Source organism: Proteus sp. G2673 (assembly GCF_009915125.1).
GTDB classification, from domain to species: Bacteria; Pseudomonadota; Gammaproteobacteria; order Enterobacterales; family Enterobacteriaceae; genus Proteus; species Proteus penneri.
In genome coordinates, this window is sequence record NZ_JAABLT010000014.1 from 1 (window position 1) to 115,343 (window position 115,343).

Below are 115,343 nucleotides of genomic sequence, written 5' to 3' on the forward strand. Positions count from 1 at the left end.
CACATAACACGTATCTCTTAGGTAAGGAGGTGATCCAACCGCAGGTTCCCCTACGGTTACCTTGTTACGACTTCACCCCAGTCATGAATCACAAAGTGGTAAGCGCCCTCCCGAAGGTTAAGCTACCTACTTCTTTTGCAACCCACTCCCATGGTGTGACGGGCGGTGTGTACAAGGCCCGGGAACGTATTCACCGTAGCATTCTGATCTACGATTACTAGCGATTCCGACTTCATGGAGTCGAGTTGCAGACTCCAATCCGGACTACGACAGACTTTATGAGTTCCGCTTGCTCTCGCGAGGTCGCTTCTCTTTGTATCTGCCATTGTAGCACGTGTGTAGCCCTACTCGTAAGGGCCATGATGACTTGACGTCATCCCCACCTTCCTCCGGTTTATCACCGGCAGTCTCCTTTGAGTTCCCGCCATCACGCGCTGGCAACAAAGGATAAGGGTTGCGCTCGTTGCGGGACTTAACCCAACATTTCACAACACGAGCTGACGACAGCCATGCAGCACCTGTCTCAGCGTTCCCGAAGGCACTCCTCTATCTCTAAAGGATCCGCTGGATGTCAAGAGTAGGTAAGGTTCTTCGCGTTGCATCGAATTAAACCACATGCTCCACCGCTTGTGCGGGCCCCCGTCAATTCATTTGAGTTTTAACCTTGCGGCCGTACTCCCCAGGCGGTCGATTTAACGCGTTAGCTCCAGAAGCCACGGTTCAAGACCACAACCTCTAAATCGACATCGTTTACAGCGTGGACTACCAGGGTATCTAATCCTGTTTGCTCCCCACGCTTTCGCACCTGAGCGTCAGTCTTTGTCCAGGGGGCCGCCTTCGCCACCGGTATTCCTCCACATCTCTACGCATTTCACCGCTACACATGGAATTCTACCCCCCTCTACAAGACTCTAGCCAACCAGTTTCAGATGCAATTCCCAAGTTAAGCTCGGGGCTTTCACATCTGACTTAATTGACCGCCTGCGTGCGCTTTACGCCCAGTAATTCCGATTAACGCTTGCACCCTCCGTATTACCGCGGCTGCTGGCACGGAGTTAGCCGGTGCTTCTTCTGCGGGTAACGTCAATTGATAAAGGTATTAACTTTATCACCTTCCTCCCCGCTGAAAGTACTTTACAACCCTAAGGCCTTCTTCATACACGCGGCATGGCTGCATCAGGCTTGCGCCCATTGTGCAATATTCCCCACTGCTGCCTCCCGTAGGAGTCTGGGCCGTGTCTCAGTCCCAGTGTGGCTGATCATCCTCTCAGACCAGCTAGAGATCGTCGCCTAGGTGAGCCTTTACCTCACCTACTAGCTAATCCCATATGGGTTCATCCGATAGCGCAAGGTCCGAAGAGCCCCTGCTTTGGTCCGTAGACGTCATGCGGTATTAGCCACCGTTTCCAGTAGTTATCCCCCTCTATCGGGCAGATCCCCATACATTACTCACCCGTCCGCCGCTCGTCAGCAAGAAAGCAAGCTTTCTTCTGTTACCGCTCGACTTGCATGTGTTAGGCCTGCCGCCAGCGTTCAATCTGAGCCATGATCAAACTCTTCAATTAAAAGTGTTTGATGCTCAAAGAAATCGAAAACTTAGCTATTCATAAATGAATTTACTTTTGTTGTTCACTCTTCAAGACTTGATACATCTAATATTTTAGAAGATATCGTCTCTGCGAGTGCCCACACAGATTGTCTGATAATTTGTTAAAGAGCAGTGCAACCTTCGCTGCCGTTTCCGGTCTTCTGCGTTGTTGCGAGGAGGCGTATATTACGCTATTCCTCTGAAGAGTCAAGAGTTTTTTCAAACTTTTTTCTTTTCTCTTCACTGTCCTGCGTGGCTTGTTGTTTGCTCATCGCCGGTCAGTGGATGCGCATTATAGGGAGATCTCGGATTAGCGCAAGTGTTTATTTCAATTTTTTTTCCGTTCGCTTTTTTTTTCAACAAAATAAAGAAAAACGCTCTAATTTTATGCTGATGGCGTAAAATCCGAACAGCTTTCTCTAGCAGACTCACGTAAGATAGAAGATAAATTATGGTATAGGTAACCTTTATTATGCAATTTAGCGAACAACGTTCAGCTTCTCAAAAGAATCTTTCTTATATAGTTGCTGAAAAATTAGGTAAACAAATTCTTTCTGGTCACTATGAGCCTGAATCTTTATTACCTGGAGAAATAGAATTAGCAGAATTACTCTCCGTCAGCAGGACTGTTATTCGAGAAGCAATAAAAATGCTTGCGGCTAAAGGAATGCTTTTACCTCGTCCACGAATAGGTACTCGTGTTACGCCAATGCAAAATTGGAATCTATTAGATAATGATCTTCTTAATTGGTGGATAGACAGTGGTGAATTTAATAAGGTCAGCCATTATTTCCATCATGTTCGTTTAGCTATTGAACCTCAAGCCTGTTATTTAGCCGCATTTAATGCAACCGAAAGCCAAAAACAGTCTCTTGTTTTGTTTGGTAGAGAAATGCTGTTACTTGATGAGAATTTTGATAGACAACATTGGCTAGATATCGATACTCAATTTCACTATCTTATTTATCAAGCAAGTGGCAATCCATTCTTTGCCTCTTTCGGCTCATTATTTCTTTCTGCTTATAAAAAGTATTTTGATCTTATTGTGGGTAATGAAACTGTTCAACCGGAAACACATAACCAAATTGTTCAAGCTATTATTGATGGTGATGGAAATAAAGCACGCGACCTCTGTTTAATCTTATTAACAAGTGATTGAATAGTTTTAATACAAATTTTATAGGTTTTCTGTTTATAATGAAGCGATAATCAAAATATAGAATATAGAATAAAGACGGTATATGCTTCATGTTGAAATCTGCCAAAAATATGTCTGGGTTGCCTTGGATTGCTGCAATGGCTTTTTTTATGCAAGCTCTCGATGCAACTATTCTTAATACGGCATTACCAGACATAGCAAAAAGCCTTAACCATTCTCCTCTCGCTATGCAATCGGCTGTTATCAGCTATACCTTAACTGTTGCATTATTAATCCCCGTCAGTGGATGGTTAGCTGATAGATTTGGAACGCGTAAAGTTTTTATTATTGCGGTTTCTTTATTTTCAGGTGGATCTTTATTATGTGCACTTTCTCCTAACCTTGCTTTTCTTGTTATTTCACGAATTATACAAGGTATAGGTGGCGCAATGATGATGCCCGTTGCACGCCTTGCTTTATTAAGAGCTTATCCACGTAGCGAATTACTTCCTATTCTCAATTTTGTCACAATGCCAGGATTAGTAGGTCCTATAGTAGGACCTCTTTTAGGTGGGGTATTAGTTACTTATGCCTCTTGGCATTGGATATTTATTATAAATATTCCTATTGGCCTATTAGGTATTTTCTATGCCATAAAGCATATGCCTAATTTTACTATGCCAAAACGCAAATTCGATTTACTGGGTTTTATTTTCTTTGGCTTTGGCTTAGTGATGCTTTCCGTTAGCCTTGATCTTTTTGGTGATAAAAATATCTCTCGCTATATCCCTATAGCCGTTATTTTAGGTGGTTTTTCTCTACTTGGTTTATATATTAATCATGCAAGACGCCACCAGCAGCCTCTGATCCCATTAAATATTTTTAAAACACGGACCTTCTCTGTCGGGATTGCAGGTAATATTGCAACAAGATTAGGAACTGGGTGTATTCCTTTCTTAATGCCACTTATGTTGCAAGTGGGTTTTGGCTACCCTGCAATTGTTTCCGGTATGATGCTGGCACCAATGGCTTTGGGCTCTATTTTAGCCAAATCATTTGTCACAAAGATCTTAGTGAAATTTAGCTATCGCCGAACGCTCTTTGCTATCACTATTATTATTGGTTTGATGATCGCTCAATTTTCACTTCAATCTCCTGACATGTCTATTTACTATCTTATTATCCCACTCTTTTTATTAGGCGTGGTCATGTCGATACAATTTACGTCGATGAATACAATTTCATTGGCTGACTTAACAGATAATAATGCAAGTTCAGGAAATAGTGTTTTAGCTGTTACTCAACAGCTGGCTATTAGTTTTGGTATTGCTGTCAGTGCGTCTATTTTAGGATATTTTGATACTGAAAACGTTGGCTCTACTGTTGATAACTTCCACTATACTTTTATTACGGTAGGTATTATTACATTACTGTCCTCCTTCGTGTTTTTACTCCTCGATAAACATGATGGTGATAACCTAACGAACAAAAAGAAAAAAGCCTGATAGTTTTGTTCAAACTAAAAAGAGAGCATAAGCTCTCTTTTTCTTTATATATAGATAGAAAAAATACACTACAAGGATGATGCTAAAAAAGTATCCACTTCATGACGCCAAGGTACTGATGGCTGAGCGCCTGCTCGAGTAACAGCAATGGCAGCTGCAGCATGAGCAAACCTAATCGCTGGCATTATAGATTGCCCCTCTAATAAAGCGGTAATTAATGCGCCATTAAATGTATCGCCTGCTGCGATAGTATCAATAGCTTTCACTTTAAATGCAGGAACAATACAACCTTTACTATTTTGCTCGCTAACCCAAACTCCACGGCTTCCTAATGTAATCAGCACTGTTTTAATACCTTTATGATGGAGAGCATCCGCTGCTTGTTGAGCACTTTCATCGTCTATGACTTTAATTCCTGTCAGATATTCAGTTTCTGTTTCATTTGGAGTAATAATATCGACAAGAGATAATAACTCATCAGGTAATGCTTGAGCAGGTGCAGGATTTAGTATTACTTGCACATTTTCTTGTTTCGCTATTTCAGCCGCTTTTAATACAGAATCAAGTGGCGATTCTAATTGCATTAACAGAGCATCAGCTTCTTTTATAATATTCCCATGGCGCTGAACGTAATTTGTATCTAATCGCCCATTAGCACCAGCATGAATACCTATAACATTTTCACCCTGTTGATTAACGAAAATCAACGCAACACCTGTTGCTACATCGTCAATTAACTCAATACTCTTGGTATCAATGTTATCTGTGATTAATTGAGCTTTGGCTTTTTTGCCAATATCGTCATTTCCTAAACAAGCAAGAAAAGAAATATTCGCACCACAACGCCCAGCAGCGACCGCCTGATTAGCTCCTTTACCGCCAAATACCATTTGAAATTGGTTACCTGAAATGGTTTCACCAGGAAGCGGAAAATGGGCAACATTAAGAATATGATCAGCATTAACACTACCTAAAATCACAAGTTTCTTCGCTTCCATGATTTTTCCTTACTCTCAATAATAAATTCTAAATGCACTGAATAAATAACATGCAATATTTTAAACCGATCATCTCAGCAACATTAATGAAAAAACGTGATCACTATCGAAACGTTTCGCTAGTAAAACAAAAAAGAACCAAAATAAGCAGTAGGAAGCTGAATCGATTTTTGTTATAAACAATTTGTGTGCTAATAGAATGTTTGACTATATGTCAGCAATCCCTTTCTGATATTTTCAGGGAATAATGAAAATAAGTACCCATTATTAGGAGTGTTTATGCAACTTGCAGAGCGGATTTCACAACTTAGCCAATATCTTGAAACTGGGCTTTATGAGCGGCAGTCAGCTATCCGTCTTTGTCTACTTGCAGCACTGAGTGGTGAGAGTGTTTTCTTACTTGGCCCCCCTGGTATTGCTAAAAGCTTAATAGCCAGAAGAATGAAAGAAGCCTTTAAAGAAGCTAAAGCTTTTGAATACTTGATGACGCGTTTTTCAACACCTGAAGAAATTTTTGGTCCTTTATCTATTCAAGCTTTAAAAGATGAAGGGAAATATCAGCGTTTGATTGAGGGATATTTGCCTGATGCTGAAGTTGTCTTTCTTGATGAAATTTGGAAAGCAGGACCCGCTATTCTTAATACGTTATTAACGGCGATTAATGAGCGTAAATTTAGAAATGGGGAAACTGAAGTCAGCATCCCAATGCGCTTATTAGTTTCAGCTTCGAATGAATTACCTGATTCAGATAGTAGCCTTGAAGCGCTTTATGACCGAATGCTCATTCGTATTTGGTTAACAAAAGTTCAAGATAAGAAAAACTTTCGCGCTTTACTCGTTAATAAAGAAGTTGGCTCTTTCCATATTCCGGCCCATCTTCAAATTACCACAGAAGAATTTTCACGCTGGCAATCAGAATTAGAAAAAATCACATTAGATGACCACTTATTTGATTTAATTTATCAACTTCGTGAGGCTTTAGATAAAAGTGATGCTGCCCCTTATGTTTCTGATAGACGTTGGAAAAAAGCAGTACGCCTTTTACAAGCTAGCGCCTTTTTTAATGGCCGTAGTGCTATTTCACCATTAGATCTTATTTTATTAAAAGATTGCCTCTGGCATGACCAAGCATCATTTGCATTATTAGATAAATTATTACAAAGCCTTTTAACAGAACAAGCTTACCACCAGCTAGAATTGATCAGAAAAACAGAGAGTTTGTGGGCTGAGTGGATGCAATCAACGAGAAGCAAACAAGATCAACAAGCTTTTCGTTTTGAAAAACAAAGTGGAATGTTTGGACGAAATGCACACTTTAGCCTATCAGATAAAATGCAGGCTGATAAATTCACCTTGTTTTTACATATCCCTCTACATATCCATAGTATTCAAGTTAACTTTATTACTCTTGAGAAAAAAGCATTAGAAAACTTTTTGGCTAAAGGGGATGAGTTATTAGCGCGTTTAAATGGTATTGGTTTCCCACAATCAATTAACGCACAAATACGCCAAGATGGTGTATTAGAAATTATGGATGTGAGCCGTCGAACAACATCTCTTTATCAACAAAAAGAGACAGCACCTGCTGTTCCTATTGAAGATAACCAAGAGTGGCAAGATAAATTAAAAGATCTGGCTCAAGAAATTTATAGTGAACAAGAAAAATTTAATCATCATCAACCGAATTTATTTATTGATAATGATTGGCTTATTTCCATTGAACAAAGTTTTGTTCAGCTTAATGAAAAATTATCGCAATTAAAAAGCCAAATAAAGTAATGATATTATGCTGACACTTTCAACATTAGATATGCTTTTAGCCATAAATGAAGGGCAGCTTATTGAGGAAGTTATTGTTGCTATACTTGCATCACCTCAATTAGCGGTGTTTTTTGAAAAACATCCAAGACTCAAAAAAGCCTTACTTAAAGATATCCACCAATGGAAAAAAAGCTTACAGCAAAGAGTAAAAGAGACGTTAGTACCTACAATGATTGCTGATGAATTTGCCCTTTATCAACAAACCCAGTCATTAGGTAATGCGATATTTAATCAACAAGTTGAACATATTCTTATTGAGTTAAATAAGTTAGATTCTTCTTTTATTGAAGAAGCCTCTCAATTAATCAAAACAAACAAACCTTTTTCTCCAGCTCAACAAGCTTTATTTATGCAACACTGGCGGGTAAGTTTAATTTTCCAAGTCACTGCCTTACACAAAGCCTTATTTGACCAAGAACAAGAGCAGCTCCTTGCTGAGCTTCAAGAACGTTTAGCGCTAAGTGGAAGCTTAAGTAACACATTTTCAGAAAATGAACGCGCAGCAGGGCGTTTATGGGATATGAGTAAAGGCGTTTTAACAAAAACCCCTTTTGATGAGAAAATTATTCAACGTTATAGCGACTTTCTCGATCAACAACCCGAATTACATAAACTTGCAAGTTTGCTCGGTCGTAGCAAAACAGCTAAATCTCTTCCTGAAGAGAGCGTTATTTTTGAACCTATAACTATTGTTGAAAAAGCACCAGATACCACACCAGAGCAAGTCAATGGAATAGGACTTAGTGATGATATCTTACGTTTGCTTCCCGCAGAACTCGCCTTATTAGGTATTAATGAAATCGAACATGAGTTTTATCGAAAACTTGTAGAGAAGCAGCTCAATACCTATCGATTACAAGGTGATAATTGGCAAGAGCGGACGGTATTACGCCCAGTAACTCATCATCATGATGAAGAAAGACCAAGAGGGCCTTTTATTGTATGTATTGATACATCAGGTTCGATGGGAGGATTTAACGAACAGTGTGCTAAAGCCTTTGGATTAGCATTGATGAAAATAGCGCTAGCTGATAATCGTTCATGTCATGTTATGTTATTTTCTACTGAAACTGTGCATTATCAATTGTCATCGTCTAATGGCCTGCAAGAACTTATCAAGTTTTTGAATCAGTCATTTAGAGGAGGTACAGACTTAAGTGCTTGTTTAGATAATGTCGTAGAAAAACTAAATAGCCCAACATGGAAAGATGCTGATGCTGTTGTTATTTCTGACTTTGTTGCCCAAAGGTTACCCGAAAACCTAATCAACAAAATCAAAAAAAGCCAACAGCAACAGCACAATCGCTTCCATGCGGTAACCCTATCCAATTACGGTAAACCCAGTATCATGAAAATCTTTGACCATATATGGCGTTTTGATACTGGATTAAAAAGTCGCTTACTTCGGCGCTGGCGCCAATAATTACAGCATATCAGCGAAAGCTAAACGGGTGTCTTTTTCCCACACACCGCACTGTACTTGACCAATATGCTCTTTTTGTAGAAGTAGCATCACTAAACGCGATTGGCCTATACCACCACCAATAGTTTGTGGCATATCGCCATGCATTAATGCTTTGTGCCAATCAAGCTCTAGGCGCTTAGTATCATCGGTTAATGTTAACTGACGCATTAATGTTTCAGGATCGACACGGATACCCATTGATGACAACTCAAAAGCATCTTGTAATATTGGGTTCCAGACTAAAATGTCACCGTTTAAACCTTCAAATCCATCTTCGTTTGGTGTCGTCCAGTCATCATAATCAGGTGCTCTGACATCATGAGATTCACCACTTGAAAGTTTTCCACCAATACCAATTAAGAAAACGGCACCATATTCTTTTGCTATCGCTTTTTCACGACCTTTAGCATCAAGGTCAGGATAACGACGCAATAACTCTTCAGTGTGGATAAATTGAATTTGATCTGGCAGGAACGGTACCAGACCAAATTCTTCGCTGACGGCTTTTTCAGTTTCTTTTATTGCCTGATAAATTTTACCCACTGTCTGCTTAAGATAAGGAACTGTACGATCCTTAGCTTCCATCACTTTTTCCCAGTCCCACTGATCAACATAGACAGAGTGGATCTGAGTTAAGCGATCTTCGTCTGGTCGCAACGCTTTCATATGTGTATAAAGGCCCTGACCAGAACTAAATCCAAAACGACCTAATGTTTTACGTTTCCATTTTGCTAATGAATGGACAACTTCAAAGGTAGAATCTGGTAAAGATTTGACTTTAACTTGTACCGCCTTCTCATGCCCAGATAAGTTATCTTGAGTTCCATCACCAAGGCGACTTAAGATCGGTCCTTGAACTTCAATTAATCCTAATTCTTTTTCCAGCAGACGAGAAAAATATGATTTAACAAAGCTAATTTGCTGTTGAGTCTGAATGAATGATTTTTCCATTTTTTATATCCCTAGTGGTGATGTCGTGTTTCGCTGATATAGATTAAGCAACAAAACAGACACTAAATTCAATATACTTCATTAAAAATAGCCTTGCTTGTTTTAAATCGTTAAAAATAACGCTATAAAAATGTATTATCGTCAAAAACAGGAGGAGTTTATGGACAATATTTATCAGATCGATAATCTCGATCGTGACATACTTCACGCATTAATGGCGAATGCGAGAACACCTTACGCTGAATTAGCCAAAAAATTCGAAGTAAGCCCAGGCACAATTCATGTTCGTGTAGAGAAAATGAAGCAAGCGGGAATTATTACGGGAACACGTGTTGATATCAGTGCAAAACAATTAGGTTTTGATGTCTGTTGCTTTATTGGCATCATTTTAAAGAGTGCAAAAGATTACCATACAGCATTAGATAAATTAGATAAGTTAGATGAAGTCGTAGAGGTGTACTACACAACAGGACAATACAGCATTTTTATTAAGGTAATGTGTAAAAGCATAGAAGCACTACAAGATGTACTTATCAACAAAATTCAGACAATTGATGAAATTCAATCAACTGAAACATTGATCTCACTGCAAAACCCGATAATAAGGACGATCAAGCCATAAGGGTAAATTCTTATTTTTTTTTATAACCACATTATCCACAGGTAGATCCCAAGTGATTCACAGCGTACAATAGCGCGTCTTGAACATAAGGAGATCATTAATGAAAAAAGTCACTCTAATTAGTGGCAGTACCATGGGTAGTGCTGAATATGTCGCAGAACACCTTGCAGAGATCTTATCTGAGGAAGGTTTTGAGACTGATTTACACCATGGCCCTTCACTTAATGATCTTCCTAATGAAGGGATCTGGCTGGTGGTTACTTCCACACATGGTGCAGGTGATATTCCTGACAACCTACAGCCTTTTGCTGATGAGATTTCGGCAGACTCTATTGATCTTAGCAATGTCTCTTTTGGTGCTATCGGTATAGGAAGTAGTGAATATGACACTTTCTGTGGTGCGATCAGGACTTTGGATCAAAAATTAATAGAAAAAGGGGCTACTCGCCTTGGTGATCGTCTCGAAATTGATATTCAAAAGTATGACATTCCGGAAGATCCAGCTGAAGAATGGATAGCTTCTTGGAAAAATTTACTTTAAATTGCACAAAAAAACAGCAAACAGATGTGGATAACTCAGCTTAAAAGCAGGGGTTAACCCGTAGTTATCCATTGTATAAGGCTATATCAAGAAATGACCTGTGCATAAGTCATCATTTTGATCCCAGCTTATCAGCAGATAGATCACGGATCATTCACAGTATATGATCCTTTACAGTTTTATGATCTTTAAATAGAAAATCCACTTATCCACAGAGGATCGCTTCCTTAATAAAAGATCTAATAAAGAGATCTTTAAATAAAAAGATCTTTAAATAATTACCTGCGGATCTGCTCGCTTGTATCTGTCAAAAAGTTGAGTAGAATTCGTTTTCCCAATGCAACACATTCAGCATTCGTAACATTTAAGGTTCACACATGTTTTATCCAGAACACTTTGACGTCATTGTCATCGGTGGTGGTCACGCCGGTACAGAAGCCGCTATGGCTGCAGCTCGTATGGGGCGTCAAACCCTATTACTGACCCACAATATTGATACTTTGGGCCAAATGTCTTGTAACCCAGCTATTGGTGGGATTGGTAAAGGGCATCTGGTAAAAGAGATCGATGCGATGGGTGGATTAATGGCAACTGCAATTGACCATGCAGGGATCCAATTTAGAACCCTTAACGCAAGTAAGGGGCCAGCTGTAAGAGCAACAAGAGCACAAGCAGACCGTGTTCTTTATCGCCAAGCTGTTCGTACTACTCTCGAAAATCAACCTAATTTAATGATCTTCCAACAGCCAGTTGAAGATCTCATTGTTGAAAACGACCAAGTAACAGGAGCTGTTACTCGCATGGGCTTAAAATTCCGTGCTAAGTCTGTTGTTCTAACCGTAGGAACTTTCCTTGATGGAAAAATCCATATAGGTTTAGAAAACTACAGCGGTGGTCGTGCAGGTGATCCACCATCTGTTTCGTTATCACACAGGCTACGCGAATTACCTCTACGTGTAGGTCGTTTAAAAACAGGTACACCACCTCGTATTGATGCAAGAACGATTGATTTTAGCCAATTAGCCGTTCAGTTAGGTGATACTCCAATGCCTGTTTTCTCGTTTTTAGGTAATGTGGATCAGCATCCTGAACAAATGCCTTGCCATATCACATATACAAACGAAAAAACGCACGAAGTTATTCGTAATAACCTCGATCGTAGCCCAATGTATGCAGGTGTCATTGAAGGAATAGGCCCGCGTTATTGCCCATCTATTGAAGATAAAGTGATGAGATTTGCAGACCGTAATTCACATCAGATCTTTTTAGAGCCAGAAGGTTTAACGAGTAACGAAATTTACCCAAATGGTATTTCAACAAGCTTACCTTTTGATGTTCAAATGCAAATCGTAAATTCCATGAAAGGTATGGAAAATGCGAAGATCATTAGACCTGGTTATGCCATTGAATATGACTTCTTCGATCCAAGAGATCTAAAACAAACGCTAGAAAGTAAATTTATCAATGGGTTATTCTTTGCTGGCCAAATTAACGGTACAACTGGTTATGAAGAAGCTGCAGCACAAGGTATGCTTGCAGGGCTTAATGCAGCTCGTTATGCCTTTGATCAAGAAGGTTGGTTCCCACGTCGTGATCAAGCATACATTGGCGTATTAGTTGACGATCTTTGTACTCTTGGTACAAAAGAACCCTACCGCATGTTTACTTCTCGTGCTGAATATCGCTTGATGTTACGTGAAGATAATGCTGATTTACGTTTAACAGAAATTGGTCGTGAATTAGGCATGGTTGATGATACTCGCTGGGCCGAATTTAGTGAAAAAGTTGAGCTTGTTGAAAAAGAGCGTCAGCGTTTAAGAAATATTTGGGTTCATCCTCAAGCTGATAATCTCTCAGAAATCAATGAATTGCTAAAAACACCATTATCCAAAGAAGCTAATGGTGAAGATTTATTACGTCGCCCTGAAATGACTTACAACATACTAAAAAATATCTCTCGTTTCGCGCCTGGTATTGATGATTCAAAACCACAAGCAGCTGAACAAGTTGAAATCCAAGTTAAGTACGAAGGTTATATTAGTCGCCAGCAAGAAGAGATCGAAAAGAAACAGCGTAACGAAAACGCGGCATTACCGATAGATCTTGACTACAAACAAGTGAGTGGGTTATCTAACGAAGTTATTGCGAAACTAAACGATCACAAACCTACATCAATCGGTCAAGCATCTCGGATCTCTGGTGTGACACCTGCTGCTATTTCCATTTTATTAGTTTGGTTGAAAAAACAAGGTCTATTACGCAGGAGCGCATCATGAGTGACTTACTTAATCGGCTAAAAAAGCTGGCTAAGCAAGCCAATATAGAGCTTACAGATATTCAAGCTGAAAAACTCACGGGTTATGTCGCTATGCTTGATAAATGGAATAAAGCTTACAACCTCACATCCGTGAGAGATCCGCAGCAAATGCTTATTCGTCATATTTTGGATAGTATTGTTGTGAGCCAATATCTTGAAGGTGAAAAATTTATTGATGTGGGGACAGGACCTGGATTACCGGGTATTCCACTGGCAATAATGCGTCCCGATCACCATTTTGTCTTATTGGATAGCTTAGGTAAACGCGTTCGCTTTATGAAGCAAGTTCAGCACGAACTAGGACTTGATAATATCGAGCCAGTTCAATACCGTGTTGAAGAATACCAAACAGAACAGCCTTTTGATGGTGTTATCAGCCGAGCATTTGCCTCCATGAATGATATGCTTTCTTGGTGCTCTCATTTAGTGACTGAAGAACACGGTCGTTTTTATGCATTGAAAGGACAAATTCATCAAGAAGAGTTAGATGAACTTGCTGATAATGGATTAAAAATGCCTGAAAAAGTGATTAGTTTATCTATACCTGAATTGAATGAACAAAGACATTTGGTGATTATTTAATCATTTTTTTGTGTCTCATCGATCATTTTTTCATTTTTTGTGCTCTGGCGATAATATTTACAATGTTATCGCCATTTGTTTTATGGGGAATTATAGAAAGTATTAAAATTTACCTTATTGAAACAATAAAATAACATTTTATTATCTTTTATGTTAATTCACTTTGTAGCCTAAGTTTTCCTTATTTTATTTCCAAAATAAATTAATAATTCTGTGCATTATAAAAATATTGAATTTATTTTATTGAAAATGGGTCAATTCTTTTCTAATTGACACTAAATTGTTCATAAAACGGCAGTTAATTGTTAACTTAGTTATATATTTTATGAAATAAGCTTTATTTATACTTTTATATTTGTGATGTATGTCACGCTATTTATTTTATTCGGCTCTATTATTTTTACTCTTTTTGTTCTTAATCATTTTTCATAAATGGAACCTTGGTAATAAATTTAAATTAATCTTCACTTTTTCGCTACTTATTGATTGAATTCATTGCCACGCCCCGTATAATTTGCTCGTTTTTGTCACTTGACACTTTATAGCAAAGACAGTTTGATACATCATTCAGTAATACCTTTTACGATAGCTAGGTCTGGAGAATACAAACGTCATGTCTGTCTCCCTCTACAACGGGAAAGTTGCACTGAAACTGTTATTTTTGCAGTTTATGACTTTTGTTATTCTCAGTGCGAGTTTCTTATTAAAGAGTACAGACTGGAGTTTTTCGGCTTTTTTAGGCGGGTTGGCATGTTGGTTACCCAATATTGCTTTTCTTTTGTTAATGCGCTTACAAAAGGTCAACGAAGAAAAATCTCCAGTTCGCATAAACTGGCTTTTTGCTTTCAGTGAAGGGTTGAAGGTTATATTATCAATAACCTTGCTGATTGTTGCTTTAGGAGTGTTTAAAGCGGCATTTGCACCACTGGTCATGACCTACTTAGCGGTGCTTGTTATGCAGGTCGTTGCACCAGCCGTCATTAACGGTTAGCGTTTTTAACAACAAAAGGGTAATTGGCATCATGTCTGCATCAGGAGAAGCATTAACCACTAGAGACTACATAGGTCACCACCTGAATAACCTTCAGTTGGACCTACGTACTTTCGAGTTGGTCAATCCCCATGCTGAAAATGCGCCATCATTCTGGGTGTTAAATATTGACTCACTTTTCTTTTCAGTACTGATGGGCGCTTTATTCCTATGGCTGTTTAGAAAAGTAGCAGTAAGAGCAACCAGTGGCGTACCGGGAAAATTCCAGACTGCAGTAGAAATGATCATCGGTTTCGTTGATAGCAGCGTCCGTGATATGTATCACGGAAAGAGCAAGGTCATTGCACCTTTGGCATTGACTGTGTTTGTTTGGGTGCTGTTAATGAATGCCCTGGATTTATTACCAATCGACTTCATCCCTTATATCGGTGAACACATCTTAGGGTTACCTGCGTTACGCATCGTTCCGACTGCGGACGTGAGTATTACTCTTTCGATGGCAATTGGTGTATTTATCCTGATCCTTTTCTATAGCATTAAGATGAAAGGCATAAAAGGGTTTACTAAAGAGCTGACTTTACAGCCTTTTAATCACCCAATTTTTATTCCTATCAACTTAATCTTGGAAGGGGTAAGCCTGCTATCAAAACCTGTTTCACTCGGTCTTCGACTGTTTGGTAACATGTATGCAGGTGAACTGATCTTTATTCTTATTGCTGGTCTGTTACCGTGGTGGTCACAGTGGTTATTAAGCCTTCCTTGGGCGATATTCCACATACTGATTATTACGTTACAAGCCTTTATTTTCATGGTTCTAACGATTGTTTATCTGTCGATGGCATCTGAAGAACATTAATTATTAACTCTTTGAAGAAATAACTGAAACAAACTGGAGACTGTCATGGAAAACCTGAGTATGGATCTGCTGTACATGGCTGCCGCTATTATGATGGGTTTAGCTGCAATCGGTGCTGCAATCGGTATCGGAATCCTCGGAGGCAAATTTTTAGAAGGTGCTGCTCGTCAGCCTGATCTGATCCCTCTTCTGCGTACACAGTTCTTTATCGTTATGGGTCTGGTTGACGCCATCCCAATGATTGCTGTGGGTCTGGGCCTTTACGTGATGTTTGCTGTTGCCTAATGATGGTAATGAGCAGTAAAAGCATCAAGTTAGTTTATAACCAAGAAAGAGGTATTGTGCTGTGAATTTAAATGCAACAATCCTCGGCCAGGCCGTCGCATTTGTCCTGTTTGTTTTGTTCTGCATGAAATTCGTATGGCCACCAATTATGGCGGCCATTGAAAAACGTCAAAAAGAAATTGCTGACGGTTTATCATCTGCAGAACGTGCTAAAAAGGACTTAGATTTAGCGAAAGCCGATGCAGGCGATCAGCTAGCGAAAGCAAAAGCAGAAGCTCAAGCAATCATTGAATCAGCGAATAAACAACGCACACAAATGATTGAAGATGCTAAAGCAGAAGCAGAGCAAGAACGTAGTAAGATCGTTGCACAAGCTCAATCCGAATTGGATGCAGAGCGTAAACGTGCTCGTGAAGAACTTCGTAAACAAGTCGCAATGCTGGCTATCGCAGGTGCCGAGAAAATTATTGAACGTTCCGTGGATGAAGCTGCTAATAGCGACATCGTTGATAAACTGGTCGCTGAACTGTAAGGAGGGAGGGGCATGTCTGAAATAGCAACGGTAGCTCGCCCCTACGCCAAAGCAGCTTTTGACTTTGCTGTGGAAAACCAGGCTGTCGATAAATGGCAGGTTATGCTGGCGTTCACCGCTGAAGTAGCACGCAATGAGCAGGTAACCGAATTACTTTCTGGTTCTTTAGCATCAGAAAAACTGGCTGACATCTTTGTTGACCTTTGTGGCGAACAATTAGATGGTCATGCTCAGAATTTAATTCGTGTTATGGCTGATAATGGCCGTTTATCAACGTTGCCTGAAGTATTGAGCCAATTTATTCAATTGCGCGCAGTACTCGAGTCAACGGTTGACGTTGAAGTAACTTCTGCCATTGAGCTAACTAAACAGCAGCTAGCTAACATTTCTGCAGCGATGGAAAAACGTCTATCACGCAAAGTGAAGCTGAATTGCAAAATTGATAAGTCTGTTATCGCAGGCATGATTATACGCGCCGGTGACCTCGTCATCGATGGCAGTATTCGTGGCCGTTTAGAGCGATTAACTGACGTCTTGCAGTCTTAAGGGGACTGGAGCATATGCAACTGAATTCCACTGAAATCAGCGAACTGATCAAGCAGCGCATTGCTCAGTTCAATGTAGTGAGTGAAGCTCACAATGAAGGTACGATTGTATCCGTTAGTGACGGTATCATTCGTATCCACGGTTTAGCCGAAGTTATGCAGGGTGAGATGATCGCACTGCCGGGTAACCGTTTCGCTATCGCACTGAACTTAGAGCGCGACTCTGTTGGTGCGGTTGTGATGGGTCCTTATGCTGACTTAGCAGAAGGCATGAAAGTTAAATGTACAGGTCGTATTCTGGAAGTACCTGTTGGGCGTGGTCTGCTTGGCCGAGTGGTAAATACACTGGGTGAGCCGATTGATGGTAAAGGTGCAGTAGAGCATGATGGATTCTCACCTGTTGAGATGATTGCTCCTGGTGTTATCGACCGTCAATCAGTTGATCAGCCTGTACAAACAGGTTACAAATCCGTCGATGCCATGATCCCAATCGGTCGTGGTCAGCGTGAATTGATTATCGGTGACCGTCAAACAGGTAAAACTGCTCTGGCTGTCGATGCGATCATCAATCAACGCGACTCTGGCATTAAATGTATTTATGTCGCTATCGGTCAGAAAGCCTCTACTATTTCGAACGTTGTTCGTAAATTAGAAGAACATGGCGCGTTAGAAAACACCATTGTTGTTGTTGCTTCTGCATCAGAATCAGCAGCACTGCAATACCTCGCTCCTTATTCAGGTTGCGCAATGGGTGAATACTTCCGTGACCGTGGTGAAGATGCCCTGATTATTTATGATGACCTGTCTAAACAGGCTGTCGCATACCGTCAAATTTCACTGTTACTTCGTCGTCCACCTGGACGTGAAGCATACCCTGGTGACGTTTTCTATCTGCACTCCCGTTTACTAGAGCGTGCTGCTCGTGTTAATGCTGAGTACGTAGAAGCTTTCACTAATGGTGAAGTTAAAGGTAAAACCGGCTCTCTGACTGCGTTACCAATTATCGAAACGCAAGCAGGGGACGTTTCTGCATTCGTTCCTACGAACGTAATCTCTATTACCGATGGTCAGATCTTCTTAGAATCTAACCTGTTTAACGCAGGTATCCGTCCAGCTGTTAACCCAGGGATCTCCGTATCTCGTGTTGGTGGTGCAGCTCAGACTAAGATTATGAAGAAACTTTCTGGTGGTATCCGTACTGCTCTTGCGCAGTATCGTGAGCTGGCAGCATTCTCACAGTTCGCTTCCGATCTGGACGATGCTACCCGTAAACAGCTGAACCACGGTCAGAAAGTGACTGAATTGCTGAAACAGAAACAGTACGAACCTATGTCTGTCGCACAACAGTCTTTATCACTGTTTGCAGCAGAACGTGGTTATCTGGAAGATGTTGAAATTTCAAAAGTTGTGCCATTTGAAGCGGCTTTATTAGCTTATGCCTCTCGTGAACATGCTGATTTATTGAAAGAAATCAACCAGACTGGTACTTATAACGAAGAAATCGAAGCGAAGCTGAAAGGCGTGCTAGAAAACTTCAAAGCGACTCAGTCCTGGTAATAACTATTCGGCCTAATAGTTAAACATTAGGCCGTCTGGTTCATGAGGAGAAGCAGAAATGGCCGGCGCAAAAGAGATACGTTCGAAGATCGCCAGTGTGCAAAACACACAGAAGATCACTAAAGCGATGGAGATGGTCGCCGCGTCGAAAATGCGTAAAACGCAGGAACGCATGGCAGCCAGCCGTCCTTATGCAGAAACCATGCGCAGTGTGATTGGTCACCTTGCGTTAGGGAATCTGGAATACAAACATCCATACCTCGAAGAGCGTGAAGTTAAACGTGTCGGGTACCTGGTTGTTTCGACCGACCGTGGTTTGTGTGGTGGTTTGAACATTAACTTGTTCAAAAAACTGCTGGCAGACATGAAAGAGTGGTCTGAAAAAGGTGTGCAGGTAGATTTAGCGCTAATCGGTTCTAAAGCCGCTTCATTCTTTGGCTCAGTAGGCGGGAATGTTGTTGGTCAAGTAACGGGTATGGGTGATGATCCAAAACTGTCAGACCTTATCGGTCCAGTCAATATCATGTTGCAGGCTTATGACGAAGGTCGTTTAGATAAACTGTATGTGGTGGCAAATAAGTTCATCAATACCATGGCTCAAGAGCCTAAAATTCTTCAGGTTTTACCATTACCACCAGGTGATGATGAAGAGCTGAAAGAAAAATCTTGGGATTATCTGTACGAACCTGATCCTAAGGCGTTACTGGATACTTTACTGCGTCGTTATATCGAATCGCAGGTTTATCAGAGCGTCGTAGAGAACTTAGCGAGTGAGCAGGCCGCCCGAATGGTTGCGATGAAAGCCGCTACAGATAACGGTGGTAACCTGATTAAAGAACTGCAATTGGTGTACAACAAAGCACGCCAAGCAAGCATTACTCAGGAACTTACAGAAATTGTGTCTGGTGCAGCCGCGGTATAACAGCTAGGTTTACGAATTACGTAGAGGATTCAAGATGGCTACTGGAAAGATTGTCCAGGTAATCGGCGCCGTAGTGGACGCCGAATTCCCTCAGGATAGCGTCCCTAAAGTATACGACGCTCTTGAGGTTATGAATGGTAAAGAAAAACTGGTGCTGGAAGTTCAGCAACAGTTAGGCGGTGGTATCGTTCGTTGTATCGCAATGGGTACATCAGACGGTTTAAGCCGTGGCTTAAAAGTTGAAGATTTAGGCCACCCAATTGAAGTACCAGTAGGTAAAGCAACACTGGGACGTATCATGAACGTTCTGGGTACACCTATTGATATGAAAGGTGATATTGCAACTGAAGAACGTTGGTCTATTCACCGTGAAGCACCAACCTACGAAGAGTTATCAAACTCACAAGAACTGCTTGAAACCGGTATCAAAGTAATGGACTTAATCTGTCCGTTTGCTAAAGGTGGTAAAGTAGGTCTGTTCGGTGGTGCGGGTGTGGGTAAAACAGTTAACATGATGGAATTGATCCGTAATATCGCGATCGAGCACTCAGGTTACTCTGTATTTGCTGGTGTTGGTGAGCGTACTCGTGAGGGTAACGACTTCTATCATGAAATGACAGATTCTAACGTTCTTGACAAAGTATCGTTAGTTTATGGTCAGATGAATGAGCCACCAGGAAACCGTCTGCGTGTAGCACTGACTGGTCTGACTATGGCTGAAAAATTCCGTGATGAAGGCCGTGACGTACTGTTATTCGTCGATAACATTTATCGTTACACCTTAGCCGGTACAGAAGTATCAGCACTGTTAGGTCGTATGCCATCAGCGGTAGGTTACCAGCCAACATTGGCTGAAGAGATGGGTGTTCTGCAAGAACGTATCACTTCAACCAAAACAGGTTCAATCACCTCTGTACAGGCTGTATATGTACCTGCGGATGACTTAACTGACCCATCACCAGCAACAACGTTTGCTCACTTAGATGCGACAGTTGTACTGAGCCGTCAAATTGCTTCATTAGGTATCTACCCTGCGGTTGACCCACTGGATTCAACCAGTCGTCAGTTAGACCCACTGGTAGTTGGCCAAGAGCACTATGATGTCGCTCGTGGTGTTCAGTCTATCCTGCAACGTTATCAGGAACTGAAAGACATCATCGCTATCTTAGGTATGGATGAACTGTCAGAAGAAGATAAACTGGTTGTTGCGCGTGCGCGTAAGATCCAGCGCTTCCTATCTCAGCCATTCTTCGTTGCTGAAGTATTTACCGGTTCACCAGGTAAGTTCGTTTCCCTGAAAGACACTATCCGTGGCTTTAAAGGTATTCTGAACGGTGATTATGACCACCTGCCAGAGCAGGCGTTCTACATGGTTGGTACTATCGAAGAAGCAGTAGAAAAAGCTAAGAAGCTTTAATACGGCTGACGGGAGGTTGATATGGCCGATACATCGTTCCACCTGAAAGTTGTCAGCGCTGAAAAGCAGTTATATGACGGCGAAGTCAAACGAATTCAGGTAACTGGTAGCGAAGGTGAGCTCGGTATTTATCCGCAGCATACCCCGTTATTAACTGCCATAAAACCGGGCATGGTACGTGTCGTAAAAACATCGGGCGAAGAAGAGGTTATCTACCTTTCAGGTGGTATTCTCGAAGTTCAGCCGACTGGCGTCATTGTACTGGCAGATACAGCTATCCGTGGTCGTGATTTGGATGAAGCGAAAGCGTTGGAATCTAAGCGTAAAGCTGAAGAACACATTCAATCCTCTCATGGTGATGTTGATTATGCTCAAGCATCAGCAGAATTAGCCAAGGCGATTGCAAAACTACGTGTAATCGAACTGACTCGACGTTGATGTAAATAGGCAGTCTATGAATAAAAAAGCCAGTTGGTCTTCGCTAACTGGCTTTTTTGCGTCATGAAATATTTTGTGTGACGAAATATGTAGTATTATTTGGCATAAACAGGTTTACTTGCCATTCTTTACGGGAGTTATCGGGTTAATTATGTCTAATTCAGCTAAAAGCGTTGTTATTCTTGCTGCGGGAAAAGGCACTCGCATGTATTCACAGTTACCTAAAGTTCTTCATAAACTTGCGGGTAAATCCATGGTTCAACATGTGATTGATACTGCAAAGTCATTAGGTGCTCAACAAACACACCTTGTCTATGGGCATGGTGGTGAACTAATGAAAGAAAAATTAGGCTCACAACCTGTTAATTGGGTACTACAAGCAGAGCAACTAGGAACAGGTCACGCAATGCAACAAGCCGCGCCTTTCTTTGCTGATGATGAAGATATCCTGATGCTTTATGGTGATGTTCCACTTATTACCAAAGAAACGTTAGAGCGTTTAATTGACGTCAAACCAGAAGGCGGTATTGGTTTATTAACGGTTATTTTAGATAACCCAACTGGCTATGGTCGTATTGTTCGTGAAAATGGCGAAGTGACAGGCATTATCGAACAAAAAGATGCTTCTGAAGAACAACTCAAAATTACTGAAATCAATACCGGTATTTTAGTCGCCAATGGTGGTGATTTAAAACGTTGGTTAGGTAAACTCGATAATAATAATGCACAAAAAGAGTATTACATTACTGACATTATCGCGTTAGCGCATAAAGAAGGTCGTAAAATTGAAACGGCTCATCCTCGTCGCCATAGTGAAATGGAAGGTGTCAATAACCGTCTACAACTGGCTGCATTAGAGCGTATTTACCAAACAGAACAAGCAGAGCGCTTATTATTAGAAGGTGTTATGTTGCTTGATCCTGCTCGCTTTGATTTACGTGGCACATTAACTCATGGTAAAGATGTGGTGATTGATACCAACGTTATCATTGAAGGTAATGTGACATTGGGAAATAACGTTGAAATTGGTACAGGTTGTGTTCTAAAAAACTGTGTAATTGGTGATAATTCTATTATTAGTCCATATACGGTGATCGAGGATGCAAATTTAGCACAAGCGTGTACGGTTGGCCCATTTGCACGTCTTCGCCCAGGTAGTGAATTAGCGGATAAAGCTCACGTTGGTAACTTTGTTGAGATGAAAAAAGCCAGCTTAGGTGTTGGCTCTAAAGCAGGTCATCTGACTTACTTAGGCGATACAGAAGTGGGAGCTAACGTTAATATCGGCGCAGGTACTATTACTTGTAACTACGATGGCGCGAATAAATTTAAAACCATTATTGGTGATGATGTCTTTATTGGTTCAGATACCCAATTAGTGGCACCCGTTACTGTTGCTAATGGTGCAACCATTGGTGCAGGAACAACACTCACTAAAAATGTGAATGAAAACGAATTAGTGATCAGCCGAGTTAAGCAAACTCATATCAGTGGATGGAAACGTCTAGTGAAGAAAAAACAATAATTTTAAGAGAAGGGCGTATATTTAATTAGCGCCCTTTTCTTGTACGCTATTATTCTAAAAACAAAAAATATCCCCACTTTCTACAATGGCTTGGGGAATAAACCAATCAGGTATAAGACATCCAAGTGCGAATAAACGCACAGTTTTAGGAATAACACAATGTGTGGAATAGTAGGTGCAGTTGCACAACGCGATATCGCTGAAATCTTAATTGAAGGCTTACGTCGTTTAGAATACCGCGGTTATGATTCTGCGGGTTTAGCGGTTGTGGATAATGACTGTAAAATGACACGTCTACGTGAAGCTGGCAAAGTACAAATGCTGGCTGAAGAGGCAGAAAAAACACAAGTGATTGGTGGTACAGGTATTGCTCATACACGTTGGGCAACACATGGTGAACCTTGTGAAGATAATGCGCATCCTCATGTATCGGGTACAATTGCGGTTGTACATAATGGCATTATCGAAAACTACCAAGAACTGAAAGCAGAATTAATTAAAAAAGGGTATCAGTTTGCATCTCAAACAGATACTGAAGTGATTGCTCACTTGGTAAACTGGGAACAGCGCCAAGGCGGTACGTTACGTGAAGTTGTACAACGCGTTATTCCTCAATTACGTGGTGCTTACGGTACTGTAATTATGGATAGCCGTACTCCAGAGTTATTAATCGCAGCTCGCTCTGGTAGTCCGCTGGTGGTTGGTCTTGGTGTGGGTGAAAACTTCCTTGCTTCTGACCAATTGGCATTATTACCAGTGACTCGTCGCTTTATCTACCTTGAAGAAGGGGATATTGTTGAAATCACACGCCGTCATGTTCATATTTTCGATGTGAATGGCAATGAAGTTAATCGTGATACGATTGAATCTAACGTTCAATATGATGCGGGTGATAAAGGCGTTTATCGTCACTACATGCAAAAAGAGATCTACGAACAGCCTCTGGCGATTAAAAACACCCTTGAAGGTCGTTTAAAATCAGATTCGATTGATCTCAGTGAATTAGGCCCTAAAGCTGAAGAGATCTTATCTAAAGTTGAACATATTCAAATAGTAGCTTGTGGAACGTCTTATAATGCGGGAATGGTTTCTCGCTACTGGTTTGAGTCTTTAGCGGGTATTCCTTGTGATGTCGAAATTGCATCAGAATATCGCTACCGTAAACCGGCAACTCGCCGTAATAGCTTATTAATCACATTATCCCAATCGGGTGAAACAGCGGATACATTAGCGGCTCTGCGTTTATCTAAAGAGTTAGGTTATTTATCTTCTTTAGCTATTTGTAATGTGGCTGGCTCTTCTTTGGTTCGTGAGTCTGAATTTGTTTTAATGACTAAAGCTGGCGCTGAAATTGGCGTTGCATCAACCAAAGCATTTACAACACAGTTAACTGTTCTATTAATGCTGGTGGCATATATGGGACGAATTAAAGGTGTTGCAACACTAGAGCACGATGTTTCAACGGCATTACACGCATTACCAAGCCGTATTGAAAGCATGTTATCGAAAGATAAGTTGATTGAAGCGTTAGCTGAAGATTTCTCAGAAAAAAGCCATGCTTTATTCTTAGGTCGTGGCGACCAATACCCAATTGCGGTAGAAGGTGCATTAAAGCTAAAAGAGATCTCTTATATTCATGCAGAAGCTTATGCTGCAGGTGAGTTAAAACATGGTCCATTAGCATTAATTGATGCGGATATGCCGGTTATCATTATTGCGCCAAATAACGAATTATTAGAGAAATTAAAATCTAATATCGAAGAAGTACGCGCTCGTGGTGGTTTACTGTATGTGTTTGCTGATCAAGACGCAGGCTTTGAAGAAAACGAAACGATGAAGTTAATTTCTTTACCGCATGTTGAAGAGCTGATCGCACCGATTTTCTATACCGTACCATTACAGTTGTTGTCTTATCATGTTGCCTTAATTAAAGGTACCGACGTAGACCAACCTCGTAACTTAGCTAAATCAGTGACTGTTGAGTAATATTATTTGATAGTCAATTGCTAATGTAGAAGAGTCATTAAAGTCTCATAATAAAATGGTGGCGATAACATTGTTACGCTACCATTTTTAAATCTAACATACTCCAAAATGTCTGTGGAAAAGAATTTGGTAGTTGTTGAACAGAGCAATGAGAACGTATTCATCGTTCAACTCTAGAAATTAGAGAAAAACCTATTTTTTACGATTTTGATTTTTAGCTTTTTTGGGGCTAGTACCATTAGACCACCATGCTGGAGTTGTCGTTGGTGGCTTACCTAAGATATCTTTCAATATGGCAACTAAATCGTAAGACACTAAGCCATCTATATGCTCATGCAGACTAGGAGCAATATTATTTCGTAGAGCATCCAAGACAAAGTCTATACCATTAGTTCGTGCTAACTTTGCCGCTGGTACAAAGTCACTATCTCCAGCAAAAAGAACAATTTTATCTACGAGTTTTTTCTGTGCAATACTGGTAATATCAACGCCAAGTTTAATATCCACTCCCTTTTGACGTATACTATAATAGAAGTCATTATTTGTTAGTTCTTCAAATTTACGATTACCTTTTAAAACATCGTTGAGAGCTCGATCAGATAGTTTCCATTGCTTGTCATGTTTGATGGTACCTAGGCGGAGAGCAAATTTTCTCTGTTTTTTAACTTCTGCTAAAATCTCGTTACGATGAATTGTTTCTGGTTGTTTAGAGAAATCTAAAACCCTATGTTTTGTTTCTCCCTGATTAACTAGAGGGTAATGAACTTTTATGTCTAATGGTGGTGAATCGTAGTAAAATACACGATATAGATGCTGATAAGTGCTTTTATTACCGTCGTTGATATGTCGCCTAATGCAACTATTTAAAACTTGCACAATTTGTTTAGGTGTTAATTCAGGTTCAGAAGGGAAGTAATGGCGTTTGAAAAAATTTAGGCGTTTTAGAAAGAAAGAGGCGTCTACTAGTACAGCAACTTTTATGTTCATAAAATTATTTATTAGCCCAGATATAAAAAACCCGCGGGTGGGGCAAGGTTGTTAACAAATGAACCAAGCGTTGCCGCGGGTGCTATATGATCAATCTTAGTTATTTTATCTGTGATGTCAACAAAAAGTGAATAAAGCAGCAAGCTCTTAATAATACTTTCTTTCATCTCATACTAATGTTTTAACGCTTTAAATTTAACGTTTTTTGTCTATAGCCATCTATGTTTCATTGTATGGTCATGTAGTGATCAATCATTTTTAAATAACTACTATTTGTGCATTATTCATAATCATAATATATTTGAAAAAATATTAAAATCTACGTTACGACAACAAAAATATTCTAAACTTTGCTATGTTTTCCTATAACGTAATTATTAAAATATATTATAGGAATAAATATTTCCTGATGATAGATAATATACTAAATTGAAACTTGTTTATTACTACCTATACACTTTTAATAAAGTGAAGAAAATAGATTTTATATTAGATAAATATATCATTAACTATAAACCTATCGATGAAAATTCAAATAAGTTTAATTATGTTATTGTTTTAATGTAAAGATTTAAGTCTAAAACCTAGATTTGAACTTTATGATAGATCTACTCGTTATTAGCCACTTAAAAATTTATAAATCAAATTTAAATTTTCATAAAACTTTCATCATTGTCGCTTAATATCTAGTCAATCATCATAATTTGGCGTGGTAAGCGATATGTTACAGTTCACTACAAACTCACAAAATGGCTCAATGCCACATATTCGTGTAGAAAATATTCAAAAAAGATTTAATCAGTTTATTGCTCTAGATGGTGTTTCTTTAGATATTCAACAAGGCGAGTTAGTTTGCCTATTAGGGCCTTCTGGATGTGGCAAAACCACATTATTACGCTGTATTGCCGGATTAGAAACGCAAGATCACGGTAATATCTTTAATTACGATAACAACATCTCACACCTTCCACCACAAGCCCGTGATTATGGGATCTTATTTCAGTCATATGCATTATTTCCTAACCTGACGGTACAGCAGAATATTGCTTATGGTTTAGCAGGTCAGCCTCGTAATGTGATTAAAAATCGCGTTAATGAAATGCTTGAGCTCGTTGGTTTACAAGACCGAAAGAAAAAATACCCAGGAGAATTATCTGGCGGTCAACAACAGCGTGTGGCGCTCGCTCGTGCTTTGGCACCAGCCCCTTCTTTACTCTTACTGGATGAGCCGATGTCGGCATTAGATGCACAAGTGCGAGAACATTTGTGTGTTGAACTACGTAATTTACAGCAAAGCTTAAATATTACTACATTAATGGTCACTCATAATCAAGATGAAGCCATGCTGATGGCCGATAGGATAGCCGTTATGAATAACGGTAAGGTTGAACAGTATGGCAGTAGTGAAGCGATTTACAACCATCCACAAACGCCATTTGTTGCGGAGTTTGTAGGAAAAGGCAACTGGTTACCTTTCAATAGAAATCAGCATGGTGAGGCGATGATTGGCTCACGAGAAGTCCAATTAAAACATGCTGTGATACCTCATAACCAAGGGCGTCTCTTTTGTCGACCTGAATCAATTGAAATTAATCCGATACAAAACAAACATAATCAATACGACGCCAATGTACAAAATGTGGTGTTTTTGGGGAGTCGTTGCATTATGAAGTTTGAATTAGACCATTTGCCGGGGCATTTATTACAAGCTGAGGTATCTGCTGCTGAGCTACATCGTATTCAAAACGGTAAAGTAAAAGTGACCTTACCAGCTAACGAACTACACATATTTGCGTAAGGTGGCTAGATAATGTCAGTGATAGTACCTACCAAATCTATTAATCGTTTAGATAGTTTTTTTGTTGCTGGTGGTAAGCTATTTATTATTTGCTTACTTACACTTGGCGTTTTATTGCCTTTATTAGCCATTTTCTGGCGTGGTTTTAGTCCTGATATATCACAAGGCGGTGGTTTTCAGGCTGCTATAAACTTGTTCACTAGTGCTCATTTTCTGTGGTTAGTTGGTAATAGTATTAGCGTTTCGCTAAGTGTTGCTGTTATTACGGTGCCACTGGCTTACCTGTTTGCTTATGCTTTACATCGCACTTTGATCCCCTTCAAATCATGGTGGCGTGGAATATCACTATTACCCTTACTTGCTCCCTCTATGCTACCAGGCATTGCATTGGTCTATCTATTTGGTAATCAAGGGCTATTACGTAGCTTACTTCCAGATAGTATTTATGGTTATTGGGGGTTAGTGTTTGGCGAGGTGATCTACACTTTTCCCCATGCACTTATGATCTTACTCTCCGCGTTATCTATGTCTGATGCTCGTTTATTTGATGCTGCATCTAGCTTGGGCGCTTCTTCTTGGCGCACTTTTCGTAGTGTCACTTGGTCATCGAGCAGACACGGGATCTTCGCAGCACTGTGTTTGGTATTTACGTTAACTATTACTGACTTTGGTATTCCGGTTGTAGTCGGAGGAGATTATCAAGTACTGGCGTTAGAAGCCTATAAAGCAGTACTTGGTCAGCAACAATTTGGTCGCGGTGCCTTAATTGGTATGTTGTTATTATTGCCTGCATTGTTGACCTTCAGTGTCGATGTTTGGTTACGTAAACGCCAACGTGATGCAATGAGTTCGCGCGCTCAACTCTATTTACCAAAAGCTAATTTTCAGCGTGACACGCTTTATCTAATATTTGTGATGCTGATCTGTGCACTATTTTTACTGGTATTTGGTACGGCGGTTTACTCCTCGTTTATTCAGTTCTGGCCTTATAACTTATCGTTTTCGTTACGTCATTATAACTTTGAAGGATTACCCGGTGGTTGGTTAGCTTATACCAACAGTATTATTTTGGCATTTTTCACCGCGACTATCGGCAGTTTGCTGATCTTTATGGGGGCTTACTTAATAGAAAAAACCGCTTCCCACTCTTGGCTTAACAATTTGCTACGTATGCTAAGTTTTGTACCGATGGCCGTTCCTGGGTTAGTGTTGGGATTAGGGTATGTATTTTTCTTTAACTTGCCGAATAATCCACTTAACTTTTTATACGGCAGTATGACGTTATTAGTGTTGTGCTCCATTGCACACTTTTTCACTACCGCCTATATGACGGCAAATACTGCACTGCGCCAGTTAGATAAAGAATTTGAGGCGGCTTCATTATCATTAAAAGCACCTTTATATCGTCACTTTTGGCGGATCACCATTCCTCTTTGCTTACCTGCATTATTAGATATTTATCGTTATCTATTTGTTTCTGCTATGACAACCGTTTCCGCAGCGATCTTCCTTTATAGTCCAGACACTATTTTAGCCGCGGTTGCGGTATTGAATATGGATGATGCAGGCAATATTGGTGGCGCGGCGGCTATGTCGACATTGATTTTAACCACCTCGGCAGGGGTATCGATATTGTTATCTATTGCTTCCAAAGGTGTTATTCGGCGTACACAAGCATGGCATCAGCGTGAAGCTAAGCCATAAATTTAAAGATCCAATACTCTCACATAGCAATACTAGGAAAATCGCATGATGTTAAAAAAACTGATACTTGCCACCAGCTTATTATTCTCTGCGGGGACGGTCTTTGCGGCGACTGAAATTACGGTATACACCGCAATAGAAAGTGAACAATTACAAGATTATAAACAAGCATTTGAGGCTAAATATCCTGATATAAAAATAAAATGGGTAAGAGATTCAACTGGTATTATCACCGCTAAATTATTAGCAGAAAAAGATCGTCCTCAAGCTGATATTGTGTGGGGATTAGCCGCATCAAGTTTAGCGATATTAAAAGCGCAAAATATGCTTGAGCCTTATGCTCCGGCGCAATTAGATAATATTGATGTGAAATTTCGTGATAGCAATAATCCACCAACTTGGGTTGGTATGGATGTATGGGCGGCAACCATTTGCTACAACACCATAGAAGCAAAAAAATTAGGGTTATCTAAACCTGCTTCTTGGCAAGATCTTACTAAGCCAGAGTACAAGGGCAAAATCGTGATGCCAAATCCGGCATCATCAGGAACTGGATTTTTAGATGTCAGTGCTTGGTTACAACTATTTGGTGAACAAGATGGATGGGCATATATGGATAAGTTGCATCAGAATATTGGTCAATATGTTCATTCTGGCTCTAAGCCCTGCAAAATGGCCGCATCGGGTGAATACCCGATAGGCATATCTTTTGAATATCCGGCGATCCAATTGAAACGACAAGGGGCACCACTGGAAATCATATTACCGCAAGAAGGATTAGGTTGGGATATTGAAGCAACAGCCATCATCAAAGGCACTAATAAGCTAGATGCAGCACAAAAATTGGCTGATTTCTCCACCACAGAGGAAGCCATGAAACTTTACAGTGCTAATTTTGCCGTATTAGCCAATACCAATGTGCCAGTAAGCCAAACAGAATTACCTAGCGATTATGCCCAACGTTTAATAAAAAATGATTTTATTTGGGCCGCTGAAAAACGCGACACCATCTTAAACGAATGGCGTAAGCGCTATGACGGCAAGAGTGCAAAATAATTATTTTTACTTCATTCATTAATGGATAGGGCGCGGTGCGCTCTATCTTGTTTAGGGTGTCATATGAAATTTGATATTGCTATTATTGGTGCGGGTATTATTGGTTTATCTCATGCGTATGCTGCGGCTCAGCGAGGTTTACGAGTTGCTATTTTTGAGCGTAGTTACACGCCTGTGGGAGCTTCTGTACGTAATTTCGGTCACGGATTAATTTTGGGTCAAGCGCCGGGTAAAATGCTAGATTTAGCGAAAAATAGCCGTGAGATTTGGGCAAATATGGCCAAACAAGCTAAGTTTTTAGCTCGTCAAAAAGGGACTTACCTCTTAGCGCGTACGCAGTCTGAACAAGCTGTTCTTGAAGCCTTTGTCGATGGTCGAGCTAAAACCTATGGCTATGATTGTGAATTACTTTCTAAACCACAATTAGCGACGGTTTATGGTGGACAATTACAACACCATCGCGCGGCGTTGCATGGCAAAGAAGATCAGGTGCTGTTTTCACGAGAAGCCATTCCACAGTTGGCGGCTTATCTAGACAGTTTAGCTAATGTGAATAGCTATTTTTCAACATTAGTACGGGATATTGATATCGATACAGGAACATTGATCACCAGCAATGGAACATTTTGTGCAGAGAAAATAGTTGTCTGCTCAGGGCACGATTACCAAACATTGCTGGCTGATGAAATAAAAAAACTTGATCCGATAGTTTGTCGCTTGCAGATGTTGCGAGTGACCCCAGAGCAAAATATGGGATTGGAGCATGCGCTCATGACAGGGTTAAGTTGCACTCACTATGGGGCATTTGCTGATTTACCTGAAGCGCAGGCTTTAGCGAAAGAAATTAAAGCGCAATCACCATTACTTGAGCAGTATGGTATTCATTTATTAATTACCCCGACCCCTTATGGCGATCTTATTATTGGTGATTCACACGAATATAGCTTAGATGCACAGCCTTTTAACAGTGAAGAGGTTGATAACCTCTTGATTGAGTTAGCTGAGCACACATTAGGTTGCTCGGTCCAAGTAAAAGAGCGTTGGCAGGGGGTCTATGGGGCAAAAGGAAAAGAGCCGATTTCGATTTTAACGCCGAGTGAAAAAGTCACCGCAGTATTGATGCGCACGGGGTTAGGAATGAGTGTCGGGCCCGGTTTAGGTGAGCAAAACATCCGTCAAATTTTTGATTAGCTCCTTTTGGGAATATAAAGAGATTGTTTGATCCTAACGATCATTTTACGAATCGACGCAAAAGAGATGTTTATTATTTACACATCTCTTTTGAAATAACATATTCATTTGGTGTAACAGTAGATGACTTATAACATCTATAATAGCCTTTAGAGGTTAAATCGAGACCGATATAAATTGAAAAGAAAAAGCTAAATAATATCCATTATACAGGTTCTATTTTAACCATAACTAATTTTTACCCACTGAGAAAAATGAACTTGGAAGCTAAGAAAAGTCAGATATAAAAAGAATATTAATTAATAAAAAACAAAATATAGAAATATAAAAAATTTTGAGTGTTATTTTTATATGAAAGAAAACTTAGAAATTTTCTTATATTTGCTTTAAAAGAAAAAATTATCACAGAAGAGGTCTGTGTAAGTAAAGCTAGATTTAATGTCAATTGATTTATATTATCTATCTACTAATTACGCCCATTAATCCTTTATTGGGCGTTGGTATTAGATAATAGTTACGGCTTTTGATTATTAGCGAGTCGCTGATTAATATCTTCTATCACCGCGGGTAAATCGGCAAGGGTATCAATAATATAATGAGCACCTGCGGTACGGAGTTTATTTTCTGCAATACGCTTACGGCTTTCTATTTCTGCTTGTTCCATTGTTTGGTATTGTTCAAAGGTGGCACCAAACTCATTGCCTGAAACAGATAACCCGACAGTCCACATACCCGCATTTAGCCCTTCGGCAATACCCGTTACCGCATCATCGACTTTAACGCAGTGTGCTACAGACATCACGCCAAGTTCAATCACATTCTTTAATGCCATCCACGGGCCAGGGCGAGAGCCGGCGGCAATTTCATCGCTAGCAACCACACAATCAGGCTGATAACCATATTTAGCGGCTTCGGGTACTAATACATCCATCACGGCTTTAGGATAACCAGAGCAAGAGCCGATTTTAATCCCTTGCGCTTTAATGGTGGTGATTGCCTCAAGTGCTCCCTCTATCGGTTTAGCAAAATGTACCACTTGTGCAATTTGTAAAGGCATAAAGGTGTGATAGATATGCTGTGCATCTTCTTCACTTGGCTCGTTACCAAATTGCGCGATCCAGCGAGTGTGAATATTAGGCTGGTTAAGTAAAGTACGAATATGATCGATTTTACCCATTCCCATAGGGCCACGAGCTTCTGATAAACTTATTTTAAAGTTAAAGGCTTGAGCAAAAGCATCGACAAAAATTTGAGTGGGTGCAAAAGAGCCAAAATCTACCACGGTACCAGCCCAATCTAAAATCACTGCTTCAACTGATTTATTCATATGTTTAGACCTACTATGTGAAATCACTATAAATGGCGAATGGGAAGAACGCAGAACATTCAACCTTAAAAAATGCGTCATTGTGATGTCAATTTTAGAGGGGATTTATGACATAGGTATGTCATAACAATAAATACAGTAGTGAAAGTGGCTTAGTTCTCAAAGTCATATACGAAAAAAAGTAAATAAAACTAATATAAAAAACGATATTAAGATCATAATGTAACGCATAAAAAGAGAGTGATTGTTTTTTATTAATCAATAAACTTTATTAGATAAGATAAAATATCTTTTATTATCATGAATATTTTATATTGTATGATAATTTTATTACCGAGTTTTATCGTGTTATTCTTTTTTAAAATAAAATTGATAATAAATATTTTTATTTTAATAAGAGAGCAATTTTTCTTAATTTAGTCTGTTTGAAGGTTATTTTATTGTTATTATTGTTTTTTTGATAAGAAATAGTTTGGTTTTATTTTTGTTTTTTAGGTTTTATCAAAAAATAAATAAAATTTATTTAAAATAAGTCTCTCTAAAAATAAGATAAAACAGTAAAAAGTATTTTATCTTTAACCTCTTTTTTATTTTTTAATGATCACATTATATTTAGATTATTTTATCTATTCCTATCATGTTACTTCTAGCAGATCTTATTCTATTTAATTAATTGTTATTATGATTTTAAAAAATGGATGCAATAATATTAAATATATGTAAGGTTTAATGTGATGTTATTGATAAATAAATCCACATTTTATTTTAATGCTAATGCTTTTTATCAAGCATTTTATTGCAGTTGATAAAGGCTATCTTGATTTAAATATCTAGCTAAAAAGACAAATTATAATTACAAGAGGTAAATCAAATGCAAAACACAATTAATTCACAATACGGTGAAATGGTTGATTTTTTGAAAGAATTAGTGAACACAGAAAGTGGCTCTTATGATAAAGAAGGGGTTGATGCAGTCGCTGATCTTTTAATTCAACGTTATGAAAAACTAGGTTTTGTTGTTGAAGTATTTGAAAATGACAAACTAGGAAATAACTACCGCTTAGTTCATAAAGATGCCACTGATCCGCAAATCTTCATTGCGGCACATTTAGATACCGTCTTCCCTAAAGGAACTGTGGCAGCGCGTCCATTTAGTATCGAAGGTAGTCGTGCTTATGGCCCCGGCGTTATTGATATGAAAGCGAGCCATGTTCTGACTTATTACGCTATTAATGCACTTATACAATCAGGCAATAATGCTTATAAGAATGTTGAAATTTTTCTAAATTGTGATGAAGAAATTGGCTCAAAGACTTCTCGTGGCCTGATTGAACAGTATGCCAAGAATAAATCTTATGCCTTAGTGATGGAGCCCGCTCGTGCCAATGGAGCGATTGTTAGTGCGCGTCGAGGTGTGGGAACTTATGAACTTTTAATTGAAGGTAAAGCATCTCACTCTGGTATTGCACCAGAAGCTGGAATTAGTGCCATTCAAGAGCTTTCATACAAAATTCAGGCACTACATGCGCTTTCTCGTCACGATGAAGGGCTTTCTATTAATGTTGGTCTGATTTCTGGTGGTACATCAGTCAATACCGTTGCACCTAATGCTCGTGCTGAGATTGACGTTCGTATTTCAACCGATGAACAAGGTGTTGAAATTGATAAGCTTGTAAGAGAAGTATGTAGTAAACCTATATTAGAAGGGATTAAGCTAACACTTAATGGCGGTATCAATCGCCCTCCAATGGTTAAAACACCTGAAAGTGGTGCATTAATTGACATCATCAAAGAGCAAGCCCGTCTGCTTGATTTTGATATTGAAGATATTTCAACTGGTGGTGGTTCTGATGCTTCTTTTACCGCCGGAGTTGGCACGCCAAGTGTAGATGGCTTAGGCCCTATCGGTGGTTATCAACATAGTGATAAAGAGTATCTCGATTTACCGTCATTGACCGAAAGAACGGTGCTATTTGCCAATATTTTAAAGCGCTTGTCTCAATAAGGTGAATGTATGGATAAGAATAAAAAAATAAAATGGGCTATGCCTGATGCTTTTATTATTATTTTTGGCATCGTTATCTTAGCCGCTATTGCGACTTATTTAATCCCCGCAGGAACTTATGAACGTGAAACAGTTAATGGGCTAAATCGTGTTGTACCTGGTAGTTTTGGTTATGTTGATCAAAATCCAGCCTCATTAATGGATATTTTCTATGCCATTCCTGTGGGATTAAAGCAGTCAGCGAGTATTATTTTTCTGATCTTTATGATTGGTGGTGCGATTGCTATTTATGATAGAACACGCGCTATTGATTCAGGGATTAATGCATTAATTGTCAAAACAAAAGGTAATTACCAAGCACTGATTATTACCGTTGCATTTATATTTGGAATGCTTTCATCATTAGGATTGGCCGCAAACGCAGTTATTGCTTTTATTCCAATAGGAATAGCCCTTTCGCGTTCGATGAAATTAGATGCCATAACGGGGGTTGCTGTTGTTTACCTCGGATATTATGCAGGAAATGCTGTCGGCGTTTTAGATCCTACTATTTTAGGTACAGCACAAACGTTAGCTGAAGTACCTTTATTTTCAGGTGTAATTTTTAGAATTGTATTATTCTCAGTTCTGATTATAGTCACTATTGCTTATATTGTTTGGTATGCAAGACGTATCGCTAATAATCCAACCAAAAGCTATATGTATGGACTAGCAACTGATGATCCTGATTATGATGCCCATAAAGATCAAACAATGGACGGCAATTTCTCTTTAATGCAGAAATTGAGTCTAGTGGTTTTTATTGCATTTATTGGATTGTTTTTATACGGAGCATTTGAATATAAGTGGGGAATTGAGCACTTATCTGCCATCTTTATTATGATGAGTATTGTCGTTGCTGCGATGTTTAAAATTGCGCCTAATGACTACATTAAAACCTTTATGAAGGGTGCTCAATCCTTAGTTTATGGTGCATTAGTCGTCGGTATTGCAAGAGCCGTGATTGTTATTTTAGATGAAGGACGTGTGCTGGATTCTATTGTTCAAGCCACATTAGTTCCATTACAGCAAACTTCTCATTTTTGGGGAGCTCAGTTACTTTATTTCTTTAATTTATTATTCAATTTATTAGTAACATCAGGAACTGGACAAGCTTCTATTGTGATGCCAATCATGGTACCTATCTTAGATATCTTGGATCTAACTCGCCAAACAGGTGTTTTGATCCTTAAATTAGGTGATGGATTTACTAACATTATTACACCAACATCTGGCGTATTAATGGCTGTATTGGCAGTAGGTAAAGTGCCTTGGACTCGTTGGGTTAAATTTGTTTTTCCTATTTTAATGATTTGGGTAGTGATAGGTATGGCTGCGATTGGTATTGCAACAGCAATTAATTATGGTCCAGTCTGATTTATAAGATAATTATAAAACCACCCATTTTACGGGTGGTTTTATGTGTTTGGCTAAAGCCTTAATAAAACGCTGTCTGTAAACTGAATACAGGCAGAGGAAAATAGCACTCTCGGAGAGAAATAATACGATTAAAACAACACTACAGTCAGAACCAAACTAAATAAGAAAATGACTAGTTGTAAGACTTAAATAGAGATTGGTTACCTGATTTATCAAAGGCGATAACTTGGTAAGGCTCTTTGTAATCCCCCGCATACATACCTAAACTTCCCGCGGGCATTCCTGCTACCGCAATACCGGATTTAGATTTATTCACTAAGTCGATATTTTTTAAGCTATCAACTGGAATATGTCCGACTAAATCTTTACCTTGATAAGTCGCAAAGTGGCAACTTAATAAATTATTTGGTACACCTGCTTGTTGATATTTTTTCATTAATTGTGTTTCTGAAACAATATTCACTTTGACGTTAAAGCCAGCTTCTTTCACACCATCAGCCCATAAAGTACAGCATCCGCAACTTTCTGTTTTATAAACATCAACAACATTATGATTAGAAGCATACGCTGTACTTGTAAAAGCAGAGATTGCAATGATAGAAGGCAGTAATAATTTTTTCATTGTTCATTCCTTTCATTAAGTTGATAGACGAAACAATAATCTTTCCCCCTACGGGAAGGTCAATTTAATTAAGGTATAAACACGTAGAGTTTTGTAAAAGAATATTTATAGAAAACAAAGGTATAAAGAATACTTTGTGTATCTTTCTTTCTGTTTTTATAGAGAATATTACTGGATATAAAAAGAAAAATAAAAAGCTAATATATTGAAATATATTAGCTTTTTAAATAATCAGGATGTTTAATGTAAAGATAAATTATTTGATAATGGTAATTTGTTTTACATCGATCTCAGTACTTGTCCACTCTTTATCAACTTTACCTTCAATTCTGACGGTATTATCTGGAGTGACTGTTTGTCCGCGCCATCTTTTATTATCAATATCTACATTGATACCACCGGTGCTATCTTCAAAAACATACAACTCATCACCAATTTTTTTGGTAATTTTGCCCGTTAAGATAACCCAAGTGTCATCAGAAAGATCTTTGGCTTTTACAACTGTGGTTTCGCTAATTGAAGGGCCTTTAAATCCCCCTTGATCTGCACTTGATTGGATAGTGCCTTGAGGAGAAACAAAGCCACCATTATTATGAGAGGTTGTATTGGCTTGAGATGCAAAAGCCAACGTACTACCAATTAATAATACTAGAATTTTTTTCATAACAGACTCACTTATAGGTTAATAATTCAACTAATTAATGTATTAGATTTTATTTCACTTTAATGTATAAAACCGCATATTAAGGTAAATTTCAGTATTAATATATCAACTGATTGATATTACTCTTAAAATTATAGTTCTTTATTTTTCTTTGTGTTTTTTATTGATATAAGCATCTATCACTAAATACTTCTTTTCTCTAAGTTAAATCCACTGGTTATTTCCCATTAGGATCAGTGTAGGCTGTTATTCAAAAATATACCCTGCAAGATCATTGTTTTTAGATGTATTACCTCTTATCATCCAGCGCCTTCAAATTTTTTTTAATTTTCCCCTATTATTTTTAGAGGTTTTATGACTAACGAACGCATTGCCAATCCGGGTCCATTAGGTTTAATGGGTTTTGGTATGACAACGATTTTGTTGAATATACATAATGCTGGTTTTTTCCCAGTAGTCTCCGTCATTATGAGTATGGGAATTTTTTATGGTGGGATCGCTCAAGTTATTGCTGGTATTTTTGAGTTCAAAAAAGGCAATACTTTTGGTGCAACCGCATTTACCTCTTATGGTTTCTTTTGGGTAACATTGGTAGGAATTTGGTTATTACCCGTGATGGGCTTAAGTGAGCCAACAACACCTCTCTTTTTGGGCGTATTTTTAGCGTTATGGGGAATTTTTACCTTTTTCATGTTTATTGGCACCTTAAAAGCTAATCGAGCACTCCAATTTGTTTTTTTAAGCCTGACTATTTTATTTGCTTTGCTGGCAATCGGAAATATCACAGGTAATGCTCTAATTTTAAAAATTGCAGGTTTTGAAGGTATTATTTGTGGTACCAGTGCTTTTTATCTGGCAATGGCTGAAGTATTAAATGAGATGTATGGCAGAACAATACTGCCAATTGGTCATAAATAATCGTTTTATAGAGAAGTGGCTATTTAGCCACTTCTACTACTTGGCTTTTACGACGAATTAGCTTTCTTGCGCACCATGCATAAAGTAATCCTGCAACCACACCTGCAATATGTGACTCAGTCGATACACCTAATTGACCTGGAATTAACCCATAGGCCATTGATCCATAATAAAATAAAACGAAAAGGGCAATGACAATATCGATAATTTTACGTCGAGTAAAAGCGTGAGCAATCAATAAAGACCATAATCCAAAGATCCATCCACTTGCACCAACGTGAATAGCACTTCGTCCAAAAATCCAAACTAATAAACCACTTACGATAATAATAAATATGCTGGATAACACATATTCTCGTAGAGATTGTGTCATAGATAAAAAGCTAAGAATAAGAAATGGGAGTAGATTACTAAATAGATGAGACCAAGATCCATGAATGAAAGGCGCGATAAAAATACCCATTAAACCTTCACCCGTTCTTGGAATAATACCCCATTGAAGAAGAGATATGGAAAAGAGTGAGTTAATAAGTTGAAGTAAGACTAATATGATAGTTAACCCGCCAAGAAAGGTGAGTCTTTTTTTAAACCAAACTTTATCCATAATGGTAGCCTTAATAATGTGATGACGCTGATAAAACGCTATAAATAGAAGAGCCCTTAATAAAAAAGAAGAAGGCTCTTTTTTATTTATCAGTCTAATAAATTAAGGCAAGCAGCTCCACGAGCGCCACCTGCATCACCATGACGAGCTTTTTCTATTAATGGAATTTGTGCATTTCCGTAAACACAGTGTGAGAGATATTCAGGTAATAGCTCATACAGTGCGTTAAATTGTGATAGTCCACCACCAATAACAATTAAATGAGGGTCAAGTACCGTAAGAATATTGCTAAGGTAAATCGCAAGTACTTTCATATAGCGATCGACATGCTCTTGAGTCTTTTTATCGCCCGCATAATATTGCTCAACAATATCAACCGCTCTTTGTGGCGCATCATTGAAGGCTTTATACATACGTTCAAAACCACGGCCTGATAAATAGGTTTCAAAACAGGCTTTTTTGCCACAACCACAAATAATTTTTGGCATCGTTTCGCCGATCACGTTATCTGCATCCACATTCAGATTCATATGACCGATTTCTCCAGCAATCCCATTCTTGCCAGACAAGACTTTACCATCAATAACAAAACCGCCCCCCACGCCAGTTCCTAATATGAGACCTAGTACAGAAGGGTAATGACGAAATTCAGGATCCCAAGCTTCCGATAAGGCAAAACAGTTAGCATCATTTTCAACTTTAACGGGTCTATTGAGTATATGCGAGAGATCGTGAACCATAGGCTTGTATTTGGCTGCTGGAACATTAGTCGTAAATACGGTTCCTTCTTTAGCATTCACAATACCAGGAATACCAACCCCCACCTTTCCCTTATAACCTAATTCATTGTCAGCTTCTAAAGTCAGTTCTTTAAAAACATTCAATAATGCTTGATAGTCGTTTTTAGGTGTTGGAACACGTTTCTGCCATACTTGAGTGAGATCTTTATCAAAAACGGCAAGCTCAATTTTGGTGCCGCCCATATCAAAACCATAATACATATCAGTCTCTTAATTATTCTGTAAATATTATTTATAGCAACGACAAGGTTGTCGTTACGTGGTCATTTCTATTTCAGTCAATACTTAAGTTATCTCTACTGCTTATATACACTAGGTTAAAGAAGAACAGTGATTGGTGACAGTTGAGTTTTCTTTATCTATTGATGACTACTTTCAATCAAAATACTACGTACTTTCATTAGAGCAAAACCTAATAAATTTAATCCCTTCCAAAGAAGGGGATTGTTAATCTCGTTGTCTTGCTCACTTAAACCGACCCCCCATATTTTATCAACAGGGCTTGCTTCAACAAGCACTCGATTGCCTGTTGAAATCAGAAAGTTACCGAGTTCTTTATTTTGGGAAAACTTAGCGATATTGGCACGAATAACAATATCCATACGGTGTTGCTCCCAAATATCTTGGTCAAATCCTTTTACTTCTCTGCCTAATGCTTTTGCTGAGCCTGGATTAGATGCAGTAATAATGCGCTTTCTGACGTCTATATCATTAAATAGCTTCGCTTTTTCAGCCATCATATAGTGCTCAGCGCTGGCATAACGCACATCATCTAATATAAAAGGTGCTGGGTACCATTGGCTAAAGCAACTTTTTGTGATGTCATTACCTTTACTTTGGTGCCCCCAAAAGTAGATGTACTTTATTTTCTTTCCTGCACGAAATTCTTTTTTTAATTGTTCTAAATCCATCTTTTTTCCCATTATGTTGAATATTCCTAATTCACATAATAAAGATAGCATAGAAGTAAAGAAGGATTGAGTGCCTTTTTGCGATTCTGTGAGTAGGTGAAGCGATTCCGCTATTTTGATTTATTCTTATTAAATTTATCTTAATTTGATTGGTTTTTTTTAATAACAAATAAACTTTAATCTATGATCTAAGAATAATTTATTTAATGATATTTATGCTAAGGTTATCCTAATAGCTTGATAGTATTATTAATATAATTTCTCATCAATGATAGGGTGGATAAATGAAAGTTTCAGCACGCAATCAGTTAGTCGGTAAAGTTGTGGATATTATTGAAGGTGCCGTTAATAGCGAAGTGATTTTATCTTTAGCACACGGTGAGAAACTAGCGACAATCATCACCAAAGAAAGTTGTGAAAGCTTAAATATTAAAAAAGATGGTGAAGCTATTGCCATTATTAAAGCGCCGTGGGTTGTATTAGCACTGCCTGATTGCGGTTTAAATTTCTCTGCGCGTAACCAATTTGCAGGAAAAGTGACTCAAATCGTACAAGGTGCGGTGAACTCTACTGTTCATTTAGAAACGGCGAAAGGTTTAGCACTGACTGCGGTTATCACCAATGAAAGCTTACAAGAAATGAAATTGGCAAAAGGCAGTGATGTTTTAGCATTAGTAAAAGCATCAAGTGTGATTGTGGCAACACGCAAATAATTGTACGTTTGTTTCTTGAAATAAAAAAGAGGCTAAATAGTTAGCCTCTTTCCTTTTGATATTACTTATCTTTTTGGATTTATCATCCCGATCATCGTTTATTCAAGTAATAAGAATTAATTATCTGTATTACCTGCAATTTTCAGTTTGTCATAGATATAATTTTTATAACTGTTAACTAATTTCTCATCTTCACAGTCATTTAATTTACCTTCACATAAGTGGCGCATTTGAATATTTGCTTTGTAGAAAGGAGATAATGGCAAACGAGCGCGCTCTAAGATCATGCCACCTAAGAAGCTAATATCAGTTAATTCACCCGTTGTTATTGGTGCACCTTGCGATAGGTTATCTCTTAAGGTGAACTGAGTAATATATGCAGGGTTATTAAAAGGTGACTGATAATTTTTGAGCTCAATATTGGGTTGATGATCACCAAAATAGAGGAACATCGTCGGTTTTTCTCTTTGGGCGACAAAATTAGAGAAATCTTTAATTGCCGGATCACTGGTGATGATTTTTTCCATATAGTGGCTAAATTTGCCTGGTGCATTACTGCTTTCTGTATGACCTGTAATTTGGTACATATCTCTGTGTGATTCATCATAAGGGCCATGTTCATACATGGTTAATGAGAATATAAACAATGGCTTGTCAGTACGCTTTTTTAGTACCTCTTCAACGTAACCCAGCATATCTGCCGTCGATATTTTCCAGAGGTTTTCTTCTAATGTTCCCGGATAACCCAGCTCTTGAGGTTGAATGATTTCATCAATTCCCATTTTTTCATAAGCGTAACCGGCATGGTAAGCACTACGATTAAATGGAGTCAGTAAAACGGTGTAATAACCTTCGGCTTTTAGTTGGCGGAATAAACTCTCATTAAGATTATCGACAACAAAATAGAATACCGAGTTTTTACGTGCACCAAAATCATCCGTATTTAACCCTGTTAATACAGAAAATTCAGAAAGCCAAGTACCGCCACCAAAGGTTTGTACACGTAAAGGGCTTTGCGCACTGACACCTTCATCTTTTTGAAACATAAATAAATCAGGCAGTGTAACATTGGTATCAAATTGATAAATATGAGGATTAACCGTCGATTCTTGTAATAAAACGACAATATCAGGTTTTATGTCTGTCTGTGTTTCTGGCAATACGGTTTTGTTCGCTTGTTCCAGAAAGTAATCCGCATTTTCATTAAAATAAGGAGGGTGGTACGCCGTTTGGTAGCCAGACATGATTAAATTAGTCACAGTACCTCGTCCTCCCGGAAGTGTACCTTCCCATTCAGCTTGCCACTTTTCTACGGTGAAATGGATTGTGGTAAATCCAATGACCATTAAAAGTAAGCCACTGATACGCAAGCTTGGGCGTGATTTCTTGGAAAAATGCCAAGCAATAGACATATTGATAAGAAGCCATATTAGCATCGCAATCAATGCAACACCGGCTTCCCAATAATGACCTAATGTCCCTAAATTAGAGCTATCAAAAGCCAAATCAAAGTCAGAGAACATTAATGTTTCTTTGTAATAATGGACTTTGAGTTGATTAATAAACTTAGTTATAAGGAAGAGGGTACCGGTGGTAATAGCTGAAAATAAGATACGAGCTGATAAAATAAAGCAAAGAGAAAAAAGAATAAAATAAGCACCGACTGAAAGAAGTGCAGTATAAATAAACGTTGCTTTCTCAAAAACAATAAAAAATGAGGCAATAAGAATAAGTGCAAGATAAGCACTTCCTAAATATTTTTTCATATCTCTTCCGAGTATAGCTATAAAGAATAAAGGGGATATTTTACAAAAATTGTAGGCGATAATCTTAAATAGGCTAAATAACTTTATTTAGCCTAAGTTAACATCTGTTTTTAGAATAAACCTTTGTCTCGTAAAATATGAAGATCTTTTTTACGACGAGTAAAACCAGTACGGTCAAAATACTCTAAGATTTGTACTGCTAACTTACGCCCAACAGATAACTCATCACGAAAGTCCGCGGCAGTGACACTACCATTACTCTCATTATATTTCACAATGATAGATGCAAATTTTTCCATTGATTGGTGTGTATAGTAGCGGTCGGCAATAATTGGAATAATTAAACCTAATTGTGCCGCTTTACGTAATAATGAGCGGATCACTTTCTCATCATTTTTCATTTCATTGGCGAGATCACGCACCCACCAAGGTTCAGATTGCTCAAAATAGACTTTAGCATGTTGCCATAGCGCATCTTGTTCTGGTGAAAAAGCAAGACCATGGGTTGGGAGGTGAAGCCAACCGCGACTTTGGCTAATTGCACCCTCTTTTCGTAACTGATCAATTAGGTGATAAACCAATTCATCATGATAAGTAGGTAGTGCCATCCGTTTTAAACGAGAACGACCCACACCCATTTGATCATTATGTTGTTGGTGATATTCCTCAAGTGTATCGAGTAATTTCTGTTTCGCTTTATCCGCATTTTCTTTAGAAAGAATAACGCCAGCAACGTTAATTAGGTCAAATGTTTCTAGTAGCTGAGTGAGTGCATTTTCAGTTAATTGCTGAGCCCAAGCAAACTGATTTAGAGATAATTCACCTTTTGGTAAACATAACGCTAACTTGGCGCTGACACTGTCAGCATTATCAATTTGATGTAGCCAAGATAAGAACTCACTTTGTCGTTTGCCTCTACGTGGCGAATGCAAATGTAAGACTTTCGCTGCGGCTAAGGTGCGTTGAGCACTGATATCACGCAAGATAAGCCTGTCGTTATCCACCAGCCAAAGGGGGTCATCAAGAATAAGCTCTGCTAACTGTGGTGTTTCATTCGCATCATTTAAGAGCGCAACACGACCTGTAATATGGCGAGTACCGTGATGAATATGTACTGGCTGCCAATGCTTTAAAGGTTCATCAGCGATTAAACTGACTAAGACTTTATGGGCTTGGTAGTTAGGCTCTTGAGAGAGTAACCAATCGCCACGAGAGACATTATCTTTACTGACATCTCCAGTGATATTAATGGCAATACGATGACCGGCTCCAGCACTTTCTACCGGTTGATTTTGTGCGTGTAATGCTCTGATCCTTACTGGTTTATCCGCACCTGTTAGCCAAAAAGTATCACCAATGGCTATTTGTCCAGCGAGGGCGGTACCCGTCACGACTAATCCCGCCCCTTTAATACTAAAAACACGGTCTATCGCTAAGCGAAAGCGTTTATGCCATTGGGGGTGTTGTTGTTCTTGTTGATGAAGGTTAACAAGATAGTCACGAAGCGCAGGGATCCCTTCGCCAGAAGGTGCTGAGGTGATAAAAACATCAGGTTGTTGCCAGCCTAAGTTGGCCAATACATCCGTTGTTTGTGACCGAACTTCTTTAATTCGTTCAGGTGTAACACGATCTGCTTTAGTGAGAATAACGGTAACTTGAGGACAGCCAGCAAGGCGTAAAATAGAAATATGCTCAATGGTTTGGGCCATAACACCATCGTCACAAGCGACAATTAATAGTGCATGAGAGATCCCACCAACGCCCGCAAGCATATTGGAAAGAAATTTTTCATGACCGGGCACATCGACAAAACCAATAGACGTCCCATCATCTTGACGCCAATAGGCATAACCTAAATCAATGGTCATGCCTCGTTTTTTTTCTTCAGGGAGATGGGTAGTATCTACTCCAGTAATAGCCTGTATCAGTGTGGTTTTTCCGTGGTCTACGTGACCTGCCGTTGCAAAAATCATAGTAAAAGTGCCTGTATTAATGCATTTTCATCCTCAAGACAGCGCAGATCGAGCCACAGGCGACCATCAGTAATTCGACCAATAATCGGTTTTTCTAAATTACGCCAATGCGCAGCTAACGCATCTAACTGGCTACCTTTTCCATCTTTGGCTTCAAAGGTAAGTGCTGCACTCGGTAAACTTTCAATAGGTAATGAACCACTGCCTATTTGAGAAGCACATGAGGATATCGTGATATGGTAATTTTCTCCATAATATGCCTGAAAATGAGGCAATAACCGTTGCGCCATGTCATTAATTTCTGTTTGTGTCCGAGTTAACAAGCGTAATGTTGGAATTTCAACAGCCATTTTTTCAGGTTGCTGATAAAGACGTAATGTGGCACCTAATGCCGCTAATGTCATTTTATCAACACGTAATGCGCGCTTTAAAGGATGGCGCTGAATAGCTTCAATCCATGTTTTTTTGCCTAAGATTATGCCCGCCTGAGGGCCACCTAATAATTTATCACCAGAGAAGGTAACAAGATCGATACCTTGCTGTAGATAATCTTGAGGCATCGGCTCTGAAGGTAAACCCAAGGCGGCTAAATTAGTCATTGAGCCACTGCCTAAATCGATAGCCGTGGGTAAGTTCATCTCTTTACCAAGTGCGGCAAGTTCGTCGCCATGTACTTCTGCTGTAAAGCCTTGAATACAATAGTTGCTAGTATGAACTTTCATTAACAAACCGGTATTCTCATTAATGGCGTTACGATAATCTTTAAGGTGAGTGCGGTTTGTTGTTCCTACTTCTTTGAGTGTACAGCCTGCCTGAGTCATCACATCCGGGATACGAAAAGCGCCGCCAATTTCCACTAATTCACCACGAGAAACCACGACTTCTTTATTGGGCGCAACCGTTGCGAGCATCAGCAAAACAGCAGCTGCGTTGTTATTAACAATACAGGCATCTTCAGCGCCCGTTAATTCACATAACAAATCAGCGATAGCGCGATCACGATGTCCTCGTGAAGCACCATCAAGAGAATACTCTAAGGTTGCCGCTGAGCGCATAACTTGGCTAACCGCTTCAATAGCGGACTCGGCCATTAATGCTCGGCCTAGATTGGTGTGTAAAACCGTTCCTGTTAAATTGAAAACAGGTTTAATTGACGATTTTCGTTGTAATGTAATGCGATTTTGTAATTCATTCGCCCACTGGTTATGCCATGCAGGTAGGTCATTATCTTGGCGAATAATGATACGCGCTTCTTCTTGTAACTTTCGTAAATGCTCAGTAATAAATGTCTGACCATAAGAAGCAACTAAAGCCTGAATTTCTTCTTGATGCAGTAACTTATCAATGGACGGAAGCTGGCTATAAAGTGAGCGCGTATCATTTGTCATGCTAATACCTAATTATTATTCATTTGGGAACAGGAATGGGTTAATGCTACTACGAGCAAAGCCTTCTTCTTCCATTTTTGCATCAAGGACGATAGACGCTAAATCGTCAGCGACAGCATCTACATTGGCATCTTTTTCTTGATATAAAATTTTTAGATAGCTTCCACAATCACCGCAACTTTCTGCTTTCACGGGAGCATTTTCGCTGTCTAATGACCAGTAATTTAATTTACCTGTTAATTCACAGTTGGTGCATTTAATGCGTACAACATGCCACTCGGTTTCACATAAATTACAGTGTAAATAGCGTAAACCTTGGGTTGTGCCGATTTGTACCATGCTTGCCACAGGCATACTGTTACAAACTGGGCAGAATTGACGATTTTCACCGTATTCTGTTTTAGCCTTACCTGGAATATTTGCCGCTAATTGTGCCCAGTAAAGAGACAACGCTGCCCAAATAAAGACAGATTTATCTGCTGAAACTTTTGAATATTCATCATTAAGTAATGCCGTTGCCATTTCTTCTAATTCAGTTTCAGACGCTTTAGCGAGATTTTCTAAAGTGATAGTGGCACTTTCAGGCACAACTGGACGTAATTCAGCAATAATCGAGGCTAATAAAGCATGCCAATGTTTACTGCGTTTGAATGTTTTTCTATCTAAAGGTGCTACACCAATTTGCTGTGTCAGGAGTGGGGCAAGATCAATGGTAAGTGGATTATCATGAAGTGCTTTTTCTTGAGCTTTCACAATTTCTGCTGCAAATTCAAGGTAGTCTGCGAAAGGATTATCTTTTGCTAGTGTTTGAAAACGTTCAGCACGACGTTGATAAAGGTTTTTCAGATTAGGGAATAATACAGGTGGAATAAAGCTAATCCCTTTTTCTGATTGATCTTTACCTAATTGCTCTTTAGGAACGATGCGAATACTCATAACGTTCTATCTTCCTATTATCATAAATTTTATAGTGAATACCCACAGGATTTGACTTCAGAATAAATCAAAAGCAAACATGAAGCCATGACAGTGGGTAATAATAGTGTGTTATTGTTCTTTTACGTCTTAAAAGTGGGCGTAAATTGAATAAAAAACGGAGGCTAATCAAGCCTCCGTTTGTTCAGAAATACACTTTAAGGCATTATTTCTGTGACTTCTTTTCGGCTTCTTTTTTCTCTTCTTCGAGAATTTCACGATACCAACGAGGATGGTGCTTTTTAGCCCAACCGCGAGTTACCCAGCCTTCAACCATGCTACGAATTGAACCTTTTACCCAGAATGCCGCATAAGCGTGAACAATTACGGTGATTATCAGTAATATTGCTGATAATGAGTGAACTAATAAGGCAATTCTAATAACTGGGATCGAGAAATATTCTGCGAAATAAGGACGCCAAATGATAATGCCACTGACTGTTAGTAAGATAAGGCTGATACTTAACATCCAGTAAATGCCTTTCTGACCTAAATTGTAGTGACCGATATCGCCAGCTTCTTCATTTTGTAGCACTTTATGAATATTTTTAGCCCAGACTAAATCATCTTTATCAATAAAGTTATACTTCAAGTATCTGAAGAACATAAAGATAAAGAGAATTGCCATAGCACTACCCACAAACGGGTGTAACAGACGTGACAGTTCTGGTGTACCTAAAATATTCATGAACCAGTTCAGAGATGGGAAGAAGAAACCCAATCCGCTGATTGCTGTGAACAGAAAGACAATCACAACGACCCAGTGGTTTATACGCTCTGATGCGGTATGGCGAAGAATTTTATCACCTTTCTTCTTCATCATTTCTGCTCCTCCTTATTCACAGAGGTCTGTGTTTTAGAAGATGCTTCCATCTCTTTGAGTGCTTCTTCTTCATCTTCTTCAGTTGTACGGTTTGGACCGACACCTAAATAGTGGAAAATAGCGCCCGCGAAGGTTGCGGCAAAACCAACAGCAGCCAATGGTTTCCAGATGCCTTTCCAGAATTTAACCGTTGAGCTAATTTCTGGGTTTTCAGGTAAACCATGATACAGGTTTGGTTTGTCAGCATGATGGAGAACATACATTACGTGTGTACCACCCACACCTTGTGGATCGTAAAGACCCGCGTTGTCATAGCCACGAGTTTGCAGCTCTGCAACACGTTCACCAGCAAGATTGAGCATCGCTTCTTTCGAACCAAAATGAATCGCGCCTGTTGGGCACGTTTTCACACATGCAGGCTCTTGGCCGACTTCAACACGGTCAACACATAACGTACATTTGTAAGCACGGTTATCTTCTTCGTTAATGCGAGGCACATTAAAAGGACAACCTGCAATACAATAACCACAACCAATACAGTGTTCTGATTGGAAATCAACAATACCGTTAGCGTATTGAATGATAGCACCTTCTGCTGGGCAGGCTTTTAAACAGCCCGGATCAGCACAGTGCATACAACCATCTTTACGAATTAACCATTCCAGTTTGCCGTTCTCTTCAACTTCAGAGAAACGCATCACTGTCCATGATTTTGCGGTTAGATCAGTTGGGTTATCGTAAACACCGACGTTAGTGCCAATTTTATCGCGAATATCGTTCCATTCAGAACAAGCTACCTGACAGGCTTTACAGCCGATACAGGTTGTTACGTCGATAAGTTTTGCCACTTCTTCCTTGTAATCCCGCACCTGAGGCGCGGGAGTAAGGGAATTGGTGGCAGAGCGACGAATAATGTCTTGGGATTGCAGTGACATAATTTATCTCCTTACACCTTTTCCACATTAACAAGGAACGCTTTAAACTCTGGCGTTTGTGTATTCGCATCACCAACGAATGGCGTTAACGTATTCGCAATAAAGCCTTTCACAGCAACACCTTCAAAGCCCCAGTGAATAGGAATACCAATGGTATCCACTTTGCGCCCATCAACATCAAGGGTTTTAATACGTTTAGTGACAACCGCTTTCGCTTTGATATAACCACGTTTTGAGCTGACTTTAACGGTATCGCCTTGAACAATGCCTTTCTCTGCGGCTAAACGCTCACCAATTTCAATAAATTGTTGTGGCTGAATAATCGCATTTAAGCGCGCGTGTTTAGTCCAGAAGTGGAAATGTTCTGTCAGACGATAAGTTGTACCGACATAGGGGAAATCTTCTGCTTTACCCATATCTTCCCAGTCATCTTTAAAGATACGCGCCGCTGGGTTTGAAACGACATTTGGATGCAGTGGGTTAGTACCCAATGGTGTTTCAATTGGCTCATAGTGCTCAGGGAATGGACCTTCTGCCATCTTATCGATAGCAAACAGACGTCCCATACCTTCCGGCTGCATAATAAATGGACCAACATCAGAACCCGGTGCAGCGTTGCTATAGTCAGGTACATCAATACCCGTCCATTTGCTGCCATCCCATTCGATTAATTTACGTTTAGGATCCCATGGTTGACCTTGTGGGTCTGCTGATGCGCGGTTATAAATAATGCGACGGTTAAGAGGCCATGCCCATGCCCAACCTAATGTATTACCCAATCCTGATGGATCGGAGTTATCACGGTTAGCCATTTGGTTGCCTTTCTCTGTCCAACTACCTGCGAAGATCCAACAGCCACTCGCCGTTGTACCATCATCACGTAACTGAGCAAACGAGCTAAGCAGTTGACCTTTTTTCAGAATGATATTGCCATCAGCATCTTTTAAGTCGACTAATGCTTTACCATTACTTTCTTGTGCAACTTCTGCGGATGTTGGATTATCAGGATCAAAGTAATCCCAAGTCATATTCAACACCTGCTCTGGCATCGCACCGCCTTCTTCTTTGTAGAGTTGGCGTAAACGATGGAAAATACCCGATAAAATCTCAGCATCAGGGATAGCCACACCAGGGGCATCACCCCCTTTCCAGTGCCATTGTAACCAGCGACCAGAGTTAACGATAGAACCGTCTTCTTCTGCGAAACAGGTTGTTGGCAGACGGAAGACTTCTGTCTGAATATCGGCTGTTTTAACGTCGTTCTCTTCACCGTGGTTCTGCCAGAAACACGCAGTTTCAGTGTTTAGCGGATCCATTGTGATAAGGAATTTCAGTTTTGATAATGAGCGAATAACTTTGTTCTTATTCGGGAATGAGGCAACAGGGTTAAAGCCTTGGCAGATATAGCCGTTGACTTCACCTTTATCCATCATATCGAAGTATTGTAGAACGTCGTAAGGTTTGTCCCACTTAGGTAACAGTGAGAAGCCCCAATCATTATCACGTTGAGCATTATCACCATAGAATGTCTTCATCATACTCACGAAGAATTTAGGATAATTGCCCCAGTAGTTAACTTGTCCCGGTACTGTCGCTTTTGGCGTATTCGCAGCTAAGTAGGTTTCTAATGTAGTCTGCTTTTCAGAAGGCAGAGTTAGATAGCCTGGTAAGCTTTGAGATAATAGACCGAGGTCAGTTAAGCCTTGAATATTAGAGTGACCACGTAGTGCGTTAACACCGCCACCAGCCATACCCATATTACCTAACAGTAATTGGATCATTGCCATGGTACGGATGTTTTGAGCACCAACAGTATGTTGAGTCCAGCCTAGTGCATACAGGAAAGAGGCTGTTTTATCTTTCGCTGCTGTTTCAGCAATATATTCACAGACTTTTAAGAAATCATCTTTTGGTGTACCACAAATCTGAGTAACCACATCAGGCGTGTAACGGCTAACGTGTTGTTTTAACAGATTCCAGACACAACGAGGATGTTGTAATGTGGTGTCGCGTTTTGCGAAACCATTTTCATCCATCTCGTAGTTCCAAGTGGTTTTATCGTATTTACGTTTTTCTGCATCATATCCGCTGAATAAACCATCATCAAAATGATAGTCTTCACGGACAATCAAGCTCGCATTGGTATAAGCCTCAACGTATTCTTTTTGATATTTCTTATTTTCGAGCAGATATAAGATAACGCCCGATAAGAACGTAATATCAGTACCAGAACGGATTGGCGTATAGAAATCCGCAACAGCCGCAGTACGGGTGAAGCGAGGATCAATAACAATGAGCTTGGCGTTATTATGGATTTTAGCTTCCATCGCCCAGCGGAATCCCACAGGATGTGCTTCTGCCGCATTACCGCCCATAACGACGATAAGGTTGGCATTTTTCATATCAACCCAGTGGTTGGTCATCGCACCGCGACCAAATGTTGGAGCAAGACTTGCTACCGTTGGTCCGTGTCAGACACGCGCTTGGTTATCGACAGCCAGCATCCCAAGAGCTCTTGAGAATTTCTGAGTTAAAAACCCAGTTTCATTGCTTGCTGCAGAGGCGCAAAGCATACCCGTTGTTAACCAACGGTTGACTTCTACACCTTCTTTATTGAATTTCTGGAAGTTGGCATCGCGGTCTTTTTTGATTAAGCGCGCAATACGATCAAACGTTTCTTCCCATGAGAGTTTTACCCATTTATCCGAGCCGGGTGCACGGTATTCTGGGTGTTTTAAACGACCTTCACTGTGAATGAAATCCACAAGACCAGCACCTTTAGGGCATAATGCACCGCGGTTTACTGGATGGTCTGAGTCACCTTCAATATGAAATATCGTTTCTTTTGCGTTTTTGGCGCCATCGCCCAGACTATACATTAATAGTCCACAACCGACAGAACAGTACGTACAGGTATTGCGGGTTTCGCGGGCTCTCAGTAATTTATACTGACGTGAGCCTGCTAGCGCAACTGCTGGTGCAAAACCAAGCGCTGCCGCTGTAGTACCTGCCATACCGCCAGCACAGATCTTAAAGAACTGTCTTCTGCTGACCTGCATGGGGTCTCTCCTCATCATACATTGCTTTTACTGACTCTAATTTTCTTCACGAAAATGGAGCTGATTGTTTTTTTATCCCTATTATCCCTAATAGGATCAGGTTCATTGCCTGATAGGTAGTGTAAAATCGTTTTTACCCGTATTGTTATTATGTATTAATAAATTTAGGAATTCATCTTATGGATGAAACAAAATCGACAAAATTGTTAACTAAACGTGTAATCGTTGGCGTAGATCAAACAATTGTGCAACACAAGGGATCTCTAAACAGACAAGAAGACGATTATATTGCACTCGAAGTTCCTGTTGCATTAGTGTACAACGGAATATCTCACGTCGTTATGATGGCGAGCCCTAAAAATTTAGAGTTGTTTGCTGTCGGATTTTCTTTATCCGAAGGCATTATAGAATCTTCTAATGAAATTCGCAGTATCGAAATTATGGAAAGTTGTAACGGCGGTATTGAAGTTCAAGTTGAATTATCAAGCCGACGTTTTATGGGATTAAAAGAGCGACGCCGTAATATGACGGGGCGCACTGGCTGTGGTATTTGTGGAACTGAACAACTAGAAGAGATTTTTCGACCTATTACTCCGTTACCTTTTACACAAACATTTTCACTTTCAAATCTTGATAAAGCCTTAGAGCAGATGACAACCGTTCAAGAAATTGGTGAATTAACTGGCTGTACTCATGCGGCTGTTTGGTTATCACCAGAGGGTGAAATGCAAGGGGGATGTGAAGACGTTGGTCGTCATGTTGCGCTTGATAAGCTTTTAGGTATGAAAGCTCAAGAAAAGTGGAATGAAGGCGCGGTATTAGTCTCTAGTCGAGCAAGCTATGAAATGGTACAGAAAGCCGCAATGTGTGGCGCAGAAATTTTATTTGCTGTTTCTGCAGCAACCTCTTTAGCGGTTGAAGTTGCTAATAAATACAATGTCACGCTGGTGGGTTTTTGTCGCCGCGGAAGAGCAACAGTATTTACTCATCCACAACGACTGACAGATTGACATCATAAAATGAAATTTTTAAAAATAGGTGTAATCGTTTTATGTAACGATTTACACCTATTTAATTTTCTCTTTTATGACCACAATGCACCTAATTTGTAATCCCATTCTTTAGGTTTGATGGGGATACGCCCTGCATTTGGGGTAAAGGTCATTTCGCTAAAGATAAGTCTATTTTCAGACATTAAAAAATCAACTCGACAATAATTAAAGCCATTTGCCAGTTTAGCGGCTAATTGCAACATGATTTCAAATTGCGTTGGTTTTTCAATAAGTTTGGGTGTGTTGGGATCTTCTAATGTGATGGGTTGTAACTGCCAATTTGTATCATACACATTTATATACCCATTCCCTTTGGTATCAGAAATATCAATTTCCGCATAATGAGGTTGACCATTAAAACAGTGAAGACGACAAGTCGTTGGTATCATTGGATTTTGTGTATCAAATAAATCAATATATTCTTCACAGATGATTTGAGCGTTGATGTTTTTATAGTGCCATTCACGGGTAACAGGATAGAGATTACGTTTTAAATGAAATTGCAGCTTTTTCTTTGCTTTTTCAATATCAAAAGTTGCTTTATCAAGGCAGATGATTGTACTACCGCTATCGTGATTACATTTGAGTACAAAACGTGAAGGAAGTTGAGTGATATCGATTTCATCAGGATGAGAATAGGTGTTAATGATAGGAACCAGATAGTGTGGACCAATCTTTTCTATCACATAATCTCTTACTTTGATTTTATCTGCTAAGCGCGTATAAATTGGATTTCTATCAAATAGCATACGTGCATTGATTTTTTCATTAAGTGATGTCGGTATTTTAAAGTTAGGTTGATAACCTAAGTTACGAATAAACTTATTCTTTAAATACACACGATCAGGCAATACGATAGTTCGAAACAGTTTGAAATAATATTCTATGATTTTCATAAGCTAATGATTATTTTAAATAGATAAGTGAAATAAAAACTAACTTTTCTTTGAATTAAATTTCTATAAAGAAATAACTAAATTAGATAGAAATTAAGAGAGTTATGCCAGTTATTGATATTCTTATCGTTTTTATTTGTATAAATTTAGAAAGTATTAATGTGAGTTAATATTCAAAGTATTTATTTTAATAAAAGAAAACGTGGCGACATTAAGAGAGAGTTAACAAAAGGGAATATTGATTAAGAATATATTAATTTGATGACCATTTAGTTATATGAATTGGCTTATCCCAATTATTAAAGCGTAATCCTTTGCCTGTTCTATTTCCGTGAGCATCTAATATCTCATAGTACTCTTCAACAATTTGGCTACGACCTCGTTGCCATTCATTGGTTGTTGCAAAAGGATCAATTAAATAGATATCACCCACAACAGTATATAACTCACCTAAATAGCGAATTTTTTTCGTACTACTATTTGAATAATGAGAAAACATGATTTGGTAGGTTTTATAATGTTCTGGCTGACCATAAGGGCCATACTTCATTGCAATATAACGAATACCTTGATGATCAGAATGGCTTGCCCCCCCCGGAACAGGCATATCTGGCGTGATATTAAAAAGGGTATATCGAGAGGTTGCGGCTGGTTGTCTTAATGCTTGTCGATAACTTTGTGTATTTAATCCTGAAGCTGTCCATGTTCTATCCACTAAGCCATCTCCTGCCAAACAGGAAGCGGATAATCCTAATAATGAAAGAATTATAAATAGGGACTTAGCAGACATAAATACTCCTTTATTGCCATTATGATGCCAGAAAATAAGGTGCTTATTCCGTGAAATAGAGCGATAGAACCTTGTCATTTCTTGCTGTTATCTTAATTTCATTCCAAAGAGTTATCGGAAGTAGCGAATAAGTGATTATCTTTTAAGCAATAAATACGTTTTTATATTGAAGAGATATATGGCTTAACAGGTGAAAACGTATGAACACATCTAAAACATTACGCGTTGCTACAGTGCAGTTTCAACATAAAGCAAACGACAAAATTTATAATTTAGCGAAAATTCATCAGTTTATAGATAAAGCAGCGACTGAAAAGGTGAATGTATTAGTGTTTCCTGAAATGTGTATTACAGGATATTGGCACGTTCCTAAATTATCAGACCAATCAGTGTATGCATTAAGTGAACGAGTCTCTGACAGTGGATCTTTAGCGTTAATAAAACAAAAAGCGATAACGCATCAAATGGCGATAGGTGTCGGACTTATTGAGCGAGCAGAAGACAATACACTCTATAATACATGGGTTGTTTGTATGCCTGATGGCTCTTTGCATAAACATCGGAAATTACATGCCTTCGAACATCCGATCATCAAAAGTGGTGAGCAATATACCGTATTCGAAACCCCTTGGGGGGTTAAAATGGGCGTATTAATTTGCTGGGATAATAACTTGGTCGAAAATGCACGAGCTAATGCATTGTTAGGTGCCGATATTTTACTCGCTCCTCATCAAACGGGTGGAACAAATTCACGTAGCCCACATAGTATGAAGCCTATTCCCATGACGCTTTGGGAAAATAGACATCAAGATCCTCAATCATTACAAGAGGCATTTCAAGGTGAGCATGGAAGAGGTTGGCTAATGCGTTGGTTACCTGCAAGAGCGCATGATAACGGTATGTTTGTGTTATTTAGTAATGGTGTTGGTCGTGATGAAGAAGAGGTTCGTACTGGGAATGCAATGATCATTGACCCTTATGGGCGCGTAGTAAAAGAGAGCAAAGCGATTAATGATGATATGGTGATTGCAGATCTTGACCTCACATTATTAGAAAACTCTACAGGAAGACGCTGGCTAACAGGACGAAGACCTGAACTTTATTCGATATTAACGACAAAATTTGGAAATGAACAAGATCCTATTTCGGTTCGATTTGGTAAAGCGTAATTTAATAAAAAAACAGCTTTCATTTTGTGAGCTGTTTTTGTTTAGCTAAAGAGTAATTTATTTACTTCGCTTATTAATATATTGGTTATTAATTTTATTTATTTATTTTATGTTAGAATAATAAAAAGAAAAATAAGATAGGATCAATAATTAGTCATGGATACCCGTTTATTACATGCTTTTGTTGTTTTAGCTGAAACAGAACATTTTGGTGAAGCTTCATCAAAGCTTTTTATTAGCCAACCCGCACTGACAAAACAGATAAAAACACTGGAGTCTCAGTTAGGTATCACACTTTTTCAGCGTGGACGCCATGGTGCAAAATTAACACCTGAAGGACAGTATTTACTGAGTCAATCTCAATCAGTTTTAAGAGAGGCTCGCGTTCTAGAAAAACAAGCTCGCCAATTAAGTGAACCCCAAAAAGCAGAGCTTTATGCAGGATTTGGTTTGTCCTCATTAAATTTTATTACCCCATTATTGGCAAAATTTAATCACGCTCATCCTGATATTACTGTTCATATCGATGATATGCCTTCTAGCATGATGGAAAATAAATTACGTTTAGGAGAACTCGATCTCGCATTTTCACGCTTACCTGTTACAGAACCCCTCAAAGGGATTTCATTAGCACAAGAGCGATTGATGTTAGCTATTCCAACACAAAACATTATGGTGTTAGAGATTGAAGATGATCCATTACACTATTTTAATATACTTGGGCTTATTCAACTGGTTCCAGAAAAAGGAAAAAAACTACATCAACAAATTAATGATTTTTTAAAATATCATCAAATTAAACCTCGTGTATTACAGCAATCACAAGATATCCAAACACAATTAGCGTTAGTTGCTGCTGGATTAGGGATGGCATTGGTACCTAAAAATGCAGAGCTTATTTGTGACAAACAAAAAGTCACTTTATTGCCACTGTCTGGTTTGTATACACAATGGGAAATAGGTGTTATTTGGAATAATAATATTCATAATAAAGATCGTGATATTTTTATAAAAATAATTCATGAGGAAATAAATAAATTATAATGAATGAAAACTGTTTTTAATTTTAGAAATGATTATATTACTAATATATAACTTATAATAAAGCTAAAACACCTAATAAATAATAATTGTTTTTAAAAGAAATAAAGATAAATAATTGCGAGTTTGTTCACAAAAATAAACATGAAATATTTATTGGTTTTTTATGTGTTTAAATAAAAAAATAAAGTAAATCATTTAATTAACTTAATCACCATAATATAAATAAGGCTAATTGAAAATCAGTTTATTAAAATAAGTTATTTACAATGACAGAGATTTATTTAATATTAACCACGCCCGAAACAGCAAGCTTTATATTCGAAAGTGAAGCTGTAAAGATAGAATATTAATATCTCTGTAAGTGGCTACTTATTATTTATAATAAGTAGCCACACCCTCAAACTAATAATAAGGAAGTTATTATGAAAAAACGTAATGAATTAGTCTGCGCATTATTTATATTAATGGGGACTCATGCTGTACAAGCTGAAATTCATTCTAATCAAAGTGGTTCATTAAATACCATGAAAGTCGGGGCAAGTGACCCTATCCAACGTGGTGATCATCAAATGTCTGGTGGAGAGCCAGGTGTGGGTATTAGTACCGTAGGAGGTGGGAAAAAAATTGGTTTTGCTTCGTTGACATCACCCAGAATGAGTGGTGGAGCGGATAGTCATGGTGTTTATACAATCCAATCTAATCACCAACATAGTGATATGGGTGTTTTTCACTTTGCTAAAATCACTAATGCTAATGTCTATTTTGGTGACTGGGCAAAAACAACATCAGCAACAGATGCAACACATCAAACCTATTATATCGGTAAAGATGTGACAACCACACTACCGACAGATAGCGCCACTTATACGGTAATGGGTATCAGTAAATATAACGGTAGTAACCAACTTTCTGGTACGTTTGATGTTGATTTTTCTCAAAAGAAAATTGAAGGTTCATTGAAGAATGAGCAGCGTACTGTTGAGTTAGAAGGTGGAAATCTTTATACCGCAAATAACCAAGTAACGTTTTCTGCAGATGCAAAAGAGGATACAACATCAGGGGTTGTTGAAGGTGCCTTTTTTGGCGAAAATGCCGAAGTGTTAGCAGGTATTGTGGTATTTAGTTCGGATCACACAAAAGATATCGGTTTTGGTGGTACGAAAAATAGTAGTGAAAGTGAAGAAATAACAGCAAGCACGGATGCTTCTTAATTTTTTCAAAAAATAATATTATAAATTTGTTTGGTAATACAATCGGTTAATTCTTTAAAAAGTGGTATTAGTGGTCATTAAGCTAAATGTTAGCAACAGATAATCAGGTATAGGGTTATCTGTTTTTTTTTATCAAAAATAAACTGATCTTAAGGAATAGGTCGATTTTTATTATAAGGATATACATGCGTTATTATCAAAAACGAATGAAGTTGTTTTTTATTATCAGTGTGTTATTTATTCCATTAAAAGTAAATGCCAAAGAAAATAATTCTGTTTTATTCTCCTATTCTTCACCTCAACACCAAGTTGCCCAAATAGGCCAACAACTTTATCGCGCTTTACAGCAACAGCAGTGGAAAAAGGCCGAAGAACTATTACTGGACTATCAACAATTACCTTTCCATGAAACACTCTTAATTGATTATGCTAAAGCGCTTTTAGCCCAAACAAAAGGCAATTTTTTACAAGCTGAGTTTTATTATCAGCAGCAACTTAAACAAAAAGCTGATTTTATCCCAGCACAAACAGGGTTAATACAGCTTTATTTTCATTTGCGAGAATATAAAAAAGCACAGCAACAACTCGATCAGTTGAGTAGTATTGTTGATTTACCAAAAGATATTAGTCAATCCATTGAGTTTTATAAGGTTAAATTAGCCGCTTATTTTCAAGGTCAACGTTTCTATCAACTTAGCTTCTTTTATAACGATAATATTAACCATGCACCTGATATAGCTGAAAAAGTGGTCTCTCAATCCACGCAAAGAAAAGTGACTTTAAGAAGTGCAAAACCCATTGTATCAACGGGTCTTACTCATTATTTTTCTTTTTATCAGCCTGTTATCATTTATTCTCACCATACTTTTTCTTCTTATACTTATGCACGATATATAGATTATCACTCTCACCGTCGTGCTAACTTTTTGGCATTATATACACAGCTGGGTTATCGCTATCAAAAATCGCAATATCAATGGTCAATGACTCCTTATTACGAAATAAAAAAACCACAAGCTCAATATGAATATCAAGCATGGGGAAGTGAAGCGCAATTTTCTTATTTTATTAATAAAAAGCAAACTATTAATTTAAGTTTGGATTATAAAATAAAAAAATATCAAGAAGCGTTAAATAATTTAAATAGTCGGCGACTTAGTTATAGTACTAACCATAACTATTATTTTAATAATAGAATACAGTTAGTTAATCAATTAAATTATCAGTTAGATCGTAAAAAAAATACTTTATTAAATTATCAGCTGTATGGTATAAAAACTGGCGTTTATTATCCTTTGTCAGTGAATTGGCATATATCTCTTTTTTTACAGTATCAATTTAAATACTTTAATAACTATAACCCTTTATTAAAAAAGAGAAGAAAAGATAATAGTATTGTTTTTACAACCAATATTAAAAATAAATCATCTTTTATTTTAGGGTTTTATCCCGCAATAGAATTTCGTTATACCCGAAGATTAAGCAATGTGGATTGGTTATATCAATATCAGCAACACGAAGTGTTATTTAAATTAGAAAAACAGTTTTAATTAAATAAATCACTTCTTTTATTAATTGAATAGGTAAAACAATGCATATAATGCTTTTTAGAAAGCGAAAAATTGTTTCAATCTTCGTTTCTCTATCGCTATTTTCTCCGTGCTTTTATCTGCAAGCCAAAGAAGATAAAACTGATCTTGGTCATATTCAAATTTCTGATAATAAAGAAAAAGATACGCAAGGTTATTCACAAGTTTATGAGAAAGATGTCTCTAATGTTTATTTAGGCAAAGAGCTATTAGAGCGTTATCAAGGTATTTCTCCAGCTGATTTACTAAAAAGCGCCATTGGGGTTTATAGTGGTGAAGCGCGTAATGGTGGGGCGCTTGATCCGAATATTCGGGGTATTCAAGGGCAAGGACGTATTCCTGTTACGGTGGATGGTACAGAGCAGGCAATTACTGTTTATCGAGGTTATAGTGGTGCCTCTAATCGTAACTATATTGATTCTAATTTGATTAGTAGTATCTATATTGAAAAAGGTCCCTCATTAACTCCAGATATGAAAACAGGCATTGGTGGCGGTATTGCGATTAAAACCCTAGATATTCGTGATATTGTGCCTATTGGTGACTCTTTTGGTATTAATTTTAAAGGGGATATTAGTAATAACTCTACACGGTATAAAGAAGTTTATTTAAATATGCTTGGAGATTACCGTAATCAGCCTTATTTTTATCATTATGGTTCAAGAGTTATTGATCCTGCGTTAGAAATCACACCACAAAAAAATAAAGATTGGCATTTTCATGATCATTCATTTCGCCTAGGCATTGGGTTTGAAAAAGAAAAATTTAATTTATTATTTGCTTATGCACTGCGAGAAAAAGGCAATTATTTAGCAGGAAAAAGAAATACAAAAGCTTATCTCGAAACCGATAATATGAAATCTATCCACTCAATTGATTATAAAGTAAGGTTAACACCTTATGTTCCTTTTATTGCTCATATTTATCGTCCTGGTAATGAAGTACCGAATACATCCAGCCGTAATCGTTCATTTTTAGTTAAAGGGACATTATTCCCTGAATCAACACACCGTTTTTCGATTAATTACCGATACACCGATTTACTGTTTGGCGATATTATGCCATTACGATTAGAGTGGGCTCGTTATGAAAAAAATTTAGTGACTCAATGGCCATTAGCAACGATTAATCAACAGACAGGTATATTAACTTATCAATATAAACCCGAAGATAAACAAACCGATTTATTATTAAGATTGTGGGGAAATTCAACCACAGGACATACCAATACTCGTGGTGGTGAACCTAGAGTATCTCGGCAAATTGATTATGATGAAAAATATTTATCTAAATGGGATACAAAAGTAGACACGCGTTTTATTGATACTGCCTCTCTTTATCAAGAGAATAACCGATATGGTATTGATTTATCTTCGATATTTAAATTATCACCGCAATTTTCTCTTTCATTTTCCAGTCATTATCAATTTGAAAAATTAGACAGTGATGAATTGGAATTACCTGCAGGTTTTGATTTTGTTACCTCCGGGCGAGCAGGACAACGTCATGAAATTAACTTAGCCCTTTCCACAGATTGGAAACCACTTTCTTGGTTAGCTATTACCGCGGGTGGTAAATATCACTATTATCATTTAACAGATACTTTTTTAAATAATAAGCGACGTAATAATGTAAAAGGTTATGAGAAATCTCCATCAATAAGAGGCTTTATTTTGCCTTATCGACGTACATTAACTGCGGATGAATATTTATTATATAAAGCTTACCATAGGGTGGATGTAGAAACGTTACCTGAAGAGCTTAAAAATTATCGACGTTATCCAGAAATAGATAAAAAAATGCGTAAGTTTTTACAATCTAAATTTGTTTATCCTGAATATGAAAATTTATCACCTGAAATAAAAGAAAAAATTATTAATCATCATAAAGTTAAAAAAACTCAAGTTCATATGATGCACGATGATTTTCTTCGTGATGAACAAGGAAATCTCAATATAGAATCTTCTCAAAAACGTCCTATGATCACGGAATATACCGTCATACTTTATGATAAAAATGGCGAATTATCTAAAAGTAAAAATATGTTCTTAAGTGGTTATGCTGATATCAATGAAAAAGTGCCCGATCCCATTACAGGTAAATTAGTTAATAAATATGAAATGGGTGTGACCAATCCAATCCCTATTTATCTTGATGATGATAAAGATAATTTTGCACCTGAGCCCAGTTATCAGCATGGGGCCTTTTCACCACTGGTGTCTGCAACGGTGTATGCCAACGAGATATTGCGTTTTTATGGCCGTTATACCGAGCAACTGCGTTTGCCTAATTTATTTGAAGACACTAGCGGATTTTCAGGCTCTAAAGCTCGTTATTATGGCTTTAAATTAAAACCAGAACGCGCCAAAAGTACAGAGTTTGGGGTTGTATTTGATTTGACCGATTGGCTTAATGTCGAGCGCCATGCCGATATTAAAATTAATTATTTTCATACCAATATCGAAAATGTGTTTGATAGAGATGCAACTTGGCAAATTAGGCAATTTGAAAAGCAAAAATTAGAGGGGCTGGAAGTTCAAGCGCGTTTTGATAACGGTTTTATTTTTATGGATACGGCTTTAGTTTATAGCCATAAAAATAAGGTATGCGATAAAAATGCCTTTAGTCACTACGATCCTTTTGGTTTCTTGGGAATTAAAGAGTGTATGACAGGGGGGTATCCGGGTGGTTTTTTACGTACTTCTATTCAACCTAAATATTCGGTTAATTTACATTTAGGTACCCGTTGGTTAGATAATAAGTTAGAGGTGGGCAGTCGCTGGCTCTATTCATCAGAAGTAGAAAATAAAGATGAAAAATGGCTAAAAGAAAAGTTACCAAGAGAAATGTACGGCAGAAATAATAATCCGATGCGTTGGGCAAAAGTCTTTACCGTCGATGCCTATATTAACTATCAATATAGCCCTAATTTATCGTTTGAAATAACAGGCAGTAATTTATTAAACGAATACTACATTGATCCTTTAACGCGATCAGGTATGCCTGCACCCGGAAGAACCTTCCGATTGGGTGTGACTGCACAATTTTAATTAAAAGAGAATTAAGGAGCTTTTTGTTATGTTGGCACTTTCTGTCAGGCAACCGCTTAATATTTATTACTGGCTAATAGCTATCTCGTTAGTTTATATCGCTATATTAAGTTGGCTGTTGCGTTCACTTTCTATGGCAGAAAGTGCACACCATATTCATCAGCAACAAGAAAATACATTATCTGTTTACCAAGTGGTATTTTCACCGCCCCAACAATCGACAGTCGTGCCTGAGCCTTTAGTGGAAACGGCACCTCAAGAAACTCCCATTGTGTTGCCAAATGCCGAAATAGGAGAGTTTGTTGAAGCACCAAAGAAAATACCTGAAAAGCCCAAAGAAAAACCGATACCTATAAAACCAGTTACACCAGTAAAAAAACAGGTCGTACAAGAAAAAGTAGAACCCATAAAACAGCGTGATTTAGAAAGCCAAGTAGCACAAATAACATCAGAAGCATCTGCAGAAAGCTTAACGCAACATACGGCAAGTTCGTTAGCAGGAAGAAGTCATGCACTAAGCGAGAAAGGCATCGGGCAAGGTGAATCTGACAATCACTATATAAGCTCATTGCGCCGAGAAATAGAGCGTCATAAACGTTATCCATCACAAGCGCGCCGCATGCAACATGAAGGTCAGGTAGTGGTGAGTTTTTCTCTCACCGCAGAAGGTGCTATTGCCATGGTTGAGATAGAAAACTCTTCAGGGATTTCTTCACTGGATAATGCAGCAATGGCTGCTGTAAAGCGAGTAAAACCGATAGGGCCTAAGCCTGAAAGCGTATTGAACCCGCTTATTGTTTCATTAGATTTTCAATTAAATTAATCTAGTAAATAAAACACCTAAGAGTGAATTTAGACTTAGGTGTTTTTATTAGAATTAATGGTTAAAACAGTACAGTAATATCTGCTAACACAGTGTTAGGTTTAGAAAAGTGCAAATAAAAATAAAGATTGGATGCGTTTTCTTGTGTGAATAAATAATCTAATTCAAGTTGATAAGTTCGAAAATAGGCTTTTTTATTTGTTACTGGATGATTAAGTAATGGTGTTATTTTATAAATGATATTGTCCTGATTTAGGCCAAGAGAAAAGGTATTTGAAGCAATTAATGTCCCTTTAAGGGCATTGCCCGTTCTCACAGAAACTGAAAGTGATTGTTCACTTTCAGCTGCGCACTGTAATAACACCTTCATTTTTTGCGAATTATTTGTTTTTCCAATCGTTTCTTCTGAAGGTAAGCAAAAATAGGCTTCTTGATTTAACAAAATACAGTTTTTACCCACCAGCATATCACTATACCCATATTGAGCTTTACTTAATTGCGTATCAAACCCATGATTTAAATCCAACTCATAGCTTTTTTGTCGTACAGGCAAGTGGTTTTTAGTTTCTAGTGTAAGAGAAGCATAACCGTCATAAAAACGGAATATAGGTGCAGATTCTGTTAACCAAGCGCCAGAATCATCATGGCATTGTTTACCATTATGTCGGCTTAAATAAAGGTTTACGCCATTAAAACAGTAACCAGGAATATTAAGATAAGACTTGTTCTCTCGGCGGCCTTGACCAATGGTAAAGCTATTATTGTTTACATCATCAAGCACCATATAGTGTAATGCGCCCCAAGGGGTATCAGAAATATAACGTACAGAAGGTAAAATTTGAGAGGGCGATAAATATGCTTTACTGCTATCTGGTGTAAAAAAAGTGTCTGTTTTTAATACATCACGACTATCCCCCGCGACACCATAACAGCCTTCATATTGAAAACTATCTGGTACTTTTTCAATACTTAAATAGTTGTGTTTAATACGAATAACAGCATCAATATGAGAATAGGTTTCGATACTTTGTAACATGGATGTTCGATGTAATATATCTTTGCCTATATCAAAGTAAGCTTTGTAATAGCTGATTTTAGGATCGGTATGGCTATAGTCATGTCCATATAACTCTAAGCTATTCCAGCGAGAAAATGGTGTGTTAAATTCGATTTCAAAACTCTTTTTTATCCAAGCCTGATAAAAAGATAATCCTGATGTGTAAATACCGGATAAAAAAACATTACTTTTATTATAATCATCTTTAAATATATTAGATGTTTGCCGATAAATGGCGGTATGAATTGCGCTATTAAATTTATCTACACTTTCTCTTAATGTTTTTAGATTACTTTTAAAGTAATCATCACTTAATTCAAGTTTATCTTTATTAGTGAGAATATCGTAATGCGCAGCAACAAAAAGGGCGCAACAATGACAATAAAAAGGTAAGCCTGCGGATTGCGCTAAATTTAAGACTAATGGTTGTTGAGAAACGATTGTCGTAATTACATCATCAAAACGGTTGAGTACTTGTTCCCGTAAATCTTTTTTTTGTTGTACAGAATAATGCATTGTAGGATCAAGATAACGAGCAAACGAATCAGAGAATAACTGATACACATCGGATATTCCCTCTGTGGTGAGTTTGATAATTTTAACATTATTATCAGCAATTTTAGCGTCAATAATACGAGAGACATGCTCGATAATTTGATTAGCTAGCGAGCTATCTTTCATATTTTTATTCATCATACCAAAGAGTGCAGAGGTGATTTTTGATAATGCACCACCGACAACCGGTATTAAACCAATAATATGTCCGATGACGGTTTGTCCTACAATAATGGGAGCATTGAGTGGATCTTGCTCATTAAATTTATCGACAATGGTCGGTAATACATTACTATTGCGGTTAATCATATCCAACATACCTTCTTGGAGTTTTTGGTAGTCGATACAGATTAATGGCTGTGTTGCAGGGAGTGATGAAGGACTAATGGCGACTTTTAATGGATTGAAATGCATAAAGAAAACTCCTTGTTTAATATTTAGTTCCATTGTTCGATTAATTGAGGCTGGCCAGATAATCCGTTATAAACAGCAATAGAAAGTTGCGAGCCATTAACTTCAACAGATAAGTAATCCCCTTTAAATAAAGCGCCACTGTTATAAACGGGAATATCACCAAAGATCTCACTACCACCGTAACGATTATCTTGTCCAACATAGTGTGTATGGCCAACAAAAACTGCTTTCACACCATAGTGCTCAATCATGTATTTAAAAAAGGAGAGTTCTTCTTGAGAGGAGTTTTCAGGAAAATGTTGGTTACCATCATGAAAATTTAAAATAATGGTTTTATTACGATTGCGAGCTTGGATTAAATCTTTTTCTAACCAATCAATGGAATCCGTGACATTGATTGTTGATGCAGCCCAATGGTCGAGTACTACGTGATAAGTAGGATAATTTTGTAATTGAACAAAATGGATTTCACCATAGTCCCACGAATAGGCTTTACTACCTGAATATTCACTACTATCGTACTGGAAATTTTCTGAGGTTGAATAATGACGGTATTCTTCAATACGATAATGCATATCAAACACCATGCCTCTGGCACAAGCATTCATACTGTAATCAGAATTACTCGGTTCTGAGCAATCACCGACATTATTTTGATAATCATGGTTACCTAAACCGACATAGGTATTAAATCCTAAGGGAGATGGGGCAAAAAGAGAGCGAAAACTTTCTCGTTGATGACGACGACCAAATTCCGTTAAGTCGCCGTTAATAATACCAAAAGCAAAAGATTTTTCGCGATGTAATAATTGTATGCTATCTCTGACTTTTCTAACTGTTGCCTCCCAACGAGTTTGATCGTCATTGGGATCATTATTATCTAAATTGAGTCTCCAAGGTTGAGGATCTGACATTACAATAATGTTGTAGTGTGTAGATTGTGTCGGGGTCGTCATAGCTATATTCCTTTTCGCGTTTTGTGTGAGATCTCCTTTTTGACGTAAATAGAAACGAACTACAATTTCAAAGTTTGTTAGTTATCTATGAGGGAAAGTAGAAAATATAAGGGAAAAAAGAAAGCGGTACTTTAAGAGGGAAAGTATCAAGTTACCGCTTTTTATTGGTTTGATAAATTAATTAAACTGCTTTTCTCTGTGATTTATTGGCAGCCCACAGTCCACTCATTTTCATTGCATAACCAAATAACACACCGACAATAAGTGAAGGAATAGTTTGTGTTAAATCACCTTGAGCAGCAAAAATGGTACAGGCGCCAATAAAGGTACCAGGAATATAGGCAAGCAGAGTGCTTTTAGCTTGAACGCACATTATAAAGGCAATCACACCCGTTACGGCATAGCCGAAAATAGATATATCATCAAACAGTTGGCTACCATAAATAATTACTAATGCCCAAATCACGCCACTCATAATTGTGGCAATTGTTACTGCTAACCCTTTTAATCCTTCTTTAGGGTAAGCAAAATAAGCTGTACAACCTAGAAAACCAGCCCAACTTAATAAATCAAATTGATTAGCTACAAATGCCCAAATGGCAGAAAGAATGCCTGTTGTCAGCGCAGTAAAATAAAGCGTTCTCACGATAGACTCTTAAATATAAAGGGGATATTTACCCAGTTAACTAAAGGCGAAGTTTAGCATTGTCATTGACTGGTTTTCTATATTTTGATCATGAAACATGATAATTTTAATACCTATTTTTTCTCTATCTAAAATCTATTTTTCTTTTTAAAAAAGGAAAAGATAAAGTAAACGATTGCGTTATTTACTCAATGAATAAATAAAAAATAACTAGATATATCGTCTGATATTTATTTTTAATCGTGTAATTAAAGAATGGTATTAAATAATATAAAAAGTAAAAGAAGATAAGTCATTCATTTTACTTTTCTTGAGAAAGTTTATTACCTAAGTTAAATGCGCACCCGAACTTTTTTTAGTAAAAATCCCCACATAGTATTCATTCATATATACATCAAGACTCGCCATTTACCACTCCTCTTTCCATTCACTTTTGTGTGCTAAATTATTTTTAGCATCTTTAGGGTGAATTTCCATCTCTAAATTTAGTGCAGAGAGCAGTTTGAAAAAGGTTTCTAGTTTGGTGGAATTAGGATTAAGTTCAAAATTGGACACGGTGTCTTGTCGAATTCCTACTTTTTTGGCGACTTTACTTTGAGATAGTTTTTTTGTTAATCGGACATCTTTTAGATGTACGCTGAGTTGATAGGCGTTAATTATAATCATCATCTTCTACCGGTTATAGGCGTTAATATCTAATATACCGGTTATAGCGTGTAGATCAAGGTCTAATGGTTATAGCGTGTAGATCTGATTTTACCTGCTATAACCGTTAAATTGAAAGTTACACGGTATAGCAGGTAATGTTGAGTTGTTATTTCCCAATACAGAAACTAGAGAAAATACGACCTAATAAATCATCTGAGGTAAATTCACCTGTAATTTCACTTAATGCTTGTTGAGCGAGTCTTAGCTCTTCTGCTAATAACTCACCTGATTTTGCATAAACCAGTTGCTCATGACCTTGCTGTAAATGTTCTGCTGCGGTATTTAATGCCTGTAAATGGCGACGACGAGCCAAGAAACCACCTTCAGTATTACTGTTAAAGCCCATCGCTTCTTTTAGGTGATCGCGCAGTAACTCGATACCCATACCATCACGAGCAGATAAGCGGATCATCGGGTAGTTTCCTTGTGCCGTGATCTCAGCATTTTCCCCTGTTAAATCTGATTTGTTACGAATAACAGTCACAGGCAAGGTGTTTGGTAAACGTGCCATAAATTCAGGCCAGATATCTTCAGGTGTTGTTGCATCGGTTGTGGTGCTGTCAACCATAAATAGCACTCTGTCTGCTTGCTCAATCTCTTTCCAAGCACGTTCAATACCAATGCGTTCAACTTCATCACTGGCTTCACGTAAGCCTGCTGTATCGATAATATGCAAAGGCATACCATCAATATGAATATGTTCACGCAATACATCGCGAGTTGTACCAGCAATATCCGTGACAATGGCCGCTTCTCTGCCAGCTAATGCATTTAATAGGCTTGATTTACCTGCATTAGGACGACCAGCGATAACCACTTTCATTCCCTCACGTAACAGGCTACCTTGGCGAGCTTGAGCACGAACATCATCTAATTCAGCAATAACAGCATTGAGTTTTCCTTCGATGATGCCGTCAGAAAGAAAATCAATCTCTTCATCAGGGAAATCAATAGCCGCTTCAACATAAATGCGTAAGTGAGTTAATGACTCTACCATCTCGTTAACATGAGAAGAAAATGCACCTTGTAATGAATTAATCGCTGAACGTGCTGCTTGTTCTGAGCTGGCATCAATTAAATCAGCAATCGCTTCTGCTTGTGCTAAATCGAGTTTGTCATTTAAAAATGCACGTTCAGAAAATTCTCCGGGATTTGCAATACGCACACCAGGAATTTGTAAAATACGTTTTAGTAATAAATCTAGAATAACGGGGCCGCCATGGCCTTGTAGTTCTAGTACATCTTCACCTGTAAATGAGTTCGGATTAGGGAAGAAAAGGGCGATACCCTGATCAAGTACTGAGTTGTCATCATTGCGAAATGGCAGGTAATCGGCATAACGAGGTTTAGGCAATTTGCCTAAAACGGTTTGCGCCACAAGGGCAGCTTTGGGGCCAGAAACGCGTAGGATACCAACACCGCCTCTTCCCGGAGGTGTGGCCTGAGCGACGATAGTATCAGTGCTATGCATGGTGTACTCGCTTAATCAGAATAATCATATCAATATAAAAAACAGAAGGCGGTCATTGTAGACCGCCTTCGCTATTTTATGTCACTTTCCTTTGAATGTAACCAAGGAAGAGGTTTTTCCTCATGTGACCTTATTTTTTGTCTCTACTGTGTAAGCCACGTTTTTCCAGACCGCGGTAAATTAACTGCTGCTGGATAATGGTCACTAAGTTACTGACGATATAGTACAGAACCAGACCTGATGGGAACCACAGGAAGAATACAGTAAACACAACCGGCATAAAGGTCATGATTTTTTGTTGCATCGGGTCAGTCACTGCAGTTGGAGACAGTTTCTGAATGATGAACATTGTCACACCCATTAATAATGGCAGGATGTAGTATGGATCTTGCGCAGACAAGTCTTGTATCCATAACATAAATGGCGCATGACGTAATTCAACTGAGCCCATCAGCATGTAGTACAAAGCAAGGAAGATTGGCATCTGGATAATCAGTGGTAAACAACCACCCAGAGGATTCACTTTCTCTTGTTTGTATAACGCCATCATTTCTTGGCTCATACGTTGTTTGTCATCACCAATACGTTCACGCAGTGCAGCCAGTTTGGGTTGCAGTAAACGCATTTTCGCCATGGAGGTGTACTGTGCTTTAGTCAGCGGGTACATGATACCACGAACGATAAAGGTGATCATGATGATGGAGAAGCCCCAGTTACCGATAAAGCTGTGAAGGAATTTCAGCAGTTTAAACAGTGGCTGAGAGATAAACCATAACCAACCGTAGTCTACAGACAGGTCTAAATGTGGCGCGATAGCGGACATTTCTGACTGAATTTCAGGACCAACCCATAATGTAGAGCTGATGTCAGCTGTGCTATTGGGTGCAATTGTCACCGGTGCTGATTTATAACCAATCAGAGCAATAGATTTGTTTTCCAAAGTGATAGTATAGAATTGATTATTCTGACTATCTTTAGAAGGAACCCATGCTGTTGCAAAGTACTGTTGTAACATTGCAACCCAGCCATTATTGGTGGTTAGAGATAAGTTTTTATCTTCGATATCACCAAAGCTGTATTTTTTATAGTTGGTTTCATCTGATGAGTATGCCGCACCACGATAAGTGTGTAGCGCAAAGTTGCTGCTACCAGTATCACGGCTTTCTGGCAATTTAACAGATTGTTTTAACTGACCGTAGAAGTTCATTGTCAGTGTTTTATCTGTTGTATTCTCAATTTTGTAATCAACGCTGATATCGTATTGACCTTTTTTCAGAATGAAGGTTTTGATGAATTTCACCCCTTCTTCATTCACAAAAGTCATAGGTACGCGTAATTCATCCTGATTTTCACCAAGTACGAATTCGTTTTTATCAGCACTATAAACTGGGCGAGATTTCTGATCTGGACCATCAGGGCCGATTAAGCCACTTTGAGCCTGATACAGGAATTGTGGTGTAGTTTCCAGTAAACGGAAAGGCGTAGTCGAATTAAGCTCGGCGGGATAGGCTAACAAATCAGCCTCATCGATAGTACCGCCCTGAGTATTGATACGAAGATCAAGTACGTCAGTTTTTACGGTAATCAATTTTGCCTGCTCATTGCTGTTACCAGTTACAGCAAGACTATCACTGCTTGGCACGTCCGCTTGTTGCGAGACCTGAGCGGTAGTGGTGGTGTTTTGTGAAACTTTATCACCCTCCCACTGCTGCCAGATCAGGAAAGAAACGAACAGCAAAGCGATGAATAGAAGATTGCGTTGCGAATCCATCGTTAATTTTCTCTGTTATCGTCGTTTTTTCTAGGTGGGACAGGATCATCACCACCTTCGTGTAAAGGGTGGCATTTTAATATGCGTTTCACTGTTAACCAACTACCTTTTATCATTCCAAACCTGCGCAATGCCTCAATTCCGTAATTAGAGCACGTAGGATTAAAACGACAACGAGGCCCCAACAGAGGACTAATCCCCAGTTGATAGCCCCTAATTAGCAAAATCAGGACTTTTGAGCCAAGCGACAATGACGACGCCATAATTTACCCAACACTTCCGTCAATTGATGGTTATCAAGTTCAGCAACCCCTTTTCTTACTAATAGCACAAAATCCATCGGCGGTAATTCATGCTGATGTAAACGAAAGTATTCACGGGCTAATCGTTTAATACGATTACGCTCATGAGCACGTTTAACGTTTTTCTTTGCGATTGTTAGACCGATGCGGGGATGCCCCAGCTCATTCTGGCGACCCAAAATAGTAACTTCTGGAGAACTCGCACGTTGTGGTTGCTGGAAAACAAAATTGAAATGCTTGGGAGTTAACAAACGTAACTCCCTTGGAAAAGCGAGCTTAACCACGGAATGGTTAGCTTTTATTATTTCGAAGAAACGGTCAGACGAGCGCGGCCTTTCGCACGACGGCGAGCCAGAACCTGACGACCATTTTTAGTGGCCATACGAGCGCGGAAGCCGTGGTTACGGTTGCGCTTCAGTACAGACGGTTGAAAAGTGCGTTTCATGGCGATTTCTACCTACTTAATATAATTACTGATTCAGCAAATGCGTTGACAGACAGGCGTGCAATAAATAAACAAACCAGTACTTCAATCGCAGCATCAATGATGGAAAGATGCGGGATTGTAATAAAATCACTCAAATGCGTCAATCAAGATGACGCTTTAAGTACCGATTTTTGTCGTCTTTTTTAGCAAACCCGATAATCAATCCTGACTTATGCGCAACGAGTACGCTTATTAGCGACCTGAAAGAGAGCCTTAATAAGTGACTTTGTTGGTACAAGCACGCAGGGTGCAAGATTATACGGACTCATGGTGAAAGCGCAAGGATCTTTGGTGGATCAAATGAGAGATATTTGATCACTTCCTATAAGAAGGAGAGATTTATGTAAAGAGAAAGTTATCCCCAATTGCTATTTATAGGGCGACTCAAGTACACTAGAACGCCTTTGCATATTTCATTTGGTGAATTATCTTAAATCAGTAAGCCTGTGGATAAAAACCATAAAAACTGTGCAAAAGAAAGAGGATCTTCGTTTCATTTTGCGATATGATCCCCCGTCACGATCAGAATAGCCAGTCTGCGATCGTGAGTCACGATGTAAAAAAATCGTTGTCACCAAGAGTTGTTCCTTATTAAGAATTGAAGAGGAACGGTGTTGTGCACTTTGTATTTAGGCACACAGTGTTTAACTGCATTTTTCCTGTTTATTTTTTAGTCTTGTTTTTTTAGGGGAGTCCGCCGTGTCACTTTCGCTTTGGCAGCATTGTCTTGCCCGATTGCAGGATGAGTTACCTGCCACTGAATTTAGTATGTGGATACGTCCCTTGCAGGCAGAACTAAGCGATAATACGCTGGCACTGTATGCACCTAATCGTTTCGTTTTAGATTGGGTGAGAGAAAAATACATTAATAATATTAATGCATTGTTAGTGGATTTTTGTGGCTCAGAAGTCCCTTCTTTACGTTTTGAAGTTGGTAATAAGCCTGCATCAGGGCGTACTACGGAAAGTATTCCTAAAGCTGTTGTACATCCAACGGTGAATACAACTCCAACACATAGCCAGCCTGTTCGCCCTAGTTGGGATAATCAACCTGCGTCTCAACTGCCTGAGCTCAATTATCGCTCTAATGTTAACCCTAAACATAAGTTTGATAACTTTGTTGAAGGTAAATCAAACCAGTTAGCAAGGGCAGCAGCAAGACAAGTCGCTGATAACCCAGGTGGCGCTTATAACCCACTCTTTTTATATGGTGGAACAGGACTGGGTAAAACCCACTTGTTGCACGCAGTGGGTAACAGCATTATGGAACGTAAAGCGAATGCAAAAGTTGTTTATATGCATTCTGAACGTTTTGTACAAGATATGGTAAAAGCGTTACAAAATAATGCGATAGAAGACTTTAAACGCTATTACCGTTCTGTGGATGCCCTCTTAATTGATGATATTCAATTTTTTGCCAATAAAGAGCGTTCACAAGAAGAATTTTTTCATACCTTTAATGCATTGTTAGAGGGTAATCAGCAAATTATTTTAACGTCAGACCGTTATCCTAAAGAGATTAACGGTGTTGAAGATAGATTAAAATCGCGCTTTGGTTGGGGATTAACGGTTGCTATTGAGCCACCTGAACTTGAAACCCGAGTCGCGATTTTGATGAAAAAAGCGGATGAAAACCAAATTCAGTTACCTGACGAAGTGGCTTTTTTTATTGCTAAAAGACTTCGTTCTAATGTCCGTGAGCTTGAAGGTGCGTTAAATCGAGTGATTGCTAACGCAAACTTTACAGGTCGTGCGATTACTATCGACTTTGTACGTGAAGCATTACGTGATCTGCTGGCCTTGCAAGAAAAATTAGTCACTATCGATAATATTCAAAAAACGGTTGCTGAGTATTATAAAATTAAAGTCGCTGATTTACTGTCAAAGCGACGATCTCGATCGGTTGCCCGTCCGAGGCAAATGGCAATGGCGCTGGCAAAGGAATTAACAAACCACAGCTTGCCTGAAATCGGGGATGCCTTTGGGGGTCGTGATCATACAACTGTACTTCATGCATGCAGAAAGATAGAGCAATTGCGTGAAGAAAGTCATGACATCAAAGAAGATTTTTCTAACTTAATCAGAACATTATCATCCTAGCGCTATGAAATTTATCATTGAACGTGAACAGCTTCTTAAGCCGCTACAACAAGTAAGTGGCCCTTTAGGTGGTCGTCCAACATTACCTATTTTAGGTAACTTATTGCTTAAGGTGACTGAAAACACCTTATCACTAACAGGAACTGACCTTGAAATGGAGATGGTAGCGAGAGTTAGCCTCAGCCAGTCTCATGAAATTGGCGCCACAACTGTTCCTGCGCGTAAGTTTTTTGATATTTGGCGTGGGCTACCTGAAGGTGCTGAAATCAGTGTTGAGCTAGATGGTGATCGCCTATTAGTGCGTTCAGGTCGTAGCCGCTTCTCCTTATCAACATTACCTGCATCTGATTTTCCTAACTTAGATGATTGGCAAAGTGAGGTTGAATTTACTTTGCCTCAAGCAACATTAAAACGCCTCATTGAATCCACTCAGTTTTCAATGGCACATCAAGATGTGCGTTATTATCTCAACGGTATGTTGTTTGAAACTGAAAACACTGAATTACGCACGGTTGCAACAGATGGGCACCGTTTAGCCGTATGTTCGATGGATATCGGACAATCTTTACCTGGTCACTCGGTTATTGTTCCTCGTAAAGGTGTTATTGAATTAATGCGTCTACTGGATGGTGGTGGTGAAAGTTCACTGCAACTACAAATCGGTAGTAACAATATACGTGCGCATGTAGGTGATTTTATTTTTACCTCGAAGTTGGTTGATGGTCGTTTCCCTGATTATCGTCGTGTATTACCGAAAAACCCAACCAAAACAGTAATTGCAGGTTGTGATATTCTTAAACAGGCATTTTCTCGTGCTGCCATTTTATCTAATGAGAAATTCCGCGGTGTGCGTATTAACCTCACGAGTGGTCAATTAAAAATCACAGCCAACAACCCTGAGCAAGAAGAAGCAGAAGAAATTGTTGATGTTCAATATCAAGGCGAAGAAATGGAAATTGGCTTTAATGTCAGCTATCTCCTTGATGTATTGAATACCTTGAAATGCGAAGAAGTTAAGCTGTTACTGACTGATGCCGTTTCAAGTGTTCAAGTTGAAAATGTGGCAAGTTCTGCAGCTGCTTATGTTGTTATGCCAATGCGTTTATAATAGTCACTAACATGATTTTATCCCGTTTATTGATCCGCCATTTTAGAAATATCGAACAGGCGGATCTGCCATTAGCGGATGGCTTTAATTTTCTTGTTGGACCAAACGGGAGTGGTAAAACAAGTATACTTGAAGCGATTTACACCTTAGGACATGGACGAGCATTTCGTAGTTCTCAAGCAAATCGCGTGATCCAACATGATGAAAATGCATTTATTCTTCATGGGCGTTTAAGTGGGCTTAATGAAGAAAGCCGTGGCTATGCGATTGGATTAAGTAAAGATCGCGAAGGAAATAGTACAGTTCGTATTGATGGTAGCGATGGTCATAAAATTGCAGAGTTAGCAAAATTGTTACCCATGCAATTAATAACACCAGAAGGTTTTACTTTACTGAATGGTGGGCCTAAATATCGTCGCGCGTTTATCGATTGGGGCTGTTTTCATAATGAACCTCGATTTTTCGCTGCATGGTCGGATTTAAAACGTGTTTTAAAGCAACGTAATGCAGCACTAAGGCAAGCAACGTCTTATCGACAGCTGATGCCTTGGGATAAAGAACTTATCTTATTAACGCAACAGATAAGTGAATGGCGAGCTCAATATACTGAAGATATCGCTAAAGATATTGAAGAAACGTGTCATCTGTTTTTACCTGAATTTTCGCTGAAAGTCAGTTTTCAGCGGGGGTGGGATAAAGAAACTGATTATGGTGAGTTGCTAGCACGTCAATTTGAACGTGATAAAATGTTAGCCTATACCTCACTTGGTGCTCATAAAGCGGATTTACGTATTAGAGCAAATGGCACGCCAGTAGAAGATATGTTGTCACGAGGCCAGCTCAAGTTGTTGATGTGTGCATTGAGGCTGGCACAAGGTGAATATTTCACTCGTAAGAATGGGCAAAGATGCCTGTATCTGCTCGATGATTTTGCTTCCGAATTAGATGCAAGTCGGCGTCAATTGTTAGCCGAGCGTCTAAAGTCTACGCAAGCTCAAGTGTTTGTCAGTGCGATAACACAAGGGCAAGTGAAAGATATGCTAGATGTAAATAGCAGGCTATTTAGCGTAGAACGTGGCAAAATAGAGGTTAAACCATAGGAATAAAGCGAGAAACGTTGATGTCGAATACATATGACTCCTCAAGTATCAAAGTATTAAAAGGGCTGGATGCGGTGCGTAAGCGCCCGGGGATGTATATCGGGGATACAGATGATGGAACCGGTCTGCATCACATGGTCTTCGAGGTGGTCGACAACGCAATCGACGAAGCCCTCGCGGGTTTCTGTGATGAGATTATTGTCACTATCCATTCAGATAACTCCGTCTCTGTTCGAGATGATGGTCGTGGAATTCCAACCGGCATTCACCAAGAAGAGGGTGTTTCAGCAGCAGAAGTTATTATGACGGTTCTGCATGCGGGGGGGAAATTCGATGATAACTCCTATAAAGTCTCTGGTGGACTTCATGGTGTAGGGGTTTCTGTTGTTAATGCGTTGTCTGAAAAACTCGAACTGACTATTCATCGCGATGGAAAAATCCATCAGCAAATTTATCGTCATGGTGTACCTGATGATCGCTTAAAAGTGATTGGTGATACCGAAAAGTCAGGCACATTTGTTCGCTTCTGGCCAAGTCTTGAAACCTTTAAAGGCGAGACTGAATTCCAGTATGACATTTTAGCAAAACGTCTGCGTGAGTTGTCATTCTTAAACTCAGGCGTTTCTATCCGTTTAATTGATAAACGTGATAACCGTGAAGATCATTTCCATTATGAAGGCGGTATTAAGGCATTCGTTGAATACTTAAGCCGTAATAAAACGCCAATTCATCAAAATGTATTCTATTTCTCCACTGAAAAAGATAGTATTGGTGTTGAAGTTGCGATGCTGTGGAATGATGGCTTCCAAGAGAATGTTTATTGCTTTACCAACAATATTCCACAACGTGATGGTGGTACACACTTAGTTGGTTTCCGTACTGCAATGACTCGTACGTTAAACAACTATATGGATAAAGAAGGGTTTAATAAGAAATCGAAAATCAGTGCAACGGGTGATGATGCGCGTGAAGGCTTGATTGCGGTTATCTCTGTTAAAGTTCCAGATCCTAAATTCTCATCACAAACCAAAGATAAACTGGTTTCTTCAGAAGTTAAAACAGCGGTAGAAACGCTGATGAATGAGAAGCTGGTGGAATACCTGTTAGAAAATCCAAACGATGCGAAAATCGTTGTCGGTAAAATTATTGATGCTGCTCGTGCTCGTGAAGCTGCACGTAAAGCACGTGAGATGACACGTCGTAAAGGTGCATTAGATTTAGGTGGCTTACCAGGTAAATTAGCAGACTGTTCTGAACGTGATCCTGCTTTCTCTGAACTGTACTTAGTGGAAGGGGACTCTGCGGGCGGCTCTGCAAAACAAGGGCGTAACCGTAAAACACAGGCTATTCTGCCGTTAAAAGGTAAAATCCTCAACGTTGAGAAAGCGCGCTTTGATAAAATGCTGGCGTCTCAAGAAGTAGCAACATTAATCACAGCATTAGGTTGTGGTATTGGTCGTGATGAATATAACCCAGATAAACTGCGTTATCACAGCATTATCATCATGACGGATGCCGACGTCGATGGTTCTCACATTCGTACGTTATTACTGACTTTCTTCTATCGTCAAATGCCAGAAATTATCGAACGTGGTCATATCTTTATTGCTCAACCACCACTTTACAAAGTGAAGAAAGGGAAGCAAGAGCAATACATCAAAGATGATGATGCGATGGACGAATATCTGATGTCGATAGCGCTTGATGGTGCAGCGCTTTATATTAGTGAACATGCGCCAGCAATGCACGGTGAACAACTTGAAAAACTGGTTGTTGACTACCATGCTGCACATAAAATTATTCGTCGTATGGAGCGCATTTATCCACTGAGCATGTTAAATAGCTTGGTGTACCATTCAACGCTCACAGAAGAAGATTTATCTGACAAAACCAAAGTTGAAGAGTGGATGAGTGGCTTGGTCAACCGTTTAAATAATGCGGAAGAGCAAAGTAGCACTTATAGTTATACCATCACTCAAAACGATGAAAACCGTCTGTTCGAGCCTGTATTACGTATCCGTACTTACGGTATTGATACAGACTATAAACTGGATTATGACTTTATCCACAGTAGCGAATATCAACGTATTACTCATTTAGGTGACATTATTGGTAACCTAATTGAAGAGGGGGCGTTTATTGAGCGTGGAGAGCGTCGCCAGGCGATTTCAAGTTTTGAAGAAGCACTTGAGTGGCTTACAAAAGAATCTCGTCGTGGTCTTGCTGTACAGCGTTATAAAGGCCTTGGTGAAATGAACCCAGAACAATTATGGGAAACCACCATGAATCCAGATACACGTCGTATGATGCAAGTTACCGTTAAAGATGCGATTGCAACCGATGAGTTATTTACCACCTTGATGGGTGATTCGGTTGAACCTCGCCGTGCCTTTATCGAAGAGAATGCGTTGAAAGCGGCAAATATTGATATCTAATGACGTGTAATGTCGCTAAGTAAAAAAACCAGCTAATTCAATTAGCTGGTTTTTTTCTATTTATGGGAGCTGTTTTATTGGAAAATTAACGCAGAATATTCAACATACGACGTAAAGGCTCTGCTGCACCCCATAGTAGTTGGTCACCGACTGTAAAGGCTGAAATAAATTCAGGGCCCATATTCAGTTTACGAATACGCCCTACAGGAGTGCTTAATGTGCCCGTTACTGCGGCTGGTGTTAACTCTCTAATAGTCAACTCACGATCATTAGGGATGACTTTTACCCAGTCGTTATGGTTGGCAAGTAATTGTTCAATTTCAGCAACAGGTAAATCTTTTTTCAGCTTTAGAGTAAAGGCTTGGCTATGGCAACGTAATGCACCAATACGAACGCAAAGGCCATCGACAGGAATAATATTTGAACCTGTATTTAGGATCTTGTTAGTTTCAGCTTGTCCTTTCCACTCTTCACGGCTCTGGCCGTTTTCTAATTGTTTATCAATCCAAGGGATCAAGCTACCTGCCAGAGGAACACCAAATTGCTCAGTTGGCATTGTACCACTGCGCGTAAAGTTAGTGACTTTACGTTCAATATCTAAGATTGCAGATGCTGGGTTTTCTAGCTCTTTCACTACTTGATTATGTAAAGAGCCCATTTGTGACAGTAACTCTCTCATATGGCGAGCTCCCGCCCCAGAAGCGGCTTGATAAGTCGATACGCTTGCCCATTCCACTAAATTGTTAGCAAACAGGCCACCTAATGACATCAGCATTAAACTGACCGTACAGTTACCGCCGACAAAAGTTTTAATGCCTTTGTTTAAGCTGTCTTGAATATGTTGACCGTTGACGGGATCGAGAATAATCACGGCATCATCATTCATACGCAGTGCTGATGCGGCATCAATCCAGTAACCTTGCCAACCTGCTTGGCGCAGCTTTGGATAGATTTCATTGGTATAGTCACCACCTTGGCAACTAATAATAATATCGAGTGATGCTAGCGTATCAATATCATAAGCATCTTGCAGAGTGCTACGGTGATTACCATAAGCAGGTGCTGCTTCACCTAATTGAGATGTGGTGAAGAAAACAGGGTTTATCCCATCAAAATCACGTTCTTCAACCATTCTTTGCATTAAAACGGAGCCGACCATACCACGCCAGCCCACAAAACCAACATTTTTCATTGTAATTACCCTGTCTTTGTCTGTAGGAATAGTGAGAGACCTCACACTAACCTGACAAAATATAGAGATAGGTGCAAGTTAATTTATTGATTATTTACCAAAGAATTAGAAGTGTTTCTTATAGTCTGCGTAGAGTTAACAAAAGAAAGCCACAGAACGAACAAATATCAATGAGTTGTTAAAAAAGAAAATAAATTTACCATAAAAGTGTAAGAATATTCTGCTATATCTTATTTTCTTTTTTAGGATAAATAAAAATATATTCATATTTAAGAAAATAGAGTAAAAATAGAAAAATGTAAAATAGTGTAATATATAAGAAAAACGTATTTACTTAGAGGTCACTCCAAGCTTTATACTAAACGCTACTGTTTAATAGATGATGTATTTTCATAAATAAAAATAATGATGAAGGTTCTTCATTTTATTTGAATTTTATTTTACCGCTTATTAAGTGGTGTTAGGAGGCGAAATGGATATATCCACAGTCATTCCATTATCTACGTACTACTCGTATTTAAAACGGTTTGTGATTTCACCAACCACGATGGGTACTATCGCGCCTTCATCTCGTTGGTTATGTTATGAAATGCTGGATAAACTCAATTGGCAACAGGACATTCAAGTTGCTGAATTAGGTGCTGGCACGGGTGTTATTACTCAACAGATCTTAAAAAGAATGTCGGTGAATTCCTCATTAGATGTTTTTGAAATAGAACCTAGTTTTGCAACAGAATTAGATAAAATTAATGATCATCGATTAAGAGTTTATACAGCATCGGCGGAGAAATTAAATAGCCATTATAATATGATTATTTCAGGGTTACCTTTTTTATCGATACCAAAGAAAACAGGTTTAAGAATTTTAAAACGGGTACATAAAGAGTTATTAAAAACACAAGGTTGTTTTGTGTTATTTCAATATACCACTCGATATGAAAAAACGTTATCTCGTTATTTTCATTTAGAAAAGAAATTAGTTATGCGGAATGTTCCCCCTGCTTGGGTTTATTATTGCACGCCTAAAAATAATATAGGGTAAATGCAAAGCTTGCTCGACGTTTATATTGTAAATAACAATTAAGAATCAATGCTATTTATTTAGATAATGTTTGAGCAAGTAAAATAACACTCTTTTCAATTTCAAGAGGATTATGAGCAGCATATCCTAATAATACGCCTTGTTTTGGGTAGGTTTGAATGCAGTAACGTGATAAAGGCTGTATAGCTAATCCAATTTCTCGTGATTTTTTCACAATATATTCTTCTGTATAACCAGCATGTAGCCAGCAGACAATATGGATGCCAGAGTCTGTTGGTTCAACACAGAAGACATGAGATAAATGTGTTTTTATCGCATTAGTTAACACTTGATAACGTTCATAGCAGGCTTTTCTTATTCTTCTTACATGGCGGGCGTAATGCCCTTGAGACATAAATAACGCTAATGTTGCTTGTTCTAGAAAACCTGAATGCGAATCGGTGTAATATTTAGCAGCTTTAAATGTATCAACTAAAGGTAAAGGAACCACTAAAAAGCCTAAACGAAATCCGGGATACATCATTTTTGAGAATGTACCAGCATAAATAACCCGCTGGTATTTATCTAAACCTTGTAGAGATTGAATCGGTTTAGAGTGATAACGAAATTCACTATTGTAGTCATCTTCGAAGATCCACACATTATTGGATGATGCCCACTCTAATAACGCAATACGACGTGAAAGTGAGAGTGTATTGCCTAAGGGAAATTGATGAGAAGGAGTTGTAAAAACAAGTTTTGCTTCTGGACACTGCGCTATTCCTCGAGAAATATCCATTCCATCAATATCTGAACTTATTGGATGTGGTTTTATACCATAAGAAGTGAAGATCCCCCGAGCACTGTCATAACCAGGATCATCTAGCCAAACAGTATCTCCCTCTTGTAATAGAACTCTAGTGGTGAGATTTATCGCTTGCTGCGTACCATTTACAATAATGATTTGTTCAGGCTGACAAAAAAGCCCACGAGTTGATTGAACATATTGGCATATCATCTCTTTTAATGGCGTGTAGCCTGTTGGCGAATTAAATGTTGCGAGTGCTTTTTTTGATTGCCGCCAAACCCGCCCTAATAATCTTCCCCAAAGTTCATGAGGAAAAAGATCGACACAGCCAACGCCAACATGAAATGTAGGACTGCTATTGATATTGGGTTGTGACTGTTGCCAAAAAGCGTGGGCTTTTTGCATATTGGGATTTAGCGTTTCTAATGGGTTTTTGATGTGTGTTGAAGAAGTAGAGTGGATTGTTTTGATCCACTGATCTGAAATAATCGCATCAGGGATTGTGCTTGCAACAAAAGTACCAGCACCGCGCCGGGTAAATAAATAGCCTTCATCAATTAAACGTTCAAATCCTGCAATAACAGAGTTACGAGAAATCGACATCATTTCAGCTAATGTGCGGCTTGATGGTAGACGGCTACCTGATGTTAAGCGCCCATCTAAAATCGCTTTTCTAATCGCATGATAAACCTGAGAGCCAATAGGCCCTTCTTCTAAAACAAGGTTAGGAAAATAAGCTGTTTTTTTCTGTTTCATAAAGTGGATCCTATAAAAACACAAAAAGTGTACCTTATTGGGAACCAAAATTAAACGTACCATGACCACGATTAAAGGCAGGCGATACTTTTTTATCGCATTGATGAAAGTTGAAGGAAGTGAAGAGATGAGCACAACACCAATAACTGTTTCAATTCAGTTTGTTGAACAAGAGCATTATGCTCAATGGTTGCCATATTGGTTAAGTTATCAAGCATTTTATAAAGTCGAGTTATCAGAAGAGACCACATTAACAACATGGGCGCGTTTTTTTGATGAAAAAGAGCCGGTTTATTGTGCCGTCGCAATGGAAGGTGAAAAGGTATTGGGTTTTGTTCATTATCTTTTTCATCGCTCAACATGGGCTGAAAGTGATTTTTGTTATTTAGAAGATTTATTTGTTTCACTAGATACGCGTGGTCGCCATTTCGGTAAGCAACTTATTGAATTTGTTAATCAACAAGCAAAACAGCGTAATTGTGCCCGTCTATATTGGCATACGCAGGAAACTAATTTACGAGGACAACGCTTATATAACTGGGTGGCAGAAAAACCGGGTGTGATTGAATACCGTATGGCGCTGTAAAAGAACGTTAGGTAGAACATATAGGGTATAAAAGAGATGGTAAGATTTACCAGCTCTTTTCTGAGTTAGGGTTATTTATTTGATTTAATTTAGGTTAATTAAACTCGTGTTGGCAATAAAACTCATTGCCAACTTTTTTGGCTTCTTCACACGCTTGTTTCATTAATTCGTCAGCTTTTTGCTTATTGGGTTCAATAATATGATATTGACCAGAAAACATAAATGAAGCCATTGCTTGAGCAAAGCCTTCAAAAGTCATTTCGTTTGCTTTCGTAAACCACATATTGGCTTTTTCAGTATCTGCAGGCACATTACCAACACCGCTATAAAGCACACCTAACCAAATTGGCGCATAGACAAATTCGGATTCGGGTTCGGGTTGATGAGTTGTAGCGGCTTCTTCTAGTAATACAATGGCTTTTTTGTAATCTGTTTCACCAGATAAAGGTGATATTAGTGTTGTTGCTAGACTTATTTTTCCTCTTATACTTCCTTTATTTGCAGCGATTGTTGCTAATTTTCTCGCTTCAACATAATGGTTTTTAAAATAAGGATCAGCATTAAATAAATAGAGATCAGCAAGTAATGCATAGGCATCTGCATAGTCGTTTTTTATGGACTCATTAGCCCACAATTGTGCATTAAGTAAGTTTTTTTCTACACCCGTTCCCATTAAATACATTTCGGCCAACTGATATTGAGCTTGTGCATTGTGATTGAGTGCTTCTTTGCGAGTATCTTCAAATTTTCTTTTGTCTTGTTCTTCAAAATTTGCCTGCAAAGAAAACGAGCAAACAAGAGTAAGTAGGGTGGTAAAGGTTGAAATATATTTCATAAATGTCATGTAGAGTACCGTTTGTAATGATTTTGAAAATCTTACCAATAATAATGGTATAAAAGCAGTTTATTTCTTCGAGTTAATCAAATAAATAACAATATTGGGAGAGCGATAATGGCGATTGACCTTAGCAATCTTGTCACTGAAAGTAGAAATCATAACAGTGAAAATATAGACACACTTTCAACATTAGGCATGCTAAAAGTCATTAATAATGAAGATAAAAAAGTGCCATTAGCCGTCGAGAAAGTGTTACCTGAAATTGCTCAATTAATTGATAAGGTTGCAATTGCTTTTTCTCAAGGTGGTCGTCTTATTTATTGCGGAGCAGGCACCTCGGGACGATTAGGGATTTTAGATGCCAGTGAATGTCCGCCAACTTATGGCACACCTCATGAAATGGTGATTGGTTTAATTGCGGGTGGGCATAAAGCTATTTTACAAGCTGTTGAAAATGCTGAAGATAATGCGCAATTAGGTGAAGAGGATTTACGACAACTTAATTTTAATAAGCAAGATGTTTTAGTGGGTATTGCAGCAAGTGGCAGAACGCCTTATGTGATTGGTGCATTGAATTACGCTAAATCATTAGGTGCAACAACAGGGGCGATAAGTTGTAATCCTGAAAGCCCGATTGCCAGACTTGCTGATATTGCTATTACACCAGTTGTGGGTGCAGAAGTGATAACCGGATCATCACGTATGAAAGCGGGTACAGCACAAAAGCTTATTTTAAATATGATCACAACAGGGGCGATGATAAAAATCGGCAAAGTTTTTGGTAATTTAATGGTGGATGTTGAAGCAACCAACGCTAAACTTGTTGAACGTCAAATTCGTATTGTAATGCAAGCAACAGAGTGTGAAAGAGCTATCGCTGAAGACGCGTTATCACAATGTCATCGCCACTGTAAAACGGCAATTTTGATGATCTTAGCAAACGTAGATGCACAGCAAGCCACACAGATGCTTACACAAAATAGAGGGTTTATTAGAAAGGCATTAGGTGAGTGATTAAATCGTTTTAATTTTTATCACTTAATTTTCTTAGGTATTGTGCCAACTGTTGGCTATTTTTAGCTCCTGTGGCTGCATCAACGGTTAAATTTTCCAATACATCATCAACATCTATTATTTTTTATACCATTGCGATAAAGAAAAAACATAGTGACAAAAAATGCAGTTCGTTTATTACCATCATTAAAAATATGGCCTCGAGAAATGGCGATCCAATAGGTTGCAGCTAGCTCATAAATATCTGTTATTCCTTCATCATGAGTACGATTTTGTACTCTGTAAATAAGTGCCTCAGCTCTTCTGGGCTCAGGCATTCCTGCAACACCAGGAAGTTGTTTTAAGATCTTATCATGAAAAGCGGTGTCTAAAACTTCAGAAATATGAGCCCGAGCTTGAGTGGAGGTATAAGTATGCATAATATTTTCTCACATTATCTAATGTACATTTGAATTGTACATTTGAATTGAACATTTCAGGTGTGCAATTTTCAATTTATAAAAAATGAAGCTCACTAAAATTAGAAAATTGTTATAACAAAAAAGCCAGCAAATACAATGTATCTACTGGCCTAATGATGGGCTGTAAACCGCTAAGAAATCTTATTCAATATTTTGGATCTGCTCACGCATTTGTTCAATTAAAACTTTCAATTCAATGGCTGAATTGGTGACTTCTGTATTAATTGATTTTGAGGCTAACGTATTGGATTCACGGTTAAATTCTTGCATCATAAAATCAAGACGGCGGCCTACCGCTTCCTTTTTCACTAGAATTTTGCGTGTTTCTTTAACGTGAGCTTCTAATCTATCAAGCTCTTCAGCAACATCTAAACGCTGCGCTAGCATCACTAACTCTTGTTCTAAACGATTATTATCAATTTGAATTTGCGCTTCTTCTAATTTGCTGGTTAAGCGTTCACGTTGCCATTGTAAAATTTCTGGCATTTGTGCTCTTACTTTAATGACTTCTTCGCTAACTGCATCTAAACGCTGCTCAATTAGTGCTTTAAGTGCTTGCCCCTCGGTTTCACGGCTCGCAATAAAAGCATCAATTGCCAAATCTAATTCCGCTAAAAGCTCAGTACCAATGGCATCTAAATCTTGCTCTTGTGCTGAAATAACACCTGGCCAACGTAAAATATCAAATGGGCTAATAGTGCCTTCATGGCTGTGGCTTTTTACCCAGTTGGCAGAAACAATGAGTTGTTTGGCGAGGTTTTCATCCAGATTAAGTTCGCCTTGAAAGCGAGCATTAAGATCAAAGCGTAAGTTACATTCAATTTTACCGCGTGTTAAGCGATTACGTAGACGTTCACGAATAACAGGTTCTAAACTACGTAATTGCTCAGGCAAACGAATATAAGTTTCAAGGTAGCGTTGGTTTACGGAACGCAGTTCCCATGCAGCGCTACCCCAGTCTTTTTTAATGTCTCGGCGAGCAAAAGCGGTCATGCTACGGATCATAATAGGGTCTCAATAGTGTAAAAGATAATACGATTATAACCCTATGCATCAATACAAGGATAGGCATAAGCCATTTTAGGTCGTATAATGCGCCCCCAATATGTCAGAGAAAGCGGAGATAACACCATGCGTCCAGCAGACAGACAAGCAAACCAAGTACGTCCTATTACCATTACTCGCCACTATACAAAACATGCTGAAGGTTCTGTATTAGTTGAATTTGGTGATACTAAAGTCTTGTGTAATGCCACTGTAGAAGACGGTGTACCACGTTTTCTGAAAGGACAAGGGCAAGGATGGGTGACCGCAGAATACGGCATGCTTCCTCGTGCAACAAATAGTCGTAATGCTCGTGAAGCGGCTCGCGGTAAACAAACGGGTCGTACTATGGAGATCCAGCGTTTAATTGCTCGCTCATTACGTGCCGCGGTTGATTTAAAAGCGTTAGGTGAATTTACCATCACCGTCGATTGTGATGTTATTCAAGCAGATGGTGGCACACGTACCGCCTCTATCTCCGGTGCTTGCGTCGCGTTAGTTGATGCTTTAAATAAAATGGTTGAAGAAGGCAAACTGAAAAAGAGCCCTCTTAAATCAATGGTTGCTGCTGTGTCTGTGGGAATTGTTGATGGTGAACCATTATGCGATCTTGAATATGTTGAAGATTCAGCCGCAGAAACAGATATGAATGTGGTGATGATCGATGATGGCCGTATGATTGAAGTTCAAGGTACGGCAGAAGGTGCGCCATTTAGCCATGAAGAATTACTTGCTTTACTCGCCCTTGCTAAAGGGGGATTAGAGAAAATATTTGAAGCGCAAAAAGAGGCGCTGAAGCAATAAATTTTATTTTTAAGGCGACTGAAAAGTCGCCTTTTTTATGCCTAAAATTTATCATCAAGTAACGTAGAGAGGAGAAAGAAATGAAAGCCTACCAACGCCGCTTTATCGAACTAGCATTAGCAAAAAATGTCTTGAAATTTGGTGAGTTCACACTGAAATCAGGAAGGGTGAGTCCTTATTTTTTTAATGCCGGTTTATTTAATACAGGGCGTGATTTGGCTTTACTGGGGCAGTTCTATGCGCAAACATTATTAGATAATAATGTGTCTTGTGATGTGTTGTTTGGGCCCGCTTATAAAGGGATACCTATTGCAACTACAACGGCAGTCGCATTAGTTGAACATCATGATATCGATATCCCTTACTGTTTTAATCGTAAAGAGGCTAAAGATCATGGTGAAGGAGGAACGTTAGTCGGAAGCCCATTGAAAGGTAATGTTGTGATTGTCGATGATGTTATTACGGCAGGTACTGCAATTCGTGAATCAATGGAAATCATCAAACAGCATGATGCAACGCTTTCTGCCGTATTATTAAGTTTGGATAGACAAGAGAAAGGGCGAGAAGCACTCTCTGCAATACAAGAGTTAAAACGCGATTATCAATGCCAAGTGTATTCGATTATTACTTTGGATGATTTAATTAGCTACCTAAGTGAGAGCGAAACTTTGTCTGAGTATTTACCTGCAGTTAAAGCTTATCGTGAGCGCTATGGCGTGAATTAATAAAGTTAATAAGCGATAAACAAGTTGGTCGATTATAGATAAAAAAAGCCCTCGCCCAATTATGGGCGGGGTGAGTAGTACAATGAAGCTTCTGTGATAAATATCACAGATATTGAAATATAAAAAGGACTTTTACTGCAGGGGCAAAGCGAGTTGCTAATGCCACAATGTAGGAACTGCACGAGTGCCATTCCTGATAAATACATATAGGTAACTATGTGTCAGAAGACGCATGTTAACACAAATAAGAAAAAAACGGCATATCTGTAAATTTCAAATTGTTGAGTTAAATCACGAGTCCATCATTTCATTGTAACTGTGCCAAGATTAATGGCCATCGGGCTTCAAATTCTTGAGTGGGCTGATAGCGAAATTCAGTGCGAACAAAGCGCGCTAGCATACCTTCACAAAAAGCGAGTAATTGTGACGCAAGTAACGCTTCATCATGCAAGAAAGCACTACCTTCACGGATCTTACGCTCTTTAATAACTTGTCGTAGTTGAACCTCAATGCGCTCATAAAGTTGGTTTATTCGCCCTTGCAATCTATCTTGTTCAAACATTAATGCATGGCCCGTTAAAATACGAGATAGTCCTGGATTTTTCTCAGCAAAACCAAGGATCAAGATAAGAATTAAGCGAATTCTGGCTATCGTTTCTTTTTCGTCTTTTAAAATCAAATTAATACGAGAAACTAAGCTGTCTTCGATAAACTCAATCAAGCTATCAAACATTTTGGTTTTACTTGGGAAATGTCGATAGAGTGCAGCTTCAGATACACCAACATTGGCGGCAAGCTTTGCCGTTGTGATGCGCTGACTACCATCACTTGATTCCAACATTTGGGCAAGTGACTGTAAGATTTCATCCCGTCTATTTCTTTTCTTTTTGGTTTCTTTTTCTTCTGCCATGACTGATAAGGCCCCTGCTAAAAGCAAAACAAATCAGTAAACCTTTGCACTAAGGTTTTAGTGCAAAGGGAGTGATATCGTCATTGATATAATTAAATGCAAGACGTCTTTATTATTGGCGGCCGGAGTGACCAAAGCCACCGCTACCACGTTCCGTTGCGGTAAAATCTTCAACAATATTAAATTCAGCTTGAACGACAGGTACGATAATCATTTGAGCGATACGCTCACCCGGTTCGATAGTGAACGCTGTTTGACCACGATTCCAAACTGACACCATGAGTTGACCTTGGTAGTCAGAATCAATCAGTCCCACTAAGTTACCCAATACAACACCATGTTTATGACCTAACCCTGAACGAGGAAGCACCATTGCTGCTAATCCTTCATCGGCAATATGTACAGCAAGACCTGTAGGTAATAATTCGGTTTGCCCTGGTTCAAGAACCAATGGTGCATCAAGGCAAGCGCGTAAATCTAAACCAGCAGAGCCTGTTGTGGCATAAGCAGGAAGTGGATATTCTTGACCAATACGTGCATCAAGGATTTTAACATCAATTTTTTTCATCATAATGTTTGGCTATCTCGTCAAGTAGGCGATGGCTAAGTTGTGCTTTACTACTGTGTGGTAAGCGCGTTTCTCCATTAGCCCAAATAAGGTGTAATGCATTGTTGTCACTGTTAAAGCCCTGATTTTCTATTGAAACATCATTGGCACAGATTAAATCGAGCTGCTTTTGTTCTCGTTTTTTGCGGGCATATTCTTCCACATTCTGGGTTTCGGCTGCAAATCCAACAACAAAAGGACGGTGTTCAACCATCTTTCCGACACTCGCGACAATGTCGGGGTTTTTTACCATAGTGATGGTGACTTCATCACCTTGTTTTTTTATTTTTTCAGCCGCGATAAGTTTAGCGCGGTAATCTGCAACTGCAGCGCAACCAATAAAAATATCTTGTGAAGGTGCGATTAACATCACTTGTTCATACATGTCTTGTGCACTTTCAACGTCGATACGTTTAACACAAGCGGGTGTCGGTAATGTGACAGGCCCAGCAATAAGCGTGACATCAGCTCCACGTAGTGCGGCTGCGTGTGCAATTGCAAAGCCCATTTTTCCAGAGCTATGATTGCTGATAAAACGTACCGGATCGAGTGCTTCACGAGTAGGCCCTGCGGTGATTGTAATTTTTTTACCTGCAAAATCTTGTGGTTGTAAAGCAAGTTGTTTTTCTGCTAATGAGACTAGCTCTAAAGGATCGAGCATTCGCCCTGGTCCTACATCACCACAAGCTTGGCTACCAGAGTCAGGCCCCCAAATTAAACAGCCTCGCTGCTCTAAAGCTGATAAATTTTCTTGTGTAATTGTGGCTCTGTACATTTGCTGATTCATTGCTGGCGCGATAGCGATCGGTGCGCTACTCGCTAAACAGAGTGTGGTAAGTAAATCATTTGCCATCCCCACTCGTAAGCGTGCAATAAGATCGGCGGTAGCGGGTGCAAGTAGAATTAAATCAGCCCATTTGCCTAATTCAATATGCCCCATAGCGGCTTCTGCAGCAGGATCAAGTAGGTCATCTGCTACAGGGAAGCCAGAAACGGCTTGTAATGATAATGGTGTGACAAAAGCATGTGCTGCGGGTGTCATTACAACACGGACAATCGCGCCTTTATCACGTAAACGGCGTACAAGTTCAGGTGCTTTATAGGCCGCAATACCACCACTGATACCAAGAATGATCTTTTTGTCGTGAAGTGTAGTCATGATGAAATGCCTAAGTACATAAATAATTGCCCATAATTTTACCACAAGGTCATCGTGAATTCGGAATTCTATGTAACTTCATGTTTTATAGATTAAATTTATGCGATTTGTCTCGCATAAATTTAATATGTGTCTTTTTTATACAAGATTAGCAGTTTATAGTAAGTTAACTGTATAAAACAACAGTTGTTTTGCGATTAGCATTTAATGATGAGTGATACTTCGCCTAAATTTTAATATTTATGTGAAGAAATAAAATAGATCATTAATCCCACTGTCTTTACGTATTAAGGAGTCCACGGATGGAAAATCAATCGGTTAGTGAACTGTTACCTAGAGAAAAATTGTTACTTTATGGCGTGGAATCACTCACTGATATTGAGTTATTGGCGCTCTTTTTGCGCACCGGTACTTATGAAAAATCTGTATTAGAATTGGCGGCTTTTCTACTTAAAGAGTGTGGTTCTCTTTATCACGTTATTAATGCTGATTATGAAACATTGGGGCGTTTTAAAGGTGTCGGTGTAGGAAAGTTTACTCAATTGCAAGCTATCAATGAAATGGCACAGCGTTTTTCCACAACACAATTTATGTATAAAAATGTTTTATCTTCTTCAGAGGATACAAAGTATTACTTACAAAAACTATTGCATTGGCGAGACAGAGAAGTGTTTGTGGTACTTTTTCTTGATAATCAAAATCAATTGATTGCATTTGAAGAGATGTTTAAAGGAACAATTAATCGTGTAGAGGTTCATCCTAGAGAAATTGTCCGTCAATCAATAAAAAAGAATGCAACATCTATTATTCTTGCTCATAATCACCCTTCTGGTGTTTGCGAACCGAGTCTCGCAGATAAAGAAATAACAGAAAAAATTTTTCTTGCTTGCCAATTAGTGGGCGTAAATGTACTCGATCACCTTGTGATAGGGCATGATGATTGTGTTTCTTTTGCAGAACGAGGTTGGTTATAGCAAATATTTTTGTAATTATTGTCAATCTTTATTTGTACGGGTCTTGAGCGTTGAGGCCATTGGGCGTATACTACGCCACCTTTGAGGATCTTGGGTTTGGCGAGAAGAGCCTATCTCAGCAAGTTTTTTCTGAGGTGTTTACACAGTTTTTCAATCGTTAAAAGTTGCTGAGATGGGCTCCAAAGCCTGACGAGGCGGTCAAACCTGATATTAAAGCTCGAGCTGATTAGATTTTTGGAGAATAGACATGTCCCGAGTCTGCCAAGTTACCGGCAAGCGTCCTGTGAGTGGAAACAACCGCTCTCACGCATTAAACGCGACTAAACGCCGTTTTCTGCCAAACCTGCACTCTCACCGTTTCTGGGTTGAGTCTGAGAAACGTTTCGTAACTCTGCGTGTATCTGCTAAAGGTATGCGTGTGATTGATAAGAAAGGCATCGAATCTGTATTAGCAGATTTACGTGCCCGTGGTGAGAAGTTCTAAGGAGCTGAAAAATGGCTAAAGGTATTCGCGAGAAAATTAAACTCGTTTCTTCTGCTGGTACAGGTCACTTCTATACCACTACGAAGAACAAACGCACTATGCCAGAAAAACTGGAAATGAAAAAATTCGATCCAGTTGTTCGTCAACATGTGCTTTATAAAGAAGCTAAAATTAAATAATTTTAGTTTTCTTAAAAAACCCGACCTTCGTGTCGGGTTTTTTGTTATCTGGAGCCAGCTAAGTATAACAAAGTAAAGCTATTGTGACCTTAGTTTGCTCTTTAGTTATACTATGGCTCTTTTGAATCGTCAGGTGAATGGATTGCGGATGAGTAAGTCAGCACTATCAATATTACATACAGAATCATCTTGTGGATGGGGTGGTCAGGAAATTCGTATACTGACGGAATCTCAAGGTATGATCCGCAGAGGACACCGAGTGGCATTGGTGTGTTGTCCCACATCTAAAATTGCTAAAGCAGCACCTGATTATGGTATTGAAGTTTTCACATTGCCCATTGAAAAAAAACGTCTTTCATCATTAAAAGCACTTCGTCAATGGCTGAAATTACATCATCACCAATTTGATATTATCAATACTCATAGTTCAACTGATGCATGGCTAGTTGCTGCTTCTTGTGCCACATTACGCCAATCACCCGTGGTGGTTCGAACTCGTCATGTTTCTACGGATGTTTCACGTTCATTACCAACACGATGGCTTTATCTTTCATCCAGTGCCCATGTTGTGACAACAGGTGAGAAATTACGCCAGACGCTCCATCAGCATAATAAATTTCCATTAGAAAAAATGACATCGGTGCCTACAGGAATCGATTTACAACGTTTTTTTCCTCAAGATAAACAACACGCTAGAGAAAAAATTGGAATACCGAATAAGCTGACATTAGGTATTGTTGCAACTATGCGTGTATGGAAAGGACATAAATATTTAGTAGAAGCATGGAAATCATTGCATCAGCAGTTTCCTGATTGGCAATTAATTTTTGTTGGTGATGGACCTCAACGTAAAAATTTAGAACCGATGGTGAAAGAGGCGGGACTAGAACAAAGTATCTTCTTCCTTGGTAATCGTAATGATGTGCCTGATTGTTTAAATGCAATGGATCTATTTGCATTACCTTCTTTTGGTAATGAAGGTGTACCGCAAGGCATTATGCAAGCGATGGCCTGTGGTTTACCTGTTGTTTCTACAACGGTGGGCGCGATTAGTGAAGCCGTTATTGATGGTAAAACCGGTTTTACATTAGTACCGCAAGTACAAGAATTATTAACCCGTCATTTAGCTAAATTAATGAGTTCAGATGAATTGCGTGAACAGATGGGAAAAGCAGCGCTTGAACATGCCATTTCACGATTTAGTTTAGATAACATGTTAGATAAGATGGAAAGGATCTTTATTCAGGCAATCAACGATAAAAATAAATCAGTATGATTAATGTTGATAATAAAGTCGTGAAATGATTATCTCTATTATTAACTTGGTGTATTCATCATCATTGATGAATATTTGTAATACTTTTTAGTGTATAGTCTGAAAAGTAAATGTATCATTTAAACCAAATAAAAAGCATATGGATCCAAAAAATATATTGGTTATAGCGGTAGCGCGTTTTGGTGATACATTACTTATCACTCCTGTTCTTCATGCTTTAAAGCAGCGCTGGCCCAATGCTCATATTCATGTATTTGCACATAAACGTAGTGCATGCATTCTTGAGCATAATCCTGATATTGATTGTATTAGGCCTTTTTCTAAAAAAAGAGCAGTTTGGTCTGGATGGTTACCCCATAAGCCTTATGACTTGGCTTTGGTTTACGGTAATGATAGTGAATTGGTGAACTATGCTCGTCGTCAATCTCATCATACCGTTGCTTTTGCTGATATTTCTCAGCAGCAAGGTAATACGACTTGGGTTGCGCGTCCCACTTCGCCAATGGTTGCACAAAAAGAGCGAGCCTTATTAATTAATGCATTAGGGATTTATCCGAGTTGTTGGCAATTACGTTATTTTATCAATGACGAAGAAACGGCTTTTGCACAACAGTTTTTAAAAGATAATGCATTAATTAATAAGAATATTGTTGGTTTTCAACTGCAAAGTTTTCCGGCTAAAGCCTATAGGGATTGGCCCGTAGAAAATTTTCTGCAATTAGCAAAACAGATTATTACCCATGACGCGAGTACGTACTTTTTGCTATTAGGTAGTCAGGAAAGCCAACAATTATCCATTGATTTAGCTAAAAAGATCGGTGAAGAGCATTGTTTAGCCTTAGCGGGTCGAGTTTCAATGCGACAAAATGCGGCGATTATGGCAAATTTATCGCTCTATGTAGGGGTAGATACAGGGCCTACACATTTAGCAGGGGCTTTAGATATCCCAATGGTGGCGCTATATCATAGCTATCACCCAGGATGTTATTTAGCACCATTACAACATTCTTGTTGTCAGGTTATCCAACATCCAACATCGTTGGAAAATGCCCACCGTGAAGACAATATGGCTGAAATATCAGTTGAAGAAGTGTGGAATGCAGTGCGTAATATCATGAATGGAATGAAGGTGAAAAAGTAATCCATGAAGATCGGTATAATTGATGTCACAATCACCATGTCTTATGGCGGGATCCAAACCGCGGTTTGGGAGCTTGCTAAGCAACTGCATGATGCTGGGCATGAAGTTCATCTTTATGGTGGCAATGGCGATATTCGACACAATCTGGCAGGACGCCAAATACAGGTACACACTTATCCTTATACACCGCGGGATAAAGTTATCGATCTCGGTGGACGTTTTCGCCGTATTGTTGAGCGTTACACTTTTGCGCGGCACGCTAAAAAAGATGTTATCAACCAACATTTTGATTGGATTATTTTAACCAAACCGTTTGATTTTTTTTGGCCCTCTATGATGTCTAAATCATCCTCAACGCGTTTTTGTTATATGAGTGGAGGCACCAGCTTTTTTAAAGGTGATCGTCGGTTAGGTAAGAAAATCTCAGCATGGGTTGCATGTAGTCATTTTAATGCTTGGCAAATTCAACACCATTTTAAGCAATTCCCGAGCGTAATTTATAATGGCGTGGATATTGCAAAATTTAAGCCAATGAGTACCTCATTACGTGAGCAATTAGGAATAAGTCAGTCTACATTTTTACTCTCATTTGCAGGTCGATTAGTGGGTTGGAAAGGCTTAAGTGTGGCGATTGATGCGATTGAAAAACTAAAAGGTGAAGATGTTAAGCTCTTGATTATCGGTGCTGGTGATGATTTAGAACGATTGAAAAGTAAAGCGGTGGCGAAAGGTATTGCAGAACAAGTCATTTTTCATCAACCCGTTGGGCATAATCAATTACCTGAATTTTATGCAGCCAGTGATGCAGGTATTTTCCCAAGTACAGGAGATGAAGCCTTCGGTATTACGATTGCAGAAGCCATGGCGTGTGCAAAACCAGTGATTGCCAGCCATATAGGGGGGATCCCTGAAGTTGTCGGTAATGAAGGCACTGCGGGATTATTAGTTGCTCCTGGTAGTGCAGATGAAATTGTGATGGCGATTAATCATCTTCGCCAATTACCTGATAGAGGAAAAGCGATGGGTGAGAATGCGCGTTTGCGTATAGAAACACGTTATACTTGGCAACATTCCGCGCAACGTTTATTACAGGCATTGGCGTCATAATAATGAAGATCGCCTATCTTGATCCTTACCCAGTTCCTGACTTACGTGTTGCTTCCTTGCAAATCTTGCAAAATGTGGATGCATTTGCTCGAGCGGGTGCAGAAGTCACTTTAGTCACGCCAAAAGGACAATATCAAGATAGCGATATATTAGGTCGTTCAATTCACACTAATGCGAGCTTAGTTTCCTTAAGAGATATTCGACGTAAATGGTATTTTCCATTTAATTCACAAAAACTTTTCTCATTACAAATTGCTCGTTGGATAAAACAAAATGATGTAGATGCGTTGTTTACCCGTAACTTAAAGCTAGCGTGTTATCTTTGTGAAAATTATCCAGAAATTCCCCTCTTTTTTGAAAGCCATGAAATTTTTGCTCAATCTTTTGCTGAGTCTCATTCATTTGAGAAAAAAAAGAATCGTGCAAAATATCATAAGCTATTAAAAATGGAGAAGTTAGTTTATAGCCAAGCGACGGGTATTTTTGTTCTTACTTCATTATTAAGAGATGATATTGTTTCGCAGTATCAAGTTGTTACACCAATAATTATTGTGCCTGATGGTGTAGATTTACATGCAGTGGCGGATAGTCAGGTAGTGCCTGCTAAATTAAATCAATCTATTACTGAAGTGCTCTATTTAGGAAGTTTGCATAAATGGAAAGGTATTCCTACCATGATGCGAGCAATGAAATATCTTGATAACGCACGGTTAAATATCGCAGGGGGAACATCGGAGCAGATTAGCGGATTAACTTTATTAGCTCAAGAAATGGACGTAAAAGATAAGGTCAATTTTTTGGGGTTTGTTGATCCCAAAAAACGCTTTGAAGCGATTGCTCAGCATGATATCTGCGTACTCCCGCTTACGTTAACCAGTATTGGAAGCCGCTATACTTCACCACTCAAGTTATTTGAATATATGGCGATGGAAAAACCCGTGGTGATCTCTGATTTTCCTTCAATTCGTGATGTTGTAGATGAAAAAGCGGTAAGTTTTGCAGATAGTGGCGATGCGCAGAGTTTTGCAAAACAGATAATACAGTTAAGAGAAAACCCACAACGAGCTAAAGAAAAAACCACTCATGCCCGTTCTCTGGTTGAGAATTATTACAACTGGGATAAACGGGCTGAGGTTATTCTAAAGACAATAAAGACGTTAATTAAGTAACTTATTGTTGTTTACCTGATGGTGTGACGGATTGATTATTGAGTAAAGCGTGGCGCAGTGCCAGCATTAATCCCACCAAAATACCCACTTGATTGATATAGGCATTTTCAAATAATCCTCGTAGTACATACACTCCTAAAAATGACATCAATAGCACTAAAGCTGCTTGGCGAATAATCCCATGATTTTTTCTTATTAGCTGAATACCTTGCACAATTATTGACGAGCAAAAATAGAGAATACCCAATAGCCCTAAAATACCACCAGCAAACCAAAAAGCTAAAAAGACGTTATGGGGACCAATGGATTTTTTGAATACCCAACTTTTGTGATCTTTAACACGTTCATTGTAAACATTATGGTAAGTTTGATTACCATAACCATAGCCTTTAATCGGTTGTTCTAGAATAAGATCAAGTGCAGCACCTTGGGTGCCATTATCAAATCGTAGTCCACTATTGGTTTGGGTTAATTTATATTGAAGTAATTTGCTGATAACGGGATTTGCCGGTAAATTTGTCGCCCCAATAAATAACAGAGCACAGATTAACGTACTGATTATTAGTAGTAACCATTGGCGATTAATGACCAAGATAAGTAGCGTACTAATTGCTAATGCCACCCATGCTCCGCGTGCTAAGGTTCCTAACATAATAAAAACAAATGCTAAACTAACAATAGCTAACAGCAACCAATTAATAATAGCGTTACGTTTTTTTAGAGCCCATAATGCTAATATAATAGGAAAGAAAAAAAGAAGAGCATAGGATATTTCCCTATGAATTAACTGACTTTTTATTGTAAAAGGCCAAATACCTTTCTGATACTCTAAATAATACTGCACCAGTTCTTTTGCCATAATCACCAACAATCCAATTGCAAAAGCTACCATCACCATCTTGGCAATATCAGTGGGTTTTTCTTTATATAATACAATCGGAAAGGTAACAGCAAAAAGCAGTAAGCCATTTAAAATAGGCTTATTTACTTCTTTGATACTAATATTTGGCTCGACAGAAATCAGTATGGAATAACCAATAGTCAGTAATAAAAACAGTAGCGAGAAAGCCAGATTATTTTTAAAAATTTTACAGATAGTTTTAAAATCACGTACCAGATACCACAGCGCTGTTGCACCAATCAATCCGATCACAATATTTTTATAACGGGTGATATCCGGTAAGTAGATCAATATAATGTAAAGCCCAATAATGGATAAATTCCACAGGGATTTTTTACTATAGTCTTTAAACACCATCATAATAATCTGCTATCGTCCTTTATACTTTTAGGGAAGCTGATCATACAATAAAAATGATGTTATCGCTGTATCTCTTATCTGATAATCATGGAGTCACCTGTGCCAGAATTGCCAGAAGTCGAAACCAGTCGTCGAGGTATTGAGCCTCATCTTGTGGGTAATGTGTTGCACTACGCCATTGTGCGTAATAGTAAATTACGCTGGCCTGTCTCAGAAAAAATAAAAACCTTATTGGATGAACCTATTTTAAGCGTAAAACGACGCGCTAAATACTTGCTAGTCGAGCTTAATACAGGATGGATCATTATTCATTTAGGGATGTCAGGAAGTGTACGTATTTTATTAGAAGAGCAACCTGAAGAAAAACATGATCATATCGATTTGGTTTTTCGTGATGGCAAGGTACTGCGTTATACCGATCCTCGGCGCTTTGGTGCTTGGCTATGGTGTGAAGATTTAGCCACAAGCACGGTATTAGCCCATTTAGGGCCAGAGCCGCTTTCGGATGAATTTAATGCCGAATATCTCTATCAACAGTCTAAAAATAAAAAAACAGCCATCAAACCGTGGTTAATGGATAATAAATTAGTGGTTGGCGTCGGTAATATTTATGCTAATGAAGCACTATTTTCATCAGGTATTATGCCAGATAGAAAAGCCAATAGCTTAACATCAGAAGAGTGTGAAGTTCTTGTTACGGCGATCAAACGGGTATTAACCCGCTCCATTGAGCAAGGTGGGACAACACTTAAAGATTTTCTACAGTCTGATGGTAAACCCGGTTATTTTGCACAAGAGCTATTTGTTTATGGGCGTAAAGACAAACCGTGTTTAATTTGTGGGCAACCGATTGAAAGTATAAAGCAAGGGCAACGTAGCACATTTTTTTGCCGACATTGCCAACATGGTGAGAACGAGCGTTAAATCTTACCGAGTTTTTTTAGCATGGCGGTGGTGACAACGTCAGGTAAAAACGTAGAGACATCACCGTCATGACGCGCAACATCTTTAATTAAAGATGAAGAGACAAATGAAAGATTTTGAGAGGGCAGTAAAAATACGCTATCAAGATCGGGTGCAAAATGACGGTTCATATTCGCCAGTTGCCATTCATATTCAAAATCAGAAACGCTACGAACACCACGAATTAAAATCGTCGCTTGTTGTTGTTTAGCAAAGTTAGCCATTAGTTCACTAAACCCCACTACTTCAACATTGGATAAATGACTCGTTACCTGTTTGGCTAAATCAACTCGTTCTTCTAAGGTAAACATCGGATTTTTACGGGCGCTATCAGCAATCGCTAATAAAACCGTATCAAACATACCTGCTGCGCGGGTTAAAATATCGATATGGCCATAAGTGATGGGATCGAAAGTTCCGGGGTAGATAGCTTTATTTTTCATTATTTACAGTCTTCTGGCTGAGTTCCCATAAAGAGGCGTATTTATTAAAGGTATACTGTGCGTTAACAAATGCCAATATCAACCCCTGTTTTCCGTCTAAAAACCCCATTCTTAATAACCAAGTCTTAAAAAAGGCGCCTAACGTATGACTTAAGATTGAGCCGAAACTGGCTTTTTTACCTTGTTGATGACGCTCTTTTGCCCATTCGGCGGCATATTTTAGCTGCTTTTGCTGAAACTCCATTAAATCACGACAAGTAAGATGTAAGAGGTCACCTTGTAATGTTTTGGTAGTCGCACCTTGGGTTTCTAACGATTCATGAACCAAATTATTGTTATATTGATAACGTTCACGAGCATATAAACGGGTCACTTTATCCGGATACCAACCACTGTGTTTCATAAAGCGCCCCATAAATAAATTACGGCGAGCACAGTTATAAACCACATTTTCTTCAGGTTGCTGCAAAATAGCTTGAATGCTGACTTTTAGTTCAGGAGTGACACGTTCATCACTATCAATCATAAAAATATAATCGCCAGTAGCATATTGTTGCGCCAGTTGACGCTGTTTGCCAAATCCTGGCCATTCACTGTTGATAAAGACTTTAGCCCCTTTTTCTGTCGCAATATGACGAGTGTTATCTTGGCTACCTGAATCCAACACAATAATTTCATCCGCCCATTGTACAGAGTCTAAGCACTCGCCAATGACATCAGCGACATTTTTACTGATCATCACCACAGAAAGGCGCTTACTTTGGCTCATTAGTGACTCCGAGGGGGAAGATAAGGTGAAAGTAAGGTAAGCAAACGCAGTAATGCTCCTTGGTTTTCATGAAGCACTTCAACGGCATGGCGACCATAGTAACGGCGATAATCTTCATCATTAAGCAGTGAGGCAATCGCGGTTGCCATTGATTCACTGTCTGTAACAGTAATTAATCCTTCAGCTTGATCAAGTTTGGCACAGATATTTTTAAAATTAAAAGTATGTGGTCCCATAATTACAGGGATAGCGTGGGCAGCGGCTTCTAAAGGATTATGACCACCACGCTCAACTAAACTTCCCCCCACAAATGCCAGATCGGCAATACCATAGAGCAACATCAGTTCACCCATGGTGTCGCCAATCACCACTTGGGTCTGTGCATCGGGTACAGCATCCGTGCTTCGTAAGGTATATTTTAGCCCTGCTTCACGAGTTAACTGTTCTGCTTTAGGAAAACGCTCTGGGTGTCGAGGCACTAAAATCAACAAAAGTTGAGGAAATTGTGTCAGTAGCTTTTTATGTGTCTCTAAAATAATACTTTCTTCGCCTTCATGGGTACTTGTTGCAATCCAAACTGGGCGATGAGCTGCCCATTGACGGCGTAAAGCAACGGCTCTTGCGGCTAATTCAGGGGTAACTGAAATATCAAATTTTAGGCTACCTGTAACATGCAAATGTGAACGTTTAAGCCCTAATTCGATAAAACGCTCACCATCTTCTTGGTTTTGAGCGGCAATTAAGGTGATCTTTTGCAGCATCGTTTTGACGAAACTGCCCAATTTCTGATAACCAGCGGCAGAGCGTTCTGATAAACGAGCATTGGCGATAATCAACGGAATTTTTCGTTGATGCAGTTTTGAAATTAAGTTAGGCCATAACTCTGTTTCCATAATGATCACCAGTTTGGGGTCAACCGTTTTAAGAAAACGATTAACTGAACCGGGTAAATCATAAGGAAGATAGACATGGTAAACATCATCACCAAACGCAGAACGCACACGCTCCGAACCTGTCGGAGTCATGGTCGTGACTGTTATAGGTAAATCAGGATAGTGATGGCGAAGGGCGCGAACAAGCGGTACTGCGGCGAGAGTCTCACCGACAGAGACGGAGTGCAATAATATCCCTTGAGGCACGACTTTGCCTTTGCAAAAGCCATAGCGCTCTCCCCACCGTTTTCGGTAGGCGGGGGCTTTACGGCTGCGTAATAAAAGACGCAACCAAATCAGAGGTTGAATAAGGTAAAGAAGTACCTGATATAAACGCAACAACATGCTATCAAATTCACTTATCTAGACGAACGCTTATAGTATCACACTGTGTGGGATAAAGTGTGTAAAACAAGTAAGCGCGGATTAAGGAATTAAAGCGATATACTGCTTTAAAATATGGTTTAGTTCAAATTTTGCATAGGATGATGGCAATATTTGAGGTGGTGAATAATATGCAAGGCGAAGCTTTTCTGCGAGAGAGTCACTATCCATTGTCGAAAGGTAATCAGAAAGTTCGTCTGTCATAATTTCGCTGACTCCACCAGGGCATCGAGTACTGACGATAGGTACGCCGCAGATTAATGCTTCAATTAATACGGTAGGAAGCCCTTCACTATCAGAGCTTAATGCAACTACTTTAGCGCCTTTGATTGCGGGGAGAGGGTTTGGGATAAAACCCGCAAGGATGACTTTTTCTATTAAGTTAAGTTGTTTAATTTGAGCTTCTAATCGTTGTTTAACGGAGGGGGTGCCTTCACCTAAGATAATAAGTTGGCAAGGTAAATCCGCTTTAGCAAAAGCTTCAATTAATCTATCTTGTCTTTTTACTTCATGTAATCGACCCACATGTAAAATATACTCTTGTTGAGTTAATACATTAGGAAAGGTGGCTTTTTGTTGTATTTCTTCAATATTAAAAGGGTTATAGATAGTTTTTAATTGATGGGCATGGATGCCAATGGCGTTTATTAAATCATCTTTAACTGCATTGGATACACAGACGAGATTTTTATCTTTATAAACTCGCTGAATTTTGGTTTTTTTCAACCAATATGAAAAGCCAGATTTATTTCCAAGATAAGATTGAGAGTAAATGCCATGAATACAGTACCAAACATTACAGCTTTTTAGTTGTTTGGATCGGTAAACAATACGGTCTGTTTTATGTAAGTTAGAAAGAACAAGTGCAGGGCGCCCTTTCTTTGCAAAAAGTTGTATTAGTACCTTATCAAGGGATTTGGCTCTACGCGATATTTCAGTCAATTTTCTGAAGATACCACGATAGTTATCATGATCAACAATATAATCAATAAAATCAGGTAGTTCATACGCTAATTTATTATGTAAGGATAGCAGTGTGACTTGATATCCTGCTTGATGAAAACCATTAGCTAACCTGAGCGTGACATTTTCAGCGCCACCACCCGGTAATCCATCAATAATAAAAAGTATATGTTGTTGACTCACAAGGCTAATATCCGTTTATAAAGTGAAATAAGCTCGCCTGATAATCGTTGTGGCGTATAAGGGAGGATAGTCTCTCTCGCCACCTGTGACATTTCAGTCCACGCAGTATTTTGGGGGATCTGCACAATCGCATTAGTTAATGCTGAAATATCTAATGCATCACAAACAAATCCATTTTTATCATTTTGAATAAATTCCGCACCACCACAAGTTGTTGAAGTGATCACGGGCAAACCGCACGATAATGCCTCAAGAATAACATTAGGGAAAGGATCGTAAAGAGTAGGAAGAAGCAATGCATCCGCCATTTGATAAAAATCGAGCGTTTTTTTCTGCATACCTAAAAAGAAAATACGTTGTTTACAACCTAATTGTGTTGCGAGTTGTTCGTATTTTCGCTGATTTTTATCACTTCCAACAACTAACAATATAGCTGATGTCTTTGCTATTGCTGAAATAGCAGCAGCTAATCCTTTGCGTTCAAAACCAGATCCCACATAAATAAAACAAGGTACATCTTGTGGAATATCATATTGAGTCTTTAATCTCTGTTTTTGAGACGTTGTCGCAGGCACAAAAACATTATGGTCAATTGCATTATAAATGACAGTTATTTTATCGGCAGAGACACCAAAATCCTCAATAATTTCATTTTTTACCATCTGTGAATTACAGATAACTTGTTTTAATGCAGGATCAGCATACATCTGCTTTTCTGTATTCATAACATAGCGATGGTATCTATCATAAAATAGCCAACGACCTTTCCAATTCGGTAATATTCTTTGGCGTTGTAATAGCCATCGGCGATGCACACCATCACCAGCACGAAAAATATCACAACCTGCGATACGTTCATGACTTTGAACAATATCAAAATGATGTTCTTGCCAACATGCTCTAGCTGCTTTAGCGAAACCCGATTCCCGGCTAATTCTGCCTAATTTTCGAGGATTACATAAGTGAATATGCCAATCTGGGTTAGTTTCACCTTGCCATTCTCGCGTGATCACATTGAGTTCAAGATCGTCGTTTGATAATGCATCTAATGCGCGGGCAATAAAGCGCTCAGCGCCACCATCAGGGCGATACTTTTGTCTAACAATGGCGAGTCGTAATGGGTGATTCATTAAGATAAGTGCCTTATAGCTGTGTTGTAAACTACATCAACAGGAATAGCAGAAAGATAGCGTTGTTGGGTGTCTGTTTTTATATGATCTGGGTGTGGAATATCATCATAATCGCCCGCCCATATTGTTTCGCCTATCGCTTGCCAAGGATGCCAATGCTCAAGTTTAGAAGGACCAAAAAGAGCAACTAAAGGGGTTTTTAATGCCGCAGCCATATGCATTGCAACAGAATCAACACCAATAAAAAGTCCTGCATTATCAATTAATACAGCAAGTTGAGATAAAGATGTTTGCCCAGCTAAAACCGTTATCATTTCTTTGTTAGGGCATTGTGTCAAAATGGTTTCTATCATCTCTAATTCTTTTGCTTCTGGGCCTGAGGTTAACACTATGGAATAATGACTTTGCTGAAGCTTTGTAATTAAAGTCGCTATTTTATCTTCATCCCAGCATTTGAAAAACCAGCGAGATGTTGGTTGTATAACGATATAGTTTTTAGGGAGATGATATTTTTCAATAGTCTCCGCTAACCACTGTTTGTCTGCTTCGCTATAAGCCATCATAACATCCGAAATGATAGGAATATTAAGTGGAGTCAGGATACTCAGATTTTGTTCAACAGTGTGCAGTTGTCCATGATCTGCCGTAGAAATTATGATGTTATGGCACGTTTGCCAGAATTGGCTGTCTTTGCGCTTTTCAAATTCAAAGCCTAAACGTGTTTTTGCTTTGGTAAGTAAAGCAAAAATGGCCGCTTTCCATTGATCAGCTAAGTTTACCACTAAGTCGTACTGCTGTTTTTGTAATGTTCGGCCAAGTTCCCACTCTTTTTTTAATCGAGTCAACTTACCTTGATGTTTCCAATTACGATCAAGATAAAAAATATGATTGATTAATGGGTTGTGCTCAAGCATAGGTAATGTTTCTTTGTATAATAAAACATCAATCGTTGCATTAGGATAAGCTGATTTTAATGAGCATATAACGGGTGTCGTTAATAACATATCTCCATGATGTTGGAGTTTAATAACCAGTATTCTATTAAATGATTGATTTATATTAGTCATAATTACTTTAGCTTTAGTGAGATACTCTAATTGTAAACAAATCCACAGAATGCATCTACCATACGGCATTTATATTGATTGAATTGCCGTTTTCTACTGCGTAACATAGAACAATTCATTCAATTATGAACCTATAATCCATAAGTTGGCGGGGAATGCATGACTAAACCAGCATTTATTATCACATTAGATACCGAAGGCGATAATCTTTGGGAAAATGAACGTGATATTACTACACAAAATACGCATTTTTTACCCCGTTTTCAGCAGCTTTGTGAGCGTTTCCATTTTAAACCTGTTTGGCTAACAAATTATGAAATGGTAATGGATGATGCCTATATTGAGTTTGCTCGTGATGTAATTGCCCGCAATACCGGTGAAATTGGTATGCACTTACATGCGTGGAATAGTCCACCACTAACACCTTTAACAGATGATGATTTACGTTATCAGCCTTATTTAATTGAATACCCCAAAGATCAAATGCGAGAAAAAATCGCATTAATGACAGACTTACTTGAAGATAAACTACAAACCAAAATGTTAAGCCACCGTGCGGGGCGTTGGGCATTTAATGAGATTTATGCACAACTTTTAGTTGAATTTGGTTATCAAGTCGATTGTTCTGTAACACCTAAAGTAGATTGGCGATTGACTAAAGGTGATCCTACACAATCAGGAGGCACTAATTATACTGATTTTCCTAGCCATGCTTATTTTATGGATCTAGAAGATATCACTAAACCGGGCAATTCTACATTGCTAGAAGTGCCGATGAGTATTCAATATAAGCACTCGCCTTTAATGAATAAAATTAAGCAGAGTTACGATAAATTAAGAGGGAAGCAGCGAGCACCTTCTGTAAATTGGCTACGCCCTAAAGGTGGCAATGCCCAACAGATGATTGATGTAGCAGAAAAATCATTAGCTCAAGGCAATGACCATATTGAATTTATGTTGCATTCGTCTGAATTTATGCCGGGTGGTAGTCCAACATTCCGTACTGAAAAAGATATTGAAGGGTTATATAACGACTTAGAAACCTTATTTAGCTTCTTATCAGATAAAGTGCAGGGAATGACATTAGCTGAGTATTATCAAAGTCAGGTGCAGGCAAAATAAGATGAAGTTAAAGAAATTAAAATGGGTACATAACTTCCTAAATATTTATAACCCACTTTTTGGTAAGATGAAAAAAACGGATACATTTTCATCTGATATTCAATTTAACAGTATTCTTATTTTTTCTACGACAGCGCTGGGTGATTTTATGTTTAATACCCCAGCAATAAGAGCGATTCGTGCACATTACCCTAATGCACATATCACATTGGTTTCCAGCGAAAAAAATAGATTATTAGTTGAAAACTATGATCAAATAGATAGTGTGGTTTATTGGGATAATAAGATAAAAAATCTACTTCCCATTGCTTTACAGGCCAAAAAATATAAACCTGAATTAGCGGTTATTCTCCATTCTCATCTTCCTTATGATGTGCTATTTGCAGTAATGGCGGGCTGTCAGTATATATTACGTAATACTTTTCATGTGATCCCTAAATGGTTTCAGAAATGGATTATTGCTGAGCATCAGCCTCCTAATTGCCATGTTGTTCAAAGTAAACTTAATATTATTCGTTATTTAGGAATAGATAGCTCGGATACAAGAATGGAAATTACTTGTGAAGTAGAACAATTAGATAAAGGAAACTATCATATTGTTGGATTTCAGATGGGGGCATCAACGCAAGAGCGTAGGTGGCCTGTTAAATACTTTGTTGAATTAGCGCAAAAGCTAATTGATAGTAAACCAACAATACAAATTAAATTAATAGGATCTCCGCGAGAATTAGAATTACCTGAAGAATTTTTTGTATTGTTGCCAGAAAAATATCATAGCAATATTGAAAATCTAGTTGGTAAAACTTCATTACCTGACTTGTTAAGTCAGATCCAAATAATGGATGTATTAGTCACCGGAGATACTGGGCCTCTGCATTTAGCGATTACATTACAGCGTCCAACTGTAAGTTTATTTGCGACTGCAGATCCTAAATGGACGGGGCCTTATCAAGATCTTCATTTACATACCATTATTAATAAGAAGCCTAGCTCAAATGAGGAAATACCAGCATCAATGGATCTTATTACAGTTGATGAAGTTTTTGATGCCGTCAATAAAACCCTAAAAGACTAATCACTTTTAAGGCTTATTGAGCTAAATATCAAGAAGGTCGAATATTTGCTGTGGCTTTATCTCCGCAATATCCCCACCTTTTGCTTTCACTGACATTTGTGCCTTACCGTAACCGCCAATCAAACCGGGATTGGTAGGGCCAAAGAGCGTGATATTGGGTTTATCCAGTGCCGCAGTTAAGTGACTTAACCCTGTATCGACAGACACCACACTTTTCGCACCCGCAATAACCTGAGCTACTTGTGCTAGCGACATTTTGGGCAATACATCAACATAGTCGAAATCTGCGGCTAAGCGAATGGCACGTTGATGTTCATGCTCTGCACCCCAAGGCAATTTAATGCGTATCCCTGAATCTGCAAGTAGGGCGATTAATTCTCGCCAATGGGATTCTGGCCAGTGTTTTTCATCACGCGTAGTTGCGTGTAGAAAGACTAAATAAGGGCGCTCATCAAAGGCGGGAAGTGAGAGAAAATGCTGTGCAATCCCATAATCACCTTGAGATTGAGGGATCGGGTAATTTAAGCTTAAGGCAAATAGTTGGCGAATTCGTTCAACCGCATGCATTTTTTTACTGACATCGTGGCGAATATCGTAGAAAAAACTGGCCAAAGGTTCACGAGCGCATTGACGCGAATAACCATGTTTAGTGCCTTTGGCGTATCGAGTCACTAAGAATGCACTTTTCAGTAAACCTTGTGCATCAATCACGGCATCATAATGATGCGCTTGAATAGCGCGACGAAATTGCATGCGCTCTGCACGAATAGGCGCACTAAACCAGTTTTTTCGCCAACGGCGTATTGCCACTGGGATCACTGTATCAACAGCTTGATGCCAACTTGGGATCTGGGCAAAACCCTCTTCGACTACCCAATCAAAACGAATATCAGGATAAACATTTATTGCATCAGTTAATGCTGGCAATGTATGTAACACATCGCCCATGGAAGAGGTTTTAACGATTAATACCCGCTTCACGCTGATGGCTCCGTTGACAATAAATTTTCTAATTCAGCAAAAACCTTCTCTGGCTGAATATCTATTAAGCTTTGGTGATAGCCTTGTTCGGCATCCCCTTTACGCACTTTGTGGTAGCCAGTAATTAAGCGGATCACGCGTGCTTTATGGGATAACGGTGGCGTAAAATCAGGGCTACTTGGACCATAAAGGGCGACTAACGGGCGCTCTAACGCGGCTGCAACGTGCATTAAACCAGAGTCATTACTGACAACGGCTTTACAAGATGCAATCAAGTTTACTGCTTGTTCAAGACTGGTTTTGCCAGCGAGATTAAAACAGGCTTCACGAGCTTCTGGCGTCAGCGTTTGTTTTATCTCTTCGCCTGCTTCGTTGTCTTTTTGAGAGCCAAACAAGAAGATTTGATACCCTTGTTCTGTAATGAGTTTCTGCGCTAAAGCGGCATAATGATAATGGGGCCAACGTTTAGCGGGGCCAAATTCAGCGCCTGGGCAAAAACCGATAGCAGGACGTTGAGTAGATAATGAAAATTGATGCAATGTGGTGGAGATATCACTCTCGGTTACTGATAACTTAGGCCATAACAGAGGTTGAGGTAAATCAGTCGCTTTTTGGACTTTTAGTTTGTCATAAGCTAGCGCGACATAGCGTTCAACCATCAAAGGAAATGCATCTTTATCTAAAGGTCGCAAATCATTTAATAGACCATAGCGCATCTCTCCACGCCAGCCTGTACGCTTAGGAATATCTGCAAAGAAAGGCACTAATGCCGATTTAAATGAGTTAGGTAATACATAAGCATGCGTGTAACCATTCTCTTTTAATTGTTTTCCTAAACGACGGCGTTCACCAATGGCTAAAGCTCCATGACCTAATGGCATTGGTATTGCATTATCAACTTCTGGCATCTTTTCTAATAATGGACGGCACCACGCTGGTGCCATCACATCAATCGTTGCCGCAGGATGTAATGCTTTCAATGTACGATAAAGACTTTGGGACATCATCATGTCCCCGACCCATGAAGGCCCTACCACAAAGATTTTCATAAACAGCGATTACTTACCTTGATTTAACCATTGCATATAAAGCTCGACACCTTCGGCAACCGTTTTAAATGGTGCGGTATAACCTGCTTTACGTAAATTTGTTAGATCAGCTTGAGTAAAGGCTTGGTAACGACCTTTCAATTTTTCTGGGAACTCAATATGTTCGATAGAGAGATCTTTATCTTTATGATGAGCAATAACGGCATCCGCAACCGCTTGGAATGATTCAGCACGACCTGTACCACAGTTAAAAATACCGGATACATTATTGCGCCAGAACCATAAATTAACCGCGGCAACATCACCCACATAAATAAAGTCACGTTGGAAGGTTTCGCTACCTTCAAATAATTTTGGATTTTGACCGGCATTGACTTGGTTATTTAAATGGAATGCAACACTTGCCATGCCACCTTTATGTCCTTCACGAGGGCCATAAACATTAAAATAACGGAAGCCACAAATCATCGATTCTGCTTCAGGTAAAATCTGACGCACATATTCATCGAATAAGAATTTTGAATAACCGTAGATATTTAAAGGTGCTTCGTATTTTCTCTCTTCAATAAAGTTATCCGTACGACCACCATAAGTAGCAGCGGAAGAGGCATACAAGAAAGGAATTTGGCGATCTAAGCAGTAGTGGAGTAGTTCTTTAGAATATTGATAGTTGTTATCCATCATATATTTGCCATCCCACTCAGTGGTAGAAGAGCAAGCACCTTCATGGAAAACGGCATCAATATCACCAAAATCATCACCTGCAACAATACTCGCAATAAAGTCTTCTTTATCCATGTAATCAGTGATATTCAAATCAACCAAATTCACGAACTTGGTGCCATCTTTAAGGTTATCAACAACCAATATATCGGTATAACCTTCATCATTTAATGCTTTAACAATATTGCTGCCGATAAAACCTGCACCGCCCGTGACGATAATCATGTGGCTACCCCTTCATATAAAAATCTAAAATTAGCTCTAGGTCTATAATAACACTGAACAGCGTTAACGGTAGTATTCATCACGGAATAACAAGCTGGAATTCTCGAAAAACACAGTGTGTATTAGTGATCTTAATTACATAAATAACATTATTTGTTTACATTTGTCGTTTTTAATAGAGCAAAAGCATAAAATAAGAAACAACGTGATTGTATTATAATCAATTATAACCATAGTCTCTTTTTGTCTCTGTTTAGGAGAAAGTATGCCTACTCCCGCGTTTTACCAACAAATTAATCAACAACTCGAACAAACTCGTCAAGATGGCCTGTTTAAAAATGAGCGCATCATCACTTCTTCACAAAACGCAGATATCGCCGTTGCTGACGGAAGCCATGTTATTAACTTCTGTGCCAATAACTATTTAGGTTTGGCTAATCATCCAAAATTAATTGAAGCTGCAAAAGCGGGTATGGACAGCCACGGGTTTGGTATGGCTTCTGTGCGTTTTATTTGTGGTACTCAAGATTCACATAAAACATTAGAAAATAAAATCGCTGAATTTTTAGGAATGGAAGATGCCATTCTGTATTCATCTTGCTTTGATGCGAATGGTGGATTATTTGAAACATTAATGGGCCCTGAAGATGCCATTATTTCTGATGCCTTAAACCATGCTTCTATTATCGATGGTGTGCGTTTATGTAAAGCAAAACGCTATCGCTACGCCAATAACGATATGGCAGAACTGCGCACACAACTTGAAAAAGCTAAAGCAGATAATGCTCGCCACATTATGATCGCCACTGATGGTGTATTTTCAATGGATGGCGTGATTGCCGACCTAAAATCTATCTGTGATTTAGCGGATGAATTCGGTGCATTAGTGATGGTCGATGATTCGCATGCCGTGGGTTTTGTGGGGGCGCAAGGTCGCGGAACCCATGAATATTGCGATGTAATGGGAAGAGTTGACATTATCACGGGTACTTTAGGTAAAGCGCTAGGTGGTGCTTCTGGTGGTTATACCGCAGCTCGTAAAGAAGTGGTTGAGTGGTTACGTCAACGTTCTCGCCCTTATTTATTCTCCAATTCATTAGCCCCTGCAATTGTTTCAGCCTCTATTGCTGTTTTAGATATGCTGAAATCAGGAGATGAAATTCGTGCTCGTTTATGGCGTAACGCTTCACTTTTCCGTGAAAAAATGAGTGCGGCGGGTTTTACATTGGCTGGCGCAGATCATGCCATTATTCCAGTGATGTTAGGAGAGGCTAAATTAGCACAAGAGTTTGCAACACGCTTACTTGATGAAGGAATTTATGTCACAGGATTTTTCTATCCTGTTGTACCTCAAGGGCAAGCACGTATTCGTACACAAATGTCGGCAGCACACACCACTGAACAAATTGAGCGTGCAGTGGCGGCATTTATCAAAATTGGCAAAGAACTTAATGTGATTGCATAAGGTTACTCTATGAAAGCATTGTCAAAATTAAAAGCACAAGAAGGTATCTGGATGACCGATGTTCCAGTACCTGAAATTGGTCATAACGATGTGATGATCAAAATTCGCAAAACAGCAATTTGTGGCACTGATGTTCATATTTATAACTGGGATGAGTGGTCACAAAAAACAATTCCTGTACCGATGGTTGTTGGTCATGAATATATCGGTGAAATTGTGGCGATAGGGCAGGAAGTTAAAGGTTTTAATATTGGTGATCGTGTCTCGGGTGAAGGGCATATCACTTGTGGTCATTGTCGTAATTGTCGCGGTGGTCGCACTCATTTATGCCGTAATACTATTGGTGTAGGGGTAAATCGCCCGGGCTGTTTTGCTGAATATTTAGTTATCCCCGCCTTTAATGCATTTAAAATCCCAGACAATATTCCTGATGAATTAGCGGCTATTTTTGATCCCTTTGGTAATGCTGTACATACCGCATTATCTTTTGATTTAGTAGGCGAAGATGTGTTGGTTTCCGGCGCTGGCCCTATTGGTATTATGGCGGCTGCAATTTGTAAGCATGTTGGCGCTCGTCATGTGGTGATCACTGATGTTAATGAATATCGTCTTGATCTTGCTAAAAAAATGGGCGTTACCCGAGCCGTAAATGTCAGCAAAGAAAACTTAATCGATGTGATGAAAGAGTTAGGTATGACTGAAGGATTTGATGTAGGTCTAGAAATGTCAGGCGCACCACCTGCGTTTCGTACCATGCTGAATACCATGAATCATGGCGGTCGTATTGCGCTGTTGGGTATTCCGCCTTCTGATATGGCAATTGATTGGGGACAAGTTATCTTTAAAGGACTGTTTATTAAAGGTATCTACGGTCGTGAGATGTTCGAAACATGGTATAAAATGGCAGCACTTATTCAGTCTGGCCTTGATATTTCGCCTATTATTACGCATCAGTTTCCTATTGATGAATTCCAAAAAGGCTTTGATATCATGCGCTCAGGTCAATCTGGTAAAGTGATTTTAGATTGGCAGTAATGAGTGATCATTAAGCGAAAAAAGAGCCTTAACAGGCTCTTTTTTATTGCGTTATTCTTTTATTTCACCCGTTTCGTTTGGAGTAGGCGTATTGGGTATTTTCTTTTTTTCTGATGAGCTAAATCCACTGGATAACGTATTAATTAGTGTACTTTTTTTCATCGAAATAATCGCTTTTTGTGCAGGTTTTAGCCAAGATGCAGGTTTTGGCTCTTGCGGTTGTTCTGTGGGGGGGACAACTTTAGGCGGTTCGGGTTGTATCGGTTTTTCTGACTGTGGATTTAATAGAGTACTTGGTGCAACCAGTTGAATATCCGCAGGTAATAAAGGCAACTGTTGTTGTAATGCCCTAACAGTTGAGGGATGAGGATGTCCGATAGCAATCGCAGAGCCATTTTTTCGCGCTAAAGCAATAGCACGATTAAGCTGTTGTCGGGTTTCGGCTTCCGTTTGCACATTATCTAAAAACACATGGCGACGTAAAGAGGGAACGCCCGCGGCTTTGGCAGCAGTGGCAGCTTGTGTATTACCAATGGTTACGCTATCTAAAAAATAGAGGTTTGAGTGATTAAGCGCTTTAATGACTCTATCCATCGCTTGCCTATCTGATGTCATCGCACTACCCATATGGTTATTCATACCGACAGCGTAAGGCACATTATTAATAGCATGTTGAATAATACGATTAATTTCAGCCTGATCCATAGACGGTTTTAAAGTATCGCGTTCTAGAGGTTGTTTGCTAATTGGCGCCATAGGCATGTGGATCAGGATTTCCCGCCCTTGTGCATGTGCTCTCGTCGCGATTTCTTTTCCATGAGGAGAATCAGGTAAAATAGCGATAGAAACGGCTGTAGGGAGTAGTAAAATCTGGTTATCTTCTTTTTTTCGATAACCAAAGTCATCAATCACAATGGCTAATTTGGCTGCAAATACAGGTGTACTTACAACCAGACTTAGCAACATTAAACTAAGTAAAAACGGACGCTTGCGTTGTAATGTGCCAAGTAATTTCAAACCTACCTCCCAAGCCAAGGAACAGGGTTTACTGCTTTTCCTTGACGTCTAATTTCAAAATAGAGTGCTGAACGCTCTTGCCCACCACTGTTACCAACTAAAGCAATAGGCTGGCCTGCTTTAACCTGTTGACCAACACTCACTAAAGCACTTTGGTTATAACCGTAAAGGCTCATATCACCTTTACCATGCTCAACCACAACCACTAAACCATAGCCTTGAAGCCAATCGGCTAATAACACTCGCCCATCAGCAATGGCTTTTACTTCTGTGCCTTGTGCAGCAGGTATGACAATTCCTTTCCAACGTAATTCACCAGAGCCAGAAATAGATTCACCAAAACGGTGTAATAAAGAGCCTCTTATTGGCCAAATTGCTTGTCCCGCAGGTTTACCTAAACCACCAGTACGTGACATCAATGATTGCTCTTCAGCTGTTGGTTTATAGGTTGAACCGCGCTGTTGAGCTTCTCGTTGTTTGGCTGCAATGCGTGCCGCTTCTCGGGCTTCACGTTCTGCGCGAGCTTTGGCTTCTCGCTCTGCTTGCGCAATTTTATTTCTTAATCGCGCTTCGTTAGCTCGCATAGTGGCTAAGTTTTTCTGATCCGCTTTTAAGGTGGATTCAAGTTGGGTTAGTGTTTTTTGTCGCGCGGCTAATGCGTTATCCAGCTTTTGTTTTTCTTGTTGTTGTTTAGTTAAGACTTGTTTTTGTTCGTTTTGTTTTGCTTGCTGTGCGGCTTTTTCCGCTTCCAGTTCTTTTGAGGTTTCAGCCAGTTCGGCCATTGTCTCTTTGCGCGCATCATTGATATAGCTGTAATACGCTAAAATACGCTCTTCACGTTGGCCTTCTTCACCTCGAAATAGAAGCTCTATACCTTGATGTTTACCCTGACGATAAGCCGCATCCATTTGGCGAGCTAATAACTCTTGTTGAGACTGATACTGTTTTTGTAGACGTGCAATATTTGCGGTAATGGTTTTTATCTCTTTACCCAATGTTTGTAAGCGGTTTTGTGTTTCATGCACAGAGCGACTGGCATTAGAGATTTGGGTTTCTTGCGTTTTTAATTGATTAAGAAGTGCAGTTCGTTGTTTTTGCTGTTCTTGAACCTGTTTTTCTTTTTCTGCGATCGTGGTTTGTAGATCTTTTAGCTGATTACGATTATCTGTTAATGTGTTAGCAAAAACAGGAGATGCAGAAAAGAGCGTTGTGCTAATGATCAACGTGATTAACGGTAAAGAAAATACACGATAAGACGGATGTGTTTTTTTTTGAAGATCCATTTTCTTTGCCATCTGACCAACGTACCCTTCATAACAGTTTGTAAGATTATTTCATGCCACAAAA

102 protein-coding genes, 1 rRNA gene and 1 pseudogene are annotated in these 115,343 nt (G+C 38.9%); 55 read left to right on the forward strand and 49 right to left on the reverse strand.

Going from position 1 to position 115,343, the window contains the following annotated elements:
• Nucleotides 1-22: 22 nt before the first annotated feature.
• Nucleotides 23-1,565: ribosomal RNA gene (locus GWI59_RS06945) — 16S ribosomal RNA — on the reverse strand.
• 495 nt (nt 1,566-2,060) lie between these two features.
• Here GWI59_RS06945 and GWI59_RS06950 point away from each other — a divergent pair.
• Nucleotides 2,061-2,747 carry a FadR/GntR family transcriptional regulator gene (locus GWI59_RS06950; protein ID WP_072065236.1) on the forward strand — a complete coding sequence of 229 codons (687 nt, stop codon included), beginning with the start codon at nt 2,061-2,063 and terminating at the stop codon, nt 2,745-2,747.
• An 89-nt stretch (nt 2,748-2,836) separates the two neighbouring features.
• Nucleotides 2,837-4,231 (forward strand): multidrug transporter subunit MdtD, encoded by a 1,395-nt coding sequence (gene mdtD, locus GWI59_RS06955; RefSeq protein WP_161724336.1) that lies wholly within the window; start codon nt 2,837-2,839, stop codon nt 4,229-4,231.
• 68 nt (nt 4,232-4,299) lie between these two features.
• Here the strand turns inward: mdtD and rbsK are convergent, their stop codons facing one another.
• On the reverse strand, nt 4,300-5,229 hold the full coding sequence (rbsK, locus tag GWI59_RS06960; protein WP_006534360.1) for a ribokinase: 930 nt from the start codon (nt 5,227-5,229) through the stop codon (nt 4,300-4,302).
• 279 nt (nt 5,230-5,508) lie between these two features.
• On the opposite strand from rbsK, the gene ravA reads away from it, so the two are divergent.
• Nucleotides 5,509-7,008, forward strand: coding sequence for an ATPase RavA (gene ravA / locus GWI59_RS06965; RefSeq protein WP_109848215.1), 1,500 nt, complete (start codon nt 5,509-5,511; stop codon nt 7,006-7,008).
• Nucleotides 7,009-7,015: 7 nt separating this feature from the next.
• Complete coding sequence (gene viaA, locus GWI59_RS06970) at nt 7,016-8,473, forward strand: ATPase RavA stimulator ViaA (RefSeq protein ID WP_161724338.1); 1,458 nt, start codon at nt 7,016-7,018, stop codon at nt 8,471-8,473.
• On the opposite strand, the gene asnA is transcribed toward viaA, so the two are convergent.
• Nucleotides 8,474-9,466 (reverse strand): aspartate--ammonia ligase, encoded by a 993-nt coding sequence (asnA, locus tag GWI59_RS06975; RefSeq protein WP_072065232.1) that lies wholly within the window; start codon nt 9,464-9,466, stop codon nt 8,474-8,476.
• Nucleotides 9,467-9,626: 160 nt separating this feature from the next.
• Here asnA and asnC point away from each other — a divergent pair, with 160 nt between their 5' ends.
• The 15 genes from asnC (at nt 9,627) to glmS (ending at nt 24,582) form a co-directional block, all read left to right on the forward strand.
• On the forward strand, nt 9,627-10,088 hold the full coding sequence (gene asnC / locus GWI59_RS06980) for a transcriptional regulator AsnC (RefSeq protein ID WP_069367404.1): 462 nt from the start codon (nt 9,627-9,629) through the stop codon (nt 10,086-10,088).
• A 100-nt stretch (nt 10,089-10,188) separates the two neighbouring features.
• Nucleotides 10,189-10,629 (forward strand): FMN-binding protein MioC, encoded by a 441-nt coding sequence (gene mioC / locus GWI59_RS06985; RefSeq protein WP_006534353.1) that lies wholly within the window; start codon nt 10,189-10,191, stop codon nt 10,627-10,629.
• 377 nt (nt 10,630-11,006) lie between these two features.
• Entirely contained in the window at nt 11,007-12,905 is a 1,899-nt protein-coding gene (gene mnmG / locus GWI59_RS06990) for a tRNA uridine-5-carboxymethylaminomethyl(34) synthesis enzyme MnmG (RefSeq protein ID WP_109848217.1), read from the forward strand.
• Nucleotides 12,902-13,528: a 16S rRNA (guanine(527)-N(7))-methyltransferase RsmG gene (rsmG, locus tag GWI59_RS06995; RefSeq protein ID WP_072065229.1), complete on the forward strand. Its 627-nt coding sequence runs from the start codon at nt 12,902-12,904 to the stop codon at nt 13,526-13,528. Before mnmG ends, rsmG begins: the two co-directional genes overlap by 4 nt.
• A 613-nt stretch (nt 13,529-14,141) precedes the next feature.
• A complete protein-coding gene (atpI, locus tag GWI59_RS07000) occupies nt 14,142-14,519 on the forward strand; it encodes a F0F1 ATP synthase subunit I (protein ID WP_109848218.1) in 378 nt (125 codons plus the stop codon).
• 31 nt (nt 14,520-14,550) lie between these two features.
• A complete protein-coding gene (atpB, locus tag GWI59_RS07005; protein WP_023583322.1) occupies nt 14,551-15,375 on the forward strand; it encodes a F0F1 ATP synthase subunit A in 825 nt (274 codons plus the stop codon).
• Nucleotides 15,376-15,420: 45 nt separating this feature from the next.
• Nucleotides 15,421-15,660 carry a F0F1 ATP synthase subunit C gene (gene atpE / locus GWI59_RS07010; protein WP_004246596.1) on the forward strand — a complete coding sequence of 80 codons (240 nt, stop codon included), beginning with the start codon at nt 15,421-15,423 and terminating at the stop codon, nt 15,658-15,660.
• A gap of 61 nt (nt 15,661-15,721) precedes the next feature.
• Entirely contained in the window at nt 15,722-16,192 is a 471-nt protein-coding gene (gene atpF / locus GWI59_RS07015) for a F0F1 ATP synthase subunit B (RefSeq protein ID WP_036914499.1), read from the forward strand.
• A gap of 12 nt (nt 16,193-16,204) precedes the next feature.
• Entirely contained in the window at nt 16,205-16,738 is a 534-nt protein-coding gene (atpH, locus tag GWI59_RS07020) for a F0F1 ATP synthase subunit delta (RefSeq protein WP_006534344.1), read from the forward strand.
• A 14-nt stretch (nt 16,739-16,752) separates the two neighbouring features.
• The gene (gene atpA / locus GWI59_RS07025) at nt 16,753-18,294 is read left to right on the forward strand and encodes a F0F1 ATP synthase subunit alpha (protein ID WP_006534343.1); all 1,542 of its coding nucleotides are present in this window, start codon (nt 16,753-16,755) and stop codon (nt 18,292-18,294) included.
• Nucleotides 18,295-18,352: 58 nt separating this feature from the next.
• Nucleotides 18,353-19,216: a F0F1 ATP synthase subunit gamma gene (gene atpG, locus GWI59_RS07030; protein WP_006534342.1), complete on the forward strand. Its 864-nt coding sequence runs from the start codon at nt 18,353-18,355 to the stop codon at nt 19,214-19,216.
• A gap of 34 nt (nt 19,217-19,250) precedes the next feature.
• The gene (gene atpD / locus GWI59_RS07035; RefSeq protein ID WP_006534341.1) at nt 19,251-20,633 is read left to right on the forward strand and encodes a F0F1 ATP synthase subunit beta; all 1,383 of its coding nucleotides are present in this window, start codon (nt 19,251-19,253) and stop codon (nt 20,631-20,633) included.
• 21 nt (nt 20,634-20,654) lie between these two features.
• A complete protein-coding gene (locus tag GWI59_RS07040; protein ID WP_006534340.1) occupies nt 20,655-21,071 on the forward strand; it encodes a F0F1 ATP synthase subunit epsilon in 417 nt (138 codons plus the stop codon).
• A gap of 151 nt (nt 21,072-21,222) precedes the next feature.
• Nucleotides 21,223-22,596, forward strand: a complete 1,374-nt coding sequence (gene glmU / locus GWI59_RS07045; protein ID WP_161724340.1) for a bifunctional UDP-N-acetylglucosamine diphosphorylase/glucosamine-1-phosphate N-acetyltransferase GlmU — start codon at nt 21,223-21,225, stop codon at nt 22,594-22,596.
• A gap of 159 nt (nt 22,597-22,755) precedes the next feature.
• Complete coding sequence (gene glmS, locus GWI59_RS07050) at nt 22,756-24,582, forward strand: glutamine--fructose-6-phosphate transaminase (isomerizing) (protein WP_109848221.1); 1,827 nt, start codon at nt 22,756-22,758, stop codon at nt 24,580-24,582.
• 192 nt (nt 24,583-24,774) lie between these two features.
• Here the strand turns inward: glmS and GWI59_RS07055 are convergent, their stop codons facing one another.
• Complete coding sequence (locus tag GWI59_RS07055; protein ID WP_006534336.1) at nt 24,775-25,569, reverse strand: NYN domain-containing protein; 795 nt, start codon at nt 25,567-25,569, stop codon at nt 24,775-24,777.
• 721 nt (nt 25,570-26,290) lie between these two features.
• Between GWI59_RS07055 and GWI59_RS07060 the strand changes: the two genes are divergently transcribed.
• From GWI59_RS07060 to GWI59_RS07075, 4 genes are all read left to right on the forward strand, one after another.
• A complete protein-coding gene (locus GWI59_RS07060; protein ID WP_161724342.1) occupies nt 26,291-27,367 on the forward strand; it encodes a putative 2-aminoethylphosphonate ABC transporter ATP-binding protein in 1,077 nt (358 codons plus the stop codon).
• Nucleotides 27,368-27,379: 12 nt separating this feature from the next.
• Nucleotides 27,380-29,071, forward strand: coding sequence for a putative 2-aminoethylphosphonate ABC transporter permease subunit (locus GWI59_RS07065; RefSeq protein ID WP_006534333.1), 1,692 nt, complete (start codon nt 27,380-27,382; stop codon nt 29,069-29,071).
• Nucleotides 29,072-29,116: 45 nt separating this feature from the next.
• A complete protein-coding gene (locus GWI59_RS07070) occupies nt 29,117-30,127 on the forward strand; it encodes a putative 2-aminoethylphosphonate ABC transporter substrate-binding protein (RefSeq protein WP_198813341.1) in 1,011 nt (336 codons plus the stop codon).
• A 63-nt stretch (nt 30,128-30,190) separates the two neighbouring features.
• On the forward strand, nt 30,191-31,318 hold the full coding sequence (locus GWI59_RS07075) for a TIGR03364 family FAD-dependent oxidoreductase (RefSeq protein WP_161706958.1): 1,128 nt from the start codon (nt 30,191-30,193) through the stop codon (nt 31,316-31,318).
• A gap of 73 nt (nt 31,319-31,391) precedes the next feature.
• Here GWI59_RS07075 and GWI59_RS17585 read toward each other — a convergent pair whose 3' ends face one another.
• Complete coding sequence (locus tag GWI59_RS17585) at nt 31,392-31,520, reverse strand: DUF1240 domain-containing protein (protein ID WP_082147399.1); 129 nt, start codon at nt 31,518-31,520, stop codon at nt 31,392-31,394.
• A gap of 312 nt (nt 31,521-31,832) precedes the next feature.
• Complete coding sequence (gene phnX / locus GWI59_RS07085) at nt 31,833-32,645, reverse strand: phosphonoacetaldehyde hydrolase (RefSeq protein WP_072065223.1); 813 nt, start codon at nt 32,643-32,645, stop codon at nt 31,833-31,835.
• Between the two features lie 871 nt (nt 32,646-33,516).
• On the opposite strand from phnX, the gene GWI59_RS07090 reads away from it, so the two are divergent.
• Both GWI59_RS07090 and GWI59_RS07095 read left to right on the forward strand, forming a co-directional pair.
• The gene (locus GWI59_RS07090; protein WP_109848224.1) at nt 33,517-34,650 is read left to right on the forward strand and encodes a M20 family metallopeptidase; all 1,134 of its coding nucleotides are present in this window, start codon (nt 33,517-33,519) and stop codon (nt 34,648-34,650) included.
• A 9-nt stretch (nt 34,651-34,659) separates the two neighbouring features.
• The gene (locus GWI59_RS07095; RefSeq protein ID WP_109848225.1) at nt 34,660-36,066 is read left to right on the forward strand and encodes a YfcC family protein; all 1,407 of its coding nucleotides are present in this window, start codon (nt 34,660-34,662) and stop codon (nt 36,064-36,066) included.
• Between the two features lie 175 nt (nt 36,067-36,241).
• Here GWI59_RS07095 and GWI59_RS07100 read toward each other — a convergent pair whose 3' ends face one another.
• Together GWI59_RS07100 and GWI59_RS07105 are read right to left on the reverse strand one after the other, a co-directional pair.
• A complete protein-coding gene (locus GWI59_RS07100; RefSeq protein ID WP_109848226.1) occupies nt 36,242-36,691 on the reverse strand; it encodes a DUF411 domain-containing protein in 450 nt (149 codons plus the stop codon).
• Between the two features lie 256 nt (nt 36,692-36,947).
• Nucleotides 36,948-37,355: a YgiW/YdeI family stress tolerance OB fold protein gene (locus GWI59_RS07105; protein ID WP_072065221.1), complete on the reverse strand. Its 408-nt coding sequence runs from the start codon at nt 37,353-37,355 to the stop codon at nt 36,948-36,950.
• A 354-nt stretch (nt 37,356-37,709) separates the two neighbouring features.
• On the opposite strand from GWI59_RS07105, the gene satP reads away from it, so the two are divergent.
• Complete coding sequence (satP, locus tag GWI59_RS07110; protein ID WP_109848227.1) at nt 37,710-38,273, forward strand: acetate uptake transporter; 564 nt, start codon at nt 37,710-37,712, stop codon at nt 38,271-38,273.
• Between the two features lie 19 nt (nt 38,274-38,292).
• Here the strand turns inward: satP and GWI59_RS07115 are convergent, their stop codons facing one another.
• The 3 genes from GWI59_RS07115 to GWI59_RS07125 all read right to left on the reverse strand — a co-directional run bounded on the left by GWI59_RS07115 (nt 38,293) and on the right by GWI59_RS07125 (nt 40,588).
• Nucleotides 38,293-38,877, reverse strand: coding sequence for a rhomboid family intramembrane serine protease (locus tag GWI59_RS07115; protein ID WP_109848228.1), 585 nt, complete (start codon nt 38,875-38,877; stop codon nt 38,293-38,295).
• Nucleotides 38,878-38,966: 89 nt separating this feature from the next.
• On the reverse strand, nt 38,967-39,878 hold the full coding sequence (gene nagK, locus GWI59_RS07120; RefSeq protein ID WP_072065218.1) for an N-acetylglucosamine kinase: 912 nt from the start codon (nt 39,876-39,878) through the stop codon (nt 38,967-38,969).
• A 158-nt stretch (nt 39,879-40,036) separates the two neighbouring features.
• A complete protein-coding gene (locus tag GWI59_RS07125; RefSeq protein ID WP_006534319.1) occupies nt 40,037-40,588 on the reverse strand; it encodes an NADAR family protein in 552 nt (183 codons plus the stop codon).
• A gap of 284 nt (nt 40,589-40,872) precedes the next feature.
• Here GWI59_RS07125 and GWI59_RS07130 point away from each other — a divergent pair, with 284 nt between their 5' ends.
• A complete protein-coding gene (locus GWI59_RS07130; RefSeq protein WP_006534318.1) occupies nt 40,873-41,301 on the forward strand; it encodes a TOBE domain-containing protein in 429 nt (142 codons plus the stop codon).
• A 116-nt stretch (nt 41,302-41,417) separates the two neighbouring features.
• Here GWI59_RS07130 and GWI59_RS07135 read toward each other — a convergent pair whose 3' ends face one another.
• From GWI59_RS07135 to fdnG, 7 genes are all read right to left on the reverse strand, one after another.
• A complete protein-coding gene (locus GWI59_RS07135) occupies nt 41,418-43,067 on the reverse strand; it encodes an LTA synthase family protein (RefSeq protein WP_109848231.1) in 1,650 nt (549 codons plus the stop codon).
• Between the two features lie 110 nt (nt 43,068-43,177).
• Nucleotides 43,178-45,040, reverse strand: coding sequence for a selenocysteine-specific translation elongation factor (gene selB / locus GWI59_RS07140; protein WP_161724344.1), 1,863 nt, complete (start codon nt 45,038-45,040; stop codon nt 43,178-43,180).
• Nucleotides 45,037-46,428, reverse strand: coding sequence for an L-seryl-tRNA(Sec) selenium transferase (selA, locus tag GWI59_RS07145; RefSeq protein ID WP_072065215.1), 1,392 nt, complete (start codon nt 46,426-46,428; stop codon nt 45,037-45,039). Before selA ends, selB begins: the two co-directional genes overlap by 4 nt.
• A gap of 15 nt (nt 46,429-46,443) precedes the next feature.
• On the reverse strand, nt 46,444-47,364 hold the full coding sequence (fdhE, locus tag GWI59_RS07150) for a formate dehydrogenase accessory protein FdhE (protein ID WP_115065713.1): 921 nt from the start codon (nt 47,362-47,364) through the stop codon (nt 46,444-46,446).
• Between the two features lie 205 nt (nt 47,365-47,569).
• Nucleotides 47,570-48,226 (reverse strand): formate dehydrogenase cytochrome b556 subunit, encoded by a 657-nt coding sequence (fdoI, locus tag GWI59_RS07155; protein ID WP_072065213.1) that lies wholly within the window; start codon nt 48,224-48,226, stop codon nt 47,570-47,572.
• Nucleotides 48,223-49,161 carry a formate dehydrogenase subunit beta gene (fdxH, locus tag GWI59_RS07160; RefSeq protein ID WP_006534310.1) on the reverse strand — a complete coding sequence of 313 codons (939 nt, stop codon included), beginning with the start codon at nt 49,159-49,161 and terminating at the stop codon, nt 48,223-48,225. The genes fdoI and fdxH overlap by 4 nt, the downstream gene beginning before the upstream one ends.
• An 11-nt stretch (nt 49,162-49,172) precedes the next feature.
• Complete coding sequence (fdnG, locus tag GWI59_RS07165) at nt 49,173-52,220, reverse strand: formate dehydrogenase-N subunit alpha (protein ID WP_115065714.1); 3,048 nt, start codon at nt 52,218-52,220, stop codon at nt 49,173-49,175.
• A 179-nt stretch (nt 52,221-52,399) separates the two neighbouring features.
• Here fdnG and fdhD point away from each other — a divergent pair, with 179 nt between their 5' ends.
• The gene (gene fdhD / locus GWI59_RS07170) at nt 52,400-53,230 is read left to right on the forward strand and encodes a formate dehydrogenase accessory sulfurtransferase FdhD (RefSeq protein ID WP_006534304.1); all 831 of its coding nucleotides are present in this window, start codon (nt 52,400-52,402) and stop codon (nt 53,228-53,230) included.
• A 74-nt stretch (nt 53,231-53,304) separates the two neighbouring features.
• Here the strand turns inward: fdhD and GWI59_RS07175 are convergent, their stop codons facing one another.
• The gene (locus tag GWI59_RS07175; protein ID WP_109398984.1) at nt 53,305-54,168 is read right to left on the reverse strand and encodes an ATP-grasp fold amidoligase family protein; all 864 of its coding nucleotides are present in this window, start codon (nt 54,166-54,168) and stop codon (nt 53,305-53,307) included.
• Nucleotides 54,169-54,421: 253 nt separating this feature from the next.
• Nucleotides 54,422-54,958 carry a UmoA family flagellar biogenesis regulator gene (gene umoA / locus GWI59_RS07180; protein WP_006534301.1) on the reverse strand — a complete coding sequence of 179 codons (537 nt, stop codon included), beginning with the start codon at nt 54,956-54,958 and terminating at the stop codon, nt 54,422-54,424.
• Between the two features lie 200 nt (nt 54,959-55,158).
• Between umoA and GWI59_RS07185 the strand changes: the two genes are divergently transcribed.
• The 6 genes from GWI59_RS07185 to GWI59_RS07210 all read left to right on the forward strand — a co-directional run bounded on the left by GWI59_RS07185 (nt 55,159) and on the right by GWI59_RS07210 (nt 63,844).
• Nucleotides 55,159-56,127, forward strand: a complete 969-nt coding sequence (locus tag GWI59_RS07185; protein WP_109848236.1) for a nitrilase family protein — start codon at nt 55,159-55,161, stop codon at nt 56,125-56,127.
• Nucleotides 56,128-56,283: 156 nt separating this feature from the next.
• Nucleotides 56,284-57,171, forward strand: coding sequence for a LysR family transcriptional regulator (locus GWI59_RS07190; protein ID WP_161706960.1), 888 nt, complete (start codon nt 56,284-56,286; stop codon nt 57,169-57,171).
• A gap of 422 nt (nt 57,172-57,593) precedes the next feature.
• Nucleotides 57,594-58,382: a Slam-dependent surface lipoprotein gene (locus GWI59_RS07195; protein ID WP_161724346.1), complete on the forward strand. Its 789-nt coding sequence runs from the start codon at nt 57,594-57,596 to the stop codon at nt 58,380-58,382.
• A gap of 185 nt (nt 58,383-58,567) precedes the next feature.
• Nucleotides 58,568-59,932, forward strand: a complete 1,365-nt coding sequence (locus tag GWI59_RS07200; RefSeq protein WP_161724348.1) for a surface lipoprotein assembly modifier — start codon at nt 58,568-58,570, stop codon at nt 59,930-59,932.
• 41 nt (nt 59,933-59,973) lie between these two features.
• Complete coding sequence (locus tag GWI59_RS07205; RefSeq protein WP_161724350.1) at nt 59,974-63,021, forward strand: TonB-dependent receptor domain-containing protein; 3,048 nt, start codon at nt 59,974-59,976, stop codon at nt 63,019-63,021.
• 28 nt (nt 63,022-63,049) lie between these two features.
• Nucleotides 63,050-63,844, forward strand: a complete 795-nt coding sequence (locus GWI59_RS07210) for an energy transducer TonB (protein ID WP_006534289.1) — start codon at nt 63,050-63,052, stop codon at nt 63,842-63,844.
• Between the two features lie 61 nt (nt 63,845-63,905).
• Here the strand turns inward: GWI59_RS07210 and GWI59_RS07215 are convergent, their stop codons facing one another.
• From GWI59_RS07215 to rpmH, 9 genes are all read right to left on the reverse strand, one after another.
• Entirely contained in the window at nt 63,906-65,870 is a 1,965-nt protein-coding gene (locus GWI59_RS07215; protein WP_193524914.1) for a hypothetical protein, read from the reverse strand.
• 23 nt (nt 65,871-65,893) lie between these two features.
• The gene (locus GWI59_RS07220; protein WP_161724352.1) at nt 65,894-66,826 is read right to left on the reverse strand and encodes a metallophosphoesterase; all 933 of its coding nucleotides are present in this window, start codon (nt 66,824-66,826) and stop codon (nt 65,894-65,896) included.
• 181 nt (nt 66,827-67,007) lie between these two features.
• Entirely contained in the window at nt 67,008-67,472 is a 465-nt protein-coding gene (locus tag GWI59_RS07225) for a DUF1097 domain-containing protein (protein ID WP_006534283.1), read from the reverse strand.
• 408 nt (nt 67,473-67,880) lie between these two features.
• Nucleotides 67,881-68,138, reverse strand: a complete 258-nt coding sequence (locus GWI59_RS07235) for a helix-turn-helix domain-containing protein (protein ID WP_072064722.1) — start codon at nt 68,136-68,138, stop codon at nt 67,881-67,883.
• A gap of 148 nt (nt 68,139-68,286) precedes the next feature.
• Nucleotides 68,287-69,651, reverse strand: coding sequence for a tRNA uridine-5-carboxymethylaminomethyl(34) synthesis GTPase MnmE (gene mnmE / locus GWI59_RS07240; RefSeq protein WP_006534279.1), 1,365 nt, complete (start codon nt 69,649-69,651; stop codon nt 68,287-68,289).
• A gap of 130 nt (nt 69,652-69,781) precedes the next feature.
• Nucleotides 69,782-71,422, reverse strand: coding sequence for a membrane protein insertase YidC (gene yidC, locus GWI59_RS07245; protein ID WP_072064719.1), 1,641 nt, complete (start codon nt 71,420-71,422; stop codon nt 69,782-69,784).
• Nucleotides 71,423-71,424: 2 nt separating this feature from the next.
• Nucleotides 71,425-71,685, reverse strand: a complete 261-nt coding sequence (gene yidD, locus GWI59_RS07250; RefSeq protein WP_072064717.1) for a membrane protein insertion efficiency factor YidD — start codon at nt 71,683-71,685, stop codon at nt 71,425-71,427.
• Nucleotides 71,649-72,008 carry a ribonuclease P protein component gene (rnpA, locus tag GWI59_RS07255; protein WP_071788569.1) on the reverse strand — a complete coding sequence of 120 codons (360 nt, stop codon included), beginning with the start codon at nt 72,006-72,008 and terminating at the stop codon, nt 71,649-71,651. The genes yidD and rnpA overlap by 37 nt, the downstream gene beginning before the upstream one ends.
• Before the next feature lie 17 nt (nt 72,009-72,025).
• Nucleotides 72,026-72,169, reverse strand: a complete 144-nt coding sequence (gene rpmH / locus GWI59_RS07260) for a 50S ribosomal protein L34 (RefSeq protein WP_004246509.1) — start codon at nt 72,167-72,169, stop codon at nt 72,026-72,028.
• 741 nt (nt 72,170-72,910) lie between these two features.
• Between rpmH and dnaA the strand changes: the two genes are divergently transcribed.
• Genes dnaA through gyrB form a run of 4 tightly spaced genes read left to right on the forward strand, consistent with a single transcriptional unit; the run spans nt 72,911 to nt 78,954 of the window.
• Complete coding sequence (dnaA, locus tag GWI59_RS07265) at nt 72,911-74,311, forward strand: chromosomal replication initiator protein DnaA (RefSeq protein ID WP_006534274.1); 1,401 nt, start codon at nt 72,911-72,913, stop codon at nt 74,309-74,311.
• Between the two features lie 4 nt (nt 74,312-74,315).
• Nucleotides 74,316-75,419: a DNA polymerase III subunit beta gene (gene dnaN, locus GWI59_RS07270; protein ID WP_072064715.1), complete on the forward strand. Its 1,104-nt coding sequence runs from the start codon at nt 74,316-74,318 to the stop codon at nt 75,417-75,419.
• An 11-nt stretch (nt 75,420-75,430) separates the two neighbouring features.
• Nucleotides 75,431-76,519: a DNA replication/repair protein RecF gene (recF, locus tag GWI59_RS07275; RefSeq protein WP_161724354.1), complete on the forward strand. Its 1,089-nt coding sequence runs from the start codon at nt 75,431-75,433 to the stop codon at nt 76,517-76,519.
• 20 nt (nt 76,520-76,539) lie between these two features.
• Nucleotides 76,540-78,954: a DNA topoisomerase (ATP-hydrolyzing) subunit B gene (gene gyrB / locus GWI59_RS07280; RefSeq protein WP_161724356.1), complete on the forward strand. Its 2,415-nt coding sequence runs from the start codon at nt 76,540-76,542 to the stop codon at nt 78,952-78,954.
• An 85-nt stretch (nt 78,955-79,039) separates the two neighbouring features.
• Here gyrB and asd read toward each other — a convergent pair whose 3' ends face one another.
• Nucleotides 79,040-80,146, reverse strand: coding sequence for an aspartate-semialdehyde dehydrogenase (gene asd, locus GWI59_RS07285; protein ID WP_006534267.1), 1,107 nt, complete (start codon nt 80,144-80,146; stop codon nt 79,040-79,042).
• A gap of 472 nt (nt 80,147-80,618) precedes the next feature.
• On the opposite strand from asd, the gene GWI59_RS07290 reads away from it, so the two are divergent.
• Nucleotides 80,619-81,188, forward strand: coding sequence for a class I SAM-dependent methyltransferase (locus GWI59_RS07290; protein WP_072064709.1), 570 nt, complete (start codon nt 80,619-80,621; stop codon nt 81,186-81,188).
• Nucleotides 81,189-81,243: 55 nt separating this feature from the next.
• Here the strand turns inward: GWI59_RS07290 and pdxR are convergent, their stop codons facing one another.
• Nucleotides 81,244-82,731, reverse strand: a complete 1,488-nt coding sequence (gene pdxR / locus GWI59_RS07295; RefSeq protein ID WP_161706364.1) for a MocR-like pyridoxine biosynthesis transcription factor PdxR — start codon at nt 82,729-82,731, stop codon at nt 81,244-81,246.
• A 127-nt stretch (nt 82,732-82,858) separates the two neighbouring features.
• On the opposite strand from pdxR, the gene GWI59_RS07300 reads away from it, so the two are divergent.
• Complete coding sequence (locus GWI59_RS07300) at nt 82,859-83,317, forward strand: GNAT family N-acetyltransferase (protein WP_161724402.1); 459 nt, start codon at nt 82,859-82,861, stop codon at nt 83,315-83,317.
• A 94-nt stretch (nt 83,318-83,411) separates the two neighbouring features.
• Here the strand turns inward: GWI59_RS07300 and GWI59_RS07305 are convergent, their stop codons facing one another.
• Nucleotides 83,412-84,161 carry a tetratricopeptide repeat protein gene (locus tag GWI59_RS07305; protein ID WP_115064984.1) on the reverse strand — a complete coding sequence of 250 codons (750 nt, stop codon included), beginning with the start codon at nt 84,159-84,161 and terminating at the stop codon, nt 83,412-83,414.
• A 108-nt stretch (nt 84,162-84,269) separates the two neighbouring features.
• Between GWI59_RS07305 and murQ the strand changes: the two genes are divergently transcribed.
• Nucleotides 84,270-85,169, forward strand: coding sequence for an N-acetylmuramic acid 6-phosphate etherase (gene murQ / locus GWI59_RS07310; RefSeq protein ID WP_161670753.1), 900 nt, complete (start codon nt 84,270-84,272; stop codon nt 85,167-85,169).
• A 10-nt stretch (nt 85,170-85,179) separates the two neighbouring features.
• Here murQ and GWI59_RS07315 read toward each other — a convergent pair.
• Both GWI59_RS07315 and GWI59_RS07320 read right to left on the reverse strand, forming a co-directional pair.
• Nucleotides 85,180-85,588: pseudogene (locus GWI59_RS07315) on the reverse strand (type II toxin-antitoxin system death-on-curing family toxin).
• A gap of 183 nt (nt 85,589-85,771) precedes the next feature.
• The gene (locus tag GWI59_RS07320) at nt 85,772-86,635 is read right to left on the reverse strand and encodes a YicC/YloC family endoribonuclease (protein WP_072064702.1); all 864 of its coding nucleotides are present in this window, start codon (nt 86,633-86,635) and stop codon (nt 85,772-85,774) included.
• A gap of 126 nt (nt 86,636-86,761) precedes the next feature.
• Between GWI59_RS07320 and rph the strand changes: the two genes are divergently transcribed.
• A complete protein-coding gene (rph, locus tag GWI59_RS07325) occupies nt 86,762-87,478 on the forward strand; it encodes a ribonuclease PH (protein WP_072064701.1) in 717 nt (238 codons plus the stop codon).
• An 80-nt stretch (nt 87,479-87,558) separates the two neighbouring features.
• Nucleotides 87,559-88,203, forward strand: coding sequence for an orotate phosphoribosyltransferase (gene pyrE / locus GWI59_RS07330; RefSeq protein WP_072064700.1), 645 nt, complete (start codon nt 87,559-87,561; stop codon nt 88,201-88,203).
• 307 nt (nt 88,204-88,510) lie between these two features.
• Here pyrE and slmA read toward each other — a convergent pair whose 3' ends face one another.
• The 3 genes from slmA to coaBC form a co-directional block, all read right to left on the reverse strand.
• Nucleotides 88,511-89,113 (reverse strand): nucleoid occlusion factor SlmA, encoded by a 603-nt coding sequence (gene slmA / locus GWI59_RS07335; protein ID WP_072064699.1) that lies wholly within the window; start codon nt 89,111-89,113, stop codon nt 88,511-88,513.
• A gap of 112 nt (nt 89,114-89,225) precedes the next feature.
• A complete protein-coding gene (gene dut / locus GWI59_RS07340; protein WP_006534255.1) occupies nt 89,226-89,684 on the reverse strand; it encodes a dUTP diphosphatase in 459 nt (152 codons plus the stop codon).
• A complete protein-coding gene (coaBC, locus tag GWI59_RS07345; protein WP_072064698.1) occupies nt 89,668-90,879 on the reverse strand; it encodes a bifunctional phosphopantothenoylcysteine decarboxylase/phosphopantothenate--cysteine ligase CoaBC in 1,212 nt (403 codons plus the stop codon). Before coaBC ends, dut begins: the two co-directional genes overlap by 17 nt.
• Nucleotides 90,880-91,181: 302 nt before the next feature.
• Here coaBC and radC point away from each other — a divergent pair, with 302 nt between their 5' ends.
• From radC to GWI59_RS07380, 7 genes are all read left to right on the forward strand, one after another.
• Nucleotides 91,182-91,853, forward strand: coding sequence for a RadC family protein (radC, locus tag GWI59_RS07350; protein ID WP_109406973.1), 672 nt, complete (start codon nt 91,182-91,184; stop codon nt 91,851-91,853).
• A gap of 247 nt (nt 91,854-92,100) precedes the next feature.
• Nucleotides 92,101-92,337, forward strand: a complete 237-nt coding sequence (rpmB, locus tag GWI59_RS07355) for a 50S ribosomal protein L28 (RefSeq protein ID WP_036914542.1) — start codon at nt 92,101-92,103, stop codon at nt 92,335-92,337.
• Between the two features lie 11 nt (nt 92,338-92,348).
• Nucleotides 92,349-92,516 carry a 50S ribosomal protein L33 gene (gene rpmG / locus GWI59_RS07360; protein WP_006534250.1) on the forward strand — a complete coding sequence of 56 codons (168 nt, stop codon included), beginning with the start codon at nt 92,349-92,351 and terminating at the stop codon, nt 92,514-92,516.
• A 148-nt stretch (nt 92,517-92,664) separates the two neighbouring features.
• Nucleotides 92,665-93,792 carry a glycosyltransferase family 4 protein gene (locus tag GWI59_RS07365; protein WP_161706964.1) on the forward strand — a complete coding sequence of 376 codons (1,128 nt, stop codon included), beginning with the start codon at nt 92,665-92,667 and terminating at the stop codon, nt 93,790-93,792.
• A gap of 139 nt (nt 93,793-93,931) precedes the next feature.
• Nucleotides 93,932-94,933 carry a glycosyltransferase family 9 protein gene (locus GWI59_RS07370; RefSeq protein ID WP_006534246.1) on the forward strand — a complete coding sequence of 334 codons (1,002 nt, stop codon included), beginning with the start codon at nt 93,932-93,934 and terminating at the stop codon, nt 94,931-94,933.
• A 3-nt stretch (nt 94,934-94,936) separates the two neighbouring features.
• Nucleotides 94,937-96,040, forward strand: a complete 1,104-nt coding sequence (locus GWI59_RS07375; RefSeq protein WP_115064986.1) for a glycosyltransferase family 4 protein — start codon at nt 94,937-94,939, stop codon at nt 96,038-96,040.
• Nucleotides 96,040-97,209 (forward strand): glycosyltransferase family 4 protein, encoded by a 1,170-nt coding sequence (locus tag GWI59_RS07380; RefSeq protein WP_115065720.1) that lies wholly within the window; start codon nt 96,040-96,042, stop codon nt 97,207-97,209. The genes GWI59_RS07375 and GWI59_RS07380 overlap by 1 nt, the downstream gene beginning before the upstream one ends.
• 1 nt (nt 97,210) lies before the next feature.
• Here the strand turns inward: GWI59_RS07380 and rfaL are convergent, their stop codons facing one another.
• A complete protein-coding gene (rfaL, locus tag GWI59_RS07385) occupies nt 97,211-98,470 on the reverse strand; it encodes an O-antigen ligase RfaL (protein ID WP_109848251.1) in 1,260 nt (419 codons plus the stop codon).
• Between the two features lie 99 nt (nt 98,471-98,569).
• Here rfaL and mutM point away from each other — a divergent pair, with 99 nt between their 5' ends.
• On the forward strand, nt 98,570-99,394 hold the full coding sequence (mutM, locus tag GWI59_RS07390; RefSeq protein ID WP_072064691.1) for a bifunctional DNA-formamidopyrimidine glycosylase/DNA-(apurinic or apyrimidinic site) lyase: 825 nt from the start codon (nt 98,570-98,572) through the stop codon (nt 99,392-99,394).
• Here the strand turns inward: mutM and coaD are convergent.
• The 6 genes from coaD to rfaQ all read right to left on the reverse strand — a co-directional run bounded on the left by coaD (nt 99,391) and on the right by rfaQ (nt 105,304).
• Complete coding sequence (coaD, locus tag GWI59_RS07395; RefSeq protein WP_006534234.1) at nt 99,391-99,876, reverse strand: pantetheine-phosphate adenylyltransferase; 486 nt, start codon at nt 99,874-99,876, stop codon at nt 99,391-99,393. The genes mutM and coaD overlap by 4 nt on opposite strands.
• Nucleotides 99,866-100,645: a glycosyltransferase family 2 protein gene (locus GWI59_RS07400; RefSeq protein ID WP_109848253.1), complete on the reverse strand. Its 780-nt coding sequence runs from the start codon at nt 100,643-100,645 to the stop codon at nt 99,866-99,868. The genes coaD and GWI59_RS07400 overlap by 11 nt, the downstream gene beginning before the upstream one ends.
• Nucleotides 100,645-101,922, reverse strand: a complete 1,278-nt coding sequence (gene waaA / locus GWI59_RS07405) for a lipid IV(A) 3-deoxy-D-manno-octulosonic acid transferase (protein ID WP_072064689.1) — start codon at nt 101,920-101,922, stop codon at nt 100,645-100,647. The genes GWI59_RS07400 and waaA overlap by 1 nt, the downstream gene beginning before the upstream one ends.
• Before the next feature lie 81 nt (nt 101,923-102,003).
• Nucleotides 102,004-103,107, reverse strand: coding sequence for a glycosyltransferase (locus tag GWI59_RS07410; protein WP_161724358.1), 1,104 nt, complete (start codon nt 103,105-103,107; stop codon nt 102,004-102,006).
• Nucleotides 103,104-104,237, reverse strand: coding sequence for a glycosyltransferase family 4 protein (locus tag GWI59_RS07415; RefSeq protein WP_161706667.1), 1,134 nt, complete (start codon nt 104,235-104,237; stop codon nt 103,104-103,106). The genes GWI59_RS07410 and GWI59_RS07415 overlap by 4 nt, the downstream gene beginning before the upstream one ends.
• The gene (rfaQ, locus tag GWI59_RS07420) at nt 104,237-105,304 is read right to left on the reverse strand and encodes a putative lipopolysaccharide heptosyltransferase III (protein ID WP_109848256.1); all 1,068 of its coding nucleotides are present in this window, start codon (nt 105,302-105,304) and stop codon (nt 104,237-104,239) included. The genes GWI59_RS07415 and rfaQ overlap by 1 nt, the downstream gene beginning before the upstream one ends.
• Nucleotides 105,305-105,463: 159 nt before the next feature.
• Here rfaQ and GWI59_RS07425 point away from each other — a divergent pair, with 159 nt between their 5' ends.
• Together GWI59_RS07425 and GWI59_RS07430 are read left to right on the forward strand one after the other, a co-directional pair.
• Nucleotides 105,464-106,426 carry a polysaccharide deacetylase family protein gene (locus tag GWI59_RS07425; RefSeq protein ID WP_161724360.1) on the forward strand — a complete coding sequence of 321 codons (963 nt, stop codon included), beginning with the start codon at nt 105,464-105,466 and terminating at the stop codon, nt 106,424-106,426.
• Nucleotide 106,427: 1 nt separating this feature from the next.
• On the forward strand, nt 106,428-107,501 hold the full coding sequence (locus GWI59_RS07430; protein ID WP_161706359.1) for a glycosyltransferase family 9 protein: 1,074 nt from the start codon (nt 106,428-106,430) through the stop codon (nt 107,499-107,501).
• Between the two features lie 21 nt (nt 107,502-107,522).
• On the opposite strand, the gene rfaC is transcribed toward GWI59_RS07430, so the two are convergent.
• From rfaC to rfaD, 3 genes are read right to left on the reverse strand one after another with little or no spacing between them, the layout of a single operon-like run.
• Nucleotides 107,523-108,482, reverse strand: a complete 960-nt coding sequence (rfaC, locus tag GWI59_RS07435) for a lipopolysaccharide heptosyltransferase RfaC (protein WP_161724362.1) — start codon at nt 108,480-108,482, stop codon at nt 107,523-107,525.
• Nucleotides 108,479-109,531 (reverse strand): ADP-heptose--LPS heptosyltransferase RfaF, encoded by a 1,053-nt coding sequence (rfaF, locus tag GWI59_RS07440; protein ID WP_006534214.1) that lies wholly within the window; start codon nt 109,529-109,531, stop codon nt 108,479-108,481. Before rfaF ends, rfaC begins: the two co-directional genes overlap by 4 nt.
• Nucleotides 109,532-109,540: 9 nt before the next feature.
• The gene (gene rfaD / locus GWI59_RS07445; RefSeq protein WP_006534213.1) at nt 109,541-110,479 is read right to left on the reverse strand and encodes an ADP-glyceromanno-heptose 6-epimerase; all 939 of its coding nucleotides are present in this window, start codon (nt 110,477-110,479) and stop codon (nt 109,541-109,543) included.
• A 265-nt stretch (nt 110,480-110,744) separates the two neighbouring features.
• Here rfaD and GWI59_RS07450 point away from each other — a divergent pair, with 265 nt between their 5' ends.
• Nucleotides 110,745-111,944 (forward strand): glycine C-acetyltransferase, encoded by a 1,200-nt coding sequence (locus GWI59_RS07450; protein ID WP_161706969.1) that lies wholly within the window; start codon nt 110,745-110,747, stop codon nt 111,942-111,944.
• A 9-nt stretch (nt 111,945-111,953) separates the two neighbouring features.
• Nucleotides 111,954-112,979, forward strand: coding sequence for an L-threonine 3-dehydrogenase (gene tdh, locus GWI59_RS07455; protein ID WP_006534211.1), 1,026 nt, complete (start codon nt 111,954-111,956; stop codon nt 112,977-112,979).
• A gap of 51 nt (nt 112,980-113,030) precedes the next feature.
• Here the strand turns inward: tdh and GWI59_RS07460 are convergent, their stop codons facing one another.
• Nucleotides 113,031-113,996 carry a divergent polysaccharide deacetylase family protein gene (locus GWI59_RS07460; RefSeq protein WP_161706970.1) on the reverse strand — a complete coding sequence of 322 codons (966 nt, stop codon included), beginning with the start codon at nt 113,994-113,996 and terminating at the stop codon, nt 113,031-113,033.
• A 2-nt stretch (nt 113,997-113,998) separates the two neighbouring features.
• Nucleotides 113,999-115,291: a murein hydrolase activator EnvC gene (envC, locus tag GWI59_RS07465; protein WP_072064678.1), complete on the reverse strand. Its 1,293-nt coding sequence runs from the start codon at nt 115,289-115,291 to the stop codon at nt 113,999-114,001.
• Nucleotides 115,292-115,343: the final 52 nt, after the last annotated feature.

What these genes read in the sequence shown, in the direction of transcription:
- GWI59_RS07210 (WP_006534289.1), top strand. Translation starts at nt 63,050, where the DNA reads ATGTTGGCACTTTCTGTCAGGCAACCGCTTAATATTTATTACTGGCTA.
- coaBC (WP_072064698.1), bottom strand. Translation starts at nt 90,879, where the DNA reads ATGACTACACTTCACGACAAAAAGATCATTCTTGGTATCAGTGGTGGT.
- glmS (WP_109848221.1), top strand. Translation starts at nt 22,756, where the DNA reads ATGTGTGGAATAGTAGGTGCAGTTGCACAACGCGATATCGCTGAAATC.
- GWI59_RS07075 (WP_161706958.1), top strand. Translation starts at nt 30,191, where the DNA reads ATGAAATTTGATATTGCTATTATTGGTGCGGGTATTATTGGTTTATCT.
- rfaF (WP_006534214.1), bottom strand. Translation starts at nt 109,531, where the DNA reads ATGAAAATCTTTGTGGTAGGGCCTTCATGGGTCGGGGACATGATGATG.
- rfaD (WP_006534213.1), bottom strand. Translation starts at nt 110,479, where the DNA reads ATGATTATCGTCACGGGCGGTGCAGGTTTTATCGGCAGCAATATTGTT.
- murQ (WP_161670753.1), top strand. Translation starts at nt 84,270, where the DNA reads ATGGCGATTGACCTTAGCAATCTTGTCACTGAAAGTAGAAATCATAAC.
- fdxH (WP_006534310.1), bottom strand. Translation starts at nt 49,161, where the DNA reads ATGTCACTGCAATCCCAAGACATTATTCGTCGCTCTGCCACCAATTCC.
- dut (WP_006534255.1), bottom strand. Translation starts at nt 89,684, where the DNA reads ATGATGAAAAAAATTGATGTTAAAATCCTTGATGCACGTATTGGTCAA.
- rpmB (WP_036914542.1), top strand. Translation starts at nt 92,101, where the DNA reads ATGTCCCGAGTCTGCCAAGTTACCGGCAAGCGTCCTGTGAGTGGAAAC.
- GWI59_RS07095 (WP_109848225.1), top strand. Translation starts at nt 34,660, where the DNA reads ATGGATAAGAATAAAAAAATAAAATGGGCTATGCCTGATGCTTTTATT.
- selA (WP_072065215.1), bottom strand. Translation starts at nt 46,428, where the DNA reads ATGACAAATGATACGCGCTCACTTTATAGCCAGCTTCCGTCCATTGAT.
- GWI59_RS07235 (WP_072064722.1), bottom strand. Translation starts at nt 68,138, where the DNA reads ATGATTATAATTAACGCCTATCAACTCAGCGTACATCTAAAAGATGTC.
- GWI59_RS07065 (WP_006534333.1), top strand. Translation starts at nt 27,380, where the DNA reads ATGTCAGTGATAGTACCTACCAAATCTATTAATCGTTTAGATAGTTTT.
- GWI59_RS07115 (WP_109848228.1), bottom strand. Translation starts at nt 38,877, where the DNA reads ATGGATAAAGTTTGGTTTAAAAAAAGACTCACCTTTCTTGGCGGGTTA.
- fdoI (WP_072065213.1), bottom strand. Translation starts at nt 48,226, where the DNA reads ATGATGAAGAAGAAAGGTGATAAAATTCTTCGCCATACCGCATCAGAG.
- GWI59_RS07220 (WP_161724352.1), bottom strand. Translation starts at nt 66,826, where the DNA reads ATGACGACCCCGACACAATCTACACACTACAACATTATTGTAATGTCA.
- GWI59_RS07105 (WP_072065221.1), bottom strand. Translation starts at nt 37,355, where the DNA reads ATGAAAAAAATTCTAGTATTATTAATTGGTAGTACGTTGGCTTTTGCA.
- rpmH (WP_004246509.1), bottom strand. Translation starts at nt 72,169, where the DNA reads ATGAAACGCACTTTTCAACCGTCTGTACTGAAGCGCAACCGTAACCAC.
- asnC (WP_069367404.1), top strand. Translation starts at nt 9,627, where the DNA reads ATGGACAATATTTATCAGATCGATAATCTCGATCGTGACATACTTCAC.
- GWI59_RS07055 (WP_006534336.1), bottom strand. Translation starts at nt 25,569, where the DNA reads ATGAACATAAAAGTTGCTGTACTAGTAGACGCCTCTTTCTTTCTAAAA.
- GWI59_RS07100 (WP_109848226.1), bottom strand. Translation starts at nt 36,691, where the DNA reads ATGAAAAAATTATTACTGCCTTCTATCATTGCAATCTCTGCTTTTACA.
- GWI59_RS07135 (WP_109848231.1), bottom strand. Translation starts at nt 43,067, where the DNA reads ATGAAAAAATATTTAGGAAGTGCTTATCTTGCACTTATTCTTATTGCC.
- GWI59_RS07070 (WP_198813341.1), top strand. Translation starts at nt 29,117, where the DNA reads ATGATGTTAAAAAAACTGATACTTGCCACCAGCTTATTATTCTCTGCG.
- waaA (WP_072064689.1), bottom strand. Translation starts at nt 101,922, where the DNA reads ATGTTGTTGCGTTTATATCAGGTACTTCTTTACCTTATTCAACCTCTG.
- satP (WP_109848227.1), top strand. Translation starts at nt 37,710, where the DNA reads ATGACTAACGAACGCATTGCCAATCCGGGTCCATTAGGTTTAATGGGT.
- nagK (WP_072065218.1), bottom strand. Translation starts at nt 39,878, where the DNA reads ATGTATTATGGTTTTGATATGGGCGGCACCAAAATTGAGCTTGCCGTT.
- GWI59_RS07185 (WP_109848236.1), top strand. Translation starts at nt 55,159, where the DNA reads ATGAACACATCTAAAACATTACGCGTTGCTACAGTGCAGTTTCAACAT.
- rpmG (WP_006534250.1), top strand. Translation starts at nt 92,349, where the DNA reads ATGGCTAAAGGTATTCGCGAGAAAATTAAACTCGTTTCTTCTGCTGGT.
- GWI59_RS06950 (WP_072065236.1), top strand. Translation starts at nt 2,061, where the DNA reads ATGCAATTTAGCGAACAACGTTCAGCTTCTCAAAAGAATCTTTCTTAT.
- slmA (WP_072064699.1), bottom strand. Translation starts at nt 89,113, where the DNA reads ATGGCAGAAGAAAAAGAAACCAAAAAGAAAAGAAATAGACGGGATGAA.
- GWI59_RS07200 (WP_161724348.1), top strand. Translation starts at nt 58,568, where the DNA reads ATGCGTTATTATCAAAAACGAATGAAGTTGTTTTTTATTATCAGTGTG.
- GWI59_RS07195 (WP_161724346.1), top strand. Translation starts at nt 57,594, where the DNA reads ATGAAAAAACGTAATGAATTAGTCTGCGCATTATTTATATTAATGGGG.
- coaD (WP_006534234.1), bottom strand. Translation starts at nt 99,876, where the DNA reads ATGAAAAATAAAGCTATCTACCCCGGAACTTTCGATCCCATCACTTAT.
- selB (WP_161724344.1), bottom strand. Translation starts at nt 45,040, where the DNA reads ATGATTTTTGCAACGGCAGGTCACGTAGACCACGGAAAAACCACACTG.
- GWI59_RS07305 (WP_115064984.1), bottom strand. Translation starts at nt 84,161, where the DNA reads ATGACATTTATGAAATATATTTCAACCTTTACCACCCTACTTACTCTT.
- GWI59_RS07090 (WP_109848224.1), top strand. Translation starts at nt 33,517, where the DNA reads ATGCAAAACACAATTAATTCACAATACGGTGAAATGGTTGATTTTTTG.
- glmU (WP_161724340.1), top strand. Translation starts at nt 21,223, where the DNA reads ATGTCTAATTCAGCTAAAAGCGTTGTTATTCTTGCTGCGGGAAAAGGC.
- fdhE (WP_115065713.1), bottom strand. Translation starts at nt 47,364, where the DNA reads ATGAGTATTCGCATCGTTCCTAAAGAGCAATTAGGTAAAGATCAATCA.
- radC (WP_109406973.1), top strand. Translation starts at nt 91,182, where the DNA reads ATGGAAAATCAATCGGTTAGTGAACTGTTACCTAGAGAAAAATTGTTA.
- GWI59_RS07375 (WP_115064986.1), top strand. Translation starts at nt 94,937, where the DNA reads ATGAAGATCGGTATAATTGATGTCACAATCACCATGTCTTATGGCGGG.
- GWI59_RS07425 (WP_161724360.1), top strand. Translation starts at nt 105,464, where the DNA reads ATGACTAAACCAGCATTTATTATCACATTAGATACCGAAGGCGATAAT.
- fdhD (WP_006534304.1), top strand. Translation starts at nt 52,400, where the DNA reads ATGGATGAAACAAAATCGACAAAATTGTTAACTAAACGTGTAATCGTT.
- pdxR (WP_161706364.1), bottom strand. Translation starts at nt 82,731, where the DNA reads ATGAAACAGAAAAAAACAGCTTATTTTCCTAACCTTGTTTTAGAAGAA.
- mdtD (WP_161724336.1), top strand. Translation starts at nt 2,837, where the DNA reads ATGTTGAAATCTGCCAAAAATATGTCTGGGTTGCCTTGGATTGCTGCA.
- GWI59_RS07365 (WP_161706964.1), top strand. Translation starts at nt 92,665, where the DNA reads ATGAGTAAGTCAGCACTATCAATATTACATACAGAATCATCTTGTGGA.
- atpE (WP_004246596.1), top strand. Translation starts at nt 15,421, where the DNA reads ATGGAAAACCTGAGTATGGATCTGCTGTACATGGCTGCCGCTATTATG.
- viaA (WP_161724338.1), top strand. Translation starts at nt 7,016, where the DNA reads ATGCTGACACTTTCAACATTAGATATGCTTTTAGCCATAAATGAAGGG.
- GWI59_RS07175 (WP_109398984.1), bottom strand. Translation starts at nt 54,168, where the DNA reads ATGAAAATCATAGAATATTATTTCAAACTGTTTCGAACTATCGTATTG.
- GWI59_RS07415 (WP_161706667.1), bottom strand. Translation starts at nt 104,237, where the DNA reads ATGAATCACCCATTACGACTCGCCATTGTTAGACAAAAGTATCGCCCT.
- atpG (WP_006534342.1), top strand. Translation starts at nt 18,353, where the DNA reads ATGGCCGGCGCAAAAGAGATACGTTCGAAGATCGCCAGTGTGCAAAAC.
- rfaL (WP_109848251.1), bottom strand. Translation starts at nt 98,470, where the DNA reads ATGATGGTGTTTAAAGACTATAGTAAAAAATCCCTGTGGAATTTATCC.
- gyrB (WP_161724356.1), top strand. Translation starts at nt 76,540, where the DNA reads ATGTCGAATACATATGACTCCTCAAGTATCAAAGTATTAAAAGGGCTG.
- atpD (WP_006534341.1), top strand. Translation starts at nt 19,251, where the DNA reads ATGGCTACTGGAAAGATTGTCCAGGTAATCGGCGCCGTAGTGGACGCC.
- GWI59_RS07370 (WP_006534246.1), top strand. Translation starts at nt 93,932, where the DNA reads ATGGATCCAAAAAATATATTGGTTATAGCGGTAGCGCGTTTTGGTGAT.
- GWI59_RS07320 (WP_072064702.1), bottom strand. Translation starts at nt 86,635, where the DNA reads ATGATCCGTAGCATGACCGCTTTTGCTCGCCGAGACATTAAAAAAGAC.
- envC (WP_072064678.1), bottom strand. Translation starts at nt 115,291, where the DNA reads ATGGCAAAGAAAATGGATCTTCAAAAAAAAACACATCCGTCTTATCGT.
- asnA (WP_072065232.1), bottom strand. Translation starts at nt 9,466, where the DNA reads ATGGAAAAATCATTCATTCAGACTCAACAGCAAATTAGCTTTGTTAAA.
- atpH (WP_006534344.1), top strand. Translation starts at nt 16,205, where the DNA reads ATGTCTGAAATAGCAACGGTAGCTCGCCCCTACGCCAAAGCAGCTTTT.
- tdh (WP_006534211.1), top strand. Translation starts at nt 111,954, where the DNA reads ATGAAAGCATTGTCAAAATTAAAAGCACAAGAAGGTATCTGGATGACC.
- GWI59_RS07450 (WP_161706969.1), top strand. Translation starts at nt 110,745, where the DNA reads ATGCCTACTCCCGCGTTTTACCAACAAATTAATCAACAACTCGAACAA.
- rph (WP_072064701.1), top strand. Translation starts at nt 86,762, where the DNA reads ATGCGTCCAGCAGACAGACAAGCAAACCAAGTACGTCCTATTACCATT.
- GWI59_RS07300 (WP_161724402.1), top strand. Translation starts at nt 82,859, where the DNA reads ATGAGCACAACACCAATAACTGTTTCAATTCAGTTTGTTGAACAAGAG.
- rsmG (WP_072065229.1), top strand. Translation starts at nt 12,902, where the DNA reads ATGAGTGACTTACTTAATCGGCTAAAAAAGCTGGCTAAGCAAGCCAAT.
- GWI59_RS07190 (WP_161706960.1), top strand. Translation starts at nt 56,284, where the DNA reads ATGGATACCCGTTTATTACATGCTTTTGTTGTTTTAGCTGAAACAGAA.
- atpI (WP_109848218.1), top strand. Translation starts at nt 14,142, where the DNA reads ATGTCTGTCTCCCTCTACAACGGGAAAGTTGCACTGAAACTGTTATTT.
- GWI59_RS07430 (WP_161706359.1), top strand. Translation starts at nt 106,428, where the DNA reads ATGAAGTTAAAGAAATTAAAATGGGTACATAACTTCCTAAATATTTAT.
- GWI59_RS07060 (WP_161724342.1), top strand. Translation starts at nt 26,291, where the DNA reads ATGTTACAGTTCACTACAAACTCACAAAATGGCTCAATGCCACATATT.
- yidD (WP_072064717.1), bottom strand. Translation starts at nt 71,685, where the DNA reads ATGGCGTCGTCATTGTCGCTTGGCTCAAAAGTCCTGATTTTGCTAATT.
- yidC (WP_072064719.1), bottom strand. Translation starts at nt 71,422, where the DNA reads ATGGATTCGCAACGCAATCTTCTATTCATCGCTTTGCTGTTCGTTTCT.
- asd (WP_006534267.1), bottom strand. Translation starts at nt 80,146, where the DNA reads ATGAAAAATGTTGGTTTTGTGGGCTGGCGTGGTATGGTCGGCTCCGTT.
- atpA (WP_006534343.1), top strand. Translation starts at nt 16,753, where the DNA reads ATGCAACTGAATTCCACTGAAATCAGCGAACTGATCAAGCAGCGCATT.
- rbsK (WP_006534360.1), bottom strand. Translation starts at nt 5,229, where the DNA reads ATGGAAGCGAAGAAACTTGTGATTTTAGGTAGTGTTAATGCTGATCAT.
- mioC (WP_006534353.1), top strand. Translation starts at nt 10,189, where the DNA reads ATGAAAAAAGTCACTCTAATTAGTGGCAGTACCATGGGTAGTGCTGAA.
- umoA (WP_006534301.1), bottom strand. Translation starts at nt 54,958, where the DNA reads ATGTCTGCTAAGTCCCTATTTATAATTCTTTCATTATTAGGATTATCC.
- rfaQ (WP_109848256.1), bottom strand. Translation starts at nt 105,304, where the DNA reads ATGACTAATATAAATCAATCATTTAATAGAATACTGGTTATTAAACTC.
- mnmE (WP_006534279.1), bottom strand. Translation starts at nt 69,651, where the DNA reads ATGCATAGCACTGATACTATCGTCGCTCAGGCCACACCTCCGGGAAGA.
- atpB (WP_023583322.1), top strand. Translation starts at nt 14,551, where the DNA reads ATGTCTGCATCAGGAGAAGCATTAACCACTAGAGACTACATAGGTCAC.
- mnmG (WP_109848217.1), top strand. Translation starts at nt 11,007, where the DNA reads ATGTTTTATCCAGAACACTTTGACGTCATTGTCATCGGTGGTGGTCAC.
- GWI59_RS07205 (WP_161724350.1), top strand. Translation starts at nt 59,974, where the DNA reads ATGCATATAATGCTTTTTAGAAAGCGAAAAATTGTTTCAATCTTCGTT.
- ravA (WP_109848215.1), top strand. Translation starts at nt 5,509, where the DNA reads ATGCAACTTGCAGAGCGGATTTCACAACTTAGCCAATATCTTGAAACT.
- GWI59_RS07040 (WP_006534340.1), top strand. Translation starts at nt 20,655, where the DNA reads ATGGCCGATACATCGTTCCACCTGAAAGTTGTCAGCGCTGAAAAGCAG.
- GWI59_RS07400 (WP_109848253.1), bottom strand. Translation starts at nt 100,645, where the DNA reads ATGAGCCAAAGTAAGCGCCTTTCTGTGGTGATGATCAGTAAAAATGTC.
- dnaN (WP_072064715.1), top strand. Translation starts at nt 74,316, where the DNA reads ATGAAATTTATCATTGAACGTGAACAGCTTCTTAAGCCGCTACAACAA.
- recF (WP_161724354.1), top strand. Translation starts at nt 75,431, where the DNA reads ATGATTTTATCCCGTTTATTGATCCGCCATTTTAGAAATATCGAACAG.
- pyrE (WP_072064700.1), top strand. Translation starts at nt 87,559, where the DNA reads ATGAAAGCCTACCAACGCCGCTTTATCGAACTAGCATTAGCAAAAAAT.
- GWI59_RS07290 (WP_072064709.1), top strand. Translation starts at nt 80,619, where the DNA reads ATGGATATATCCACAGTCATTCCATTATCTACGTACTACTCGTATTTA.
- GWI59_RS07125 (WP_006534319.1), bottom strand. Translation starts at nt 40,588, where the DNA reads ATGGATTTAGAACAATTAAAAAAAGAATTTCGTGCAGGAAAGAAAATA.
- phnX (WP_072065223.1), bottom strand. Translation starts at nt 32,645, where the DNA reads ATGAATAAATCAGTTGAAGCAGTGATTTTAGATTGGGCTGGTACCGTG.
- GWI59_RS07215 (WP_193524914.1), bottom strand. Translation starts at nt 65,870, where the DNA reads ATGCATTTCAATCCATTAAAAGTCGCCATTAGTCCTTCATCACTCCCT.
- GWI59_RS07130 (WP_006534318.1), top strand. Translation starts at nt 40,873, where the DNA reads ATGAAAGTTTCAGCACGCAATCAGTTAGTCGGTAAAGTTGTGGATATT.